Annotated in this window: 96 protein-coding genes; 54 read left to right on the forward strand and 42 right to left on the reverse strand. The window is 40.9% G+C overall.

What is annotated here, in order from left to right; all coding sequences use genetic code 11:
* Window positions 1-796: 796 nt before the first annotated feature.
* Genes HX021_RS03845 through spt form a run of 5 tightly spaced genes read right to left on the reverse strand, consistent with a single transcriptional unit; the run spans window position 797 to window position 5,220 of the window.
* On the reverse strand, window positions 797-1,192 hold the full coding sequence (locus tag HX021_RS03845; protein ID WP_286588523.1) for a GtrA family protein: 396 nt from the start codon (window positions 1,190-1,192) through the stop codon (window positions 797-799).
* Window positions 1,193-1,194: 2 nt separating this feature from the next.
* Window positions 1,195-1,887, reverse strand: a complete 693-nt coding sequence (locus HX021_RS03850) for a CDP-alcohol phosphatidyltransferase family protein (protein WP_286588525.1) — start codon at window positions 1,885-1,887, stop codon at window positions 1,195-1,197.
* A 9-nt stretch (window positions 1,888-1,896) separates the two neighbouring features.
* On the reverse strand, window positions 1,897-2,889 hold the full coding sequence (locus tag HX021_RS03855; protein WP_286588526.1) for an NAD-dependent epimerase/dehydratase family protein: 993 nt from the start codon (window positions 2,887-2,889) through the stop codon (window positions 1,897-1,899).
* The gene (locus HX021_RS03860) at window positions 2,886-4,007 is read right to left on the reverse strand and encodes a hypothetical protein (protein WP_286588527.1); all 1,122 of its coding nucleotides are present in this window, start codon (window positions 4,005-4,007) and stop codon (window positions 2,886-2,888) included. The genes HX021_RS03855 and HX021_RS03860 overlap by 4 nt, the downstream gene beginning before the upstream one ends.
* 13 nt (window positions 4,008-4,020) lie before the next feature.
* Entirely contained in the window at window positions 4,021-5,220 is a 1,200-nt protein-coding gene (gene spt, locus HX021_RS03865) for a serine palmitoyltransferase (RefSeq protein WP_286588529.1), read from the reverse strand.
* 410 nt (window positions 5,221-5,630) lie between these two features.
* Here spt and smpB point away from each other — a divergent pair, with 410 nt between their 5' ends.
* Window positions 5,631-6,086, forward strand: coding sequence for an SsrA-binding protein SmpB (gene smpB, locus HX021_RS03870; protein ID WP_286588531.1), 456 nt, complete (start codon window positions 5,631-5,633; stop codon window positions 6,084-6,086).
* Between the two features lie 129 nt (window positions 6,087-6,215).
* On the opposite strand, the gene HX021_RS03875 is transcribed toward smpB, so the two are convergent.
* From HX021_RS03875 to HX021_RS03895, 5 genes are all read right to left on the reverse strand, one after another.
* Entirely contained in the window at window positions 6,216-6,617 is a 402-nt protein-coding gene (locus tag HX021_RS03875; RefSeq protein ID WP_286588534.1) for an acyl-CoA thioesterase, read from the reverse strand.
* 66 nt (window positions 6,618-6,683) lie between these two features.
* A complete protein-coding gene (locus HX021_RS03880; protein ID WP_286588536.1) occupies window positions 6,684-8,507 on the reverse strand; it encodes a MutS-related protein in 1,824 nt (607 codons plus the stop codon).
* A gap of 204 nt (window positions 8,508-8,711) precedes the next feature.
* Entirely contained in the window at window positions 8,712-9,368 is a 657-nt protein-coding gene (locus tag HX021_RS03885) for a protein-L-isoaspartate(D-aspartate) O-methyltransferase (RefSeq protein ID WP_286588537.1), read from the reverse strand.
* A gap of 197 nt (window positions 9,369-9,565) precedes the next feature.
* On the reverse strand, window positions 9,566-12,049 hold the full coding sequence (gene priA / locus HX021_RS03890) for a replication restart helicase PriA (RefSeq protein WP_286588539.1): 2,484 nt from the start codon (window positions 12,047-12,049) through the stop codon (window positions 9,566-9,568).
* Between the two features lie 230 nt (window positions 12,050-12,279).
* Window positions 12,280-12,669 (reverse strand): DUF423 domain-containing protein, encoded by a 390-nt coding sequence (locus HX021_RS03895; protein ID WP_286588541.1) that lies wholly within the window; start codon window positions 12,667-12,669, stop codon window positions 12,280-12,282.
* A 245-nt stretch (window positions 12,670-12,914) separates the two neighbouring features.
* On the opposite strand from HX021_RS03895, the gene HX021_RS03900 reads away from it, so the two are divergent.
* The 3 genes from HX021_RS03900 to HX021_RS03910 all read left to right on the forward strand — a co-directional run bounded on the left by HX021_RS03900 (window position 12,915) and on the right by HX021_RS03910 (window position 17,695).
* Window positions 12,915-15,554 carry a hypothetical protein gene (locus HX021_RS03900; protein ID WP_286588543.1) on the forward strand — a complete coding sequence of 880 codons (2,640 nt, stop codon included), beginning with the start codon at window positions 12,915-12,917 and terminating at the stop codon, window positions 15,552-15,554.
* Window positions 15,555-15,671: 117 nt separating this feature from the next.
* A complete protein-coding gene (locus HX021_RS03905) occupies window positions 15,672-16,682 on the forward strand; it encodes a DHH family phosphoesterase (protein ID WP_286589314.1) in 1,011 nt (336 codons plus the stop codon).
* Window positions 16,683-16,705: 23 nt separating this feature from the next.
* Window positions 16,706-17,695 carry an FKBP-type peptidyl-prolyl cis-trans isomerase gene (locus tag HX021_RS03910; RefSeq protein WP_286588544.1) on the forward strand — a complete coding sequence of 330 codons (990 nt, stop codon included), beginning with the start codon at window positions 16,706-16,708 and terminating at the stop codon, window positions 17,693-17,695.
* Window positions 17,696-17,785: 90 nt separating this feature from the next.
* On the opposite strand, the gene HX021_RS03915 is transcribed toward HX021_RS03910, so the two are convergent.
* The 3 genes from HX021_RS03915 to HX021_RS03925 are packed head-to-tail and all read right to left on the reverse strand — an operon-like array spanning window position 17,786 to window position 21,398.
* Window positions 17,786-18,958 (reverse strand): ABC transporter permease, encoded by a 1,173-nt coding sequence (locus tag HX021_RS03915; protein ID WP_286588545.1) that lies wholly within the window; start codon window positions 18,956-18,958, stop codon window positions 17,786-17,788.
* 12 nt (window positions 18,959-18,970) lie between these two features.
* A complete protein-coding gene (locus HX021_RS03920; RefSeq protein ID WP_286588546.1) occupies window positions 18,971-19,927 on the reverse strand; it encodes an HlyD family secretion protein in 957 nt (318 codons plus the stop codon).
* A 52-nt stretch (window positions 19,928-19,979) separates the two neighbouring features.
* Window positions 19,980-21,398: a TolC family protein gene (locus HX021_RS03925; RefSeq protein ID WP_286588548.1), complete on the reverse strand. Its 1,419-nt coding sequence runs from the start codon at window positions 21,396-21,398 to the stop codon at window positions 19,980-19,982.
* 245 nt (window positions 21,399-21,643) lie between these two features.
* Here HX021_RS03925 and HX021_RS03930 point away from each other — a divergent pair, with 245 nt between their 5' ends.
* Together HX021_RS03930 and HX021_RS03935 are read left to right on the forward strand one after the other, a co-directional pair.
* Entirely contained in the window at window positions 21,644-22,411 is a 768-nt protein-coding gene (locus HX021_RS03930) for a TatD family hydrolase (RefSeq protein WP_286588549.1), read from the forward strand.
* A 16-nt stretch (window positions 22,412-22,427) separates the two neighbouring features.
* Window positions 22,428-23,447 carry an asparaginase gene (locus tag HX021_RS03935; protein WP_286588551.1) on the forward strand — a complete coding sequence of 340 codons (1,020 nt, stop codon included), beginning with the start codon at window positions 22,428-22,430 and terminating at the stop codon, window positions 23,445-23,447.
* A gap of 96 nt (window positions 23,448-23,543) precedes the next feature.
* Here HX021_RS03935 and HX021_RS03940 read toward each other — a convergent pair whose 3' ends face one another.
* The 11 genes from HX021_RS03940 to HX021_RS03990 form a co-directional block, all read right to left on the reverse strand.
* A complete protein-coding gene (locus HX021_RS03940) occupies window positions 23,544-24,842 on the reverse strand; it encodes a bifunctional folylpolyglutamate synthase/dihydrofolate synthase (protein ID WP_286588553.1) in 1,299 nt (432 codons plus the stop codon).
* Between the two features lie 12 nt (window positions 24,843-24,854).
* Window positions 24,855-25,682 (reverse strand): energy transducer TonB, encoded by an 828-nt coding sequence (locus HX021_RS03945; RefSeq protein ID WP_286588555.1) that lies wholly within the window; start codon window positions 25,680-25,682, stop codon window positions 24,855-24,857.
* Between the two features lie 134 nt (window positions 25,683-25,816).
* Window positions 25,817-26,227 (reverse strand): ExbD/TolR family protein, encoded by a 411-nt coding sequence (locus HX021_RS03950; protein WP_286588556.1) that lies wholly within the window; start codon window positions 26,225-26,227, stop codon window positions 25,817-25,819.
* Window positions 26,227-26,934, reverse strand: a complete 708-nt coding sequence (locus HX021_RS03955; RefSeq protein ID WP_286588558.1) for a MotA/TolQ/ExbB proton channel family protein — start codon at window positions 26,932-26,934, stop codon at window positions 26,227-26,229. The genes HX021_RS03950 and HX021_RS03955 overlap by 1 nt, the downstream gene beginning before the upstream one ends.
* Window positions 26,935-26,966: 32 nt before the next feature.
* Window positions 26,967-28,268, reverse strand: coding sequence for an SPOR domain-containing protein (locus tag HX021_RS03960; RefSeq protein ID WP_286588560.1), 1,302 nt, complete (start codon window positions 28,266-28,268; stop codon window positions 26,967-26,969).
* A 39-nt stretch (window positions 28,269-28,307) separates the two neighbouring features.
* Window positions 28,308-30,059 (reverse strand): TonB-dependent receptor, encoded by a 1,752-nt coding sequence (locus HX021_RS03965; protein WP_286588561.1) that lies wholly within the window; start codon window positions 30,057-30,059, stop codon window positions 28,308-28,310.
* Window positions 30,060-30,065: 6 nt separating this feature from the next.
* Window positions 30,066-33,104 (reverse strand): tetratricopeptide repeat protein, encoded by a 3,039-nt coding sequence (locus HX021_RS03970; protein WP_286588562.1) that lies wholly within the window; start codon window positions 33,102-33,104, stop codon window positions 30,066-30,068.
* A 272-nt stretch (window positions 33,105-33,376) separates the two neighbouring features.
* Window positions 33,377-34,315 (reverse strand): aspartate carbamoyltransferase catalytic subunit, encoded by a 939-nt coding sequence (locus HX021_RS03975; RefSeq protein ID WP_286588564.1) that lies wholly within the window; start codon window positions 34,313-34,315, stop codon window positions 33,377-33,379.
* Between the two features lie 93 nt (window positions 34,316-34,408).
* Complete coding sequence (gene pyrR, locus HX021_RS03980; protein ID WP_286588565.1) at window positions 34,409-34,972, reverse strand: bifunctional pyr operon transcriptional regulator/uracil phosphoribosyltransferase PyrR; 564 nt, start codon at window positions 34,970-34,972, stop codon at window positions 34,409-34,411.
* A gap of 96 nt (window positions 34,973-35,068) precedes the next feature.
* A complete protein-coding gene (locus tag HX021_RS03985; RefSeq protein ID WP_286588566.1) occupies window positions 35,069-36,460 on the reverse strand; it encodes an APC family permease in 1,392 nt (463 codons plus the stop codon).
* Between the two features lie 138 nt (window positions 36,461-36,598).
* The gene (locus tag HX021_RS03990; RefSeq protein WP_286588568.1) at window positions 36,599-39,613 is read right to left on the reverse strand and encodes a protein O-mannosyl-transferase family; all 3,015 of its coding nucleotides are present in this window, start codon (window positions 39,611-39,613) and stop codon (window positions 36,599-36,601) included.
* A gap of 748 nt (window positions 39,614-40,361) precedes the next feature.
* On the opposite strand from HX021_RS03990, the gene HX021_RS03995 reads away from it, so the two are divergent.
* From HX021_RS03995 to pth, 4 genes are all read left to right on the forward strand, one after another.
* On the forward strand, window positions 40,362-41,318 hold the full coding sequence (locus HX021_RS03995; protein WP_286588570.1) for a ribose-phosphate pyrophosphokinase: 957 nt from the start codon (window positions 40,362-40,364) through the stop codon (window positions 41,316-41,318).
* A gap of 240 nt (window positions 41,319-41,558) precedes the next feature.
* Window positions 41,559-42,140 carry an outer membrane beta-barrel protein gene (locus HX021_RS04000; protein ID WP_286588572.1) on the forward strand — a complete coding sequence of 194 codons (582 nt, stop codon included), beginning with the start codon at window positions 41,559-41,561 and terminating at the stop codon, window positions 42,138-42,140.
* 101 nt (window positions 42,141-42,241) lie between these two features.
* The gene (locus HX021_RS04005) at window positions 42,242-42,838 is read left to right on the forward strand and encodes a 50S ribosomal protein L25/general stress protein Ctc (RefSeq protein WP_286588574.1); all 597 of its coding nucleotides are present in this window, start codon (window positions 42,242-42,244) and stop codon (window positions 42,836-42,838) included.
* A gap of 130 nt (window positions 42,839-42,968) precedes the next feature.
* The gene (gene pth, locus HX021_RS04010) at window positions 42,969-43,532 is read left to right on the forward strand and encodes an aminoacyl-tRNA hydrolase (RefSeq protein ID WP_286588576.1); all 564 of its coding nucleotides are present in this window, start codon (window positions 42,969-42,971) and stop codon (window positions 43,530-43,532) included.
* A gap of 33 nt (window positions 43,533-43,565) precedes the next feature.
* Here the strand turns inward: pth and HX021_RS04015 are convergent, their stop codons facing one another.
* Together HX021_RS04015 and HX021_RS04020 are read right to left on the reverse strand one after the other, a co-directional pair.
* On the reverse strand, window positions 43,566-45,839 hold the full coding sequence (locus tag HX021_RS04015) for a M56 family metallopeptidase (protein WP_286588578.1): 2,274 nt from the start codon (window positions 45,837-45,839) through the stop codon (window positions 43,566-43,568).
* 4 nt (window positions 45,840-45,843) lie between these two features.
* A complete protein-coding gene (locus HX021_RS04020) occupies window positions 45,844-46,206 on the reverse strand; it encodes a BlaI/MecI/CopY family transcriptional regulator (RefSeq protein ID WP_286588580.1) in 363 nt (120 codons plus the stop codon).
* 341 nt (window positions 46,207-46,547) lie between these two features.
* Here HX021_RS04020 and HX021_RS04025 point away from each other — a divergent pair, with 341 nt between their 5' ends.
* The 14 genes from HX021_RS04025 to HX021_RS04090 all read left to right on the forward strand — a co-directional run bounded on the left by HX021_RS04025 (window position 46,548) and on the right by HX021_RS04090 (window position 61,677).
* Entirely contained in the window at window positions 46,548-47,918 is a 1,371-nt protein-coding gene (locus tag HX021_RS04025) for a hypothetical protein (protein WP_286588581.1), read from the forward strand.
* A gap of 5 nt (window positions 47,919-47,923) precedes the next feature.
* Entirely contained in the window at window positions 47,924-48,931 is a 1,008-nt protein-coding gene (locus HX021_RS04030; protein WP_286588583.1) for an SPFH domain-containing protein, read from the forward strand.
* Between the two features lie 95 nt (window positions 48,932-49,026).
* Window positions 49,027-49,272, forward strand: a complete 246-nt coding sequence (locus HX021_RS04035) for a hypothetical protein (protein ID WP_286588584.1) — start codon at window positions 49,027-49,029, stop codon at window positions 49,270-49,272.
* Between the two features lie 198 nt (window positions 49,273-49,470).
* On the forward strand, window positions 49,471-50,757 hold the full coding sequence (locus tag HX021_RS04040; protein WP_286588585.1) for a citrate synthase: 1,287 nt from the start codon (window positions 49,471-49,473) through the stop codon (window positions 50,755-50,757).
* Between the two features lie 327 nt (window positions 50,758-51,084).
* Window positions 51,085-52,158 (forward strand): NADH-quinone oxidoreductase subunit NuoH, encoded by a 1,074-nt coding sequence (gene nuoH, locus HX021_RS04045; protein WP_286588587.1) that lies wholly within the window; start codon window positions 51,085-51,087, stop codon window positions 52,156-52,158.
* A 1-nt stretch (window position 52,159) separates the two neighbouring features.
* Window positions 52,160-52,723, forward strand: coding sequence for a NuoI/complex I 23 kDa subunit family protein (locus HX021_RS04050; protein ID WP_286588589.1), 564 nt, complete (start codon window positions 52,160-52,162; stop codon window positions 52,721-52,723).
* 1 nt (window position 52,724) lies between these two features.
* Window positions 52,725-53,267, forward strand: a complete 543-nt coding sequence (locus tag HX021_RS04055; RefSeq protein WP_286588591.1) for an NADH-quinone oxidoreductase subunit J family protein — start codon at window positions 52,725-52,727, stop codon at window positions 53,265-53,267.
* The gene (gene nuoK / locus HX021_RS04060; protein WP_286588592.1) at window positions 53,264-53,572 is read left to right on the forward strand and encodes an NADH-quinone oxidoreductase subunit NuoK; all 309 of its coding nucleotides are present in this window, start codon (window positions 53,264-53,266) and stop codon (window positions 53,570-53,572) included. The genes HX021_RS04055 and nuoK overlap by 4 nt, the downstream gene beginning before the upstream one ends.
* A gap of 3 nt (window positions 53,573-53,575) precedes the next feature.
* Window positions 53,576-55,630, forward strand: a complete 2,055-nt coding sequence (locus HX021_RS04065) for an NADH-quinone oxidoreductase subunit 5 family protein (RefSeq protein ID WP_286588594.1) — start codon at window positions 53,576-53,578, stop codon at window positions 55,628-55,630.
* Window positions 55,631-55,632: 2 nt separating this feature from the next.
* The gene (locus HX021_RS04070; RefSeq protein WP_286588595.1) at window positions 55,633-57,234 is read left to right on the forward strand and encodes a complex I subunit 4 family protein; all 1,602 of its coding nucleotides are present in this window, start codon (window positions 55,633-55,635) and stop codon (window positions 57,232-57,234) included.
* Window positions 57,235-57,240: 6 nt separating this feature from the next.
* Entirely contained in the window at window positions 57,241-58,725 is a 1,485-nt protein-coding gene (locus tag HX021_RS04075) for an NADH-quinone oxidoreductase subunit N (RefSeq protein ID WP_286588597.1), read from the forward strand.
* Window positions 58,726-58,935: 210 nt separating this feature from the next.
* On the forward strand, window positions 58,936-59,541 hold the full coding sequence (locus HX021_RS04080; protein ID WP_286588598.1) for a DUF4254 domain-containing protein: 606 nt from the start codon (window positions 58,936-58,938) through the stop codon (window positions 59,539-59,541).
* Between the two features lie 4 nt (window positions 59,542-59,545).
* Window positions 59,546-60,571, forward strand: a complete 1,026-nt coding sequence (locus HX021_RS04085) for a glycosyltransferase family 9 protein (RefSeq protein WP_286588600.1) — start codon at window positions 59,546-59,548, stop codon at window positions 60,569-60,571.
* On the forward strand, window positions 60,568-61,677 hold the full coding sequence (locus HX021_RS04090) for a glycosyltransferase family 4 protein (protein WP_286588601.1): 1,110 nt from the start codon (window positions 60,568-60,570) through the stop codon (window positions 61,675-61,677). The genes HX021_RS04085 and HX021_RS04090 overlap by 4 nt, the downstream gene beginning before the upstream one ends.
* Here HX021_RS04090 and HX021_RS04095 read toward each other — a convergent pair.
* Window positions 61,674-62,339 (reverse strand): glycosyltransferase family 32 protein, encoded by a 666-nt coding sequence (locus tag HX021_RS04095; protein ID WP_286588602.1) that lies wholly within the window; start codon window positions 62,337-62,339, stop codon window positions 61,674-61,676. The genes HX021_RS04090 and HX021_RS04095 overlap by 4 nt on opposite strands.
* 345 nt (window positions 62,340-62,684) lie before the next feature.
* Between HX021_RS04095 and HX021_RS04100 the strand changes: the two genes are divergently transcribed.
* From HX021_RS04100 to HX021_RS04125, 6 genes are all read left to right on the forward strand, one after another.
* Entirely contained in the window at window positions 62,685-63,440 is a 756-nt protein-coding gene (locus HX021_RS04100; protein ID WP_286588603.1) for a glycosyltransferase family 2 protein, read from the forward strand.
* Window positions 63,437-64,426 (forward strand): WaaS/CpsH family glycosyltransferase, encoded by a 990-nt coding sequence (locus HX021_RS04105; protein WP_286588605.1) that lies wholly within the window; start codon window positions 63,437-63,439, stop codon window positions 64,424-64,426. The genes HX021_RS04100 and HX021_RS04105 overlap by 4 nt, the downstream gene beginning before the upstream one ends.
* Window positions 64,426-65,379 carry a WaaS/CpsH family glycosyltransferase gene (locus HX021_RS04110; protein WP_286588607.1) on the forward strand — a complete coding sequence of 318 codons (954 nt, stop codon included), beginning with the start codon at window positions 64,426-64,428 and terminating at the stop codon, window positions 65,377-65,379. Before HX021_RS04105 ends, HX021_RS04110 begins: the two co-directional genes overlap by 1 nt.
* A 68-nt stretch (window positions 65,380-65,447) precedes the next feature.
* Window positions 65,448-66,443: a glycosyltransferase gene (locus HX021_RS04115; protein ID WP_286588608.1), complete on the forward strand. Its 996-nt coding sequence runs from the start codon at window positions 65,448-65,450 to the stop codon at window positions 66,441-66,443.
* A gap of 18 nt (window positions 66,444-66,461) precedes the next feature.
* Window positions 66,462-67,517, forward strand: coding sequence for a WaaS/CpsH family glycosyltransferase (locus HX021_RS04120; protein ID WP_286588609.1), 1,056 nt, complete (start codon window positions 66,462-66,464; stop codon window positions 67,515-67,517).
* A gap of 201 nt (window positions 67,518-67,718) precedes the next feature.
* On the forward strand, window positions 67,719-68,732 hold the full coding sequence (locus tag HX021_RS04125; RefSeq protein WP_286588611.1) for a glycosyltransferase family protein: 1,014 nt from the start codon (window positions 67,719-67,721) through the stop codon (window positions 68,730-68,732).
* Window positions 68,733-68,800: 68 nt separating this feature from the next.
* Here the strand turns inward: HX021_RS04125 and HX021_RS04130 are convergent, their stop codons facing one another.
* A complete protein-coding gene (locus HX021_RS04130; protein ID WP_286588612.1) occupies window positions 68,801-69,793 on the reverse strand; it encodes a hypothetical protein in 993 nt (330 codons plus the stop codon).
* Window positions 69,794-70,114: 321 nt separating this feature from the next.
* Between HX021_RS04130 and HX021_RS04135 the strand changes: the two genes are divergently transcribed.
* The 7 genes from HX021_RS04135 (at window position 70,115) to HX021_RS21665 (ending at window position 77,507) form a co-directional block, all read left to right on the forward strand.
* Window positions 70,115-70,606: a SixA phosphatase family protein gene (locus HX021_RS04135; protein WP_286588614.1), complete on the forward strand. Its 492-nt coding sequence runs from the start codon at window positions 70,115-70,117 to the stop codon at window positions 70,604-70,606.
* Between the two features lie 31 nt (window positions 70,607-70,637).
* Window positions 70,638-72,638 carry a thioredoxin domain-containing protein gene (locus HX021_RS04140; RefSeq protein ID WP_286588616.1) on the forward strand — a complete coding sequence of 667 codons (2,001 nt, stop codon included), beginning with the start codon at window positions 70,638-70,640 and terminating at the stop codon, window positions 72,636-72,638.
* Between the two features lie 37 nt (window positions 72,639-72,675).
* A complete protein-coding gene (locus HX021_RS04145; RefSeq protein ID WP_286588618.1) occupies window positions 72,676-73,173 on the forward strand; it encodes an FKBP-type peptidyl-prolyl cis-trans isomerase in 498 nt (165 codons plus the stop codon).
* Between the two features lie 71 nt (window positions 73,174-73,244).
* Window positions 73,245-74,597, forward strand: coding sequence for a S41 family peptidase (locus HX021_RS04150; protein WP_286588619.1), 1,353 nt, complete (start codon window positions 73,245-73,247; stop codon window positions 74,595-74,597).
* Window positions 74,598-74,776: 179 nt separating this feature from the next.
* Complete coding sequence (locus HX021_RS04155) at window positions 74,777-76,267, forward strand: MACPF domain-containing protein (RefSeq protein WP_286588620.1); 1,491 nt, start codon at window positions 74,777-74,779, stop codon at window positions 76,265-76,267.
* A 170-nt stretch (window positions 76,268-76,437) separates the two neighbouring features.
* Complete coding sequence (locus tag HX021_RS04160; protein ID WP_286588621.1) at window positions 76,438-77,127, forward strand: SMUG2 DNA glycosylase family protein; 690 nt, start codon at window positions 76,438-76,440, stop codon at window positions 77,125-77,127.
* 164 nt (window positions 77,128-77,291) lie between these two features.
* Window positions 77,292-77,507, forward strand: a complete 216-nt coding sequence (locus HX021_RS21665; protein ID WP_353621018.1) for a DUF4172 domain-containing protein — start codon at window positions 77,292-77,294, stop codon at window positions 77,505-77,507.
* Here the strand turns inward: HX021_RS21665 and mnmC2 are convergent.
* Window positions 77,404-78,069, reverse strand: coding sequence for a tRNA (5-methylaminomethyl-2-thiouridine)(34)-methyltransferase MnmC2 (gene mnmC2 / locus HX021_RS04165; protein WP_286588622.1), 666 nt, complete (start codon window positions 78,067-78,069; stop codon window positions 77,404-77,406). The two genes, HX021_RS21665 and mnmC2, sit on opposite strands and share 104 nt — an antisense overlap.
* A 275-nt stretch (window positions 78,070-78,344) precedes the next feature.
* Here mnmC2 and HX021_RS04170 point away from each other — a divergent pair, with 275 nt between their 5' ends.
* Window positions 78,345-79,604 (forward strand): dicarboxylate/amino acid:cation symporter, encoded by a 1,260-nt coding sequence (locus HX021_RS04170; protein WP_286588623.1) that lies wholly within the window; start codon window positions 78,345-78,347, stop codon window positions 79,602-79,604.
* Window positions 79,605-79,619: 15 nt separating this feature from the next.
* On the opposite strand, the gene HX021_RS04175 is transcribed toward HX021_RS04170, so the two are convergent.
* The gene (locus HX021_RS04175; RefSeq protein ID WP_286588624.1) at window positions 79,620-80,537 is read right to left on the reverse strand and encodes a lipid A deacylase LpxR family protein; all 918 of its coding nucleotides are present in this window, start codon (window positions 80,535-80,537) and stop codon (window positions 79,620-79,622) included.
* Window positions 80,538-80,896: 359 nt separating this feature from the next.
* Between HX021_RS04175 and HX021_RS04180 the strand changes: the two genes are divergently transcribed.
* From HX021_RS04180 to HX021_RS04195, 4 genes are all read left to right on the forward strand, one after another.
* Window positions 80,897-81,304 (forward strand): cytochrome c maturation protein CcmE domain-containing protein, encoded by a 408-nt coding sequence (locus HX021_RS04180; protein WP_286588625.1) that lies wholly within the window; start codon window positions 80,897-80,899, stop codon window positions 81,302-81,304.
* Window positions 81,305-81,324: 20 nt separating this feature from the next.
* Window positions 81,325-83,787, forward strand: coding sequence for a heme lyase CcmF/NrfE family subunit (locus HX021_RS04185; RefSeq protein ID WP_286588626.1), 2,463 nt, complete (start codon window positions 81,325-81,327; stop codon window positions 83,785-83,787).
* A complete protein-coding gene (locus HX021_RS04190; protein WP_286588627.1) occupies window positions 83,784-84,545 on the forward strand; it encodes a Rossmann-like and DUF2520 domain-containing protein in 762 nt (253 codons plus the stop codon). The genes HX021_RS04185 and HX021_RS04190 overlap by 4 nt, the downstream gene beginning before the upstream one ends.
* Before the next feature lie 186 nt (window positions 84,546-84,731).
* Window positions 84,732-86,288, forward strand: a complete 1,557-nt coding sequence (locus HX021_RS04195; RefSeq protein ID WP_286588628.1) for an FMN-binding glutamate synthase family protein — start codon at window positions 84,732-84,734, stop codon at window positions 86,286-86,288.
* Between the two features lie 102 nt (window positions 86,289-86,390).
* Here the strand turns inward: HX021_RS04195 and HX021_RS04200 are convergent, their stop codons facing one another.
* The 3 genes from HX021_RS04200 to HX021_RS04210 form a co-directional block, all read right to left on the reverse strand.
* Entirely contained in the window at window positions 86,391-86,834 is a 444-nt protein-coding gene (locus HX021_RS04200) for a MarR family winged helix-turn-helix transcriptional regulator (RefSeq protein ID WP_286588629.1), read from the reverse strand.
* Window positions 86,835-87,101: 267 nt separating this feature from the next.
* Window positions 87,102-87,878, reverse strand: a complete 777-nt coding sequence (locus HX021_RS04205; protein ID WP_286588631.1) for an amidohydrolase — start codon at window positions 87,876-87,878, stop codon at window positions 87,102-87,104.
* A gap of 84 nt (window positions 87,879-87,962) precedes the next feature.
* Window positions 87,963-88,931, reverse strand: a complete 969-nt coding sequence (locus HX021_RS04210) for a polyprenyl synthetase family protein (RefSeq protein ID WP_286588632.1) — start codon at window positions 88,929-88,931, stop codon at window positions 87,963-87,965.
* Window positions 88,932-89,024: 93 nt separating this feature from the next.
* Here HX021_RS04210 and HX021_RS04215 point away from each other — a divergent pair, with 93 nt between their 5' ends.
* Both HX021_RS04215 and HX021_RS04220 read left to right on the forward strand, forming a co-directional pair.
* Entirely contained in the window at window positions 89,025-90,212 is a 1,188-nt protein-coding gene (locus HX021_RS04215; protein ID WP_286588633.1) for a glycosyltransferase family 4 protein, read from the forward strand.
* Complete coding sequence (locus HX021_RS04220; protein ID WP_286588635.1) at window positions 90,209-90,538, forward strand: metal-sulfur cluster assembly factor; 330 nt, start codon at window positions 90,209-90,211, stop codon at window positions 90,536-90,538. Before HX021_RS04215 ends, HX021_RS04220 begins: the two co-directional genes overlap by 4 nt.
* Window positions 90,539-90,551: 13 nt before the next feature.
* Here the strand turns inward: HX021_RS04220 and HX021_RS04225 are convergent, their stop codons facing one another.
* Window positions 90,552-91,796, reverse strand: a complete 1,245-nt coding sequence (locus HX021_RS04225; RefSeq protein ID WP_286588637.1) for a cation:proton antiporter — start codon at window positions 91,794-91,796, stop codon at window positions 90,552-90,554.
* A 3-nt stretch (window positions 91,797-91,799) separates the two neighbouring features.
* Window positions 91,800-92,279 carry a cation:proton antiporter regulatory subunit gene (locus tag HX021_RS04230; RefSeq protein ID WP_286588639.1) on the reverse strand — a complete coding sequence of 160 codons (480 nt, stop codon included), beginning with the start codon at window positions 92,277-92,279 and terminating at the stop codon, window positions 91,800-91,802.
* 408 nt (window positions 92,280-92,687) lie between these two features.
* Here HX021_RS04230 and HX021_RS04235 point away from each other — a divergent pair, with 408 nt between their 5' ends.
* Both HX021_RS04235 and HX021_RS04240 read left to right on the forward strand, forming a co-directional pair.
* Window positions 92,688-95,717 (forward strand): SusC/RagA family TonB-linked outer membrane protein, encoded by a 3,030-nt coding sequence (locus tag HX021_RS04235; protein WP_286588640.1) that lies wholly within the window; start codon window positions 92,688-92,690, stop codon window positions 95,715-95,717.
* A gap of 15 nt (window positions 95,718-95,732) precedes the next feature.
* Window positions 95,733-97,355, forward strand: a complete 1,623-nt coding sequence (locus HX021_RS04240) for a RagB/SusD family nutrient uptake outer membrane protein (protein WP_286588642.1) — start codon at window positions 95,733-95,735, stop codon at window positions 97,353-97,355.
* A 66-nt stretch (window positions 97,356-97,421) separates the two neighbouring features.
* On the opposite strand, the gene HX021_RS04245 is transcribed toward HX021_RS04240, so the two are convergent.
* Window positions 97,422-98,201: an MBL fold metallo-hydrolase gene (locus tag HX021_RS04245; RefSeq protein ID WP_286588644.1), complete on the reverse strand. Its 780-nt coding sequence runs from the start codon at window positions 98,199-98,201 to the stop codon at window positions 97,422-97,424.
* A 114-nt stretch (window positions 98,202-98,315) separates the two neighbouring features.
* Between HX021_RS04245 and recJ the strand changes: the two genes are divergently transcribed.
* From recJ to HX021_RS04265, 4 genes are all read left to right on the forward strand, one after another.
* Window positions 98,316-100,025 (forward strand): single-stranded-DNA-specific exonuclease RecJ, encoded by a 1,710-nt coding sequence (gene recJ / locus HX021_RS04250; protein WP_286588645.1) that lies wholly within the window; start codon window positions 98,316-98,318, stop codon window positions 100,023-100,025.
* Between the two features lie 167 nt (window positions 100,026-100,192).
* The gene (gene lptB / locus HX021_RS04255) at window positions 100,193-100,927 is read left to right on the forward strand and encodes an LPS export ABC transporter ATP-binding protein (RefSeq protein WP_286588647.1); all 735 of its coding nucleotides are present in this window, start codon (window positions 100,193-100,195) and stop codon (window positions 100,925-100,927) included.
* Window positions 100,928-100,949: 22 nt separating this feature from the next.
* On the forward strand, window positions 100,950-102,464 hold the full coding sequence (locus HX021_RS04260; RefSeq protein WP_286588649.1) for a GH3 auxin-responsive promoter family protein: 1,515 nt from the start codon (window positions 100,950-100,952) through the stop codon (window positions 102,462-102,464).
* 551 nt (window positions 102,465-103,015) lie between these two features.
* Window positions 103,016-104,086 (forward strand): branched-chain amino acid aminotransferase, encoded by a 1,071-nt coding sequence (locus HX021_RS04265; RefSeq protein ID WP_286588652.1) that lies wholly within the window; start codon window positions 103,016-103,018, stop codon window positions 104,084-104,086.
* 80 nt (window positions 104,087-104,166) lie between these two features.
* On the opposite strand, the gene miaA is transcribed toward HX021_RS04265, so the two are convergent.
* The 4 genes from miaA to pdxA all read right to left on the reverse strand — a co-directional run bounded on the left by miaA (window position 104,167) and on the right by pdxA (window position 108,348).
* On the reverse strand, window positions 104,167-105,090 hold the full coding sequence (gene miaA / locus HX021_RS04270) for a tRNA (adenosine(37)-N6)-dimethylallyltransferase MiaA (RefSeq protein ID WP_286588654.1): 924 nt from the start codon (window positions 105,088-105,090) through the stop codon (window positions 104,167-104,169).
* 47 nt (window positions 105,091-105,137) lie between these two features.
* On the reverse strand, window positions 105,138-105,731 hold the full coding sequence (locus HX021_RS04275) for an IS1096 element passenger TnpR family protein (RefSeq protein WP_286588657.1): 594 nt from the start codon (window positions 105,729-105,731) through the stop codon (window positions 105,138-105,140).
* 72 nt (window positions 105,732-105,803) lie between these two features.
* Window positions 105,804-107,237, reverse strand: a complete 1,434-nt coding sequence (locus tag HX021_RS04280; protein ID WP_286588659.1) for a CCA tRNA nucleotidyltransferase — start codon at window positions 107,235-107,237, stop codon at window positions 105,804-105,806.
* A 55-nt stretch (window positions 107,238-107,292) separates the two neighbouring features.
* Window positions 107,293-108,348 (reverse strand): 4-hydroxythreonine-4-phosphate dehydrogenase PdxA, encoded by a 1,056-nt coding sequence (gene pdxA / locus HX021_RS04285; RefSeq protein WP_286588661.1) that lies wholly within the window; start codon window positions 108,346-108,348, stop codon window positions 107,293-107,295.
* Window positions 108,349-108,522: 174 nt separating this feature from the next.
* Here pdxA and rsmA point away from each other — a divergent pair, with 174 nt between their 5' ends.
* The 3 genes from rsmA (at window position 108,523) to HX021_RS04300 (ending at window position 111,501) form a co-directional block, all read left to right on the forward strand.
* Window positions 108,523-109,302: a 16S rRNA (adenine(1518)-N(6)/adenine(1519)-N(6))-dimethyltransferase RsmA gene (rsmA, locus tag HX021_RS04290; RefSeq protein WP_286588664.1), complete on the forward strand. Its 780-nt coding sequence runs from the start codon at window positions 108,523-108,525 to the stop codon at window positions 109,300-109,302.
* A 1-nt stretch (window position 109,303) separates the two neighbouring features.
* Window positions 109,304-110,482, forward strand: coding sequence for an FAD-dependent monooxygenase (locus tag HX021_RS04295; protein ID WP_286588665.1), 1,179 nt, complete (start codon window positions 109,304-109,306; stop codon window positions 110,480-110,482).
* An 89-nt stretch (window positions 110,483-110,571) separates the two neighbouring features.
* Window positions 110,572-111,501 carry an NAD(P)-dependent oxidoreductase gene (locus HX021_RS04300; protein ID WP_286588667.1) on the forward strand — a complete coding sequence of 310 codons (930 nt, stop codon included), beginning with the start codon at window positions 110,572-110,574 and terminating at the stop codon, window positions 111,499-111,501.
* Between the two features lie 9 nt (window positions 111,502-111,510).
* On the opposite strand, the gene HX021_RS04305 is transcribed toward HX021_RS04300, so the two are convergent.
* Window positions 111,511-112,389 carry a UbiA prenyltransferase family protein gene (locus HX021_RS04305; protein WP_286588669.1) on the reverse strand — a complete coding sequence of 293 codons (879 nt, stop codon included), beginning with the start codon at window positions 112,387-112,389 and terminating at the stop codon, window positions 111,511-111,513.
* Between the two features lie 187 nt (window positions 112,390-112,576).
* On the opposite strand from HX021_RS04305, the gene acs reads away from it, so the two are divergent.
* Window positions 112,577-114,493, forward strand: a complete 1,917-nt coding sequence (acs, locus tag HX021_RS04310; RefSeq protein WP_286588671.1) for an acetate--CoA ligase — start codon at window positions 112,577-112,579, stop codon at window positions 114,491-114,493.
* 238 nt (window positions 114,494-114,731) lie between these two features.
* Here the strand turns inward: acs and HX021_RS04315 are convergent, their stop codons facing one another.
* Complete coding sequence (locus HX021_RS04315) at window positions 114,732-115,163, reverse strand: nuclear transport factor 2 family protein (protein WP_286588673.1); 432 nt, start codon at window positions 115,161-115,163, stop codon at window positions 114,732-114,734.
* Between the last annotated feature and the right edge of the window lie 180 nt (window positions 115,164-115,343).

Below are 115,343 nucleotides of genomic sequence, written 5' to 3' on the forward strand. Positions count from 1 at the left end.
TAGGGAGATTTCGTGCAGAATTCCAAGCCTTTTGTTTTATTTTCTTTCAATATCCCTGTAACTCGCTGTGAACTTGGTGGATTCTTTTTTGAGGAACTAGGCCTTGGGGGCTGAAAGCCCTCCTGCCAAGGACCCAGTCGCAAAGGTAGATATAGTAGGCCGCTGCAAGGACCACGAACTTATGGAAGGTCATTCCAGCACAAAGGCCTGGCTAGCCGAACCGAAAAAGGGACGTCGGCAGCACACACAGAAAAAGCTGACTACGCTGGAAAGTGGTCTACAACCGCCCCCCCCGGATCTGCTCCGGAAAATCCATACCCGCGATTCGGCTAGCCTGACCTAAGCCTTGAAGGATATAGTTCACACGAGGCAATGTTGTATCGTTTCTAACCAGGGCTTGGTGTAATATAAGTCCTGATCAATTAACAGTTTAGTATAGATTTAGTTTAGGTTTTACTTAGGTTTTACTTAGGTTTTACTTAGGTTTAGTTTAGGTTTAGTTTAGGTTGAAGCTAGACAAAAGCTAACTAAAAACTAACTTAATTATATACAATATCTAAGCAAATAGAAAACTTAATCTCCTTCAATAGAAAACCCGTCCACAGAAACACAACATTATTTACAAAGTATAGCGACCTATAAAGCAAAAAACACCGAATATGAGACATGGACAGGAACAACAGTTACATGTGACTAAAGTGAATCTAAACTATCTCATTATGGTCGTAAGAAGAGAAGAAAGGCTGATACAAGTTACAATGAAAAATAATCCAATTAGATAAGAAATTTAAAAAAATTATTCTTTATCGGGTCTGAAAACCCAAAAACGCTGAAGGGTATAATTAAAGCCCAAAGAAACAAGCAACTCAACAACCAGCTTGGAAAATAGGAAATTCAAGTGATATATATCTACCAGAAAGTGGATTCCAGTAGATTTCAACAAAATACTCCCACAAACTACAAGGACAAATTTCCATAACTGACTGCCTACAGAATGCTGTGTACTTCCAAATGACCAATATCGATTAATCAAAAAATTCACAACGGCACCAAGACTACCACTGATTGCATTAGAAAAAGGGGCACTGATTTGTAACAACTTGTAGCAGGCAGAATATACCCCAAAATCAAACAATCCGCCCAAAAAGGCGGATAGCTGTGCTTTTAAAAAAGTAATAACTCTTGAAGACATATTTAATGGGACTCTTCTTGCTGTTTCTTTAATTTATCTTCTTTATCTTTTGCATCGCCCAGTTTTAAGAGTAACCGAGTGTCATTCGTATTGATAATGAAAAGCAAAATACATATCACCAGCACACTCCAATTAATGGAACCCGGCATCACTACTTCAAATAACATAACCAAAGAGATAATGACCCGTATTTCCGTTGGACCGAGGATCCCGGCATCAATTGTATATTTATCCGTAATCCGATACCGGAGCTGTGAGATAATCATTGCCCAGCCATATAAAGCAACCAAAGTAAATCCTAAATACTTAAAATCGCCTGTCGTATATAGCACATAACCTAGACCGATAAAAACCGTGCTGATCCAATCCATCACGATATCTAATGCGAACCCATACCAGCGGCGTGACTTATTCCGATAGAAAGCAATACGTCCATCCAAGGAATCACCAAACCACTGCACAAAAAAACCTAGAATTCCTAAAAGGAGGTAACGGATATCGACATACTCTGCCAGAAGGAAACTCCCCAGTACCATGAGAGAACCAAAAAAACCAATTGCCGTGAGCCCATCTGAAGTAATCCAATTCGGAATCCGAGGAACCAGATAAGTAATTAATTTTTGCTCGGGTTGACTTAGAATATTTGTTCTTTTCCGGTCTTGAAAAAGTTTTTTATTAATTTTAAACTCACTCATCTGTTGCGATTATAACCATTTATTTTCTTTATACCAAACCAACGCCTCCATTAAACCGTCTTTCAAATTATATTGGGGGGCATATTGAATTTGTCGTTGGGCCAATGAAATATCGCAGCCCCAATTTTCGGCCGTAAGCTCGTTCAATCGCTCAGGGTACAGTACAGGTATCGTATTTGAATTTCTATATAAACGTTCAAAAATCTGCGCTACCAGTTTTACAATTCCCAGGGGAATATGCATACGGATCATTTTCTTTTGACTAAACTCCTTAAAATATTTTGCCATTTCATAACGATCATATACTTGTCCATCACTCAGGTTATACACCTGTCTTCCACCCTGATCAAAACGACAAGCATTCAAAATTGCCTGAACGAGGTCGGCCACATAGATAAAACTCAATTTTTGGGGAGATCTTCCAACATAGGCATCCATTCCCCCATTCATCGTTTTAAAAAGAATAAAAATATCTTTTTCTCTTGGGCCATAAACCGCGGTGGGCCTCAGAATAGTCACGGGGTATTCCTCAAAATCACGCAATGCAAGTTCGGCCTTTCTTTTACTGCGTCCATAAGCTGTGACCGGATGATAGGGGTTGCTTTCATCAATCAACGCGGCATCATAGTTGACCGGGCCTATTGCGGCTAGGCTACTGACAAATACAAACCTTTGGATTGGAACTGTTAATGAGAAGCACGCTGAAGCTAAATTTTTGGTATAGTCAACGTTGACTTTCTCTAAATCGCCTTCATTTTTGGCACGCGTCATTGCCGCAGCATGAACAACATAGGTATAATTCTCAGCCTCCAATAAAGCCTTCAGGGAGGCAATATCTGCGAAATCAGGATAAACAAACTTATCCACAAAAGAACGAATCTCCGACACATCACTCGACTTACGTACAGCTGCATGCACTTCCATCCCTGCCGCTTTTGCTGCCCTTGTTAAATGATAACCTACAAAACCACTCGCTCCAGTGATCAATATTTTCTCTATCATAATGATTTTTGATACAAACGGTAACGTTTGTACAATTCTCCATTAATTTGTTCAATAGCATGGTTCATCATATAATTATGCTCCAACATCCATGAACATTCGGCCCCTTTAATATTCGAGCCTTTTGAATTTTTAATAATACGGCCATATAGGCAAGCCTCAATCCCTAGCTTACGATAATCTTCCAAGACGCCCAACATCAATACACGCAACAAGTTGATCTTCTTCATCCCAAACAGCAATTTAAAAATCCCAGTGGGAAGCAAACGCCCCTTCTTGATCTTGATAAGAATCTGATTGATATCTGGAACGCCTAACCCAAACCCAATCAATTGGCCATCCTTTTCTGCTAAAATAGCAAAACGCGGATCAAGGATCATTTTGAGATCTTTAGCGGTATAGTTGAATTCATCTTCAGTCATCGGGACGAAACCCAAGTTTTTATCCCAGGCTTTATTGTAGATTTCCCTGACTTTCGCCGCTTCATTTTTGAAATCTTTAACATTAAATTGTCGCAATGTAATTCCCGATCTTTTCAGACGTTCTTCTAATTTTTCCAACAATTTCACTGAACGTTGACTGGCGGTATTCTCCATCACCAAATATGCACGGAGATCAACCTTTTGTCCATAGCCTGCCCTAGTAATCAATTCCATATAATACGGCGAATTATAAGGCATCATAGCGACAGGTGGGCGGTCAAACCCTTCCACCAATAAACCGACAGTATCATTGGTCGATAGATTGATCGGTCCGACAATGGTGTCGCCCCCCTTGGCTTTCACCCATTTTTCTGCCGTCTCAAACAAGGCATTGGCAACCTCTTGATCGTCAATACAGTCAAAAAAGCCCCACTGCCCTTCATTTACCTGATTAAAGGCATTGTGATTGTTGTTCCAAATCGCACAGATCCGGCCAACAATTTTTTCATCACGATAAGCTAAGAAAGGCTGTGCTTGAGAATGTTTATAGAACGGGTGCTTATTGGGGGAAAGCAGATCTTCTTGTTCAAGAAATAAGGCTGGTACATAATTAGGATTTCCCTCATAGAGACTATGAGGGAAATCTATAAACAACCGTCTTTGTTTCTTTGTTTCAACGGGTACAATCTGAATCATATACGATTAGATTTTATATTAATGTTTCAACTTCAGCTTGTTTGAATACTTTAACCATCTTCTCAATTGCTTCATCAATTTGGTCATAAGTATGTGTTGCCATCAATGAAAAACGGATCAAAGATTCTTCTGCAGGAACCGCTGGAGATACCACCGGATTAACAAAAACACCATCATCTTGAAGCATTTTTGTTACCCAGAATGTTTTTTCATTGCTGCGAATAAAGATCGGTAAAATAGGGCTCTCCGTAGCACCTAGATCAAATCCATGATCCAACAACTGTGCTTTGGCATATGCTGTATTTTTCCAAAGTCTTTCAATATGTTCAGGTTCAGTCTGGATAATCTCCAAGGCTTTCAATGTTGACGCTACCGAAGCAGGAGTCATTGAAGCGCTGAACATCACCGAACGCGCGTTATGCTTTAAGAAATCGATCACATCAGCATCGCCTGCAACAAATCCACCTAAAGACGCCAGCGATTTACTAAAGGTGCCCATGATTAAATCAACGTCGTTATTAAGACCGAAATGAGAAGCTGTACCAGCTCCTTTTTCTCCGATAACCCCTAGACTATGCGCATCATCGACCATAACTGCCGCATCAAACTCATTGGCGATTGCTGTCAGTTCCGGCAAGTTAACGATATCACCTTCCATACTAAAGATACCATCGGTACAGATTAACTTGGCACTATCCTCTGGTAGTCTGGATAATTTAGCACGTAAATCATCCATATTATTATGGGCATATTTTATCACTTTTGCAAAAGATAAACGGCTGCCATCTATAATGGAAGCATGATCCCGTTCATCCAATAAAATATAATCATTACGCCCCATCAAACAGGACAAAGGTCCAAGATTTGATTGAAACCCAGTGCTAAAAAGAATTGCAGCCTCTTTACCTACATAAGCAGATAATTTTTCTTCCAGTTCTACGTGAATATCCAACGTACCGTTTAAGAAACGAGATCCAGCACATCCAGTACCATACTTCTCCAAAGCATCCTGCGCTGCTTTTATAATCCGTGTATCAGTCGTTAACCCTAAATAAGAATTAGAGCCAAACATCAACACACGCCTACCATCGATTTTTACCTCGGTATCTTGTTTTGATTGAATAGGTCTAAAATAGGCATATAAGCCCTTAGCTTTCAACTCCTCTACAATCTTGAATTGCGATATTTTTTCGCCTAACTTTCCTTTACTCATGCGATAAAAAGGTATTTCTAAAACTATTTCTAACTTTTAGATGTTATTGTAACAAACAAAATTATCGAATTGGACTTTTATATAAAAAACTCTGCCTTCGACTAAAAATCTGCTTTACCCACAATGTAAGTTGAAATTCTACGTTGTATATGTTCACAATAATTCCAAAAAACGTTGCAAACATACGAAAACATAATCTGACTTTCACTTAAATTTAGTCATATTTTTAACACATCCCCTCAAAACAGTTAATTTTATTTTAATACTCCGCTAACATCTCACACACAATTCTACTATAAAATAAGACAATTTTAATAATTATATTTGCGAACTTTAAATTATCCTATAATTAGTTACATTTAGGTTCATTGCAGTAGCAATGGTATAGACTTACTAATATACAACAATATATGGCTTTATCTTCAGATATCAATATAAAAAATAAAAAAGCTTCTTTTGAATATCATTTATTAGACAAGTACATTGCAGGGATTAGGTTACTGGGTACTGAAATCAAATCCATACGTGAGGGAAAAGCGAATATCAATGACAGCTTCTGTAGTTTCTTCGATGACGGATTATATATCCGTAACATGCATATCGCCGAGTATTCCATGGGTTCATTTTATAATCACGAAGCAAAACGCGATCGACAACTCCTGCTGACAAAGAAAGAACTAAAGAAACTAAAAGAAAAAGGTGAGGAACGTGGTTTTACCATTATTCCTTTACGCATCTTTATCAGCGCTCGAGGCTTTGCAAAGGTTGAAATCGCTCTAGCTCAAGGTAAAAAAGATTTCGACAAAAGAGAAAACATCAAAGAAAGAGATGCTAAACGTGAACTTGATCGCGTGATGAAGTTTTAACCTATTGCGCCTGGCAAATGCTGCTGGTGTAAAGCGTTGATAATAAAAAGGGGACTAAAGAAATTAAGCCCCCTTTTTATCGACAGGATTATTCTTATATGGGATAACCTAAGCTAACACAGGATGAAACTAATCAATATCCAGCCCTTCCAATACGGGGATTGGCTGTTTATTTTCATTCAATGCAACGAAAGTAAAGACCCCTTCAATAGCCAGCTCTCGCCCTTCTTTGTACATATGTTCCAGATATATTTCCACTTTGACTTTTAAGCTCGTTCGCCCTACATGCTGAACCCGTGCAATAGCTTCAATAATGCTTCCCGAAGGAATCGCTTTATTAAAATCAATACGATCAGTTGACACGGTCACCAATGTTTTCCGACAGAACCGCGTTGCGGCCATAAAAGACACCTCATCCATAATGGACATCGCCTTACCGCCAAATAAAGTGTCGTGATGATTGGTCAGAAACGGAAAAACAGTACTGCACACATGCGTTTCCGACAAATCAATACGTTCTTGTAAAGTCATTTATTTTTATTTAGTAGATAATAAGAGGTCACAAATGTAACCAATCCTAAAATAAATACCTCATTTTTATTCCATATTTTCATCGATATCAACCCCTATTCCCTTCAATAATAAAGAGGCATTAAAGATTTTGCATTCGCCCATTTTCAGCTTATAGTCGAACACCATCTGCCCGGCATCCACACGAATATCAAAATGATAATTCTTGATCTCTCCCCGGAACTCCTCTTCCAAGCTGGACAACTGTAAATCATGCGTGGCCACCATCCCTTTTCCACTTAGGTGCACCAATTTTTTTATAATTGCCCGTGATCCCAGGTATTTATCCACAGAATTGGTTCCTCGTAACATTTCATCAATCAGAAAAAAACTATCAGCATGAGACGCTACAGTATCCAGTATAAATTTCATCCGGTTCAACTCAGCCTTAAACGTTGAGGTACTCTCATTTAAATTATCTCTGATACGCATATACGAAATGAGCCTGTAAATAGGCAGTTGAAACGAAATTGCTGCCACAGAGGCGCCTGCATAAGCTAAAATTGCGTTGATACCAACAGTACGCAAAAACGTGCTTTTCCCAGCCATGTTCGAACCTGTCACCAGGGCCACCCGATGGTCCAAACTATCATAATCATTTGCAACGACCTGTCCATGAGGAATCAATGGATGACACATACCCTTCGCCAGAATCCGGTCAGTAAGCGGGTCGTTGAGGATCGTTGGATACACATATGTTGGATGGTTTCGCTTCCAAACCGCTAGACTAACAATGGCTTCCATTTTTGCCAAAGTGTCAAATGCATTTACAATTTCATATTCGTATTTCTTTTTCCATTCGATAATTGCCAGTACCTGCCTAAAATCCCAAAGAAGAAAGAGGTTGAGGAATACACCTACCAGTACATTATTCCGCGCATCCAGATTATTGATAAGACCAGCAAGCTGCTGAAACGCTTTGGAAATAGGTACTTCGGCATGACCTCGCTTCAGCTCATTGGCCAGATCCTGCAACGATACCGTTTTCCATTCATGACTTTCAATGGAACGAATCGCATCCGCATAAGCTCCTAAGATGCCACCTATTTTATCGATCCTAGAAGAGAATATCCCCACACTTCCAGCTTTTGCCAAGGGCCAAAGAATATGAAACAACCCTATTAGCATGGCTATGGCGGAAAATTTTGAGTTTATGAAACTTCCTGCAAGGGCTAATAAAAATAGAATTGGTCCAATTTTGACATACCCGTGCATAAAGGCATTGCCAAACTGAAAATTCCGGTCCTGAAAATAAGTGGACAAAAATGCCTTGATATCCAATCGGTGGTTCATGCTCGCTAAAAGCTTAGCCTGAAAATCCCAGAGCCAATCTGATTCATTTTCCAGTTCTTGAGAAGCTTCTTGATTTCGCCGAATCTGCGTGCTGTCCAATGGGGCGTTGAGCCAGGAAGCCAAAAGATCTATTCCCTGTTTGGTGGCAGCTCGATTTAATTGTGCAAATAATGAATATTCACCAAATATATCCATGTCAGAGGTATACGGATGGTTTCCATCCGAAAAATCGTCTCCATGTGCATACATATTGGGTTTGCCCTCCGCAATGGCCTGCTCGTTGGTCAAGACCTGCAGATAGGACTCAACGTATTTTTTCTGAATTTCAAGTTGGCTTTGCCTGCGTACCAGGTAGGCAAATAAAAACAGTAATGCAAAGAAACACACAAAAACAAGCAGCAGATTTTCCAGTTGAAAGGTATAAAACAACAGTCCTCCCCCACCAAGAATAACCATTAGTCGAGACAGGCTCAACTTATTTACCTGTTTATTTAACTTTAAAACCCTTGAAGCAATCTCCTGATGCTTTTGGCCATATAACATATCGATTGGATTCATATATAAAGATTATTCATTCGTGTATGTTCAATTGATGCATGAATTCAAAGAATCAATTTGGATCATTCCTATTGGAAAAATAAAGAAAACCTTCCTATTTTCGTTTATTTCGATTGTTATATTGTAAAAATTAAACAAAAAAGCGAATAAGTAAGGCGTTCTCAGATTAAAGACAGCTAGGGCAGCTCTCGTCATAAATTTGGCTTACCATGCTTGGTCCCCCACCAAAGGGACAAAACGAAAAGTATCCAATTCTATACGGTCAAAATCATTTTCCCCCACACGAATTATCGTCATCATCTTTTGGGACTTCTCATCCCCTACGGGGATAACAAAAATACCGCCCATCTTCAATTGCTTTAACATCACCTCAGGTACAAATGGAGCACCAGCTGTTACGATAATCTTATCATATGGCGCATGTTCTTTGATCCCTTTCGAACCGTCGCCCAAAAAGAAATGTGGCTTATACCCCATGTATGGCAATACCTGAATTGTTCGATTGTATAGATTTTCTTGGCGCTCTATCGTATATACCTCGGCTCCCAACTCCAATAAAATGCACGTTTGATAGCCGGACCCGGTTCCTATCTCGAGTACTTTATCCCCCTTTTTCACATGGAGCAATTCGGATTGATATGCGACAGTATAGGGTTGAGAGATCGTTTGTCCATCACCAATCGGAAAAGCAATGTCCCGATAAGCCTGATTCCAAAACGTCTCATCAAAGAAGAAATGACGAGGCACCTTTCCGATGGCATCTAATACTTTTTGGTCTTCAATACCTCGACTCTTTAAGTGCTCCACCAATTTCTTACGCGCACCTTTCTCCCGATAATTATCAATAAACTTATATGCCATGGTGCTTCAAATTTACTTTTAAAAAGGCATATTCATGGGAACTATTCGCAAATCGTTTAACATCAATTCAATATAACGTTTTGAATGCACCTGGCACAACAGTAGTCGTCTGAAGCGCATCAGCAATAAAGTAACACATGCCTTTTCAGAATCTAACAGCAAGAGAGCAAGTAGACTCCAATACTACAGGGAGCCGATCAATAAGGATCCACATCGACCTGAACACGCACGCCGCTATTCCCCTTATCAAGCTCAAAGTCCAATAAAACAGCACGTATCAGCTCCTTTACTTTAGCCATGCTGATGTTCGTGCGCTCAATCTTCAAGGTAATTGTCTGAATAAAATTATTCCGTACCCGGGAAATCAATGGCGGCTCAGGCCCCAATACCCTTGCCCCTAACTGCTGACGTAGGGCAACAGCAAAACGATTGGCCGAATCGTAGCACTTCTGAAAATCGGCATGCTTGATATCAATACGGATAAGACGGTAAAAAGGAGGGTAAAAATAGTTCTTGCGTTCCGTGATCTCTGTCATGAACATGCCATCGTAATCATTGTTTACGACTTGCTCCAGCACACGATGATTCGTGGTATAACTTTGAATAATTACCCGTCCTCCAGCCTCCCTCCGACCAGCCCGGCCAGCGACCTGAGAGAACAATGAATAAGCACGTTCATACGAACGGAAATCAGGAAAATTAATAATGGTATCGGCATTCACTACACCAATCAAGCTGACCCGCCCAAAATCCAGTCCTTTGGCCACCATCTGTGTACCAATCAGCACATCAAATTCGTGTTCATCAAAAGCCGTGATAATCTTGTCAAAACCATACTTACCCTTGGTAGAATCCAAATCCAGCCGTCCTATACGGATTTCCGGCATCAGTAGTTCCAGCTCTTCCTCCACACGCTCTGTACCGAACCCTTTGCTTTCAATATGTGGCATCCCACATGCCGGGCATACACGAAGCGGTGGCTCAACATGACCGCAGTAATGACAATGCATCATATTGGAACTTTTATGGTAGGTTAAGCTAACATCACAGTTCACACATTTGGCAACAAAACCACAGGTATTACATTGGATCATGGTGGTATGTCCACGCCGGTTCTGAAACAGAATAACCTGTTCTTTATGCTTAACAGCCTCTTCAATTGCTTTCAACAAGGTTCCTGAAAAATAAGAGAACATATTTTCCTTTCGGCCTTCCTCAGGGATATTAACCAATTCAATCGTTGGCAACTGGGCACTCCCAAAACGCTCCAATAATTGGACAAACCCGTATTTTTTTGCTTTGGCATTGTAATAACTTTCCAAGGAGGGGGTTGCAGACCCCAACAACACCTTGGTCTGATGTAAATACCCCAGATAAATCGCTGTGTCCCGAGCATGATACCGGGGTGCCGGATCGAACTGCTTATATGAACTCTCATGCTCTTCATCCACAATAATGATTCCCAGGTCCTGAAAAGGAAGAAAAACTGATGACCGGGCGCCAATCACCACCTTAAATTCATTTTTCATCACTTTATGCCATACTTCAGCCCGCTCATTATCATTGAATTTTGAATGATAGACACCAAGCTTATCCCCAAAGTGCAATTTCAGCCGGGCAGTAATCTGAGCTGTCAAAGCAATCTCCGGTAAAAGATATAAGGCTGATTTGCCTTCCGCAATAGCCTGTTCAATCAGCCTGATATAAAGTTGAGTCTTTCCCGAGGCAGTCACGCCATGCAATAATGTGACATCCTTCTCCTCAAACGACTGTAGAATTTCATCAAAAGCGCGTTGTTGGTTCTCATTAAATTGAAAATTAGCATCCAGTTCCACGTCTTCACCCTGAAACCTGGACACCACTTTTTCCTTCACTTCAAACACACCTTTATCAATCAATGCAGTAATGGCTCCATGACCACAGCCCGAAGCTTCTACCAGCATTGGCCTGGTGATTTCTTCCGTCTTTTTAACAAGCTGCATAAATGCCAGAACCGCATCCTGTTGCTTAGGTGCACGGTTGAGGCTGTCCAGCAACTCACGCTTTGCATCTTCCTGTCTAAAATCAGGAGCAAAACGTAAAAAGGCCTTTGTTTTGGGCTTATATCTTTCTGTTATTTCCTCTGAAATCAGGACGATACCCTTGTCAAACAATTGCTTTAATATCGGAAATACAGTTTTTTGCCCCAGCAATTTAATGATATCATTGACCTTAAGCTCTCCGGCAACTTCCAAAGCTTCAATGATTAAATACTCTTTATCAGAAAGGGTCGAACGGTCAAATTCTTCCGATATCGAGGATATAACCCTTGTTTCGCTGGCCAGTTTCAACGCCGATGGTAAAGCAGCCTGCATCACCTCGCCCAAACTGCACATATAATATTCGGCCAGCCAGTCCCACAACTTAAACTGAGCCAGATCGACAATAGGATGCTCGTCAATAATATCCAAAATATACTTTGCTTCGTAATGCTTTGGTGCCTCATTACTGATCGACTTCACTACCGCCGAATAGATCTTATTCCGTCCAAATTGCACAATGACACGCACGCCCACCTTAATACGGTCATTCCAATCGATCGGAATACGGTAAGTATAGGTTCGTGCCAAAGCAAGCGGTAAGACAACATCAATAAACAAGGTATCTCTTTCACTAAAAATAGAAGATTGTGAATTGGACATAATTTCTAATTATGCGATAAAATTACAAAAAAACAGCGGTATTCGACCTTATTTTCCCATTCTGTCGATTCTACGCACCTGGCCCTTCACCGCTCAGCACCACGAAGGGAAAAAAGATAAGAGCATGAAGCCAGACTATGCTCCAAGGACTAAAAAAGAGCCTTCCAGAATCAAATCTCAGAAGGCTCTTTTTTGTTTGCAAACAGTTAAATATGCTACTCTTGTCTATATTATGATTTATTTTTCAGCGCAGCTACAAACAATGCAATCCAGCCAATAATAAACGACAATCCTCCCAAGGGAGTGATTGGCCCCAATATCGAAGGATTACCAAAGCCTGTTATCTCCCGTATACTCAATGTGTACAAAGATCCTGAAAAAAAGAAAATTCCGATTAAAAATGCAATAAAAGAAACTTTGATAGAATAGGTCTTCGCTCGGGAGAAAGTAGATAAAAACAATAACGCAAAAGTATGATAGAAATGATACTGATTTGCGGTTTTCCAAGTTTCAATATGATATGCACTTACCTTTCCTTCTAGACCATGGGCGCCAAAAGCACCTAATATGACAGCTAAAGCGCCCAACAAAGAGGCGACTAAAATGATTTTCTTATTCATTATATTAAAGTGAATGCTGAAAATGTGTTTCTCCCGATAAATGTATTAAAAACAGAACAAATTAAGGAATTTTTTGTTAAATTTATATTACAATGCCTTATTATCGGAACGATTCTCTATCGCTTCCCAGATATTTTTATTAGGTTTGTTTATGTATGAGTCCGTCATGAGCTAAGCCGCTCGCAAGCCCAAATGAATAGCTGCCCCATGATCGTTTCATCACCATTAAAAAACAATTTATACTGATGAAAAAAACAATTGTCATCACAATTTTATTATTCATAGCCGTCATTGCGGCAACGATATACCTTTTCGGCGATTTTAACAAAAATAATAAACAAGATTCCAAGGCTTTACAATATTTACCAGAAAACACATTAGCGATCGCTTCCTTTGCAAACGATCAAACCGTGGATACGATATTCCACGACTATGAATTGTTTAAAGCCTTAATTGGACAAGGCAATTTTGCCAACCTGCAAAGGTTAAAGGATGAATTGCTGAACAGTGAACAGCTTGCCCCACTTGTGGAGGGCCAGCAAATTCTACTTTCATTTCATCAGGAAAAAGATCAGATTACCCCACTTTATAGTGTGCAGGTAGGACAAAGTATTGACAACAATACCCTTGCTACCGTAATGGGACAAATTGGAAAAAACAATAAAATACAACCATTTGACACATTAGGACAGCAATTTTATGGATTCAATCAAGGGGTAAAAGACAGCACCCTCTATTGTACATATGCTCACGAGATTATATTTGCAAGTTATTCAAAACAAGTCCTTGCTCAGGTTTTTGACAAGAATATCAAGAAAATAGATGCAAAACAGATCGATTTTTTCGTCAATCATAATAACAAAAACACCCCTTTAAGCTTATATTTCTCTAATGAGCAAGTCCCGAGAATTGCCCGTATACTCATGAAATCCAAGTTTGGACATTATCTGTCACTGATCGATTCCTTAAAAGGACAGACTTCCTGGAATATGAACTTTAAACAGGATGCCTTGATCTTTAAGGGTGAAACTGATCTACTGGCCAGCAAAGGTAGCTATCTTCAATTATTTGCTAACCAGACAGCTCAGGTTCAGGCTTTGGGAAATTATTTACCTAAAAATGCGGCTTCTTATATTGATTTCAGCATTTCAGACCCCTATAGCTTTCGTGCAGGATTGAAAGAATTGTTCATTTACCAAAAAGAATACGACCGCATACAGAACAGCATCAAAAATATTGAAGATGACATTAATCTCTCATTTGACAGTGTCATTACCCCGATTTTTAACGATGAATTTGCCTTGGCAGAATTAGATAACCAAAATACACTGGGCCTGATCAGTATATCAGATTCTACCTTATTCACGGACAATTTCAAAAAAATCAGTTCTTCGGTCGGTGATTCCATTTATCAATTTAAATATTCCAACATCCTGTATGCATCGTTGGGTGCTCCTTTCAAGAGTTTTACACGGCCTTATTTTACGATTGTTGACAATATCATGGTTGTAGCAAACCGTACAGGGATCTTGAGAGACTATCGTGAATCTTTCCGTGAAAAGCAATTTTTATCAGGGACCTCTATTTTCAAAAATCATGCGGCCCTGCAGAGCAGTCGAAGCAATGTGACATTCTATTTGGAACCCAAAGCTGCCAAAAGCAATATCTTGACAAACTTAAAAACTGATTACGCCAAGAATTTTCAGGATGAGGATCAATTTGGTTTTCAGAATTTTTATTCCTGGTCCTATCAGCTCAGCGGCAACCAGGGAACATTTTCCTCTAGTTTATATGCACGCTATAAAAGTGATACACGGCTGGGAGGAAAACCCGAATGGACGGTACAGCTTGACAACCGCATCTTGAATAAGCCATGGATCCTCGATCAGGATGGCAAAACGAAATTTATTCTGATTCAGGAACAGGATCATACCGTACATGCTTTTTCCCCGGATGGAAAAGAGTTATGGCAAAATCTATTCCAGGGGGAGATTTTGGGAGAACCCATTCAGCTACAGGATTTGAGCATTATTGTCGTCACCAAAAGTCGCTTATATCGCTTTATGCCTGACGGAAAAAATCTCAGCGGATTTTCCATTGAATTGCCTTCTACAGCAACCTACGGTCCCACAATTTCTAATTTTAATAAGGAACAGCGCATCTATATTCCAGCTACCGACCGTATCCTTGCCTATACACTAGACGGTAAAAGAGTCGAAGGTTTTGAAAACAATCGTGTAGAAGGCCGAATTATTTTTGACCTGAAAACAACAACCTTGGGCCAAACCAGTTATATCATCGCTGGGACCAGCACCGCATCTGTTTATTTTTTCGATCAAAACGGCAAGATTCTTCATAAACAGACTTTGGATACCGACGGGGAGAGTGTCAATAATCCAATTGGTCTGGTTGCTGCCTCGGATGAAAAAAACTCATTTGTATATGTTGCCGATACCAGGGGTAGTGTTTTCAAGGTTCCTTTTGAAGGAGAAACAAAAAAAATAAAGCTTGGGGAATGGAGGAAAGATGTATTCTTCAATTTCGAAGATATCAGTGGTGGTGCAGACCGAGATTTTGTCATCCTTGCAAACAATAAATTGAATGCATATAGTTCAAGAGACTCTTCTTCCTATTTCGAATATAAGTTTATTGAAGACGTAAGTAACAGACCGCTCTTCTTTAAACGGATCGGAAAATCTGATGTCCTAGGCGTCGGTACCGCTAACCGCATGATTTATGTTTTTGGATCAGACGGGCTGGTACAAGAAGGATTCCCGATAGAAGGATTTTCGAAATTCTATTACGGACCGATTAATTACGGCGACAATGCCAATTATTTGATCTGTATGAAAAGGGATTTCAAGATCTACGTATACAAGTTTTAAAAACTTGAAAATCAAAATTTTAAAACCATAAAAAAACACAGTAAGATGCAAAAGATGTTTATAAAAAATTTGTCTAATCTAATTTTTTTATAGTAGGTTTGCAGACTTAATATGACTATGCTGAAATCGGAAGAATTAAAAGAAATATTAGCTGAACCAAAGCGTATTGTAATTACTACACATTACAAACCAGATGGTGATGCATTGGGCTCATCTTTGGGATTGTATTTTTGGCTGACTGCTAAAGGACATAAAGTCAATCTAATTGTGCCATCAGATTTTCCAGCCTTTTTGGACTGGTTACCTGGCTTAGCGCATGTACAGATATATACCCACGATATTCAATTACATAATCAACAGATTGAAGCTGCTGAAGTATTGTTCTGTTTGGATTTCAATGGTCTTTCCCGTATCCATGAGATGGCCGAACCTATTCGTCAAGCAAAAGGGATCAAATGCATGATCGATCACCACCTGGATCCGGAGGGATTTGAGGATTATGCATTCTGGGATTCAACTGCAGCAGCAACAGCACAACTGATCTATCGTTTCTTGACCAGCGAAATGCAAGATGCTGAACATATCAGTGCAGACATGGCAACTTGCCTCTATACCGGTATTATGACCGATACAGGCTCCTTTCGTTTTCGCTCTACCACAGCTGAGATTCACCGCATCATCGCAACGTTAATTGACTGTGGAGCACAAAATTGGGCTATCCACGAAGAAATATACAATAGCTCGTCTGAAAGTCGGTTAAAATTTCTGGGGTTCTGCCTGCTCAATCGACTTGAAGTCATCCAGGAATACAATACCGCCATCATTCATGTCACCAAAGAGGACCTTAATCAGTTTCAGGTCATTACCGGCGATACGGAAGGATTGGTCAATTATGCACTTTCCATTAAAGGAATTCGTTTAGCTGCCCTAATTATTGATAGAAATGAACAAATTAAACTATCTTTGCGGTCGATTGGGGAAGTTCCTTGCAATGAAATCTGTAAATTGTATTTCAATGGAGGGGGTCATCTGAATGCCTCGGGCGGCAATTCGAAAGAAAGCCTGGAGGCTGTGGTGGCTAAATTCAAATCAATTTTACCAAATTATAAAGAAATATTAACAAAATAAGATATCGTAACATACATTAGAAAATGAAGAAAGCAATTCTATTTTTTGCGGCAGCAGGCTTTTTGATGACCTCATGCCAAAAATTCAAAAAGGCTGAAGGTGGTCTTGAGTATAAGATCGTGGATGATAATGCAAAAGAAAAAGCAGTATCGGGTGATTTACTAGCCATTGACATCGTACAATCAACAGATAGAGATTCCGTGATGAGCAGCACCTATGAAATGGGTATCCCTCAGATCGTTCAATTATATCCAGATAGCATCATCGCTAAAAATCCAGGTGACCCTACAGGATTATTCAAATATGTCGGTGAAGGAGATAGTTTGGTCTTCAAAATCAACTTGGATTCTATGGCCGCAAAAACACATCAGCCAAAACCTGAATTTGCGGATAAGTTCTTAGTTTTCTCAATTAAAGTTAAAAAGCACTTCAAAAAAGGGAAATTAACAGATCAGCAATTAGGTGAGCAAGTTCAAAAGTACTTTGAAGGAGAATTGAACAAACACAAAGATACTGAGCCTGCAAAGCTTGAAAAATACATCAAGGATAAAAACTTGAAAACAACAAAAACAGCTTCAGGACTTCAATATGTAGTCACTAAGGCAGGTACAGGAGCAAATGCTAAGCCAGGAGACTCACTTCAAGTTAACTATGTAGGTTCACTGACTACAGGCGTTGTTTTTGACACCAACCTTCCTGATGTGGCGAAAAAAGAAAAGATTTTCAATCCGCAACGTCCTTATGAAGCATTAAAATTCCAATTAGGTGTTGACGGTGTTATCCCAGGATGGACTGAAGCATTCCAGTTGTTCAATAAAGGTACAAAAGCAACTTTAGTGATCCCTTCATCTTTGGCTTATGGTGACCGCCCTTCAGGTAAAATCCCACCATACGCTCCATTGGTATTCGAAGTTGAGGTATTAGACATTAAACCAGGAAAAATGCCTGCTCCGGCAACTGCAACACCAGATGCTGCTGCCCCAGCTGCGAAAACTCCTGCAGCTAAAAAATAATCGGACTGATCAAGGCGATCCTCCAATAAAAAGGTCGGCTTCATTTTTGAGCCGGCCTTTTTATTGGAGGATATTTTTTTGGTCCAATTGCTATGCTTTCACCTTGCTGGTTTCTTGTTTTACCTTTTTTATTTTCCACCATAGTACACCCACAGCCAGTACAAAACATACGATCATGATAACTGTCAGTGCAAGGAGCGCCTTGTCCGTATGATGATTTTCCGCATGTTGGATAAACATCAGCCTAAAAATCCGAAGGTAATGTGTAGATGGGATCACATTAGCAATGGCTTGTATCCATCCTGGCATCAGGCTCGACGGCCAGGTAAAACCGCTCAAAATAAAAGCTGGGGTAGCGACAACCATCAGTACTTCTGTTGATTTCAATTGCGAAGGTAATAGCAGACTTACCAGGACACCAATAAAGCAGACTGCCAATAAAAACACAACCGTACAGAGCACAAAACGGCCAAACTCGGCATGGAGAGGCATACGATAATATTGCCCAAAACCCCAATACAATGCCAATATCCCTACAGACATCAAGACATATGGCAATATCTTGACTAGAATAAGCCCTATAGGATTCGAAATTTTCTTGACGAGTTCAGGAAAGGTATTTCCCTCAAATTCGGATGAGAAGGATAAGGCTAGTCCCAATAATAAAACTTGCTGCAATACCGTAATCAATACTCCGGGCAACATAAAATACAGGTAATTACCGCTTCGGATATTTTGCTTGACAATAGTGGTTTTAAAAGGTTCATATTGTTGAGCGGCGATACGTGCCGGAACACCACGTTTCATCTGGCCCTGGATCTGAATACCAGCCTTCATGGTCATTGCACACACATTGACGGCCATTAGTGCGGTATTGGAAGTCAATGTGTTGGCCCCATCAACAAAGACTGTAACCTCAGGTAGACGACTTTGCTGCACCCCAGAAGCAAATCCTTTGGGGATATGTACAATGGTCGTCGCATCATATTGGATAGCAATATCCTTTGAATCAAATAAAGACGGCAGTACTTTGGTCACTTGAATGCTTTCATTATCAGACAGCATATCAATAAACGAACTGCTTAAAGGGCTATTGTCCTCATCCACCACGATGATGGGCATCTCCGTAACTTTACCCTGTTGATACACATGGCCTACCAGAACTCCGTACAATACCGGTGCACCTAAAAAGAGCATCAACAAAACTTTATTGTTAAAAAAGAGCAGAAACTCCCGTTGGATCAATTCTAAAAATTTTTTCACATCAAGTTCTTTTTAATTCGCATGGAGGACAACAAGTGTTTTTGCCAACAGATCTTTTGTTCCAGCAACATCTTCCGGCACGACTTTTAGTTCGAATACGGCCAGTTGTGGATCAAAGTCGGGATAAGCCGACGCAATATTGGCATACGAATTCAATGCTTTTATGCTGATCACTTTTGCTTTGACCTTTTTATGGTTCAGGTAAGGAATTTCAACCTCAACAGCCGCTCCCTTCTGTAGTGTTCCGACCTTGTTTTCTGGCAATGTAAACCGAAAATAAGTTGAACGGTCCAAAAAACCATTGATAATAGGATATCCCGCCATAGCCAGTTCTCCAACCTTGAGATTGATGGTTTCTATGCTCATATCCTGGGGCGCGATCACATATTTTTCTTGCGCGGCAGCATTGACTTCAGATATTGCTCCCAATGCACGCTCTTTTTGTCCCAAAGCCATCATCTGTTGCTCCCGTCTTGCTCCACCGCGAGCTTCGGCCAATTCGGCCTGCGCAGCAAGATATTGATTTTTTGCTCCCTGATACTTTGCGTAAGTTTCATCATACTTCTGCTGTGGGATCAGGCTATCCTGCAACAAAGCCTCCAATCGGCCGATCGATTTCTCGGCAAATTCATATTGCTCCCGGAGGCCATCGACTTTTGCCTGTAATTGGACCAACTGCCCCTTGGTAGCCCCTTTGACAGCCATGTTATATTGTGCATCGGCGGCCTGTAAAGCACCTTTCGCCTGTTCTTCTTTAGCATCAACTTCGGGAATACTCAAAATAGCCAAAGTATCGCCAGCATGCACAAAATCACCTTCTGCAACTAAAAACTGAGCAATTTTTCCTGGTACTTTTGTCACTACCGTCACCTGCTCACGCTCAACCTTACCTTCTATAGGTTTTTCCTTCACCTGACTGGTACAGGAAACAAAAATAGATAAGGATAATACCCCATATAAATTTTTCATATTAAATGATTTATTTTTTAATACTCCTCCAAAACACCCATTTATTCATCAATCATTGTACGTTGTCCGTATGGGCATCTTCATGTATAGTTTGTAATAATTTTCCCGATGTATGCAATAATTCAACCGCAGCCGTTCGCTGCTGCAGCACATTGGTAAAATAACTTAAACTGACTTTATACCAATCGTTTTCTGCTGCCAATAATGCTGTCACGTCAATCAATCCCGCCTGATATTGCTTGGCAGCCATCGACAGATTATTTTCTGCAACACGCATCTGCTGCTCCCCTACTTTCAATTTTTGATTGCCTGTGGTGTAGGTAACTTTGTTTTTGCTTAACAGCAGATTCAACTTTTCTTCCGTATCTTCCTTTTTCGTCGCATTGATAGTCTGGTCCAACTTGACCTGCTTGATCTTGTTGTGATGCTCTCCGCCTGTATAAAGATCCCATTTTACGCCAAGGCCAACCATCAGATTGGGATTTCCTTTGATCGAATTTAACGGCAGGTTTACAGTCCCCAATAAGGGACGGTCCTGGATACTCAGTTTCGAATTGAAAACATTCAGATAATTTGCAGAGCCAAATGCAAAAACGGCCGGAAGGGCACCTCCTTTTTCCTTTTTATATAAATACGCATAGGCTTTTGATGAAGCATCCAGCGCTTTAAGTTCTGAACGCTGGTCTACGTTGTCGGGAATCTCCGACAAGAATATCGGTTCAAGACCATAATGGATTCCACCGACTTCCTGAAAAGGCACACCTGTCTCCTGTCCTATCTTTTGACAGAGAAGATCACGATTTCCGGCCACTTCCACTTTTTTCTCTTCCAGTTCCAGCAGGGCCAATTTAAGCTTATCCCGGTCATAAGGAATTGCCAGCCCATGCTGGATTGCTTTGTTCACCTTTTCCTGCTCTTTCTTCAGCCGCTTCTCCGAATCCACAATAAGCTTATCCACTTCATCCAAAAGCATCAGTTGATCAAAAGAGGCTATAATATCTTTTGAAAGCGTCTCACGGCTTGCTGATTCCATATACTGCTGCGCAACAGCCTTCTCTTTCAATGCTTTTATGCCATTCGGAATTTGCAATCCCGAAAAGATGACCTGTTTTACAGAAACCCCTGCATAAGCTGCCTGTCCATGCATGCTAAATCCTGTAGCTCCTTCAAAAAGCCCCAGATTCAATAAAGGTAAGTTGACCGTAGGAACATCCACGCTACCATGGCTATGGACATAACCATATAATCCCAAGGCTGAGACATGTGGTAATCTGTTCGCTTTGACACCATCTACTTCTAAACGGGCTTTATCCACTTCATAAGCCTTTAATTTTAACTCTTTATTTGTTTCAAAGGCTTTCTGAATAATATCTTTTACGGCCGGGTCAATCAGAGACTGTGCATGCAGTTTATCTAAACATATTACTGACACAAAGGCGAACAAACCCAAGCATAGCTTCTTATTTATCATATGATTCATTTATTCTTGTAAAAAATAGGACAACAACCGTTCTTTTGTTAACAGCAAACTGTGCTGTATGTTTTTATACCACCCGTTATTTCCAAGATAACAAAAAAAGTATATCCGTATAATATGACTAAAAAATTCCTTTTCTGTTCTTCAGAACTCATTTTTCAATACAAAGGAATCCCTTATTAATTTTCATTTTGTTAATTAATAAGTTATCTTTGGAGAGCTCCTCCACGCAGAAAAATATGTTGCTTACAGATACACATACACACATTTATTACCACGCAGGCACTGACAAACTGCAAGAACAGATTCAGCGATGTCTGGATAACAATATACAACGCCTTTTTTTACCCAACGTCAATAGTGCTTCCATAAAACCCGTCTTTGATACTGTTGCAGCATACCCTGAGCATTGTTTTCCTATGTTGGGACTACATCCCTGTGATGTGAAGGAAAACTACGTTGAAGAGTTAATAACTATCCAAAAGAATCTCGAAAATCACAAAGTCCATGCCATAGGTGAGATTGGATTGGATCTTTATTGGGATAAAAGTACGCTCAATATCCAAAAAGATGCTTTCCGCACTCAGGTTCAATGGGCTAAGGAACTTAATTTGCCCATCGATATTCACTGCCGGGATGCATTTTCAGAATTATTTGAGCTGCTGGAAGAACTACACGACGACAGACTATATGGTGTCCTTCACTGTTTCACAGGTACACTGCAACAAGCCCAGCATGCCATTGATTTAGGATTTGCCCTGGGTATAGGTGGTGTCGTTACATTTAAAAAAGCAGGGCTGGACAATGTTGTCAAAGAAATCGACTTAAAACACATCGTATTGGAGACTGATGCCCCCTATCTTGCCCCTGTTCCTTTCCGTGGGAAAGAAAATGAAAGCAGCTACCTCGTTTACGTTGCCCAGAAAGTGGCAGATTTACATCATCTGCCTATTGAAAAGATAGCAGAAATAACAACAGCAAATTCACAACGTATTTTTGGTATATAATCTAAAAAGACCCCCAATGCACAATATCTTTATTATCTACACGGGTGGAACCATAGGAATGGTTAAAGATGAAACAGGAACCTTTGTTCCTTTCGACTTTGAATTGATCAAGCGTAATCTTCCCGATCTAAGCCGCTTAGACTATAAACTGACTGTACACTCTTTCGAGCCCATCATTGACTCTTCAAACATGAAGCCGGAAATATGGATAGAAATGGCACAAATCGTTAAAGATAACTATGCCAGTTATGATGGCTTTGTCATTCTCCATGGATCGGATACAATGGCATTCACGGCCTCCGTATTGAGCTTTATGCTCGAAGGGCTTCAGAAACCTGTCATTTTATCCGGATCACAGTTGCCAATAGGCGAGATTCGGACAGATGCAAGGGAAAATATGATGACAGCACTGGAAATTGCTTCTGCCAAACAAAACGGTGTATCTATCATTCAAGAAGTATGCATACTTTTCGATAATAAGCTCTTTCGTGGCAACCGGTCATTTAAGTACAATTCGGCTAAATTTGAGGCTTTCAGATCTCCAAATTATCCTGTCTTAGTTGAAGCAGGTATTCATCTCAAATATAATACAGATGCTTTATTGAACAATATTGACAAGGAATTTATCCTGCATACCAAATTAGACAATCGGGTTGCCGTATTAAAGCTCTTCCCCGGTATATCTGCCCAGACGATCAAAGCCGTCCTGGATTCAGATGTGCGGTCTATTGTAATGGAAACGTTTGGATCTGGAAATACGACAACGGATACCTGGTTTTTGGATTTATTAAAGGGAGCCATAGATCAGGGTAAAAATATCCTGAATATTTCTCAATGTAAGGTAGGGTCGGTAGAACTAGGACGATACGAAACCTCACAGGGACTGAAGGCAATCGGTGTGCTCAATGGCTATGATCTGACTTTTGAGGCTGCGGTCACCAAACTCATGTACTTGCAAGGAGAATTAGCAGACCAGAAAGAAGTTGCTTATTGGATCGAAAAAGATATCCGTGGAGAATTGACCGTCAATGACTAAAGTAAAAGGTTCTGTCAGTTATAGCGTTTATGATCGCAAAGCCCCCCTATTTCCGGCTCTTATATAAGGAGCAGGAAATAGGGGGCTGAAGATAAACTAGCCGACACGCTGCAATACCTCGGCAACCACAAAATTACTTCCGCCTACAAAAATCAGATCCCCAGGCTGATAAGCCACCTTGGCAGCCTCGAAAGCGTCTATGACAGTCCTAAAAGCCTTTCCTTCCAGACCAAATACCGAGGCTTCAGCTTGAAGCAAGTCCGCAGGCATTGCCCTAGGCATGTCAGGAGCTGAGAAATAATAAATAGCCTCCTTTGGAAGATATGGCAGCATATGTGATAAATCTTTGTCGCGCATCGCTCCGATGACAAAATGCAATTGGTGGTAAGTAGTCGTTTTTAAATTTTTTAGAACCTCGAGAATACCATCTTCATTATGTCCCGTATCACAGATGACAAAAGGGTCCTTAGACAATTGCTGCCATCGTCCCTGAATTCCGGTCGATGCCTGTACTTTTTTCAAAGCCTCATGAACCTGACCTGTACTGATCACAAACCCTTGCTTACGCAGTTCATCAACGGCTAGTAATACACCGGCCAGATTCTTCGCCTGATAGCCACCTTTAAGGTCCAGCTGATAATTGTCGGTATGCACATTGGGCCCCACAACTTCAATGGTCAAATAATCCTGATCCACAGCTTGCATTTTAGTCTGATAGACCTGAGAAGCAAACAGAATAGGAGCATTTTCCAAATGTGCTTTTTCTATAAATACGGGGGCAGTTTCAGCAGCATATTCCGAAATGATCACCGGTGTTTCTTTTTTAATTATACCGGCCTTTTCACCAGCAATTTCACCCAACGTATTTCCCAGCATATTCATATGATCAAAGCCGATGTTTGTAATCACTGATAAGAGGGGCCGTATAATATTTGTGCTATCCAAGCGTCCTCCAAGCCCCACTTCTATGACCGCAATATCGACCTTATTCCTTTCAAAATAATCAAAAGCCATGGCGACGGTGATTTCGAAGAATGAAGGTTTAACCGCTTCGATCAGCTCACGGTGCGTTTGGACAAAATCCGTCACAAATTCTTTTTCACACATGATCCCATTCACCCGGATACGCTCCCGGAAATCCAATAAATGAGGGGAGGTATACAGTCCGGTCTTATAACCAGCTTCGGCTAATATGGCCGCCAGCATGTGGGAAGTGGATCCTTTTCCGTTTGTACCGGCAATATGTAAGGTTTTGAATTTCTGCTGCGGGTTATCCAGCGCATCGCAAAGTCGAATGGTATTGTCAAGGTCTTTTTTGAAGGCTGAGGCACCATCCCTTGTAAACATAGGCAATCGAGTATAAAGATACTCGATTGCCTCTTCATAAGCATTCATCTGAATGATCTTTTATCTTAATTTAAAATTGAACACGATCCGTCCTGTTTGGGAATCAGGGGCATTTTGCAACTGATTCAGTCTTGCGCCACGCACGGCACGTTCACATTTTTCCAACAAACTGGGATCTGTAATCGTTGTCCCTTTTACACCCGCACGGGCATAGGTGATAATACCTTGCTTATTCACCCTGAATTCCACAGCAACCTTTCCAGCTTGCTGTCCATTGTCATCAATACTTGGTCGTGTTGTAAAGCTGCGGTTCTCAATCGACAACATCATGTTCCCATTTCCGGAGCCCCCTTCACCATAATTACTTGCTAAGGGATCCCCTAATTTGGAGCCTTGATTCCCCGGAGTGGTTCCAGTACCATCACCCGCACCTTTACCATTGTTTTTATTTCCTTTGAAAAGGGCTTTTGCATTCGCTTTTGGAGCCACTTCTTTCGTCTCCTTGGTGGTCTCAGCAGCTTTTGAAACCACTTTCTTTTCCGTCTTTGTAACAGCTGGAGCTTCCTCCATATCCTGTGTGACTACAGCCTTTTCTGCAACCTGCTGTGTCGGTGTTGGCGTCGGTGTTTCGACAGGATCAATACGATCCGGACGTTCATTATTTGCGTTTGGATCGATAGAGGGTTCCTCCACACTCATATAATCGTCCCCCATTCCCTCCGGAGAAGTACCATAGTTGACAATCATGCCCCCCATACCATATTCATCCGGCTCCTGTGCTTTAAAAACCACGAAGAATCCAATCAAGAGCAGTGATGCCATGACCAATGTAGATATCCCCAACGCTTTGGGGAAGTTATTTTCTTCATGTTGAAGATGGTATCTCATTGTATAAAACCTCCTATATTACTAGTTGAACAACAAATTTCCAGATAAAGTTATGCTCGTTATGCAGGCTCATCCTGTTGTAAAGGAATATAACTACCCTAAACCTATATAACTTTAAAATAATTCAATTGTTCTTAATTATCTTTTTTGGGTTCTGTAGCCAATACCACCTTAATCTTCAAACGGTTGGCTACATCCATCACTGAAATGACATTTTGAATAGGCACGGTACTGTCCACATAAAGCATAATGGTCAATTCTTCCCCACCAGCCATTTGTGATTGAATCGCAGCCTCCAATCCTTCCACTGGAACGGGGTTTTTATCGATAAAATACCCTAATTCCTTGGTGATTGACACGGTGATTGTTTTCTTTGCTACAGACTGCTCTCCAGCACTTGACTTTGGCAACAATAACTTGACCACTTGCGGATTCGCAACTGCCGAAGCCAACAGAAAGAACAACATCAGGAAAAACATGATGTCATTCAAAGCTGAGGTGTGCACTTCCGCAGATGGTTTATTTTTTCTACTTCGTAAGTTCATTATCTTCCAGGTTCATCCAATAAATCAATAAATTCTACTGCATCTGTTTCCATACGTAAAATCAATCGCTCAACCATCATATTTAAGATATGATAGCCCAAATAAGCCAAGATACCAACCGCTAGACCAGATGCCGACGATACCATCTTCACATATAGTCCTCCAGATACTGATGCAATATCGATACCACCAGCCAATTCTACATCATGGAAAATCTTGATTACCCCAAAGATAGTACCAACGAAACCAAGCATGGGTGCAATACCCGCAATGATACCTAGGATATTGATATTTTTCTCCAATTTGGCAACTTCCAATTTACCCACGTTTTCAATCGCACCTTCAATATCTTTGATCGGTCGTCCCACACGTAATAATCCTTTCTGCAGCATTCGTCCCAATGCCGAGTTGCTTGAACGACAGACAGCCAAGGCTGAATCCAGATTTCCAGAAAGCACATTCGCTTTCACCTGCGACATCAAGCTATTATCATATTTTGCTGCTTTGCGGATAGTCAGATAACGTTCAAAAAAGATGACCAATCCAATAAAGAACAACAATAATATGGGAACCATAATCCATCCCCCCTTGATCATCATATCGATCAAACTCATGTTTTCTGTATTTGCAGCAGCAGGTAACGGTTGTTGCGCAGCTTGATTAAAGGTATCCACAGCAGCTCTTGCTGTATCTTGCACTAATGACATAATTATTAATAGTTTTATATTGTTCTTAACTTTTACAATGCATCCACCCATGCATCTTTGATACTCTTTTCTATAGATTTCTGAGCAAGGGTAGCTTCCTCTTTTGTCATATAGGTATTCAATATCACTTTCTTTCTACTTCTTTTTGATTTCCCTTCCACAGCACGGGCAGTCTTGTAGCCCATCGACCGAAGCCGTTGTGCTTCCTGTTCAGCCTGTGCCATGGTCTTAGCCGATCCGATGACAACCTGATATTTTGGCTGTGCCACGGGTATGGATTCTTTGATCACGGGGTCTGCCTGCATAGTGGCAGGTTTTTCCGTTCCAGTCTTTACACCAGCTTGGGCAGGACCTGCAGCAGCTGCGGTTGGTGTCCCTTCGAGTTTTAGACTATCACCCGTAGATACATTGGATGAGCTATCAGCTCCAATCGGAGTTGTTTGCTGACTAACGCTATCTGCAGATGATTTTGCCACCGGCTGTGAACCGCCAAAAACTGAGTTCCTTAAACTTGGGTTTATATAGAACACAGCCGCCACTGCCATCACCACTACAATAGCCCCAGTAATCCAATACCACATCACATTTGAATGCTGGGGTTCATCCTCCTCTTCATAGCTATCCGGGGTATAGCTGGCGTTGGCCACAGCGATAGCACCTTGTTCGGATTTCGAAGAAATTGCTTCTTCGGTCACCGCATTTCCTTTTGATGCTGGTATGCTCTCGGGCTCTAAGACGGACTTTTCTTCGGCAAGATCCTCTTCCGGAACCTGAATTAATGGCTCCACTTCAGCAGCAGCCTCCGGTTCGTTTGTTAATGGTACCGCTTCAGCTTGCACCTCTTCCGGTTCTTCCGTAGTCCCAGCTTCATCAGTCAGCACACGGGCGCCAGTGTGTTCACGTTCCTCCTCCAGCGCCGGAATAACTGTTTCAATTTCGGGCCCCACCAGATTCGTCACTGGCTGAAAGTCGAATCCTGATAGATCAAGCGGTTTAAACACTAAACTTGATCCATAACTGATCAATAAGCCCAGATCGTCTAATTTCACTTGTCCAAACTGTCCGAGATCAGCCCGTAATCCATCAACAGCTTCTTCCAGAATATGCTGTGCCTGATCCAGTCCCAGATTTTCCTGCTGTTGAATATAATGAACGATATTGAAACCCTGCTGTGCAGAGTAATCTAGCTCCACATAAGAGATCGGCGGCAAAAACACATTATGCTGTTTATCAAATTGCGCCGGAGAGTGAATTCTTTTGAATACACCGATCCCGGGCACATATACTTCTGCATAGCGCCTCAATAAACTACTGATGTTTTTACCTAGATTCATACGCTTTGATTTAAAATGCAAATTTATAATCTTAATTCGTTAAAAAGAATAATTAAGACCACCAATTACATTGAAACCTAATCTTGGATAATACATATAACGTTCATATTCTTTTCCAAAGATATTATTTGCTTTGACAAAAATACCAAACTGCTTTTTGATTCGGTATTCAGCTCCGGCATTTAAATCTGCAAAGGATCCGATTGTAACTTTATGTCCACTGTCCGCTACACGGTTACCGTCTGCCGTATAGTCATAAACATAAGCGTAGGTATTTCCTTGTGTTGAAAGTTCAGCGTCGACAAAGAACTTATCCGAGATGTTGAAACGGGCATTGGCCTGCATACGGAATTTTGGTAATCCCCATGCTTCTTCCTCATCACTCAACTTATAGTCATCTATATAAACTTTTCCGCCCAAGTTAACCAACTGAGAAAGGCGTACATTGATCTCCCCTTCCAATCCCATATGCTTTGCTTTATTGATCTGGCCATCGTATACCACATCAAAAGCCCAAGGAATATATCCATCTTGACTACTTCCAAAAGCACTATTTTTAAATAGAGGTAAGCCCTCTATCTGCTTGTAGAAAACTTTCACCTTATAGCCAAATGTCGCACCTGCATTTCCTTTCAGACCTCCGTATACGTTCAGTTTCTCAATTGAATTGGCGATTTTGACATTAGGTGCCAAATATGGGTTTTCTTTTGCAAAGTTACGGAAAGAAGCCTGTCTCACATTACCATTGACACCTGCGAATAAAGAAACATATTCTGGTGCTAGTGAAAAGTCAGCTTCTACCGATGGAAAAACATTAAAACGCGACTCATCCCCAAATTCTGATGTCAAATTGGCCCCTAAGGTCACATTATAATTATCTCCCTTAAATCGGATGTACGGATTGATCAGGAACAAATTGTTCTTCACATTTGCCGTATCATTCTCATTTTTGACATCATTCATGCTCACACTTAAGTTGGCCCCCACGTTGAAAGCGCTCATCCGTTTGTTGAGGTATCCCGACAGGGCAATAGCGTTCTCCTTCGCTTTATAAGCATCCTTGAATAAATGACCGTCGACTTTTGCTGAGTAGCTTAGTGCCTGTTCATTCTTTGGATCAACATTACCCGAAAGCTCACCATTCAGATAAATATCTGTGAAAGTCTGTTTATCAGGGGTTGCATTCAATAATGTCGAACCCGTTTGGTCAAAAGTCTGTCCATAAAAATTTGTGCCATATCGATTGTAACCGATCGTACCTTTTAAAGTAACCGCATCCAATACTCGGCGTCCAAAAATGCCAATATCTTGTGTACTGAACTTTTGGCCTTCAATACTTCCTTTTTGGCTTAAATGTTTTGCAAATAGGCCAAAGCGTGTATTTTCAAATTGCTCAGAAGCCAAATAGGCTTCTCCCAGGATGGAGTTGTAATTCCCTATACCAAATTTGACATAATTGCTACTCTGTTCAAAAGGCTGTGCAAAAGGAATTTCTTCCACATTCAATTGTTTCAGACCGGTATTAATATCCAGCTTTTTGTCGATAATATTACCATATGATAATTTAGGTTGATATTCCCGTTTGTTGGTCATATCCGGACTACGTCGAATTTTTACCGCATCAGCCAGAATTGGCTTGTAATCACGAACAACATCAAAAGAATCAATGGTGACCGGTTTTTCAGGATCGTTCTTCTTTTCCGTTTCCTGTGCAAAAGAATTCAATCCCACGCCCATCAAAAGCGCTGCTAAAGTATATTTCTTCACATTTCTATTTTGCAACTTCTTCATTGTATCCTATTTCTTTTTGTTGTTCAAATTATTTAAACGTTCTTTTGCAGCAGGCAAAATATCATCTTCTGCTTCATAGTTATCGACAATTGACTCAAGGGTAGCCTTCGCCTGAAAAGTATCCCCCTTGCCTGCATAAGCATCCGCCATCGTGATAAAGCTCTTGGCAACCCAGTATTCATAGGAAGAGAAATTATCCGACAGATCCATTGCCGTTTTGATACAGGTATCGTATTGTTTATTTTCCAATTGGATGACAGCAACATTATATTTCGCTTCAGCTCCATAAACAGTGCGGCTTTTTAACGCAGCTAAACTGAACTCTTTCATTGCCTCTGTCTTTTTGTTCTGCTTCGCGTAACACTTACCAGCATATAAGAAAGCATTGGCGATCTCCTCTTCAGAAGATTTTTCATAGTTCTTAACGGCGTTAGTATAGTTTAATGCTTCTTTATAATCACCGATTTCATAGTAAGAAACCATCAGATTATTGATAGCAAAGCCATAGTTGGATTTATATTCAGAAGTCAATTCCAATTTCTTCAATAATTGTGTTGCTTCATTATATTTCTTTTGTTTCAAATACAGTGTTGAGACAGAAACCAAGGTCCGCTCGGTGTATGGCGAAGTCCAGTCATTCAGAATAATATTATAATCGTGCAGGGCATCTTCTGTATTTCCTAAAGCTGCATTACTTTCAGCACGTACAAAACGAGCATATTTCTCCTGATTTGGTTTAGGGAACTTATCAAAATAAGCATTTACGGCTTCCACGGCCCCTTGGTAGTTACCACGTGAGAACAATGTCGTTGCAGTGGAGAAAGTGCGTGAGTCTTGTTCAGATTTTGACAAATCGCCTAGATTTGTTCCCGTCGCATACTTGATATAGCCTGTTGCGTCACCTTTATCCAAGTAGATGTTTTCGATTGAACGCATAGCCTGTCTTGCTTCACCTGTAGCCGAGTATTGATCCACCACACGTTGGAATGTTGCCAAAGCAGCATCATTATTATCCTGATTATACTGAACCAATCCAATGGTGACCAAAGCACGTGGCACGTAGCTGCTTCGTGGGTATTTTTCCACCATGGTTTGAAGGCCTGAAATAGCCTGATCATTTTCCCCCATCAAGAAACGTGTATACGGGATTTCAAAAGCAATATCATCGGCATAATTAGAAGTTGGGAATTGGGCAATGACCGCATTCAATGTAGCAATCTTACCATTATTATCTCCTTGAAGCCCTTGAATAATCCCCCGTTGGAATAAAGCATAATCCTGGCTCGGTGCTTTAGACGATATTAGTTTGTTATATTCAGTCAAGGCTCTACCGTAGTTTTTAGAAGAAAAATAAGAATCGCCCAAACGTGCAATAGCATCATTGCGTGTATTGATTTCTAATCCTTTGGAGCCTCCGGTAGCTAAGAAACGCTCAAAATAGTTTGCCGAAGTGTTATAATTTCCATTTCGGAATGCAGCATAAGCCAGCGCATAGTTCGCGTAGCCATAAACATCTGTTTTGCTCGCACCCGGCAATCGTAGGAATTTATTGAAATTCGTTACCGCTTCTCCATACTTACGCACTTCATACATTGCCTCGGCTTTCCAATAAGTTGTCAGAGCATATATCTCCTCATCATAACGATGTTTTTCAGAACGCATGAACATGGAGATCGCATTTTCGAAAGCACGCTCATTGTAATATTCTAAGCCTCTGTAATAGGTCACTTTCTGATACGCCGCATTTGCTTCTTTTCCACGTTTAGAGATAGACTCCAAAATATCTACCGCTTCCCGATAGTTTTTGGTGCTCAGCAACACCTCTGCCAGCAACGTTTTAGCTTCTTCTAAGCGTTGTGATTTGGGATATGTTTTTAAATATTCTTGTGTAGAAGTCAATGCAACTTGATGAAACTCCAGCTCATACGAAAGCTTTGCATAGTTGAATAAGCCTTCCTCCTGCATCGCTGGATCAAAATCCAACTTGGATGCCCTGAAAAATGCATTACGGGCAGATTGCTTATTGCCTGTCTTCAAAAAGCTATCCCCTAAGGTTATCATGGCAGATTGATAATAAGCATCAGGCTCTGTCATTTTCTCCAGCTCGGCGATCGCCTTATCATAATCCTTCAATTTATAGGCAATATAACCAATCTGATAGCTGTCTTGATTATTCTGCGTCTTACCTTGGTCTTGCGCCTGGAATCTATCGTAATAATCCTTGGAAGTTTTCAGATCGCCCTTAATAAAGTAAGTCGCCGCAATAATACGCAGCATCTCAGTCTCATTTTCCTGTTTGGTACGGGATAAGATCGGCAAGGCATAATCCAATACATCATCATAACGTTTATCCAAGAAATACAAGGCAGTAATATAGTAAGGATAACTGTTTTCAAATTGTTTTGAACCGTTTAAGCGCTCGAATTCATTTAAAGCGGTTTTATATTCTGCATCTAAATAAGACAAATAGGCATAATAATAAATCGATGCTTCCTGAAATTCCGACTTCTGGTCTTTCAAACCCGCAAACAATGGTTTTGCCGTTTTATAATCCTTGGTCATGAAAGAAGCATAACCTAATTTAAAACGGTATTCCACATTTTCTTTACCAGCCAAATTTTTGCTGTCAATCTTGGTAAACCATTCAATTGCTTTGGTATAATCCTTTTTGGCGTAATAAGACTTACCGATCTGAAAATAAGCCGCTTTGGAATTTGCGCTGACAGGAAAATCTTTGATATATTTCAGAAAACGATTCTCCGCATCGGATTCGCCCAATTCTAAAGCACAGACAGCCTGATAATACCGTACATTTTCCTTCAATAGGGATAGCTCTTCTGTCTCATCCAATTGTAGATTGGACTTTGTCCGTAAGGACTCTACCCGATCAAATTGTGCCGATGCCGAACTGAATTTTCCACGCTCATACAACTCCATTCCAGTCTTGTATGCCTTGTTGATTTGTTGCCATTCTGTCTGCTGCGCTAATGCTGGCGTCGCCATAACAGTTAGTGCAACTCCCACCTGGTAAATCTTTTTATACATAATATGTGAAACCTTAATATGTTATTTGTCTGCAAAAATATAAATGGATATCGCTTTCAAACCAAGAAAATTTATTGAAATTCAATCCAACTCTCCCCATCTCAGGGAGATAGTTTTATTCATTTTACTAAATTATACTTTAATTGAGCTACTTTACACAAAAGTTATTAACATCTGTGAATAACCCAGTATTATAACGGAAATTTTGCACAAAAAATATGCCCGACAAAAAATAAAGTCAGGCATAATATTGTCGTTTTGAATAATTCCAATTAGCCACGTTGTCCAGCCAGAAGGTATAACACAGCCATGCGAACCGCAACGCCATTTTCAACCTGATCCAAAATGATGGAATGCTCACTATCGGCAACATCCGAGGTGATTTCAACCCCACGATTGATTGGCCCTGGGTGCATGATGGTAATGGGTTTTTCCAAAGAATCCAAAATCTCTTTATTCAGTCCGTAAAGCATTGAGTACTCACGCAGTGATGGGAAATAGGCAATGTCCTGACGTTCCAACTGGATCCGTAGCATGTTGGCCACATCACACCAATTCAATGCTTTTCTCAGATCGTGTTCTACTTTTACTCCCAAAGAGGTGATATGTTTTGGAATAAGCGTGGTGGGGCCACAGACCATCACTTCAGCCCCTTGTTTCTGCAGGCATAAAATATTGGAAAGGGCTACACGGGAGTGCGTGATATCTCCGATGATGGCAACTTTACGTCCCGCCACATCACCAAAACGTTCCCGAATAGAGAAGGAGTCCAATAAGGCTTGAGTAGGGTGTTCATGTGCTCCATCCCCAGCATTGACAATCTGTGCATCGACATGCTTGCTCAAAAACACCCCAGCGCCAGCGTATGGATGTCGCATGACGATCATATCGACTTTCATGGCCAGGATATTATTGACCGTATCGATCAACGTCTCCCCTTTACTGACGGAAGAAGAGGATGCCGCAAAGTTTACGATATCCGCAGAAAGCCTTTTTTCGGCAAGTTCAAAGGAAAGCCGAGTACGTGTTGAATTTTCAAAAAACACATTGGCAATGGTAATATCCCGCAAGGAAGGAACCTTTTTGATTGGCCTATTTAATACCTCTTTGAAATTACTCGCCGTATCCAGAATCAATTGAACATCTTGTTCATTCAGGTCTTTGATTCCCAGTAAATGGCGTGTACTTAATTGTTCTGCTACAGATGACATTTTATAGTATATTCAAGTATTTACTAATCATTTTCTATTTGAAGTGCCTGTTCTCAAAGGCCCGTTAGAACCTTCAGAATTTTTCACTTCATATCAATCATTACCCGAAGTTTTTTTCTCCGTGATCAAGGTAATGCTATCCTGATCCTCAGACTCTTTCCAGTTCACGATCACCTTCTGCGAATCGATGGAGTCAACCTGTATACCAATATAATCAGGCTGAATAGGAATCTGTCGCGAGAATCTGCGGTCGACCAGCACAAGCAATTCTATTCTTTTTGCCCGGCCAAATGCCTGCACAGCATCCATCGCGGCCCGAATGGTGCGGCCAGTCCATAAGACATCATCAATAAAAATAACCTCCTTGCCCTCTACAATAAAATTGATATTTGTACTATTAGCCAACAATGGCCCTGTATTACCTTTGGTACGGAAATCATCCCGGTAAAACGTAATATCCAAATCGCCGACCAAAATCTCCTTTCCGATCATTTGTTCCAGCTCCTTGACAATACGTTTAGCCAAAAAAGTTCCACGTGGTTGAATACCTATGACGACAGCATTTGAAAAATCACCATGATTCTCAATCAATTGACGACATAGTCTTTGAATGGTGATCTGAAATTTTGGTCCGTCTAATAAAATCGACTGTTTCATTATGGGAATGTTTGAGCAAAGCTACACTTTTTTTAACAAAAAATAAGGCTCGTCCCGCAATTAATTTCAATATATAAAGGTCATCTGCTCTTCAAGTCAATCCTCTTTTTTGTTTGCTCTGGCGATAAAATACACCGGTACACCCAGAAGCACCAATATAAAGCCTGGCCAGGTATACTGTGGCTTATAGATAATCAACAGTACACAAAAGACAGTCCCAATCAGCAGATAAATGAATGGCGTAACGGGGAATAAAAAAGTCTTATAAGAACGCTCCAGATTTGGTTTACGAATACGCTGAATAATTACCCCCAGCACAGTGATCATATAAAATATCACTATCACAAAAGATATCATATCCAGTAAATTACCATACTGTCCACTCAGACAAAGTAATGAAGCCCATATCCCTTGAAGCCATAACGATCGGGCGGGCACATCGTATTTGTTATTGGGAATGGCCTGTTTTAAGAAAAGACCGTCTTTAGCCATGGTCTGAAAAACCCGTGCTCCTGATAATGCAAGCCCGTTGACACAACCAAAAGTAGACACCATCACTAATACAGCCATGGCAATGGTACCTGTATGCCCCAGCATTTTTTCGGCGGCAGCAATAGCAACCCGGTCATTTGCGGCAAAAGCAATTTCATCCCGGCTCAGGGCCGACAAGTAGATATAGTTACAGCAAATATACAACAGCATCACCAGGCTGGTTCCGATAACCAATGCACGGACCACATTACGCTGCGGATTGACAATTTCACCGGATACAAACGTCACGTTCTCCCAGGCCACGCTGCTGAACACCGCCCCTACCATGGCTGCAGCCAAGCCCCCCATGAGCGGCCCACCTGAAATCGCTGTCCAGTCTTCTCCTTTTAAATGCTGAAATGCATCCCAACCGTAAGCCATGTTGGCTGAAAAATGATTTTCCCGAATCAAAAACAAACCTCCAACAATCAGTAAAACCAAGGCAATGATCTTTGTCGAGGTAAAAAAAGACTGTACAGACTTGCCACTTTTTATACCCCGTGTATTGATAAAAGTGAGGAGGATAATGATCCCGATTGCCAGGATCTGTATCCATGTAATCATAAACTCACCACGCTGGAACAGCGGAGCAGCATCATTCAGCTGCGGAATTAAATAGGCTGTAAACTTCCCAAAAGCAACAGCCACCGCAGCTATTGTTCCCGTCTGAATAACGGTAAACAGGCTCCATCCATAAAGAAAACCGATTGGCTTGCCAAATATTTCGGTAAGATAGGTGTATTGCCCACCTGCCTTTGGATACATCGACGACAGCTCTCCATAGCAGATTGCCGCAGCAACAGTGGCCACAGCAGTCAATATCCATACCATAACCACCCAATAACCTGAACCAAGCTGCCGCATCATATCACTGGACACGATAAAAATTCCACTTCCGATCATTGATCCCATGACCAGCATGACAGCATCCCATAATTTCAACTGACGTTTCATCATAATATAAGGTTGGTTTTATGTCGTTAAGCTAAGAAAAAATAATTAAAAAAAACTGTCTCCAGCTATCTGTTCAAAAGAAAATGTTTTTTGAACAGATAGCTGGAGACAGTTACTTGTACCAACAGGGCTGTCGAGCGATTACTCTACACCATACTGTTGTTTATATGACTTCTCTAGTTCCGTCACCTGCTGAAGCAATTGCTTTTCGGATGTGGAAGCTAAAATACTTTTATAAGCACCCAAAGCCCGTAACGCAGTTCCGATATTGGAATACTCTAATTCTGGCTTCGATTGGGCGATATCCTGATACCAGCGCATATTCTGCGTGATGAATTTCAGGTTACGGTTGACAATTTCATTGGCCCGTTTATTTTCGCCCGTTTCATACAGCACATTGATCACTGGAATATAGCCCAGCACATCCCGCATGAGATAAACACGTTTAGGCATTTTTTCATATGTTTCAACAGCCACCTTACGTGCCTCATCCTTACGTCCCTCCATTAATAATTGAGTAGCCGTACCGCCCATAACCGTATTAGTGATCATGGTGATCATCCGGTATGATTCAGGGTCCAGATATGAGGCATGGGCCATATTGCCCCATTGATATTTTGTCGTAATATCCTTATAGGCCGCCTGTGTGTCCACCAATGTTCCTTCTGCACCAGCAGGAGTCGCAATAGGCATTAAGCGTAAAGCAAAACCTTCTTGTACCAGATACTTATCCAGTCCAAGATAATTATCATTCGGAACAGTCGCCGCAAAATAGATTGGACGTTTCCAATTATTATTCAACAATACATTTAAGATCGATAGTTCCGTTCTTGAAACATAATTCCGATTGTAAGTCCAGGTCATGGTATCCACAATGGATTCTTGCCATGCTTTAGGGACAACATTATTTTTCAATACAGCTTCTTTATTGACCGGAAGGCTGAAATTTTTAGTCGGTAAAAAGTTTTCAAATTTACCTCCACGTAATTCCAATTTATTCTTTTGGTCATCAGACAATAGAATTTGCATAATCAAGTCCAGATCAATGTGTCCCGGTACTTTCATGTCTTGGTAATAAAGAACCTCACGCACCCCTTTTTTAAACTTCTCATCATCAATATTGATCGGTAATCCATCAGCCTGATTTACTTTTTGTTTCATCTGACGCATATACCAATCCGAGCTCAACAAACTCAAATTCACGACCCGAACATCTGGGCGATAATTCTCAACCTCCTGTACATACCACAACGGGTAGGTGTCATTATCACCATACGTAAATAGGATCGCATTTGGCGCACAAGAAGCCAAGTAATTTTTGGCCAGGTCACGGGCTGTAGTCTTCTCCGAGCGATCATGGTCATCCCAGTTTTGGAATCCCAATAATACCGGTGCCCCCAAAAGACAGGCAGCAGTAGCGACCCCGGCAGCCATCTTGCCATCCATTTTTCTACCTAAATAATCCGCAATGGCAAATGCCCCCAGACCGATCCATATCGCAAAGGCGTAGAATGAACCGGCATAAGCATAATCACGTTCACGTGGCTGGAGCGGACTTTGATTCAGGTATAAGACAATCGCTAATCCCGTAAAGAAAAATAACAGACCAACAATCCCTGCATCCCGTTGTCTTTTGCCAAAATGCCAGAAAGCACCGATCAAACCAATAATCAAAGGCAAGAAATAGTATTTATTGTTTGAAGGATCTGTTTTCAGTGAATCCGGAATTGCATTCTGCCCCCCCACATGCATCTGATCTACAGGTTTGGCCCCGGATATCCAGTTCCCCTCGGTAAAGGATCCTTGGCCTTGCTGATCATTCTGGCGGCCAGCAAAATTCCACAGAAAATAGCGCCCATACATATGCCCTATCTGATAACTGAAAAAGAATTTTACATTATCTCCAAAAGTTGGCGATTGCCCTTCTGGAATCTTCAGATAATCACGGTAATAGTCAATATGTCCCTGGTCACGCGAACTGTATACGCGTGGAAAGAACATCGTCTTATCGTATTTATAGTCCATGCCATTCTCCACTTTGGTATACTTATCCTTATCTTTTCGATAAGTATAGGTCGGTTCGGCATCGACAACCTGTGCATCAAAAGTTGGCCCATTTAATAGTGGTTCGCTCGCATATTGTTCACGTCCCAAGTAGCTCACAAAAGAAAATGCATTGTCCGGATCGCTATTATTCAACGTTGGACTTGCTTTGGCACGTACCATGATCATGGCAAAAGAACTATAGCCAAACACAATAAAAGCTGCACTGATCAAGACCAGGTTCAACATAGGTTTCACCTTTTTGATCGAATACCAAATACCATATACAAAAAGAGCGACGATCAAAATCAAGAAGACATTAAAGCCTACACCGAAGCCCATTCCTAAGCTGTTCACAAAGAACAGGTCAAAATATGCTGCGGCTTTGACCGTATATTGGATGATACCCCATAAAATCAGCGCCAGTACCACCACCCCAATCAAGAATGCTTTAAGTGCACCTGAAGATGTAACGGTTTTTGAGCGCTTAAAATAGATCACCAAAGCAATCGCTGGAATAACCAAAAGGTTCAGTAAATGCACCCCAATGGAAAGCCCCATGACATAGGCAATAAAGATCAGCCAGCGGTCTGAGCCGGTTTCATCCGCATGGTTCTCCCATTTCAGAATCCCCCAAAATACAATAGCCGTACATAAGGAAGACATGGCATACACTTCAGACTCCACCGCAGAGAACCAGAATGTATCTGTGAAAGCGTAGGCCAATGCACCGACCACACCAGAGCCAAATATCTTGATCAGGTCAGCTGATGTATAGGATTCATCAACACGCTTTACGATGATTTTCTTGGCCAGTGCAGTAATTGTCCAAAACAAAAACAAAATTGTCAGACCACTACACACAGCAGACCCCACATTCATCCAAAAAGCGATCCGCGTCACATCTCCACCGGCAAGATTAGAGAATATATTTTGAATCATTAAGAATAAAGGTGCTCCCGGCTGGTGCACAATTTGAAGTTTAAAGGCCGAGGCAATAAACTCGCCACAGTCCCACCAACTCGTCGATCGTTCGGCAGTCATGACATATGCTACTGTTGCTATGAGTGCACATATCCATCCTAAAAGATTATTGATTTTAGTATAGTTCATAAAATGATAACTGTAAAAAAGTATTATAATACGGCTCGAAAATAAGGATAACTTCATAAGAAATGAACTTAAATCTGATTTTTTAACACATCTTCATCGAAAAAAACAGCTGTATCCAATTCCATCAAGGATAAAGAATGCCTATGGATTGCATATCTTCTTCGAAGAAAATAAAAATTATTTCTTTGAAAATCAAGCTCAATGCACATTACAACACATTTTTATTTGCATAAATAAGAATTGTCCGTATATTTGCATCATCAAATGTGAACGACATCATTATGATAGCAGACACAGTTGAATTGTTTGTCCGATAGTATAAGGGTAGTACGACAGTTTTTGGTTCTGTTTGTCTTGGTTCGAATCCAGGTCGGACAACAAACAATAGAAAAGGCTTGCAGTTGCAGGCCTTTTTTGCGTTATATGCAAGGCTTATTTATTTATCGCAGATTTGGATTTTTTTAAATTTGAATTTTGATTTTTAAAACAAATCTCTATCTTTGCGTCGTCAAAAAGAAAAAGACGGAAACATCATTTTTTTAGAGACATTGTCCGATAGTATAAGGGTAGTACGACAGTTTTTGGTTCTGTTTGTCTTGGTTCGAATCCAGGTCGGACAACTTTTAAAGTTAAGAATATATGGATTGTGGAAACAATCCATTTTTTTTAATGTTTAACTTTAAAAAAATAGGGAATAAAAATATTGAATAAACGACAATACAATAACCCAACATAAATATACAAAACCATGCCTTTGCAATTCAACACGGTTAAACTATTTGCAGGTTCTGGCACTACAGAGCTGGCCGAAAAAATCGCACAATCTTACGGGAAACCACTAGGAGACAAAACATTATCGCGTTTTAGCGACGGTGAGATTCAACCATTCTACAATGAATCAGTTCGTGGAGCCGATGTATTTATCATCCAATCTACCAACCAACCTACCGACAATCTTTTTGAATTACTGTTGATGACCGATGCTGCAAAAAGAGCTTCAGCACACTACATCACAGCAGTTGTCCCTTACTTCGGTTTCGCCAGACAAGATCGGAAAGACAAACCAAGAGTTGCCATTGGCGCAAAAATGATTGCCAATCTTCTGACGGCAGCGGGAATTCACCGTATCATGACGATGGATTTACACGCCGCTCAGATCCAGGGGTTCTTCGATATTCCTGTTGATCACTTAGATGGTTCCATCATTTTTGTCCCTTATATCAAATCGTTAAAACTTCCCAACCTTACGATTGCTTCCCCAGATATGGGTGGATCTTATAGGGCCCGTACCTTTGCTAAATTCTTCAACGCTGAGGTCATCATCTGCGACAAACGCCGTAAACGTGCCAATGAGATCGAGTCCATGTCCATTATCGGCGATGTCACAGGCCAAGATGTTGTATTGATTGATGATATCTGCGACACGGCAGGCACACTGTCAAAGGCAGCCGCATTAATCATGGAGAATGGTGCAAAATCTGTCAGGGCAGTTTGTACACATGCTGTATTATCGGGTAAAGCATACGAAACCATTGAAAATTCGGTCTTATCAGAAATGATTGTTACAGATACGATCCAATTAGATCCAGAGAAAGCGAAACATTCCACCAAAATCAAAGTATTGTCCACGGCAGATTTGTTTGCAAAAGCAATCACCAGCGTCAATCAACATACATCTATCTCTGATTTATTTGACGTTGAATAATATTTAGTAGGAAGATATGAGTAGGAAGACTCTGGTATGGTAAGCCTGCAGCTGAAATATCAGAGTCTTTTTTATGCCTCATCCTATCCAGCAGATACGCAGGATCCTTTCTGTGCTCACTTATAGCTGTCATAAGCGGGGGTACTGTCGTCAAGAACCAAACCAGACAACTGCAAAAGAAGTTTTATTGGGAGTATTTCTAAAAACCTTTTATATTAGAGGCTTAAACATATTCATCATATGAAGTCTATATTCTCATTCGTCTTATTTTTATTTGCTATCGGTACGATTGTACATGCACAAGAAGGCACACCTCGCCCCAATGCTTTAGCTGTTCAATACGGATTAAGCACTGTTATTATCCCCAATGAATCTTTTGGCGTAGCTTCACTGGAGGGACATAGTCATTCCATCGGGCTGCTTTACTACCGGGACATCTCCTATGACCTTGGACTGGAAACAGGAATACGCTACAGTTTCGATGCCATGAATAAAAGTGGCATCAATGGTGGGGGCGAAAAATTCGATATAGACTACAAGGCTTCCTATATTCATGTTCCGATCTTGCTGCAGTATAATTTCCTAAAAGTCCTTTTTGCCCAACTGGGACCAACGGTCAGTGTCCAGGTACAGAATGAAAACGACATCAATAAATCCGGCGTCGGCCTTTGGGCATCATTCGGTGCCAAACTTGAGAAAGAAGGATATGTTCTTAAACTCAATCCTTACTACCATAGCCAGTCTATGATTGCATTTTCGTCCAATTCCTACCAATCCCAACAGAACTTAGGGGTCAATCTAAGTGTTGGACTTAAATTTTAAATGATTATCCGCTCAAAATCAGCAGGTATAAGCGATTAATAAATTTGATTAATCCAAAATTTAAATTATCTTTGCACCTCAAAATTATAAAAAATAAAAAAATGAAATCAATTGCTATTAGCGGTTCTGTAAGACAGAACGTAGGGAAAAGAGATGCAAAAGAGTTGCGCTACCAAGGTTTAGTACCTGCAGTGCTTTACGGTGGTAAAGAACAAACAGCACTTTCTGTATCCGCAGCTGATTTGAAACCAGTTCTTTACACTGCTGATGTTATCATCGTAGAATTAAACATTGACGGTCAAACAAAAAGAGCTATCATTCAAGATGCACAATTCCACCCATTAACTGACTTAGTTACTCACATTGACTTTTTAGAGTTATTCGATGACAAAGAAGTATCATTGAATATCCCTATCAAATTAACAGGAACTTCTCCAGGTGTTAAAATGGGGGGTAAATTAGTTCAAAAATTACGTAAACTACGCGTAAAAGCATTACCTGCTAACTTACCGCAAGAAATCGAAGTACCAATGGACTCTTTGGAAGTTGGTAAATCATACCGTGTAGGTCAAGTTCAATTGGAAAACGCAAAAGTATTGAACAATGCTGATGATACAATCGTATCAGTAATCATGTCCCGTGCGTTGCGTCAAGCAGAACAAGAGGCAGCGAAAGCAGCTAAAGGTGGTAAAAAATAATCTGAACAAGATTCTTAAGATACTACAGAAAGCACCGAAATTCGGTGCTTTTTTTATGTGGCAGATTTTCTTTTTATTTTTTTGTTTTTTCTAATTTTTAATTTCAACTTTTTACTTTTTATTTTGCAGCATGAATTATCTTATCGTTGGACTGGGCAACATTGGCAGTGAATATGCCGATACGCGACATAACATTGGTTTTATGGTGGCAGATGAACTCGTCAAGCAAGCGAATGCAAGCTTTTCGTTATTGAAACTGGCCTACTATAGCGAATTTAAGCAACGGGGACACAATGTCACTGTCATTAAACCGACGACTTACATGAACCTCAGCGGTAAAGCGGTCAATTATTATATGCAGCAGTGCAAAGTACCGATTCAGAACGTGCTGGTTATTGTGGATGATCTAGCCATTCCTTTTGGTTCTTTACGGATGAAACCGAAAGGAAGTAGTGCCGGCCACAATGGGCTCAAATCCATTGAACAGCTCTGTGGGGGACAGGTATACCCACGCTTACGATTTGGTATAGGTGATCATTATCCCAAGGGCAGACAGGTGGACTATGTCCTAGGCCCATTTGATAAAGAAGAGCAGGCTGAATTACCTGCTTTAATCGATCATGCGGTCAAAATGATCCAGAGCTTTGTCCATATCGGCATCGAACTGACCATGACCAATCTGAACACAAAATAAAAAGCGGGACTTAGTCCCGCTTTTTATTTTAAATTACTTCTTATCTGCCTTCAAAGCCTCAGACCGCTGCTTCTCGTTTTCGATCTCTCTTTTAATCGTATGCTTAATTTTACCGTCCAACGTTTCTGCAGGGTTTCCATCAACCTCAGCCCCTACTGCTTTCCTTGTCGTCACCAACATTACACCATTCTTCCCTGCTCCCCCATATAAGGCTGTAGCATTTTGGTTTTTCAGAATTTCCATCGACTCGATCGTTAAAGCATTCAAACCAGCAGTTTCTAAGGATCCATGATGAGCCTTACCATTGACAACCAATAAGGGCTGAGCATCAGCCTGTTTACCGGCAACACGTAACGAGCGGACTCCTTTATAAGGTGTACCTGTAGTTGCGATATTCTTTGAAAACAAATGCTCACCTACTGTATGAGCAGTGGTTAAATTGTCTTCATGACCAGTATTCATCAGTCTAATCCTCGGAACGCCTTTTTCCTGACGCTCTTTTTCCGTGAAAACAATTCCGGTCACATTTCCTTGAAGCGTTATTCCGTTCCTGTTATTCGAAACTCGAGATTGTTTTCCAATAGAAGAATTATCGGTCATACTATCCTGATGCTGTTTGAGTAACACCTTAATCACACCATTTTTTCCTTCTTCACCATATTTTTCCACTGCAGCAGCATCTTTCATGATCACAACTTCTTGAACATCTTCTGGCGTTAAATTTTTGATCGTGTTTCGATCTGCCTTTTTTTCATTAATAATAAATAAAGCATTGGATGGTATTCCCCTTATCTGCATCCCTATAGCTTTTCCTGTTGGGGAAGGCATTCTTGCATCATCTTTTTCAGCTGTATTTTTCGTTTTCACCTCTATGACACCACTTCGCCCGGCATCACCATACTTATTGATAGCACTAGAACCTTTTAATACAGAAATTGAGGCAATTGAATTTGGATCTAACTGTGTGTCATCAAATCCCTTTTCCTTCATCACACCATCGATAACGTAACGGGCTTTGCGCCGCTCTTCATCTAATCTTTTTTGTCCCTCGACCGTGCTTGTCAAAATCGCACCTTTAGAAACATCTATGGCAGCTTTCGTCTTATACTTGATCAGGTCATGGTCACTTGTGAACCAATATTTTGCAATATCTTTTTCAGGGAAAGCCAAAAACGCTGCTTTAGACACTTGTTCATTATCGATAAAATACTTCAGATCTTTTGAAAAATCAATTGCTGACCTTTTAACTTCCCTGAAATTACCCGATTTGGATTCCGTTATTTTAGAGGTATCCATCTTAATCGTACTCCCATCGAGTGTCTCTTTTAAAAGCTTATGCGCTTCGCCAATCACCTCCATAGGCAGCGAAGTATCAATCTGGGCATGCTTATCCAAATTGATAACAGTCGTTTCATTTGCTCTGTCGACCACCCCTTCAATACTTCCCTCTGCTTTACTTACCGTAAATGCGGCTCCCGACAATAATAATACGGGTAGCAAGAAGGCATACTTACCCAACGCTATCTTGGATGATCTTTTCTTGTTCATCATCATAATGCGACGTTTTAATAGTTTAAAATTAAATTGATTGCTCAGCCCAATTGATGTGCCCGTTTTGGACACATTCAATAGGCTGTATTGGTACGTCTGTTTGTCAATTCCTTTATTGAGTACCTGTTGATCAGTCAGAAACTCCAAATTTTGGCGAATGGCCCTGCGCATGAACCAGACGAAAGGGTTGTACCAACAACACACCAATATCATTTCAAACAATAAAATATCCATACTGTGAAGGCCTTTCACATGGATGTCCTCATGTTTAAAAATATCATTCAATTCAGCATCCAGATGCTGATTCTTGTTGACATAAATTTTATTCAAAAACGAAAACGGAACAATAGGAATGATCACATTCCGAAAAAAATAGGTCCTCCACTGGTCAGAAGTAGAATTCAGGTGAATCCTTAATAAACTCAACAATTGAAATATAAACCTAAGTAGCAATATAAGTGCACCCAAGATCAGTATCAGTTCCAGTAGCCCCCGCAAGGAGAGTTGATGCTGGGGAACCTGTTCATCCAAATAAAAAGAGAGCTGTTCGCCTACTATCCCCATAGCCGTTCCAGGCTGTCCAAATAATGACTTTAAGTCCAAAAATGGATAAATAAAAGCGAATAATCCTCCAGCCAGAAAATAGCCCCTATTTAATGCGTAGAAGGTCAAGCTTTTCAATAAGCCCACATAGCCCAGATAGATCATTCCTAACAAGAGATTGACCTGAAGCATATAAGTTAGTAGGTTTTCCATAGCATTAAGATTTATGGTGCTTGATCATATCCATGATTTCTTTCAGCTCAGCCTCGGTCAGCTTTTCCTCTTTCACAAAAAACGAGACCATCTCCTTATACGAATTCTTGAAATAATCCCCCACAAAAGAGTTCATGAATTTTGCCTTATAATCCGCTTCACTCACCATGGGCTCATAACGTTTTGCATTAGCATAACGAACCGCTTTGACAAAGGCTTTACGCTCCAGATTTTTCACCGTTGAGGCCAAGGTCGTATAGGGCATTTTCTCCCCCTTTATATGATCCAAAATCTCTTTGATAAACCCTCCATTGAGCGTCCATATAGACTGCATCGCCTGTTCCTCTTGTGCTGTTAACTTTTCCATGTCTTTATCTTACATTTACTAATCTTTCACTAATCTACGAATAATTCGTAAATATCAAAAAAAAATATTTTAGCCCATCATGACTTAACCTACTCTACATCATCTTTCTATTTAAAATCAACACATTATATTCGGTTATAGCTTGCTGAACACAGGATAACTTGCTTGGCTTTACCCTTCAAAAATTTGTTATCCCCTTTTTTTATTTTAACTTTCATCTGTTAATAGCATTTTTTTCATCCATCATTTGGATGAAAGGTTCTACTTAAAATTCGCTTACGCAATCAGCGTAGCAATGGAATTATACTAAGTAGCCTTCAATACAAATACAAAAAAATTAAATGGCCAAACGTATCAAAGCGATCAAATGTCCACATTGTGGCAGCATAAAAATCACTACTTTACGCCCTGACTATTACAAATGCGATAGTTGTGGCACGGAGTTTTTTCTTGACAGTGACGACATCAATATCAATCATAATTACAATTATCCCCGCAGCAATCAGGATCAAAAAAAAGCACTACGGACTGTTTTATTTTTCGGTCTGGGATTTTTAGCACTCTTTATCGGTATCAGGATAATCAGCTCCTTATTTTCGAAAAAGCCAGCACCTTCATATACTACCTATAATGCCTCCAACACCAAAGTCGAGCCTGAAGAAGTCGTCACATACGATTGGAACTCTGCCTCGAATGAGGTATTTCTTGATAAAGACAATACAGCCCATATTGTGTTGGTAGGCAAGGTCCGAAGTTCAACGTCCAAATATGGAGATGAAAAAGACAATAAAATCTATATTGGTCTTTTTAACCCCAAGACAGGCAAGAAGGAATGGGTAAAACCCCTCATGGAAACTGCTCCTGAAGTGTCGAGCAGCGATATTCAATTAAGGGTATTTGAAGATCAGAATCTTTATATCATTGTAAGGTCCAAATACGTCTATCAATTCGATAAAAATACACTTACTTTTAAAAGTGTATTGGAAGATTATGTAAAAAATACGCCGGCTCTCAGCTCTGGTATTGCCAAAATCGAATTTAAATATGAGAATTATGGCTCAGCTTACCAGATTGTCAATAATGAAGGACAGACTTTAGCCTACTATCCATTGATCAATGCGACCTTTGCAGACCGGCAGCTATACAAAGAGACAATAAAAACATTGCCGAATCCGACAACCAAAACAGCTTTTACCTTTTCAAATAGGTCCATGGATTTTCCGGATGAAAAAATTCAGTTGATCCAGTACAGCTATCACTACCAATACGGTTATCCAAAAGACGATCCCCGTTTCTCCTGGGATAGAGATTATGGTCGGTCGGGTATCTTCACTGAGCGTGACCCCTATAGAAAGGTCCTGATCAATCGTTCACAAATGGCCAGAGCAAGGATCATCACATTTAAGGACTTTACTCCTGGACGGCTGTATTTTCAGCCTGTAGTTTTGGCACAAAACGACAAAACATTGCTCATCGCTTACGAACCAACTCCGGCCGAAGATGACACGCAGCAACTGCAGCTCTTAGATCGTTCCACTGGTGCGATACAGAAAACAATCCCTACAGAGCTGAAGTCCATCAATAAAAAAGGTTATCTTTTAAAAGATGGCTTTCTCATCAAAAATTCAAGTGATTATTATTACTTTGATAATAATGGCAAACAAATCAACAAGTTCGAAGGGTACAACCCCAAATTCGACACATTAAATTAAACACTATGGGACTATTTAATATCTTTAACAACCAGCTATCCCAGGTCATTGAGTGGAAAAACCAAGACCCGCGTGTATTGTGGTATAAGTTTCCTTCCGAAAGAAACGAGATCAAAAATTCCAGCAAACTTATTCTGGCTCCGGGACAAGGCTGTATTTTGGTGTATGAGGGAAAAGGTGAAAATCTCCTTACTGAAGCAGGCACCTACAACCTAAAAACAGACAATCACCCTTTCTTTACAACCTTGGCCAGGTTAAGACAGAATTTCGAGTCCGAACATAAATTATATATTTATTTTTTCCGCACGGCAGCTGTTGTCAACCAATCCTGGGGAACAGGGAATCCAATCAAGTACGTTGATCCACAATACAATCTTCCTGTAGAAATTGGCCTGAATGGCACATTTTCTTACCTCATTAAAGAACCAGTACATTTCTATCGAAATATTGTCGCCAATCAGGAGACAGTCCATACAGTGGCCATTCAGGATATTCTCAACAACCGGATTCCGCAACAGATCATTGCCCAGATTGCCCAGAAAAAACTAGGTTATAATGAAATCGACAGCCAACTGCCCCTGTTGTCCGAAGATATTAAAGCTGCCATTGGGCAAGATTTTAATGATCTTGGACTGGACATCAGCGATTTTAAGATCCTGGGTACTCAATTTGACGCAAACACACAACGGCGGATTGGGGAGATCGCAGACCTGAGCACACAGACACAAGCCGCACAGCAGGCTGGTCTGAGTTATGTCGAACTGGAGAAATTACGGGCGCTCCGGGATGCCGCCAAAAATGAGGGCGGACTGGCAGGAGTTGGTGCCCAGTTGGGGGTCGGAATGGAATTGGGCAAGCAATTCGACCTCGAAAAAGAAGATCTCAAAAACAATATCCAACAAGAAGGAGATTTCGTCGAAAAACTTCAGAAACTACAATTACTACTACGGGAGCATATCATCACACAGGAGGAATTCGACACACTCAAAAAACAGATCCTCAACAAAATATAAAAGATCATGAAATATCCATGCTTAAAAAACACACATACCGTTAAGCATAAAAATTGGATATTCCATATGGCGTATAAAAGATAAATTAGCTACATATGAAATACATCGTTGGTATACTATTCACGTTGGTTGTCCTCTTTATCGCAACCTATTTTCTTTTGGGACTTTGGGGAATCAATTTGCTGGAAGCAGGGCATTTCAGTAAAATCCTATGGACAACAGCAATACTGATCCTTACCGCCATTATTTTGGTGTGCTTTATCATTTTACCTTTTTTTGGCTCCGGCAGACAGGGGAAATACGAGGATACGGGAAAGGTCGCCCAGCGGAAAATAGAATGATCTTTCACAAAAGGAGCATAATAAGTTAATGTTAAATTTGAATAAAATATTTGCTTATTTGAGTAAATATTTAGTCAATATTATCCAAAATGACGCAATGATGTCATTTAAATTCCAAAAGAACTTTCAAAATTAAACAGCAAATAGTTAAATTTGTGAGATTAGCATAACAAATCAGATATAAGATAATATATAAACATGTCAGATAAAGCATCTATAAATTTAGACGGCACTTCTTATGACCTTCCGGTCATTGTCGGTACTGAAAATGAAAAAGCAGTTGATATTTCCAAATTAAGAGATCTAAGCGGATTCATCACGCTAGACCCAGGCTACAAAAACACGGGTGCAACAAAAAGTGCAATTACCTTCCTTGACGGTGAGCGTGGTATTTTGAGATATAGAGGATATCCTATTGAACAATTGGCAGAAAAATCGACTTTTCTTGAAGTTGCTTATTTGTTGATCTATGGTGAGCTTCCGAAAAAAGAAGTATTGGAGAAATTCAGATCTGACATCAAAAAACAAATGATGATCCACGAAGACATGAAAAATTTCTTCGCAGGATTTCCTTCTAAATCCCATCCAATGGGACAGCTTTCTTGTTTAGTAGGTGCATTATCCGCATTTTATCCTGAATCTTTAAATCCAAACCTCACAGACGAAGAAGAAGACCAAACGATCATTAACCTGCTGGCAAAAATGCCTACGATTGTTTCCTGGATCCAAAAGAAATCTTTGGGCCATCCGGTTGTTTACCCTAAAAACAATTTAGGCTATATTGACAATTTCCTCAATATGCTGTTTGGGGAGGTTAATGATGAGAAAACATTCGATCCTGTCGTTATCGATGCGATGCATAAATTGCTCATTTTGCATGCTGACCACGAGCAAAACTGTTCGACATCCACTGTGCGTATTGTAGGATCTTCCAATGCCAATCTATATGCATCTGTTGCTTCAGGCATCAATGCACTATGGGGACCATTGCATGGCGGTGCCAACCAAGCTGTTATCGAAATGCTGGAAGCGATCAAAAACGATGGTGGCGACGCTGAAAAATACCTTGCCAAAGCAAAAGATAAGAATGATCCATTCCGCTTAATGGGATTTGGTCACCGGGTATATAAAAACTTCGATCCACGTGCCAAAATCATCAAGAAAGCCTGCGATGATATCTTAGAAAAATTAGGCGTTCAGGATCCTGTATTGGACATTGCCAAAAAGCTAGAAGCTGCTGCATTGAATGACCAATATTTCATCGACAGAAAGCTTTATCCAAACGTGGATTTCTATTCCGGTATCATTTACCGTGCCCTAGGTTTCAAAGCCGATATGTTTACCGTATTATTCGCTTTGGGCCGTCTTCCAGGATGGATCGCACAATGGAAAGAAATGCGTGAAAACAAAGAACCTATCGGTCGTCCAAGACAGGTATATGTAGGTCATACAGAACGTGATTACGTCGAATTTTCAAACCGTTAATTTCGACATTGAGCATCATAAAAAAAGCATCCCTTAGGATGCTTTTTTTATGGAGATCATATCCCATTTTCATTTAAAGCATGCTGCCTTTTAAAGGTATTAGAGCATAAAGAATCTGCACTCCCTGTGACAACACCGGAAGCCGAAGGCCTATATAACCAAAATCTCAATACCTATGACTAACCACTCATATCTGGCAAATATGGCTAATATGTCACGATAATCTACTTGTTTAGTATATTTTAATTTTTCCTTATCTAAATTCCTTGTTTTTCGTTAAGTTTGCGTATTCATTAGTCTCTTATTAAAAATCATTATAAATAAGACTTGCTCGACACAATACTACATATCTTGGTTCCCATTGCTATTTTCATCTTTATAGCAACATTCACCCTATTTGCAGTATATGCTGAACGGAAGATAGCGGGTTTTGTACAAGACCGGCTGGGCCCTATGGAAACGGGTAAATACGGTAGTCTTCAGACCATTGCCGATATCCTCAAATTACTTCAAAAGGAGTTGATCACGCCTGCCTTAGCCGACAAAATTCTGTTCAGAATTGCCCCAATAATTATTTTTGTGGCTGTTTTCACCGGTTTTGCGGTTATCCCATGGGCGAAAGATTTTATTCCCGCCAATACCCACACTGGTCTATTTTTTATCATGGCCATCATCTCCATTGATGCGCTGGGCATATTAATGGCTGGTTGGGGTTCCAATAACAAGTATTCTTTATTGGGTTCAATGCGCGCCATTGCCCAGATGGTATCCTATGAAATCCCTGTGGGACTGTCTTTAATTACAGTCGTTATGTTGACACAGACCCTGAACCTCAATGAAATTGCAATTGGCCAGGGCATCCTGACCAACGGAAGTATCAAATTTTTAGGTTTTTGGGAAGTGAATGAGATTGGAGGTATCTTCGCCTGGAATATTTTTCAGGCACCACATCTCATTGTCACCTACGTCATATTTTTTATTGCAACCCTGGCAGAATGTAACCGGGCTCCTTTCGATATTCCTGAAGCAGAATCCGAATTGGTCGGTGGTTTTCATACCGAATATGGCGGAATACAATTTGCTTTTATCTTTCTGGCCGAATATGCAATGATGTTTTTGGTGTCCATGCTAGGTGTAGTCCTCTTCTTGGGCGGCTGGAATACACCATTACCCAATATAGGTATCTTACGGATGGCCGACTGGACCACAGGACTGCTATGGGGAATATTTTGGACCTTGGCCAAATCATTATTTATTGTTGGAATCCAGATGTGGATCCGCTGGACACTGCCCCGATTACGTGCAGATCAACTGATGAACCTTTGCTGGAAGGTATTGACACCACTGGCTTTCCTTTGTATGGCCATTTCAGCAATTTGGAGAATTTTAATTATAGCATAATATGATATTTAAAACGGCTTCCCATGCATTTCGTACTGCTGTCAAAGGTTTATCCCTGACCGTAAAACACTTGTTTGGTGCCAGACGTTCGCGTACCGAATTAAATATCAAAAACGACAATTACTTTGACCATCAGGAAGGAATTGTTACGGTACAATACCCTAACGAGAAAATGCCCATACCTGAGGTTGCACGCTATCAATTACAGGTAGATATCGACGACTGCATTGTCTGTGATCTCTGCGCCAAAGCCTGTCCAGTAGACTGTATTGAAATTGAAGCAGTCAAATCTCCAGAAGCGATCGGAAAAACCTCTGATGGCAGCGTCAAAAGACTATATCCGGCCAAATTCAATATCGATATGGCCAAATGCATGTATTGTGGACTTTGTACTGTAGTATGCCCAACAGAATGCATTACCATGACCAACGAATACGACCGCAGCACACAAAAACTGACCGACCTGATCTATGGCTTTTCGGATATGACCGACGAACAAGTCGCGCAACGTAAAGCAGAATGGACCAAATTTCAAGCTGACAAGGAGGCGGCAAAGCAGAAATAAAATGGAAAGTATATTATTTTATGCATTTGCCCTGTTGGCCATCGGTTCAGCCCTTTTATTGGTTAATCTGAAAAATATAGCCCGTGCGCTGTTCCTATTTTTTATTGTGCTGTTTGCTATGGCGGGGCTTTACTTATTTGCTCTAGCTGATTTTGTAGCAATCACACAGATTATGGTCTACGTGGGCGGGGTACTGATCCTAATGCTTTTTGCCTTTATGCTTTCCAACAAAGAACTACTGAAAGATCTACAAGATAGCAGTGGTTCGTTTTTAAGCATGCCCAAATGGCAGGCGATCCCATTAGCATTAGGCTTTTTATTGCTTATGATCTATGGAATCATGGAATGGCAGCAGTCAATTCCGACCTGGATCCAGTTATCCTTCGAAAACAATACACAGATTGTGGCGACAGACAACAATATTCAGCAAATCGGATTACGGTTTATGACCTTTTATGTATTGCCTTTTGAAGTCATCTCCATCTTTTTGATGATGGCCCTCATCGGGGCCTCACATTTATCCAGAAAGGAGCGTAACAGATGATCACCTTAACCCATTTCCTGGTTGTCAGTGCCTGCATCTTCTGTATCGGCCTGTATACCGTATTATCCAAGAAAAACGCCATTATGATCTTGGTTGGCATTGAGCTGATGATTAACGCGGCAATCCTGAACTTCGTCGCTTTTGGTAAATACGATAAGATCAGCTATGGCGGCCAGATTTTTGGTCTATTTGCCATCGTTCTCGCAGCAGCGGCAGTTGCTGTCGGGCTAGCCATTGTATTAAATGTCTATAGACATTACCAAACCATTAACCCGGATGAAATAAACGAACTAAAAGACAAATAAGAATTGGATCAGATTGCCCACATATCGCCTATATTGACAGCGCTGCTCACCGTATCAGCACCCTTGCTTGCCTTTCTGTATCAGGTAGTACGAGGTAAGCGTGATCAGTCGGGTATCATATCACTTATAGCCATAACAATCAGCTTCGTATGTGGTGGGCTGACTTGGCTATCCATATGGAATAAGCCTACGATATCAATTCAGTTAGCATGGTTCACCATCGGAAAATCGACCTTTACTGTCGGTCTTCTCCTGAATAACTTAAGTACATTGATGCTGCTCCTTGTACCCACTGTAGCCTTACCCGTCCATATTTATTCAAGAGCATATATGTCTGGAGATAGGGGCGTTCACCGTTATTGGATGTACCTTAGCCTGTTCTGTTTTGCCATGTTGGGCCTGGTCATTATGGATAGCCTCTTGCTCATGTACATCTTTTGGGAGCTGGTCGGTTTTGCCTCCTACCTCCTGATTGGTTTCTGGTTTACAAGAGCTGCTGCAGCACAAGCCAACAAAAAAGCCTTTTTAGTAAACCGTATCGGAGATTTGGGTTTCCTCATTGGGCTCGCCATCATATTTGCACAGTTCAAAACCCTCAGCTTAGTGGATCTCTTTGGCGAGGGAGGATTGATCTATCAATGTGTGCTCATCAATGGACAGTGGGTCTCTCCGGTCAACAGTATGGATCAGATCTGGTTGACTTTAGCAGGATTAGCCTTCTTTCTGGCAGCAATGGCCAAGTCGGCACAGTTTCCCTTACATGTTTGGCTTCCTGATGCCATGGAAGGTCCAACATCCGTATCCTCGTTGATCCATGCGGCGACCATGGTGGCAGCAGGTGTATTCTTGCTTGCAACAGTCTTCCCCTTATTCAACGATAGTGCACTGTTGTTTATTGCGATCATAGGTACCATCACCGCGGCATCTGCAGCATACTTTGCGCTCGGTCAATATGATATTAAACGCATCCTTGCCTTTTCAACCATTTCTCAATTGGGTTTTATGATGGTGGGGATCGGCATAGGAACATGGGATGCGGCACTATTCCACTTAACAACACATGCCTTCTTTAAATGCCTGCTGTTCCTCTCTGCCGGAGCGGTTATCCATGAGATGGTACACCTCAAAGAACACAGTCGTCTGGACTTTGATCCACAAGACCTCCGCAATATGGGCGGACTGAAAAAATATATGCCCAAAACATTTATCCTGATGAGTCTCGCCTCGTTAGCCCTGGCAGGATTCCCTTTAACATCAGGATATCTTTCCAAAGACAGTATCGTTATCTCTTCATTTGAATGGGCTTTATCAAAAGGGGGGCTATATTTTATCATTCCGATTTGCCTCATCATGGTCAGTATACTCACGGCATTCTATATTGGCCGTTTGCTATTTAAGGCATTTTTTGGAGAATTCAGATTATTGGGCCAACTTCAGGAAGGATTACAAAACCATCCCCTGCATGAAGCTCCCAAGACGATGTTGATTCCGATGTTTTTCCTGGGATTATGTTGCTTATTCCCTGTCTTTTCGCCAAATCCACTTTCCTATCATGATTCTTGGCTGATGGATGGCCTACTGTTGGATGAATATACTTTTGCTCCAAGTCATCTTGCCCACCTGGTTATTCCATTGCTATTGTTATCAGGTAGTATTATCGGATGGATCATAGGCTGGAAATGGTATGTACATCATAAATATCCACTTGATCCGGATAGCGGAATACAGAAAACTGCATTCCATCAAGGATATATCAATGAATTTTACGAAAGACTATTTGTCAACGGCACCTTAAAATTGGCTCAGTTTTGTTATTGGTTCGATCGTCATGTCGTGGATGCTTTGGTCGCTTTGGTTCGGTTTATCGTCCTCACAGTTTCACAATGGAGTGTCTGGATCGACAAATATATTGTAGACGGTTTTGTCAATACTGTCGCATCCGCTGCCTATTGGGCTGGTAATCAAGTCCGATTAGTGCAGAATGGAAAATTGCAGACAGCCTTATACTCCGTTTTTTTATTAGTTTTACTTGGTTTAATTTATCTTATATTTTTCTAGGAATGCCTATTTTATCCTTACTGATATTTTTACCGCTTCTGGCAACAGCACTCATCCTCGCCTTACCCACACGATACAAGTCGAGTTACAAATATATTGCCCTTATATTTACCGCCATACAATTTGTGCTGGCCGGAATATGCTATGCCAATTTTGACTCCGCTCAAACAGGTATTCAGGATTTGGCCGGCTACCAGTTTGTCGAACAGCTTCCCTGGATTCGATTGGACTTGGGGGCAATAGGTAAATTAGAAATTGATTACCTCATCGGTATTGATGGCATTTCCATGCCCCTGCTGTTATTGAGTGCATTGGTCATGCTGATGGCCATAGGAGCCTCCTGGAAGATCCAAAAGAGTCCCAAAGGATATTTTGCCTTACTGATGGTGCTGAATATGGCTGTTATGGGTATCTTCTGCGCCTTGGATTTCTTTTTATTTTATCTCTTCTATGAAGTCATGCTGCTTCCGCTCTACTTCCTGATCGGTATCTGGGGTGGTGCACGACGGGAGTATGCAGCAATAAAATTCTTTCTCTATACATTGTTTGGATCCGTGTTCATGCTATTGATCATCGTGGGATTATATTTTTCGGTGATCAACCCATTGACAGGAGCGCATACTTTCAATATGATCTATATGATGAATCCCGAAAATTATCTGGGCGAATCCATTTTCGCCTGGGACGGTTATCAGGAAATATTGGGTATTTCAGCCAGACTTGTCGGTTTTATTGTACTCTTTTTTGCTTTTGCAATCAAGGTACCGATTGTACCGCTACATACCTGGTTGCCGGATGCACACGTGGAGGCCCCCACACCCGTATCGATCATTTTAGCGGGTATTCTTCTGAAAATAGGCGGATATGGAATTATTCGGATCTGCTACAGTATCTTTCCTGATATGGCAGCCCTGTCCAACTGGTGGCTCGGGTTGATTGGGGTGGTTTCCATTATTTATGGTGCGTTGAACGCCTTATCCCAAAAAGATCTCAAGCGTATGATTGCGTATTCTTCGGTATCGCACATGGGATTTGTACTCCTTGGTATTGCCTCGATGACTGCTGAAGGAATCTCAGGGGCCATGTTTCAGATGATCTCCCATGGATTTCTATCTGCAGCACTCTTTTTCCTTGTTGGTGTACTTTACGACCGCGTTCACGATCGTAATATCTACAGTTTCCGCGGTTTGGCCCAGATCATGCCTAAATATACCGGCTATGTCGCTGTAGCATTTTTTGCGTCATTAGGACTTCCAGGCTTCTCGGCTTTTATTGGTGAAGCCTTTGTGATCATCGGTTCATTCAATGCCACAAGTATTGGAACCGGCCTTCCTCGCTGGATGGCCATCGCCGGATCCATAGGTATTTTATTAAGTGCAGCTTACCTACTGTGGACGCTTCAACGCATGTTTTTTGGACAGATCAGATTAAAAGGAGGTGAGTCTTGGGGAACTGCATTGACAGACCTCAGTGTGCGGGAACAATTGATTTTATTTCCAACCCTCGCCCTGGCCTTATTACTGGGTATTATGCCGGATTTAGTATTCAGCAATCTAAATGCAAGTGTATTGAACCTGGTGAGCATTATCCAACAATTTATCTAATCCAGCATGTTTGCATTCAGTCCATATATCAGCTCATTCATCGACCAGATTATCAGCAGTGTCCCTTATTTCAAACCGGAACTGACACTGATTGTCACCTTTATAGGTACTATTCTAGCTAGTCTTTTCCTTGACAGGTACTGGAAAAAAACATCTTTCACGATGACCCTGATCGGTTTATTACTCAGTGGATGCTATCTGCTTGGACAAGGGCTCAGTCATATTGAGATAACCGGATTTTTTGATATGATCCATATCGATGACTTTGCCATATCAGCACGGCTTATTATCCTGGTTTCAACGGTTCTCATCCTGTTGTTTATCCATCAACGGCATCAGCACCAAGAACGGCCTTTGGGAGATCTGTATGCTGTACTGCTGACCGCAACCTTGGGCCTGAACCTATTGACCATGTCCAGCAATTGGCTGATGATCTTTATTGCTGTAGAAACGGTATCAATCAGCTCATACATCATGGTAGGCTATTTTTCGTCCAGCAAGGTGCAATCTGAGGCAGCCATGAAATATGTGCTCTTCGGCTCAGTTTGTGCCGCAGTGATGCTCTATGGATTATCTCTGCTCTACGGTTTCACGGGAAACTTGAATTTCGATACACAGAGCCATATCGCGGGGTTAATAGAAGCACCCCAGATTATGGTTAGCTTGGCCTTATTGTTTTTACTCACGGGCATAGGCTTTAAATTAAGTTTTTTTCCATTTCACGTCTGGAGCCCCGATGTCTATCAAGGAGCTCCCACAGTGATTACAACGTATTTGGCCACGGTACCCAAAATTGCCGTTGTCGTCCTCTTGTCCAAATTGCTAGCCTCCTGGCTGACCGTGTCTTTTTATTTCAGTGATTTCCTGGCCTATGTCATCATGGGGATAGCCATTGCCACTATGCTGATCGGTAACCTGGCTGCACTCCGTCAACAGGATGCCAAACGGATGATGGCCTACTCTTCCATCGGTCATACCGGTATTTTATTGATGGCCGTATTGGTCTATCAAAACAATGAATCAAACGTATTGTTGTTCTATTTGTCTATCTATGCACTGATGAATATTGCCGTCTTTATTTTTATCGATGCACTGGAAGTCCATATAGGCCACACCCAAATAGATTCTTATCGTGGACTGGGCAAACAATTTCCGTTACTATTCACCGCATTCTCCCTTGTCCTGATTGCTTTGGTGGGCCTCCCCCCTACTGCGGGCTTCGTGGGAAAACTGCTGGTCTTTTCCAAGGTCTTCGAACAATATCAGACCTTTCAATCCTTTGGTCTCCTGGCCCTATTGATTGTGGGTGCTTTAACTTCGGTTATTTCTTTATTCTATTACTTCAAAATTCCTTTGAACGCCTTTCTGAAAGACGGTTCCACGCAGCAATCATTTCGCTTTGACCCCTTACTTCTGGGGCTGGGACTTTTGTGTACCGCCGTCGTTATTCTGCTCGGGCTATTCCCTGACCTACTGTTGGCTGCATTTTAGACACGCTTTAACTCCCTTCTTATTGAAATCTTCACATAAAAAACTGATGGCATCATGGACTAAACCGGTACAGGCTTATCTTCAATATAAAACCAATAAATTTTTGTGCTATATAATTGCTGAAAATGGCAGCGATATTGCCTGAATCGGCTGACAGCTGCTGCGCTATTATAAATTGTATTTAAATGCAAATTTATCTAAGTTTGTAGCATGATTAGTGCAATAGCAAATCCCATTTTTCAACGTGCTATCCAGGATTACCACGTATACGACCAGATTGATCATCCGATCCAGAATCCGTATGACCAACAATCCCTGGAGCATCTACTCTACCTGAAGTGCTGGATTGATACCGTGCAATGGCACATGGAAGATGTGGTGCGTAATCCTTCCATTGACCCTAAAGACGGGCTATACTGGAAAAGACGGATCGACGAATCCAATCAGTACCGCACAGATACAGTGGAATATATTGACAGTTACTTTTTACAGAAATACCAAGATATCGAAGTAAATCCATCGGCAACGGTGAATACAGAAAGTCCAGCCTGGGCTATTGATAGACTCTCGATCCTGGCGCTCAAAATTTACCATATGGAACAAGAGACACTGCGCACAGATGCTTCTGAATCCCATATCCGTGCCTGTCAGGATAAGTTGGCCATCCTTTTAGAACAACGAAAAGATCTGTCGCAGAGTATTGACGAGCTGTTGACTGCTATTGAAGCCGGCGAGAAATATATGAAAGTCTATAAACAGATGAAAATGTACAACGATCCGGCACTAAACCCAGTACTCTACACATCCGGTAAATAGAACCATGCCCTTACCTAAACGGATCATAGTGACGCGTTTTTCAGCCATGGGCGATGTTGCCATGGTAGCTTCTGTGTTGCAGGAATTTTGCGCACAATATCCGGCTGTGGAAATTATCATGGTGAGCAGGGCCTTTTTTGCACCTTTTTTTGAAGGGATCAGGCAGGTCACCTTTCATGCCATTGAGCCCAAAAAGGCACACAAAGGCCTCATCGGTCTGGTAAGGCTAAAAAAAGAACTTTCGGCTTATCATGCTGATGCGGTTGCTGATTTGCATTTCAACTTACGTTCACGCATACTGGACCTCTTATTCTCACTAGCAACAATTCAGGTCAGACAACTGGATAAAGGACGAGCAGAGAAAAAGGCCCTCACCCGAAAGGAACATAAAGTCAAGGTACCACTGCGACCGACTGTGGAACGTTACGCCGATGTATTTCGTGCATTGGGATTTAAATTTGAGCTTAGCAACCAACTATCCAATAAGTTGCGGGAGATACCTCAGGCAGCCTCCGAGCTATTGAATAATTCCGATCGAAAGAAAATAGGCATTGCCCCATTTGCGCAGCACAGTTATAAAATACTGCCTCAGGGTAAGATGGAACTGCTTATAGAACGTCTGTCCCAACTGGAATACACTATCCTTCTATTTGGTGGAGGAGATCACGAATACCAAATAGCCCAGCAGTGGTCCGAGCGTTTTCCAAATACACACAATACGATAGGAAAATTTTCGTTGCGTGAAGAGCTGGATTTGATCTCCAACCTGGATCTCATGATCAGCATGGACTCCTCGGGCCTGCATATGGCATCATTGATGGGTACCAGGTGCCTGTCGCTCTGGGGGGCAACACATCCTTATGCAGGATTTATGGGCTATGGACAACAACCTGACGACTGTGTTCAAGTAGAACATCCCAACCGGCCCAGCTCAGTATATGGCAACCGGCCCTGTGATTGTGATGGTGTGGAAGCCATTGATTTAATTACACCTGAAATGGTGATCGAAAAGATAATAGCGACAACATGAAGATAGGATTTGATGCAAAGCGTTTCTTCAACAACACATCAGGTTTGGGGAACTACAGCCGTGATTTGGTACGCATCTTATCGAAGTTCGTACCTCAAAATGACTATCTGCTCTATACGCCAAAAACATCCATTGAACACTATACAAATCTGGTTGACAGCAAGCAAATTAAGGTTCCACATGGCTATATCAATCGACATTTCCCCAATTACTGGCGAACAAAAAGAATTGTATCAGACCTAAAAAAAGATCAAATAGCCATCTTCCATGGCCTTTCTGGAGAAATTCCAGTTGATTTGGGGGCAGCTCAGGTCAAATCCATTGTGAGCATGCACGATTTGATTTTTATGCGTTACCCCGCGCTGTACCGTCCGATTGACCGCTGGATCTATCAGAAGAAATTTGCGTATGCCTGCCGTCAGTCGGATAAAATCGTAGCCATCAGCAAACAGACCAAAAACGATATCATCGAGTTTTTCAATATTCCGGAAGAAAAAATTAACATTATCTACCAAGGTTGTCACGAAGCGTTTAAAACTGAAAAGACAGCCGCTGAGAAAGAAGCATTGAAAAAGCGTCTGGGCCTTCCCAATGAGTTTTTATTGAATGTGGGCACGATAGAAGAGCGAAAAAATGCACTTTCCATTGTTAAGGCAATAGAAAACATAGACATCCCCCTGGTTATTGTCGGGAAAAGCACCAAATATCAGTTGCAGCTAAAGGAATTTATAGATAAGCACCAGATGAACCATAGGGTCCACTTCCTTAGTGGGTTAAATATGCAGGAACTTTCGGTACTTTACTCTTCGGCCCTTGCTTTTATTTATCCGTCCATTTACGAAGGATTTGGTATCCCCATTATTGAAGCTTTGTATTCAGGTACCCCGGTGATTACCACCAATTCCGGCGTCTTTCCCGAGGCTGGAGGTCCATTTTCACAGTACGTCTCACCCCATGATATTGAAGATATCCGGCATTCCATCAACAGGGTTATTGAAGATACAGCACTCCGCCAGGAGATGCGCATAAAAGGTCTGGCTTATGCCCAACAGTTCAACGATGAGCATTTGGCGGCTCAGTGGAATGCGCAATACCTAGCACTTTAATCTTCGGCTCTTACCACTGGAATGACTTTCTGCAATTTTTTCCAGTGTTTGGAGCGATCCCCGTAGATCAGAATTTTCCCCAATTTATATTTAAACTTCATGATACCTTTATAATCATCTGTAAAGATACGATAAGGAACCTCCGGATTACGTGCAATAACCCTATTAATGGCGAGTGAATACACCGTCGGACCAGTCATGGAATGGACATCATGGGGAAACCGATTATTTTCGATATTTTCAACGATCAGTTCGATGGTCTCTTTCAAAAAAGGGTGTCCCTTATCAAAAATCAATGCCCACTGTGCAAAATACTGTTGCCACTTCTTCTCCCGCGCAACTACAGCGACATCATCTGCATGAAGCACTTTATCTAATATCCCGGTGATATCACTGTCCAGATCCAAATAAATACCACCTCGGATATATAGAATGGCATATCGAAAAAAATCAGCTTTTGCCGCCCCTATCTGTAGCCGGGAATAAGCACGGTAAGTACGGTCATCAAAAGATTCCTTCATAAAAGCATCGACCTGATCGTCATCGAAAAATTCCCTACGATAACCTTTATTTTTTCTTAAAAATCGCCAGATATAAAACTTGGTCAATAAGGGAATCTTATTCGTTTTGAAAGTCTGGTATATAACCTTTGGAATAGCCACTTAAATCAAATTAATAATACGTTATAAAATAGCCACAATAGTGCTACGAAGAATATGTTATTGCTATAGCCGCAAAAATAATCATATATTATTTATAAGAGCCATTTTTTTGTCATTACCTTGGAGAAAACCGTACTTGGACAGCGTTTTTTTTCAAAAAAGCGCACATATTTTTTGTTTTATTACAAAAAATATGTAATATATTTGTCACAAAACAACGGGACTTTTATATGGTCTCGACTATAGAAAACTTAAATTGTCATTTTTTCACATCAATTGTAACGAAATGATGATCTACCGCGTTATAATTACAGTATGGTCCAATTTCTTAATTAAATCGTATACGTGAGTCAAAAAATAAGCGCTTTAATTATTACATACAACGAGGAGGACAATATCGACGAAGTCCTTAAGAGTTTAGCATTTGCTAATGAGATCATTGTAGTGGATTCATTCAGTACCGATCGTACGTTGGAACTTGCTGGATTGCATCCTAAAGTGAAGATCTATCAGCATAAATTCGAGGATTTCACCAAGCAGCGCAATTTGGCTCTGGCGTACGCCAGTCATGACTGGGTACTATTTTTGGATGCCGATGAACGTTTGACCGAAGCCTGCCGAGCGGAAATAATGGATACCATTAATGATCCGCAGGCAAACGATGCATATTACATGTATCGTTTATTTTTCTTTTGTGGAGATAGAATAAACTTTTCAGGCACACAGAACGACAAAAATTTCCGTCTGTTCCGGAAAAGCAAAGCTATCTACGATACCCAGAAGAAAGTTCACGAAACATTAATTGTCCATGGAACAATTGGTGTATTAAAGAACAAAATATGGCATTATTCCTTTGCCGATTACGATAGCTATAAAGAAAAAATGATTCATTATGGAGATCTTAAAGGAAAGGAGCTGCACGCAAAAAACAAACGGTACTCCCTATTCAGTCACTGGGCAAAAGTAGCCTTTAAGTTTTTTAAGGCATACTTTTTGAAACTGGGGATATTAGATGGGCGGCGGGGATATCAACTTTGTTATTTGCAGAGCCTCAGTGTACATGAAACTTTTATGTCCTTGAAAAGAGAAGAAAAAAAATGAAGATTTGCATTATAAGCTTTGATTATTGGAATTACGACCACCATATTGTAAAGAAATTACAAGAGAAAGGGGTCGAAGCTTCCCATATTAATATGGGTGCATACCGATATAAAAACTTTGGTGAACGGTTTCGCAATGCTATGAGCAAAATCTTTTTGAACCGCAACATCAAGCATATCAAACGCCAACAATATGTGCTCGATTCGCTGGCCAAGCTCGGTCCACAGGACAAGATTCTCGTACTCAATCCACATAACTTGGATTATGAGACTATTAAACAGATCAAATCTTATACCCCCTATCTAATTTCCTATCTATACGATAATCTGGATCGGTTTCCAGTCAAGGATCGTTTAGAACTCTTTGACAAGATCTATTCATTTGAAGACAAAGACGTCAAAAAATATGGCTTTGAAAAGATTACCAACTACAATTATCTTTCCGAACAGCCAGTTCAGTCCGATGCTGTTGAACATGATCTCTTTTATATCACGTCTTATGATAAACATCGGATCAAATTACTACGGAAATTAGTTGCTCACCTTACCAAGCTTCATATAAAAAGCCGAATCATTGTTGTCGGCAAACAGGTATGGAAAGAAAAGCTCAGAAATTTCTTGCTTAGGCCTACAGGTTCAACACTGATAGAATTTCGAAAGAAGCCTATTAGTAATGAAGCAGTACTAAATGAATATAAAAAGTCCAAAGTCATTATTGATCTAATGCGGGAAGGGCAGGAAGGTTTAAGCTTCCGAATTTTCGAAGCCATGGCGCTAGAAAAAAAGATTATAACCGATAACCCCAGTATTATCGATTATGACCTATATGCGACACAGAATATCTTATATATCGATAAAAATTTAAGTAATTTAGACCTGTCTTTCTTCAACAGTCCCTACAAAAAGATATCTCACGACATTTATGAGCGTTATACACTTGACGCTTGGTTGAAGAAAATCTTTAATCTTAAAAGTCTTCTTTATTAATGAAGAAAAAAATCTTATTCATCGCCCCAGGTTATTACGGATTTAATGAAGTTGTAAGTGAGGGGCTCAAAAAATACAGTGACCACAAGGTCATTGATGTCAATTCAACACTTCCTTACCAATACAAAAATTTTGGGGAACGAATTTATAATTTCTTTCTCAAAACTTTTTTGGGTAAAAATCTGAAAGAAATAAAAAAAGGACAATATATCCGGCAGACTATTGCGCAGCAAGGACAGTTCGATTTACTAATTATTAATCGCCCAGATGTATTAACAGCAGAAGATTTACAACTTGCAAAACTGGCTTGTAAACGCTCAGTATGCTTATTCTGGGACAGTATTGATAAAATTCCTGCACAGAAACATTTTATCGATTCATTTGATACTATTTTTAGCTTCGATCCTCCTGATTGCCAAAGATTCGGTTTCAAACCGATTACAAACTTTTATTTCGTCGAGCAAAGTAAAAAAACTTCATTATACGATGTAGCCTTATTGATGACATACGACAAAAGGATAAACGATGCCATCAAACTGTTTGAATACTTTGAAAAACACGGAATAAAAGCTAAAGCCAGGATCTTCACTTACCCCTCACATCCAATAAAGGAAAAGCTTCCGGGCAATATCGAAGTAATTCATAAAATTATTCCATTTAATAAAGCATACGAATACTATCTTGATAGCAAAATAATACTAGATCTTGCACATCCCAACCAACAAGGGCTCTCATTTAGACCATTTGAAGCTATTGGTCTCGGAAAAAAGTTAATAACGACAGCCAATATCTTTCAAGCCGATTTCTATAATGAAGAAAATATTCATATTATTGAGGATATCAATACCATTGACATACCGCAATCTTTTTTTAAAAGTGCATACAAAGTAATTGACAGTAATATCAAGGAAAAATATTTTATAAAGAACTGGATTCAAACCATCATATCGTAATGCCGAATAAGCCAACTATATATTTTATCTGCCCAACCAATAGATCCGCGAGCGGTGGTGTTAAACAAATGTACCGCCAAGTAGAAGTCCTCAATGAGGCCGGGTATCATGCAGTAATCTTACATCGAAAAATAGGGAAAGTAGAACGTTGGTTCAATGCAAAAGTCCCCATAAAATATAATCCATGGCTATTCAAAAGGTTAAAATACGATTACAGGCAAAAGACAATAACATTCAGTAAGAGGATATTTTTAAAAGTACTTCGATTAATCAGTAACCGCATTGAAAAAGATGCCATTCTCGTATTTCCTGAGATCTATGGACCAAGGATCCATAAGATTATGCCGCAAAACCAGCGTGTTATTTTTAATCAGAACTGTTATTATACATTTGATCATTTTGCATTGGATGGGGATTACAAGGATACCCCATACAGCTCAGTCGACACGTTAGCCACTATTGTTGCTTCAGACGATGCTAAGGATTATTTTAATTATGCTTTCCCCCATATAACAACCTTGAAAATGAGATTAGGCATAGATCTACGTATTTTTTCATTAAGCACCAACAAAAAAAAACAGCTATGTTTTATGCCAAGAAAACTTGGTGGTGATGTTTCACAGGTTGTCAATATTCTGCGTTTAACTGGACTCCCAAAAGATTGGTCGTTAGTTTCAATCGATAATAAAACGGAATCGGAAGTAGCCACAATTATGAAAGAAAGCATGATCTTTCTGAGTTTCAACTTTAGGGAAGGCTTTGGTTTACCCCCTGTTGAGGCGATGGCATGTGGCTGTTATGTAATCGGTTATATTGGGCAAGGCGGAAAAGAATACTTTGATCCAGCATTTACAACTGCGGTTGCTGAGGGTGATATTATTGATTATGTCAAGACAGTAAAAACAATTATTGATAAGTTTGATCACAATCAAGATGAGATGCTGAGAAAGGGCGAACTTGCCTCTAAATTTGTTTCCTCTCGTTACACCCTACAGGTAGAAAAAGAAGATACATTGAACATCTGGCATGAGATCATGCACTCCCCCAAAATATTGGCCCGATAATCAGGATTTGAAACCCGCATGCAAACAAACGATAAAAAGATAATTATACTTGGCACACCCCAAAATTTTGGTCTAAATTCTGTTATTAGCGACCAATTAGAGGCTTTAGGATTTGAAGTTATAGACATCAATATCAAAGAAAAGGCTTTTTATTATAAAAGTCCAGTACTACGGCTCAAAAACCTTTATCGAAAACTTGTTTTAAAAGATTATCAATATAAAGATGTTTTGCGCAAAAAATTTCTAGATGAGCAATATGAGGAGAAATTTGCGCATATCCAGCATGCCGACTATGCTCTTTTTATCCGGCCAGATATGTTCCCGAAATCGATCATTGAAAAAGTAAAAAATATGACAGGACTCACTGTTGGCTATCAGTGGGATGGCCTGGATCGATATCCCGATATCTTTTCCAGGATAGAACTTTTTGACCGATTTTTTGTCTTTGACCCTGTTGATCTAGCAGTGTCCGGCACCTTACCTTTAACCAATTTTTATCTAGACCAGCAGATAACTAAAGATAAAACCGAAAATTCGCCTGGATCAAACAACGATATCCTGTTCATTGGCACCTATATCAAAGAGAGAATAGCTGATATTTATCAATTTTTCAATCTGTTCAAAGACAAAGAAGAGATAAAAATAAATGCAATAATCAATACCCATAGCCAAGAGTTTGTAAGAGAAATACAAGAGCAATGCCCCATCATTAGGACTAGTTATGATGGCATTAGTTATTTGGAGAATATCGATTTAGTTAAACAATCTAAAGTTTTAGCTGATTTTTCAAATTATTTACATGATGGATTATCATTTCGTGCGTTAGAAGCTATAGGGTATAACAAGAAGCTGATCACCACCCAAAAATCTATTCAAAAGTATGATTTCTACCGGCCTAATAATATATTGATTATTGATTCTAAAACCGATTACGATCAAGTTATTACATTTCTTAACATACCCATGCAAGAAATAGATCCAATCATAAAAAGAAAATATAGCTTTTCTAACTGGATCAAATATGTTCTTGATTTAGGAGAACATATTCCCATCAATTTGCCAGTTCAGGTATAAAGAATAAAGATTCAATTCAGCAAGCTGACATGTTTTAACATTTTTTATGACTACAAGTGTAATGAAAGCCGCTTTATACTCGTTAGTTAATATAATCGAATGAGATTAATTATTCAGATAAAACATTTTCTTTATCTGAATTTGAAAATGAAAACACGAGGGATACATATATCCCTTCGTTATGTCTGAAAACCGGAGGAGATGGGAAAAACAAAAAAGATTTTAGTTGCTACCAATCATTTGACTGGGGTTGGCGGTTCTGAACTTTATACTTATGATTTGATCAAAGCACTTAATGTGCGTCCTGATGTTGAAGTAGAATATTTCACTTTTGATAAAGGTCTTATTTCAGAAAAGATCGAAGAAGAATTACGCATACCATTTATGAACAAAAAGAGGTATGATCTAATTTTTGCCAATCACAACAGCTCTGTTAAGGAACTCTTTTCCAAGGCGCCCATCATCCAAATCTGTCACGGTACTGTACCCGAGTTAGAACACCCCTCTCCGCTTGCAGATTATCACGTCGCCATTTCAGATGAAATATCCGATCATCTCCTAAAGCTGGGATATGCAAACGATGTTATTTTAAATGGGATAGATGTACAGACAAAAAAACCCGTACGTCCATTAAACGAAACACTTCAAAGTGTACTATCCTTGTGTCAAAGTGATAAAGCGAATGCAAAATTAAAGGCAATCTGCGAAGCAAAGGGCTTACATTTCCAAGCTTATAACAAGCAGAAAAATCCGACAATCAGTATTGAGCAAAAGATTAATCTTTTCGATCTTGTAGTAGGAATCGGTCGCTCCATTTACGATGCAATGGCCTGTGGGCGTCCCAGTTTAATCTATGATCACCGTGGATACAACGGAAATAAAGCCGATGGCTATCTACGACCTGAAAATTTTTCGAAATATGTACAAATGAATTGTTCAGGCCGTTATCTGAATCGTCAATATCAAGAAAAAGAACTGATCAGGGAACTTGAAAAATATAATCCCGAGGATGGGGAAAAGCTAAGAAACATTGCTTTGGCACAATTGAATGCCTATAAGATGGTTAACCAGCTATTAAATATCGAAGAACAGTTAAACTGGCGTAATCGCTTCAATAAATGGAAACGCTTTACTGAACATACAAAATTAGTAAAACATGCATTTCTCTATAAAAAGCTATATGCATTTACCAAAAACGAGTATTTCAATAGATAATTAACCATCAAATAGTCAATAGGATAAATCAAGTAATAATTTGCTTAGATAGCATATTTACTCCATATTTATTTTACTGAATATTTTTTTTCAAAATAATCGAATTTCATTTTATATGTCATTAACCTAAAGTTTTCTAAGCTGGTTAGTCTATACCAAATAGGGAATTCATAGCTCTTATTTTTTTTGTCACTTTTTTCTCTGAACAACTCCCAAGCTGCTTCTATATCTTTCAGCCCTTCAGCTCTTTTAATATAACTTTCCTGATCGCCACCACGTAAATAAATAACCATGGCACTTGATGCTAGAAGATCTTTATCGGTGTTGTTCAGCTGTTCACCTGCTTTTAATTTCTCCAATATATTCTTGATCTCACCAACAGCATAATCACTTTCAACTAAAATCAAACTATGTTGTCCATAAGCGGCAGAACTTACATAGGCTGGTACATTTCCAGCTTGCGTCAAGGATTCTACATATTTTTTGTCAAAGAAAGCCGCAAACTCATCGTACTGAGCTCCAAGCACAAGGTCCACCAAAACCTGATTTTCATAATACCCATGCTTTTGCTGCACCATTCTTTCTCCATCTTTATCCTTCGCAATGAGTGCGAGAATTTCATCCGCATCTGAGCTATTTTGAAGAAAAGTCCTGATCATATTATAATCAGAGAAATTACCATAGCTAAAATTGACATTTGCAGAAAATATATCATTCTTAAACAACTTCGCATAAGCTAAGACATTTTTATAATTCGGGGTAAAATCGGCAAACTTAATCGTATTTAAATCAGAATTATGAACCACCTTCATCTTAAAATTGCTGATGTCTACACGTAATTTCTCTAATGCACCACCTTCCTTTGTACTGTCAACCAACCACAATCCTCCTAAGAAAAGATCTTTATCAATGGTGTTTGACATCATAAAGTAGTTTGAAGAAAATGCAGCACTATTTTTACGATACTCGACAGGATCAGTCTCATTATCAAACTGTTCATCTTTCGAACAAGACGATAAAAATAAAATTGGAATTAAAATAAAAGATAAAATCTGTTTCATTGTTAATAATATTATAATATACAATCGACAAAATTAAATTAATATTTATAATACACAATTAATTTTCATCTATTTTTCTTTAAAAAGAGATTATAACGTCTCTATCCCCTTCATCAAATAACCCAATGAATACCATATATTAATGTTCTCTACAAAAGGTTCGTTCTTCTTATTATAAAACAAACTTTTTCTTCACATGTTATTATAAATCAATAGACTCTAATGCATACAATGCTATTTTAAGAACTTATCTTCTTATTTTTATAATGAAAGGTCCCTTATAAACGTTTAATAACTAAGTTTAAAAATTTTTGAATTACTATGAACAATAACAAAAAACTCTACATCATACGCCATGCTAAAGCAGAAACAATCCCCGGTATAACGGATTTCGATCGTGCCCTAACTTCAGAAGGCATCGAAGAAATAAAAAAGCTTGCCCTCAAACTAGCGCAGCAAATAAGCCTCGACGACAATAGCGTGGTTATTTCCTCTGCTGCCAAACGTACGCTCCAGACCACTCAAATTGTTTTAGATGCTCTTAAAGAACCTTCTTTTGCTATACAAGAAGAGCCCTCAATTTATGAATGTACATATAAGCATCTCCTTTCTGTTATTAATAAAGTACCTGACAGCGTAGACAAAATCATATTAATTGGCCACAATCCCACGCTTTCCGATTTAATTGAGTACCTCACTCGTAAACCTGCTTATCTACGAACAGCAGAATTAGCAGAATTAGAATTGGACAATGGCTTTACATTTGAAATGCTAACTGGAAATACCGCTTCCTTAATAAGGACAATACGATAAAAGTTCTATCCATTTTCCCTACCTTCGTCTTATGGCGAATCAACTGCAGTTTGAAAATTCCCCTTACCTGAAGCAGCATGCACACAATCCGGTGGATTGGATGCCTTGGGGGGCAGCAGCCTTAAAAAAGGCGAAGGATGAAAATAAACTTATCATTGTGAGCATCGGTTATTCCGCTTGCCATTGGTGTCATGTAATGGAACGGGAAAGCTTCGAGAATACAGCCATTGCGCAGACCATGAATAAATTTTTCGTGTCCATCAAGATCGACCGTGAAGAACGTCCAGATATTGATCAGGTGTATATGTTGGCTGTGCAGTTGATGACCAATGCCGGTGGATGGCCATTAAACTGTATTTGCTTGCCCGATGGCCGGCCGATCTATGGTGGCACTTATTTCAAGCCTCATGATTGGCAGAATATCCTCTTGCAGATCGCACAGATGTGGGAAGAAAAACCGGAAGTTGCCCTGGACTATGCCAACAAGTTGAACAGCGGCATCCAACGGGCCGAACAGCTACCTATCAATCCCATACCCGAACAATATACGGTCAGTGACCTGGCAGCAATTGTTGCTCCCTGGACCAAAACATTCGACAAGAAAGAAGGTGGCTACAGCAGGGCTCCCAAGTTCCCACTTCCCAACAACTGGTCCTTTTTCTTGAAATACGCTGTCTTATCCAATAATCAGGAGATCCTGGACCATGTGCATTTCACCTTGAAAAAAATTGGATCCGGAGGTATATATGATCAGATTGGCGGTGGTTTTGCCCGTTATTCTGTCGATCACTATTGGCATATCCCACATTTTGAAAAAATGCTTTATGATAATGGCCAACTATTGTCCCTCTACGCTGAAGCATACCAACAAAATAAAGATCCTTTTTATAAGCGGATCATCGAAGAAACCATCGCTTGGGCTGAGCGGGAAATGCTGGCGCCTAACCACGGCTTCTACAGTGCGCTCGATGCCGATAGTGAAGGGGTGGAAGGAAAATACTATTCTTTATCAAAAGCTGAATTTGACAATGTACTGGGAGATGATGCAGTCCTGCTGGCACAATACTTCAATATAACGGAAGCTGGAAATTGGGAAGAAGAAAAAACCAACATTCCCATTTGCGCCATTACTGCAGACCAACTTGCCACAAAGGTCAATATGTCAGCTGACGAATGGGCAGATTTTTTGAAAACAGCCAAGAAAAAGCTCTTTGACTATCGGGAAAAACGTGTCCGCCCAGGGCTGGATCATAAACAGCTGACCACCTGGAATGCTTTATTATTAAAAGGACTTGTAGATGCTTATAGAAGCTTGGATAATCCCCACTTCTTAACACTCGCTCTCAATAATGCAGCTTTTATTTGCGAACAGCTCATGCCGGATGGCAAGCAGTTATTGCATCAGCCACAAGATCAAAACCGGGCAATACACGGCTTCCTGGACGACTATGCCTTTACCATAGAAGCCTTTATAGCGCTCTATGAAGCCACATTTGACCATAAATGGCTCCTTACTGCCCGAGACCTTGCAAACAAAGCCATTGAACTGTTTTATGATGGCGAGCAAAAAACATTTTATTACACATCGGCACAAGCCGAAGAACTGATTGCCCGAAAAAGTGAGATCATGGACAATGTGATCCCGGCTTCTTCCTCCACCATGGTGCGGCAGCTCAAACGGCTCGGGCTGCTGTTTGATGATGAAAATTACAGCGCCATAGCCGACCAGTTATTGGCCAATGTATTTCCACAAATCAAAACTTATGGTTCGGCCTATTCAAATTGGGCAATATTATTGCTAGAAGAAATATATGGAATCAATGAAATCGCATTGACAGGCGATAAAGCCGTCACCTTTCGCAAAGAACTGGATCAGCATTACATTCCAAACAAAATTGTTCTCGGTGGAACGGAAGAAAATCTACCCCTGCTGGAACATAGGATCGGAAAGGAAACAAAAGCATATCTTTGTAAGAACAAGACCTGTAGTCTTCCCCAGGAATCCATAACAGCGTTAATAAATTATATTTAATAAACGGTAGCCTAAGGCTCCCAAAAATCAAAATCAGATGGCTATAAAAGCAAACGACGTCGTCGCATTGACGTACAAACTTCACACAGTAGAAAACGGTGAAAAAGTTTTCGTTGAAGAAACAACTGCAGAGCAACCTTTAGATTTCTTATATGGTGTAGGTATGATGTTGCCTAAATTTGAAGAGAACATCGCAGACTTAAACATAGGTGATAAAATCTCTTTTGAGTTGGCACCAGATGATGCTTACGGTCAGAAAGATGACAGAGCATTCGCACAGTTACCTGTAGACATGTTCAAAGAAACAGGCTTGCCACCAGTGGGTGAAGTATTGCCTTTGCAAGACAATCAAGGTAACCAATTCCGTGCTGTAGTTGCCGAAGTAACTCCGGAAGTGGTGGTGGCCGATTTAAACCATCCAATGGCTGGCAAAACATTGAATTTCGATATCGAAATCTTAAATGTACGCCCTGCAACAGAAGAAGAATTGTCTCACGGACATTCTCATGGCGCTGATGGTACTCAAGGTCACTAATAAAGACCTAACTTTAAAACAACAAAGGCGGTCCATGGGCCGCCTTTGTTGTTTTGCGCGTAAACTACATCATGATCCCCGCACTTCGTAAATTATCAGACATTTTCTTACTTTTAAAAACTGAAAGCATATTAAGCTCTTATATTACTATAATGATATTTTCGAGTAACACACATTTAAAAAGAATAAATTTTTCATTTCTACTGATAACCTTCTTTACATCGCTTTCTATTTCATCCTGCCAAAAGCACTATGATCCAGATGAAGACAATATTCCTAGATTTGGCTCAAGAACTGAGCTTACAATAGATTCAATCTATTTATATGCAAAAGAAATATATCTTTGGAATGACGCATTACCGAGCTACAATTCATTTTCCCCTAGAAATAAATATGCTTATATCACACCTGAAATCAATGCGTTAGAGAAGGAGCTATATGATATTTCACAGCTTAAAATCAATGAAAAAACAAAGTTTCCTTTTGAATATACCGAGAGTAACGTCCCTAAATACAGCTATCTTGAAACCAATTTCAACTATAATTTTAAAACAAGAGCAGCAGCATCTTCCAAGGTAGAAAATGATAATATTACAACTGCCTATATTGATAATGTAGCCTATGTTGCTATACATTCTTTTCCCCAATTACAAACCATTAAATCTGATTTAGACGATATTTTTGTCGAGGTTGCCGAGCAACAACCATCAACTATAGTTATTGACTTACGCTATAATCGAGGTGGATATATCGAAACTGTTGAATACCTTGCCAATCTAATCATACCAAGCCGACTAAACGATAAGGTAATGTATTCAGAAAGTTTCAATACGACATTAAGCACTGGTCACGCTAAAATTCTTCGACACCAACCTTATGTAGATAATAACGGCAATTATGTACAGATAAATGGAAGACAGGCGACTTTGGCAGATGTTGATTATAGCGAAAAGGGGAATACCTATCTCTTTAATAAAAAAGGCAGACTTGAAACTATCGAAAACATCTATTTTATCACTTCTCGATCAACAGCTTCAGCAAGTGAGTTGTTAATAAGTCTATTCAAACCATATTTTAAGGTCAAGTTAGTTGGGCAAAAAACATATGGAAAACCAGTTGGTTTTTTTGCAGTCAATATCGACCAATACTCAATATATCTAAGTAGTTTTTTATTGAAAAATGCTGATGGATGGTTCGATTATTTTAATGGAATTGTGCCAAATATTACTGTAGCTCTCCCAATTAGCCCAAACCTTGGGGATCCGCAAGAGCTTGGCTTAAAATATGTTCTGGACGACCTTTTTGAAGATGACAATAAATCTTCAATGTCTAAGAGGGCGCTAAAACTAAAAAGTAAAAAGTACCAAATAAATATTGAAAAAGACTTAGAACTATCAATTGAAAATAGATTACGATTAAGATAAAAAACTACACAAATAAATAACACTCCACCCTCAAGGAAATAAAACAACCTACACCCCTTGAAAAACAACACTTTAACAAAAGTTAAACATTTATATTTTGTTTTTAAATTAATAATAATAAACAAAATATATGTAAATTAAATAATTATCACGTTATTTGTAGCAAAAATAACTTTACAATGAAAAGGATTAATTTAATTTACACGTTGATTGCATCAACACTACTACTTACTAACTGTAAGAAAAATGAAATTTCACAAGAAAAATTACTTAACAATAATTCAAAAAAAACAGCTGTAGCCGCTGATGGTAAATGGGATCTTCTAGGATATGGATATGATGTTACAGGCGAATATCTTCACTTAAAAAGCGCCTCAACATTACCTGTAATAGACATGACCAAGATCGAAAATGAAAAGCCCAATAAGATATACGCTCCAACCACTACTGAAGGAAGCGAAAATTATTTTTACGGTGCAAATGCATCTAAGTTTATCGAAGATATAAACATTAAGAAAACATTTAATGTTTCAGCAACCATCGGTACTAAAGAACCTGAAAAAGAGGGACAGCTTTATTTCACACCATCGCTTGGAACAGAAAAGGAAAATCAAAACATAAAAGAGGTATATAGTAGACAATCATATGGAAGGTATGAAAGTGTAGTTAGAGTAAAAAAAATTCAATTTACAGATGATATTACTGTAGACTTTTTAAAGAATTATCTAACTGCAAATTTCAAAAGTGATATTATTTCAAAAAGTCCAGAAGAATTAATTTTCCTATATAAAACACATGTTCTTTTGGATATTAGCTTAGGTGGTCGTCTTTTATTTAATTACACAGCTAACATTAGCAATGAAACAACCACAGAGAAAAAAAGGAGTAAAGTAGAAGGTGGACTAGGTTTTTTCGTCAAGAAGTTTGGTATTAATTTTAAAACCAGTAAAACTACTGACGAAATGAGACAAAACTTTAATGAAAGTCGAGAAAGACAAATGTACTTAAAATTTTATGGAGGGACAGGCTCCGGCCGCAGCATCTCTTACGATTCCGATGGATACTCGTCAGAAACTATTAATATCTCCACTTGGCAACAAAGTATCAATAAAGATAATTGTGCACTGGTTGACATCCAAAGAATGGTCCCTCTCTATGAATTTATAGACAATCCAACTAAAAAAGCACAAGTTAAAGCAGCAATTCTAAAACACATTAAAGATAACCAAATTACCGAACTTGGAGAAGTGCCTATTTACCAATATTATTCCTCTAAATATTCAAATCATTATTTTTCAAAAGATAATTATTCAGTTATACCAGGTGTGGATGGAAATTTCAAAAATGAAGGAGTTGCCTTTTACGCATTTTCTAAACAAAAAACTGGATTAACCCCTATCTACCAATATTATTCCTCTAAATATTCAAATCATTATTTTTCAAAAGATAATTATTCGGTAATACCAGGCGTAGATGGAAATTACAAAAATGAGGGGATCGCCTTCTATGCATATCCTACTTTAAATTCAATAGCTATACCTATATTTCAATATTATTCTTCAAAATATTCAGACCACTATTTCTCTTCTACAAACGTACCTGTAATAAATTCTGGAGATGGTAGTTTTAAGAATGAAAAAATTGCATTCTATGGTGTAAAAACAAACTGATAATATAATAAAAATGATTATATTAAATTCACAACATTCCAATTTTATAGAATGTTGTGAATTTAAGTTTAAGATGGTGTTGTAATCTAATTTTAACTATTTCATGCTCAATAAATTTTACATATCAGAATTTAAAGTGTAAATCCTTTTTTATTACTTAAGCTAAAATTATGTCCACATTTGCGGAAAAAGTAGTTTCCTTCAATAAGCAACTTCATTATCCCGGCGACCTGCCACAGGGTTTTAATGTGATCAATCCCTACTTGGATAATCCCGAAACCCTGATTGTCATGCAGCAGTTCTATGCCAAATACTACAACGACAATTTAAAACGTAAATTTATTATTGGCATCAACCCCAGCAGGCATGGAGCCGGTGTAACAGGGGTGCCCTTTACAGATACCAAACGACTGTATAGTGCCTGTGGTATAAAAATGCGTTCTGCCCATACCCATGAGGTTTCCTCGGTATTTATGTATGATATGATCGAAGCTTATGGCGGGCCGGATATTTTCTATAAACAATTCTATATCAACTCCCCTTTTCCCCTGGCTATTGTCAGGAATACCCATGCAGATAACTGGATCAACGCCAACTATTATGACGACAAGCAGCTTTTCAACAAGGTAATGCCTTTTATGCTCAGCTCACTTAAACAGCATATTCAACTGGGGATCGATACCGAAGAAGTCTTCGTTCTCGGTAAGAAAAATGCAACCTTCCTTGCCAAAATCAATAAAGAAGAAAAACTGTTTGGCAAAATGACCATCCTAGATCATCCCCGGTATATCCAGCAATATAAATCGAAGGATAAGCAACTTTATATCGACAAGTATATCCAGCGATTGAGCGGCTTATAAAATGTGGACAATCGTGTTAATTCACTAGCAATCAAAACAGTTAATGTTAACAACCTTCAACCATAATCTGTATAACCCAACGACCTAAAATTAACACGGATGATTTTGCTACTTATGTCAAAGCGGAGAATAATCGGGCAATTCTCCGAATATATTTTAAGGTCATGGCAGTTTATATACATAAACGACATAATTGGACTGATTTCCAATGGAACGGCGAGGAGATACTCAACCTATTGAGCGAGGTTCAACATATGCAAGGAAGACTTATTGGATCTACAACTTTGTCGCCCGTAGCATCTCGCGTTTTCCCGGTGCCCCAGGGGCTTTTTCAATGGAAAACCCCAAGGATTTCATACTACGCTTTAGATTTCCAGTGATGGCGTATGTCACAAAAACTCCTCCAGGTTTCACAAATTGTGCAATATGTCCCAACGCTGCATCACTCCACATTTCGGGTTGATGTATAGCCGCAAACGCATCAAAGTACACCACATCAAATAGTTTTTCGGACCTAAAATCCATCAAGAGTGTATGATTGATGTGAAGTTGTAAGCGCTCGTGAATCTGGACCTCCTGCTTGAGCCCTTCCTCGTAAGCGGCAAGATAAGCTGACCAGACCCCAGCATCTACAGTTTCACCATACCCCGTTTCAGCAATGACCGACAAAGGCAAGGGGAAACCTTCAATCCCAACATAATTCACAGCAACAGATCTTTCCCGGATAAAATCCGCCGTCTGCACAAAATTTAACCCTGTACCAAACCCCACTTCCAGAATAGCCACCGCTTTGGCCCCCGTTTGTTGTACATAATAGTCCAGTCCCGTCTGGATAAATACATGCCTACTTTCCTGCACTGCACCATGTTTAGAATGATAGCATTCCCCTATTTCGGCATTGTACAATGTCTTCGAACCATCTCCGGTTGTTACAAAATCCATAGTCATAATTACGTAATGAGCACATCGGCAACCTCAGCATAACATTGGTCCCTATCCGCCAGTAAGTGCAAAGATACGTAAGTCCATCCATCAAATCATAGTACATTCCACTTAGGGTCCGAAAGATCATCCGCTTATTCACCAATGAAATCAAAGGTCAATCACAAACCGGTCCGAATGTGTTCATCTATACGATAAAACAGACAGGAATGAATCATTATATGGATGAAAAAGATTATTTTAGTGCTCTAAAGACTTAATACCCGTAAAACCTAATGCAATATTCAACAAAAACTTTTGTACAGAACTATGGCAGCATTTTGTTGCTCCTTGTTGGCATCAGTATCGGAAGTTTGATAGGAATCTTTTTTCCACATTTTGTTGATAACCTCAAGCCAATTGGGGATATCTTCCTAAACTTGCTCTTTGTCAGTGTCATACCATTGGTATTTTTTGCAATCTCAGCATCGGTGGCCAATATCGAAGGTGACCGTGTTTTGGGACGGATTATTGGCATGATGTCATTGGTTTTTGTGGTAGGTATTGTTGTAGCAGCCCTATTGAGTATGCTGTTCCTATATCTTTTTCCGATCAATGCACCGCTACCCATTGAGCAGGCCAAAGATATGCTAGACACGGCAATACATGATTCGTGGGGCGAAAAAATCGTCCGGTTTCTGACCGTCAGTGAATTCTCCAGCCTCCTGTCTAGGCAAAACATGCTCGCTTTTGTCATTTTTTCCTTTCTCATCGGCATTGCAATACGCCGTTCCGGAAATGCTGCAACGATGTTCCGTCAATTTGTCAACTCCGGAAATGCCGTCATGGGCAACCTCCTGATCATGGTCATGAACCTGGCCCCTCTTGGCCTTGGTGCCTATTTTGCTTATCAGGTCGGAACCCTCGGGCCGCAGCTATTTGGTTTCTACGCCAAGCCGATTGGTTTATACTATCTTTTCAGCATCGTCTATTTTTTCATCGTGTTCAGCTCTTTTGCCTTTCTTGCATTTGGGATCAAAGGTGTAAGGCGGTATTGGCAGAATAATATCCTGCCTTCTTTGACCGCGCTGAGCAGTTGTAGCAGCCTCGCCACCATGCCGGCCAATCTGCTGGCAGCAAAAAGAATTGGGGTACCAGATACCATGGCCAGTGTGGTCATTCCCCTGGGCACGACATTACATAAACATGGATCGGCCATCTCCTCTATCTTTAAAATCTATATTGCTTTTCTGTTAAGTGGCAAGGATTTCTTTGACCCGGGCAGCCTCATCATGGCCGTGGGCATCACACTATTGGTCAGCATTGTTGCAGGCGGCATACCCAATGGAGGCTATATTGGTGAGATGTTGATCATATCCGTGTATCAAATGCCAACAGAAGTCATCCCCTCCATCATGATTATCGCAACATTGGTCGATCCGCTGGCGACCATGCTCAACGCGACCGGTGATACCGTCGCGGCGATGCTCACGACCAGACTCACCAGACAAGGGCTGGCCGATCCTGAAGATGGTATCAGCAATGCAGCCAGCTAAGGCCTGCCAGGAAGATCAAAAACGGTAGGCAAAAAAGATTTCACCATACTGATGCCGATGGAATACCCCCTGAAGCTCTTTGGAATTGAAGATATAATTGATACCATAATTGACTTGATGATTTGACCAGCTGAAACCTACGCGATGGCTTATCATCCAAGGTTCAATTTGATACAATACGCCAATAGGATCATTCTTACCCAGTCCCCCCACTATGGTTGAATTATAAAAAACACGGGCCAAAACAGGTTGATATATAAAATACCATTCTTTGTCTTCGCTCCTTCTAGCCTGCGTCAGGTGGCCATGGGTAAAAGTAGAACGATGATAAGGCTTAACTTTACCTGCGCGGATGGGAATACCAACTTCCATATTGGTATTGTTCGTGCCCAGCACAGCCTGCCCCAGCAGTCCCAGGTCAAAAGATTGACTTGGATTACGGTAAAGCCCCTTCCTATACTTTACATGCAGATCTATTCCCAGTGCATTTTTCAATTGCCCTTCCCAGCCGGTGGCCTCATACATGCCAAAAAGATGATGGATAAACTTCTGGGCATCCTCACCATAAGACCTACGGCCGATCTGTCCCAGTTCCACTTTCAGGCCAATGAGCTGTTCCTGCTTTAGAAAGCGGGTTCCGGCAGCACTCAAATACAGATATCCGGCAAAAGGCCGGTCAAACTTCTTATTTTCCCGGCGATGGTCTATCATACTGATCCCATTAAAGATCCGCTGACCGATTTCTATATCCAGCACCGTATTTGAAAAGTGCGGATCCCCTTGCGAAGGCAAAGCTATCCGGTAGTTGACATTGATACCATTCGTATAGTATCGATCCTGTCCGATCAATAAATAAACGTCGTTGTCATTTTGAATGGAAAGTTCCTGACTGCGCCATTTCACTTGCCCAAAAACAAAAAAAAGTGGGAACATTACGCCACATTGAAGCAGTAAAAACCGCAAAGCAACACTCATATTAACAGGCAATTGTAAAATTCACGCGATATTAGATTGAACCAAAATATGAAATTTCACTTGAAATTATTCAAAAGCATCCAAATATCCCGCTTTTTTTCAAGCAACAATAGCTATTTAGAATAGATATAAATAATACCGAAAAGTTGCATTATTCCTTTCTTAGCGAATCTATTTGTAATTTTGCATTCGGTTAAGTGTCAAGCGTGATCAATAAGCATTAAATCTGATCGCTTCATCACAACTGAAAAATCAAACCGAGTAAAAAGAGCTCATGTATACCGATGAGACGAAGTACTTATAAATAATTTAAACGGATGAAAAAAAGTTCAATCATTCTAATCGCTATTATTGCTGTGGCCATTGCCATGATACTTGTGATCTATACGGATTCAAGTACCTATTCGACATTTACCGAAGCAAAAGAGAAGAAAACAGAACTCTATGTGGTGGGACAACTCAATAAGGACAAAGCGCTTCATTATGACCCAAAAACAGACGCCAACAAATTCACATTTTTCATGTATGACAATGATGGAACAGAATGTGAAGTGGTTTTCAGGGGGGCCAAACCTCAAGATATTGAGCGTTCTGAACAGATTGTGTTGACAGGAAAGATGGATGGTAATGTATTTAGGGCAAGCAAAATATTGATGAAATGCCCATCAAAATACAATGATAAATCGGTTGTCACCGAAATCAATGCTACGGCTTTCAATAATTAATTCGTAAAATCAATTTTTCAATGGACGTTAATTACGTTGGTGAGCACCTGCTTCCTGGGCAGATCGGACAGTTTTTCATAGTTCTTTCTTTTGGTGCTGCACTTTTATCTTGTATCAGCTATTTTTTTGCAACAAAACACCCTGAAGAGAATTCATGGAAAAAGATTGCACGGATTAGTTTCTGGACCAATGCTGTTGCTGTATTGGCAATTGGTGCAACCTTATTTTATATCATCTACAATCACTTATTTGAATATAACTATGCCTGGGCGCACTCTTCCAAGACGCTGCCTACCTATTATATCATTTCCAGTTTCTGGGAAGGTCAGGAAGGGAGTTTCTGGCTATGGATGTTCTGGCAGACTGTATTAGGTGCTGTCTTACTTTTTAAAGCCAAAAGCTGGGAAAACTCGGTGATGACTTTTGTGATGCTCTGTCAGGCATTTTTAGCATCCATGATCATCGGCGTAGAAATTTTGGGTTTACGCATTGGTAGTTCACCTTTTATCCTCTTGCGTGAGGCCATGGACATCCCTATTTTTAAACAGGCAAATTACCTGTCATTGATTACTGACGGGAACGGCTTGAACCCACTTCTTCAGAACTACTGGATGGTCATTCACCCGCCGACCTTATTTTTGGGTTTTGCTTCCATGATTGTTCCCTTTGCTTATGCCACGGGTGCATTATGGACCAAACGCTATAAAGAATGGATCAATGCAGCCCTTCCATGGGCTCTATTTGCTGTCATGATCCTTGGAGCTGGCATTATCATGGGGTCATTTTGGGCTTATGAAGCGCTCAACTTTGGTGGATTTTGGGCTTGGGATCCTGTTGAAAATGCATCGATCATTCCCTGGTTTACCCTCATTGCCGCTGTGCACGTCATGATTGCCTATAAGAATTCTGGCCACTCTTATTTCACGGCAACTTTTCTGGCCATGATCAGCTTTGTTCTTGTCATCTACGCGTCCTACCTGACCCGTAGCGGTATCCTCGGCGAGACCTCCGTACACTCCTTCACCGATTTGGGAATGAGTGGCCAACTGATCTTTTTCAACGTTATCTTCCTCCTGATTATGGTGGTTTTCCTCGTGGTCAAAAAGAAAGAAATGCCTATAACCGAAAAGGACGAAGATATTTATTCCAGAGAGTTCTGGCTGTTTATCGGAGCATTGGTGCTTACTGTGGCCTGCGCCCAGATCATTGCATCAACTTCTATTCCTGTATTTAATAAGATATTTGGCACAAAGGTGGCTCCTCCTTTGGACCCTATACAGCATTATAACAAATGGCAATCCGGCTTCGCGGTGATCGTGATGATCATGACTGGATTCACCCAGTTTTTAAAATACAAACGCACCGATAGCCGTAAATTCTTAGCTTCCACAGTAGCCTCCTTGGTAGTAGCCATCCTGTTGACGGCAATCATTTCATACGTCACCAAAACATATACCAACCTGATCTACATCCTGATTACCTTTGCAAGTATCTTCTGTATCCTGGCCAATATCCGGGTGCTGGGTGATGCAGTCAAAGGGAAATGGAAGCTAGCAGGTTCCTCGGTAGCCCATATCGGGTTTGGCTTATTGTTGATCGGAGCCATGGTCGCTGCCGCAACAAACGAAGTGATCTCTGTCAACAATACAGGTTATATTGCCGTATCTGGATTTGATAAAGTAGAGAAACCAGGTGAAAATTTATTCTTGACCGAAGGTCAGCCCGTACAGATGGGTGAGTATAAAATCACCTATATCGGCGACAGTATCGTTGCTCCGAATACCTATTACAAGATCAAATATGAACGCGTTGACGAAGAAACAGGAAAAGTAAAGGAGGAGTTTGTCCTGCAACCTTTCGCACAGAACAATGCTAAAATGGGCGGTCTGATCGGTACTCCGGCCACCAAACACTACATCACACATGATGTTTATACCCTGATTACCGCAGCGGCAGCTGAAAGTCAAGCCCAACATGCCAAAATTGCGGATGAAGAAAAAACAGGTTTTGAAGATTATGAAGAACCCGCAACTTATCAGGTCAATATCGGCGATACCCTGCGTTACCGCAATGGCTACTATGTGATCGAAGGACTGAACAAAGAAGCCCAGCTGGAGAAAATACCGAAAGGTCCAAATGATGTCATGGTGGGTCTGAAAATAAAAGTATATGCCGCCGACAACAAACAATATGAGGTACAACCGATCTACCTGATCAAGGATGGTGGCGTATATGATTTCAATAAAGATGTGACTGAACAGGGACTTAAATTCCGGTTTACAGGCATCAAACCGGACAAAGATAAATTAGAGATCATGGTGTATCAAAAACCATTGCCTGAGAAAAAATGGGTGGTATTTAAAGCCATCAAATTCCCATATATCAACTTCTTCTGGTGCGGAACAATCGTCATGACCATTGGTTTCATCATGTCAATTGTCAGAAGAAACAAAGAGGAAAAACGAAAACAAGCGAAATCATGAACATTGTTATCTTAGGCAGCGGAAATGCCGCTACACATTTTGGACACGAGTTTCAAAAGATAGGACATCAGGTCGTTCAAATCTATAGTAAAACAAAGGCCAATGCGGATGCATTGGCCTTTGCGCTTCACTGTCCAGCCATCGACACACTGGCTGAACTAACCCCTGATGCTGACCTATATTTTATTGCTATTGCTGATCAAGGAATAGCAGCTGTTGTCGCAGCCATGCCTACCAAGATCAACGGTCTCGTCGTACACTGTTCAGGGGCGACAGATATCACGGTCCTGGATAGATTTAAACGCCAAGGGGTGCTTTACCCACCACAATCCTTATCCAAAAACAAAACGGTTGATTTTTCCGTTATCCCCTTTTGCGTCGAAGCCAACAATGCATCTGATCGTCATGCCTTGATGCAGCTTGCCCAGCAATTTTCACACAAGAGCCTCTTCTGCAGTTCAGATCAGCGGCTGGCGGTGCATCTGTCGTCCGTCATGGTCAATAATTTTACCAATATCCTTTATCAAATGGCTTATGAGCTGCTGGAGGAACATGATCTCTCCTTTGACCTCATCAGGCCCATTATTCAAGAAACGGCAGAAAAAGTTCAAAATCATATTCCCATAACCGTTCAGACAGGCCCAGCCATTCGTCAGGATGAGGTGACACAGCAAAAACATTTGAAATTTATTAGCAATAAACCAGATTTACAGCAAATCTATCAACTTTTATCGCATCAGATTACTAAAAGAAAATAGTTTGTTAGAAACGGTTATAAACTTAACAAAACTTACCCCAAGGCTTCAAATATGCACATTTACTTCAGGAACTTTAGTACATTTGCTCTGTCCAAAGGCGTATTTTGGAATGCTAATTGAGTTATAAAATAATCAGTTGGGCTAAACATTAAAATAGCGAATTAAAACTAAACAATCGTATTTTCTATGGAAGTTAGAAAACTCATTCTTTCAATAATGATCGTGATTAATTTAATCATCTTATCATTTGGCTTTATATTTACATCAAGCTGGTTCTGGTTACTGATCATTCCATTTCCATTGTTATTGATCGCATTATACCATAGTTTTCAGACCAAACATGCTATTTTGAGGAACTATCCCCTTGTAGGGTATTTTCGCTATATCTTCGAATCGATTCGCCCCGAATTGAGACAGTATTTCTGGGAATCTGATATGGATGGTCGTCCATTCAACAGAAGACAACGTTCCATTGTCTACCAACGTGCTAAAAACCAACGTGAGACGGTCGCTTTTGGTATGCAGACGGATCCTCAGGCTGTCGGAAATGAATGGGCTGCACATTCTGTGTTCCCATGTCATATTGAAAATCACGATTTACGGACCACTGTTGGTAATGAAGCCTGCAAGAAACCGTATAGCCTAAGTGTATTCAATATCTCGGCCATGAGTTATGGTGCCCTGAGCAAAACTGCGATCACCGCATTAAATAAAGGAGCGGCACTGCAAAATTTCGCGCACAATACAGGGGAAGGGGGAATCAGTGATTACCACAATAACGGGGGTGATCTCATCTGGCAGGTCGGTACCGGATACTTTGGCTGCCGCAACCAGGAAGGTAAATTCGACCCTGAACTATTCAGGGAGAAGTCAAACCGTGAAAATGTGAAGATGATTGAGCTGAAACTTTCCCAAGGAGCGAAACCAGGCCATGGTGGTATCTTACCTGCGGCAAAAAATACACCTGAGGTTGCCGCCATACGGCATGTGATCCCAGGTACGGATGTCATGTCCCCTCCGGCACACAGTGCATTTTCCACACCTACAGAAATGATGCATTTCTTACAACAAATGCGCGAGTTATCAGGCGGAAAACCCATCGGGTTTAAAATATGTATCGGTGACAAACAAGAGTTTATCGACATTTGTCACGCCATGCAAAATACTCAGATCTTCCCCGACTTTATTTCTGTCGATGGTTCGGAAGGTGGTACCGGTGCTGCGCCATTGGAGTTTACGGACAACCTGGGAATGCCGTTGTACGATGCCCTGACCTTTGTGACCAAGACCCTGATTGCTTATGGCTTGAAAAAACATATCAAGATTATCGTTTCAAGCCGTATTGTCACTGGTTTTGATATCCTGAAAGTCATTGCATTAGGAGCCGATGCTTGTTACAGTGCCCGTGGGATGATGTTTGCCTTAGGCTGTATACAAGCCTTAAAATGCAACGAGGATGTTTGCCCTGTAGGTGTTGCCACACAGCAACCCCACCTGTACAAAGGCTTGGATGTGAATGACAAATATGTACGTGTTGCTCAATTCCACCGCAATACCTTGCGTGCTACCGTTGAAATCATGGAAGCCTGTGGGTTCAAAACACTTTCCGACGTCTCTGCCGACAAATTCTACCGTAAAGTTGATGCCATCAGAACATTAACTTTTCAGGAAATTTATTTCGGAACGGAAGGAAAGCTGGTCAATAGTCACACTGATTTTGAGAACAAACTTTTCGAGGATTAATCATTCTCCAATCGAAAAAACACAATAAACATAAAGCCCTCAGCGTCCACTACGACTGAGGGCTTTATCATATGCGTACTCGCACAGAACAAGGTATGAAAGTTATTTTAAATTGAACAATACATGATGCAATGCCGTATGCGATAAGGCAATCTGGTCCTCGGTCAGTCCCCCCAGTGCCTGCTCAATCGTATTTTTGGCCTGCCTCATACCCTCTTCTTTCATTTTCCGGCCCGTTTTGGTCAAATAGATCAGGTTGGACCGCCGATCATTTTTATCATTGACACGGATAACCAGGTTTAACCGTTCCAGGTTATTGATCAAACGTGTGACACTTGGTTTGTCCCTGAATGTACGAATAGCCAACTCCTGCTGGGTCAGCCCCTCCTCTACCCAGAGATTATACATAATACTCCATTGCTCGGAGGTGATGCATAGTCCAGCCTCCTTCAGATTACGCTGTAATCTCCGCATGACGGCTATGGAATATTTTCCGGTTAGAAAATTATAAAAATACTCCTGCGATACTACATCTTGGTCTAACATATAAATTATGGTTATGGTTGTGGTTGTTTACGCAACTTAAATTGCTGAAAATATTATGCCCTAAGCCCCGCTGCAAAAAACTTAACTTATTTTGGCTAGTGATTAGCCTAAAATACATGTTTCCGCTGCTGCCTCAAACATAATTTTATCAACATATAATAAATAGATGTTAACAAATCATTAAAACTGATTTATAGTAGACTGAATTTAGTAATAAAAAGGATACAAACAAAATAAATTGCTTGTCTTTATACCTATTTCTAACAATTAGCCGATCGTGAAAGAATCAGAATCCTTTAAAAATGGAAATTTCTCACGGGCTTCAATCAGATCATTGGGGTTTAAAGTAAAGGTATACAGGTCTTCATCTTCTGGTTTATAGTATACCACATCTCCCAGTGGTGAGATGCACATGGATCCTCCAGAATAATAGATATCATTGCCATCATGGCCCACACGGTTGACGCCGATGACATAGGACTGATTTTCGATCGCCCGAGCAGGGATAAGTGCCCGCCAATGTGCCGAGCGTTTATCAGGCCAGCTCGCTGTATAGACTAAAATATCATAGGCACCATTCTGATTTTTGGACCATACCGGGAAGCGAAGGTCATAACAGATCATTGGGCAGATTTTCCATCCTTTGATCTCTACCAGGATGCGTTCATTGCCGGCTTCAAAATATTCACTCTCTTTGGACATACCAAAAAGGTGACGTTTGTCATACTTAACATATTTCCCATCCGGAAACATCCAGATAAAACGATTATAATACTTGCCCTCTTCCTCGATAATCAATGAACCAGCAACAACACAATTGAGCGAGCTCGCCATTTCAAACAACCACTTGGTCGTCCGTCCGTTTGCGGGTTCAGCACATTTCTCCACATTGTTCGTAAAGCCTGTATTAAACATCTCCGGCAAAATGATCAGATCTGTCTTCTCGCGCAATGAGGAAAGTCTCAACGCCAGATTATTCAGATTCTTCTCTATATTTTCCCAGAATAAATATGCTTGAAATACCGTGATTTTTAAAGGCTCCATGAACGTAATCTAAAATTTGTTTTTATTATTTTCCTACAAAATAACCAATTCCTGGCAAAATACGAATTTTAATAGAATTTCTATTTACTGCTGTCTTACCAATAGGTTATTTGCCAACACTAATAACGCTTCCTTACGTTCGTTTGGTACATCCAAGGCCTCCATTTTTTCAAAGGCTCTCTGCGTATAAATATCCTTCAGTTCATCAGCCGCTTTTTTCACCTCATATTTGTCATACAGAGCCAGCATATCTTCCACTTTGGTGGGAATAGTGATCATATCTGCAGCTAACAGCTGTTGCAACCAGGTCGTATCTTCGGTCGAAATAACTTCCATCAGCTTCACCAACAAAAATGTCTTTTTATTGATCATAATATCTCCACCAACGATCTTCCCAAACGTATCGGGATCGCCATAAGCATCCAGTATGTCATCCTGCAATTGGAATGCCAGCCCTACGTTTTCCCCAAAGTCATAAATCAGCTGTTGCTGCTGTTCATCTGCCCCTGAAAGGATCGCGCCCAGCTGTAATGCTCCGCCCAATAATACGGATGTTTTTAGACGGATCATCTCCAAGTATTCTTCCATCTGCAAGGATATACGGCTTTCATAATCCATATCCAATTGCTGCCCTTCACAAACTTCCATCGCTACCTTACTTAAGATCTTTAAGGTCGCGGGTAGGTAAATGGGATTGCATTTGGAAATTTCCTCATACGCTTTGACCAATAGACCATCGCCAGACAGGATCGCAATATTGGCATCCCATTTTTCATGGACAGTCGTTTTTCCCCTCCGTAAAGGTGCTTTATCCATCAAGTCGTCGTGTATCAAGGAAAAGTTGTGGAAAAACTCTACAGCCTTTGCTGCCGGAATAATTTCCTCCATCCTTTGCATGCCAAATAATTCTGCTGCCATCAATGTCAGCACAGGCCGAACTCTCTTTCCACCCAAAGTTAATATATACCGTATTGGATCATATAGGTTTGATGGTGTGGCAGGAAATTGACTTGTCTCTATCGCCGCTATCACGAGTTGTTGTAAATGTTGCATATATCTTTACGATCGAATCATGCGAATATAGCAATAATCATATAGAAATGGCAATTTTGTCCCTTTAAAGGAAATCATATCAAAATTGTACATTTGTGGAAGTCTTTTGTTATGCGCATACTGATTATCCATACATACTATCAATCTCCTGGAGGCGAGGATACTGTCTTTCAGCAGGAAACCTCACTGCTCGCACAAGATCATCAGGTTCAAACACTGACCTTTCAGAACAGAAAAGGTTGGCGCGGTGCTCTACAAACCATCGGCTCCATCTGGAATATTGCCGCAGCAAATCGGCTAAAAAAAACAATCCGTGAATTCAGGCCCGATGTGGTCCATATCCACAATACACATTATGCCTGTGGCCCGATCATGATCCGTACCCTTGCAAAGCTGGGGATCCCCCAAGTGATGACATTACATAATTTTAGACTATTGTGCCCTTCAGCTACGCTGTACCATCATAATCACTTATTTCTGGACTCACTGAACGAAGCGTTCCCCTGGACAGCCATCAAAGAAAGAGCATTCAATGATTCGGCCATCAAAACATTCATACTTGCTTTTAATTATTGGTTTCACCGTAAAGTAGGCACCTGGAAAAAAGTCAACCGTTATATCAACCTGAGTACATTTGCGCAAAAGATATTTGTAGACTCCATCCTCAGGCTACCTCCCGAAAAATTTGAAGTAAAACCTAATTTTGTATTCCCCTCCACTTTAGCCGAGGCATTTGTGCAGCCTTATTTCATCTATGTGGGCAGGCTATCAGACGAAAAGGGAATATTGAACCTCATCGACGCAGTCAAAGAAACATCCTTTAAATTATATATTGTCGGTGGGGGACCACTCGCAGAAGAGGTCGAAAGAAGAATAGCAGGTCATTCCACGATTTCATACCTAGGCTTTAAAGACAGGGACAAAACCTTGACCCTGATCGCTGAAGCGCAAGCACTGATCGTTCCCTCGATCTGTTTTGAGGGGATGCCAATGACCATCCTCGAAGCCTATTCTGTGGGAACTGCAGTGCTCAGCTCAAACTTAGGCGTACTACCTGAAATGATTGTTCCCAATGAAACCGGGGATACATTTGACCCGCACAATAAAGCGGAAATTATCGCCTGTCTACGTCAATGGAACAGCAAGACAGCCCATGAAAAAGATGAGATAAGAAAGACCTGTATGGCTTATTATTTTAGTAATTTTACACCTGAAATAAACAAAGGCAGATTGGAAGCGATCTATAAAAACGCTATTAACGATATAAAATTGAACAAATGAGTATTATAATAATGGATAAGCTGGGGTTGGCACCGCAAATCCAAGCAGCTTTGGAAACAATCTATGACCCCGAATTAAAACCCGCAAACATCGTGGATCTGGGTCTTGTTTACGAAATTATCACGAAGGAAGAAGGAATCGCAAAAATTGTCATGACACTGACGGCTCCCGGCTGTCCTGTCGCTGGTGAAATAATGAATGAGGTACAGGAAAAAGTAGCTGGCATTGAAGGAGTCAAAGAAGCATTGGTCGAGTTAACTTTTGATCCACCATGGACCAAGGATATGATGTCCGAAGAGGCCAAGCTTGAACTCGGCTTTTTGTAGCCAGCCTCCTTCCCTATTGTCCCGCGCTATTATTTTCGAGATCACTCAGCTTTTTCAAGGGTTTGGTGGTCTTACTATCACTTCCAAAAAGTAGTCGCCATAGGTTACGTGATTCTTTGGTCAATAATGGTGACACTATGGAGAGGATCAGGACATAGACAACCACAAAAGACTGAATCACGGGCAACAGTGCTCCAGCTTTACCGATGTTGGCCATGATAATGGAGAACTCTCCACGTGCCGACAAGGTAAAACCGATATCGAATGAGGTTTTAGGCTTCATGCCCGAGAACTTGGCGGCAAAATACCCTGAAGCCAAATTACCCATCACGGTGACCACGGCTGCAATGGAGGCCCATAACACAGCACCACCCAGGGACATAATATCAATCGATAGCCCAAAACTGAAAAAAAACATGGCTCCAAAAAAGTCCTTATAAGGCAGCACCATGGATTCGATCCGCTTGATATACTGCGAATCTGCCAGAACCAATCCTGCCATCAATGCACCGATCGCCTCTGCAACATGGATCGTTTCGGAGAAGCCCGCGACAATAAAAAGCAAGGCAAAGATGATCAATATAAACAGTTCAGAGGTTTTCTCTTTTAATAAACGGTCAATTGCAGGGACCAGCTTTCTTCCCAGAATCAAGAAAGTCAGAATAAAGCCCAAGGCAAGTAACGAGGTTCCTGCTACTGTCCAAAAAGAGCTACTTCCGGTCAGTATCAGTCCCGAAAGGAAAGAAATGTGCATAGCAATGAAAAGATCATCAAACATGATCATCCCCATAATCACCTCTGTTTCGGGATTTGCCGTACGCTTGAGATCCGTCAGTACCTTGGCCACAATCGCTGTTGAAGAGCTTGTCATGATACCACAGAGCACCATCATTTCCTTGAAAGGCATGTCCATGAGCCATCCGATCAATAGTCCCGAAGTAAAATTCAGCAGCACATAAATTGTGCCCCCGGTGACAATGGCCTTCCCCGATTTAATTAATCTGTTGACCGAAAATTCCAGTCCCAAATAAAACAGGAGAAACAATACTCCCAACCTGCCCATAAAGTCAATAAAGGGCTTACTTTGGGTGAATGTCAGGTCCACCATCCCGATCTGAGGTGCATGTTGCCCCAATACCATACCGATGATAATGAAAAAGGGAATAACCGAAAACTTTAGCTTATTGGCAATCAGTCCAACAAAAGCAACGAGTCCAACAGCGATTCCAATTTCCAGAATTAAGGTATGTGATAGCATAGATTACAGTAAAATTTCTTTTAAAAGTTTGATATTATTCTTCTTTCCGGCGATAACAAGGGTCGTGTCCGGACTGATCAAATAAGATGGCCCAGGATTGATCACGGTTTCCTCATCTCTAATTGCAGCGATAATGGAAGCTCCCGTACGTTGCCTTACCTCCAGCTCACCAATGGTTTTACCTGCCCCCTCACATTGACCTTCTACCTTATACCATTCGATACGCAAGTCGTCCAGCGCCACTTCAATGGTTTCCAACGCTTTCGGTTTATAGGACAATCCTCCGATAATACCCGCAATCTGACGAGATTCATCATCGTTGAGTGTCATCACACAGCGCGACTCATGTTCTTCATCATCATAGCGATACAGCTCCCGCCGACCATCATCATGGATAACAACGACCATATTGTCTCCGGCATCGGTTTCAATTTGAAATTTCTTTCCAATTCCAATCAGATCGGACTCTCTTACAATAGACATAATCTTCTATTTAAATAAATACTATAATAAAACAGCAAATAGCCATTAAATACTAAACCACAAATTTAACCAAAAATTCAATCTTAAACGAACTTATATCTCCAGATCCCAGCTGATTATCAGGAGGCGGATCACCCCAAAATACAAAAAAAAGACAGAAAAACGAGCTTTTAGCCGGTTTAATTTGCCTGCTTTCCTGCAGTCATACGAATGCCATTATTTTAAGGGCATCCTGATCAGTTCAACCTCCAAAACCCTGAGCTCTTCTTATTTTCTTTATTACAAATGACAATCGCTATAACGTTTTCGTAGTTCATGCAATCGTTTGCTTCTATCCGGCAAAGAAACGGCATAGCTTTATTTCTTTATTATTGCCTTTGAAAAACTGATAAATCTAAATTACACACTATGGTCAAAAAGAGTCATCTCATCCTTCTGACACCCTTATCACTTCTGTCATTAGCAGCACCTTTATACGGGACAGCATATCCCCGTAACCTGACAACCGTTACCCTACTACAAGGTCAACAACAGTCCATTTCGGGTAAGGTTGTTGACGAGAACGGGAAACCCCTCAGTGGCGTTACAGTAACGGAGAAAGGTACAACCACAGCTACCACCACCAACCAAGATGGTGTATTTAAATTAAATGTGGCATCCCAAAATTCCGTTCTATTATTTAATTCCATAGGCTTTGCCCCACAGGAGCTTCCAGCATCACGGGCTACACAAGTTATCTTAAGCAAGTCTGAGGATATCTTGGACGAGGTTGTAGTGGTTGGATATGGTAAACAGAAAAAAAGCGACCTCACAGGAAGTGTCGCCACTGTAGAGGCGAAATCCCTTGAAAGCATCAATTCACCCAACATTGTTGACAAATTACAGGGAAAAGTCTCAGGTCTGGCAATCAATTCAGGCTCTGCCAAACCAGGCGAAACAGCCTCGATCAATATTCGTGGTGAAAATTCTATATCTGCATCCAATTCGCCATTGATTATCCTTGACGGGATCCCTTTTAGCGGTTCGTTAGGTGATATCTCTTCCAATACAATCGCAAGCATCTCGGTATTAAAAGATGCTTCATCTACCGCAATTTATGGTTCGCGGGCAGCAAATGGGGTAATCTTGATTACCTCAAAAAAAGGTGCCATAGGAAAACCCCGCATTAATTATAACGGCTATTTTGGTGTACAAAGTGTTGAACGACGTCTGAATTTAATGGACGGGCCTCAATACATCCAATTTATGCGCGATTATCAGGCCTCCAAAGGAAAAACAGGTGATCAACTCAATCCTGAAAATTACCTTTTTGCCAATGTACTGGAGCAATATAAAAAAGGCGAAGAGGTCAACTGGCAGGACGAAGCATTCAATAATGCTGCGCCGATGCACGAACATCAACTTAGCTTCTCGGGAGGTACAGAAAAATCGGACTATTATGCGTCGGTCAGCTATCTCAACCAAGATGGAGTTGTTAAAAATAGCCCATATGAACGCTATAACGTCAACTTAAATCTGAATCAAAGCTTAAGCTCTTGGCTTAAATTAGGCATGACCATGCAAGCCTCACAAGGCAACCGGAATGGCATACAGCCCAATCTTGAAAGTGTGGTCAAGCTTGCTCCTTACAGTAAAAACCGGGAGGCAGACGGCAGCGCTGTGACTTATCCTATGTATGCCCAGACCTTATGGGCACATCCATTTGCCGATGAAAATGGTCAATGGGACAACACCCGGAGAACCGTCTATGCGAACAGCTGGCTTGATGTCAAACTCCCCATTGAAGGATTAAGCTTCAAAACCACATTTGGTACCAATTACAGAAATATCAACGAAAACTCTTACTATGGGTCAAATACGGTAACTGGCCGTGGTGTAAATGGCACAGGATCTATTTATAATGAGCATTTCTGGGATTGGACCTGGGAAAACCTCCTGACTTATGACCGCACTTTTGGTGATCATAAAATCAATGTCGTTGGATTATATTCGTCCCAAAAAACCAATTTGAAGACTTCCAAAATGACAGGTGATGATTTTGTGGCAGATGCCGGTTACAATAATATGGCCTCGGCTTCCAAAAATCTAAAAATAGAATCTAAACTTCAGAATACAGCGATGATCTCCTATATGGGCCGGATCAACTATTCCTTCAAGGACCGTTATTTACTGACCTTGACTGGCCGTTCGGATGGTTATAGTGCCTTTTCAGTCAATAATCGCTATGCCTTTTTTCCATCGGTCGCCGGGGCTTGGGTCATTTCCAAAGAAGAAGGAGTACAGGATTATTTTGATCTGTTAAAACTACGTGTTTCCTATGGTAAAAATGGGAATCAGGCCGTGTCTCCTTATCAAACCTACGATCGCTTGACCAATGTGGACTATATCTTCGGATTGGATCCAGTCAAAGGGCTAGTGATGAATTTCAATGGTCGTGGGAGCAATCTGACCTGGGAAACCACATCATCCCTAAATGCGGGTTTGGATTTCGGCATTCTGAACAACAGACTTTCCGGAACAATCGATTACTACACTTCTAAAACTACCGACTTGTTGCTGAGCGAACAGGTACCTGTGATGAATGGTTACAATTCGATTATGACCAACATTGGGGAGACCTCCAATAAAGGTATAGAGGTCACCTTAAATGCTGTGACTTGGAAGAATGATAATTTCCAATGGAATACCACCGCCAATTTTGCCTACAACAATAATAAGATCACAAAATTGCGCGCTGATGGAAAAAATGACCTGACAAACGCATGGCTTATTGGCCAGCCCATCCGTATTTTCTATGACTATAAGGTGATCGGTGTATGGCAAGAAAGTGATGATATTGCCAATTCATATCAACCTAAAGCAAAACCTGGGGATGCCAAGCTCGCTGATATCAATAATGATGGGTTAATCGATGCGAATGACCGTACCGTCATGGGGAACAAAATTTCACCTTATACCTTAGGTATTGGCAATGATTTCACCTATAAAAATTTCTCATTCTCCATATTTATGAATGGTGCCTTTGGTGGAACGAAAGTAGATGACTTCAAAAATATTGAACGCTTCCTGCCAAACAATGGTGCAAATTATCTTGCTGACATGGCCTATTGGACACCAGAAAATCCAAATACAGATATCCCTTCACCGGGTTACACTCCTGTCAACAATCATACCTATTACATCAATTCGTCCTATTGGCGCATTCGGGATCTAAGTTTGGGATATACGTTTGACGGGGGCTTCCTGCAAAGGCTGAACCTCTCTTCAGTCAGAGCATTTATCAATGCACGCAATCTCTATACGTTCTCAAAAATCAAAGGTTACAATGTGGAAGCCTTGAGTGTCAGTTCGACCACAGGAAATCCGACCTCAACAAATATTGCGAGTCCATATCCAGTAGCCAGAACATTCTCATTGGGCATAAATGTTCAATTCTAATCACATTTAAACATCATGAAGAAAAGAAACACAACTTTATATGCAATTTTAGCGGGTCTGAGTCTTTTATTTACAGGCTGTAGCAAAGATTTTTTGAATGAAGACACCAGCAGTTTTCAATCGCCTGACAATACCTACACGAACACCAAAGGCTTTGAGACTGGTCTTAACGGTCTTTACGCTTATGCGCGGATGGAATTTTGGACCTGGAATGGCAGTATTTTTTCACAGGGAGCCACACCACAGGAAGCTTTGCAAGTTGGAACAGACATTGTAGCCATTAAAACAACGGGAACCGATGCAACTCTGGCTCCATTCAGCAATTACACATTGAATCCGGCGTCCTCTTATGTACGCAACTATTGGAAATATGCCTATGGATTCATTGGTAATACCAACACCATCCTTGAAGCCCTGCAAAAAGAAGGGATCAATTGGACCGATCCGGACAATGATCCTAAACGTGTGGAAGCCACTGCCCGATTCTTTCGTGCCTACAGTTACCGCTACCTGGTCAATCTCTATGGTGATGTGCCCTGGGTAGATAAGGTATCCGAAACACCGCGCCGGGATTTTACCCGCACGCCTAAAGCGGAAGTGCTGGCACATATGATCGAAGACTTAAAGTATGCCGGAGAAAATCTACCGGACAATCCTGGAACTGTTCAGGAAGGTAAACTGACAAAATGGACCGCATTACACTACTTAGCTGAAGCTTATCTTCAAACCGGTCAGCCAGACCTAGCCGCAGAGGCAGCTAACAAAGTCATTCAAAGTGGTTATTTTAAGTTGACTGACCAACGTTTTGGTGCCGAAAAGGATAAACCCGGAGATTATTTCCATGACATGTTTATCGAAAACAATCAAAACCGTTCTTCAGGCAATCAGGAGACCATATGGGCCATCCAGCTGGAATATAATACCCAAGGTGGTGGCGACCGCTATACCGACTGGAGCAAACGTGCTTGGGTTCCTTTCTACTCGCAGCAAAAGGGCTTTGCCTTGGCGGACTCACTCGGAGGTAGAGGTTTGGGGCACGTACGCCCTTACCAATGGTGGTTGGACAGCTATGAAAAACAGGATGTGAGAAATTCGATGTACAATATCAAACGCGATTGGTATTACAACGATCCTTCCGTTCCTGAGCTATACGGTAAGAAAATTGAACTAACCGATGCGATCATAGAATCAGGAAATGTGTTTCCAACCACAACAAAGTTTTTTTATGGAAAGACAGCTGTGGACCCTGCATTTGAAGGAAATATGAAGGACCGCGTCAAAGTCCGTCTGGCAGAGACCTATCTACTCTTGGCCGAAGCGTATATGCGTGCCAATAAACCTGATCTAGCGAAGGACGCCGTAAATGCAGTTCGTGGTCGTGCTAAGGCTTCTTTGATCGAAGCTTCAGCAATCAATGTTGATTTTATCCTGGACGAACGTGCCCGGGAACTTATGGGTGAGGAAATGCGCCGCATGACATTAGCCCGTTTTGGGGAAGATGTTTTCTTGCGTCGTGTTCAGGCTCTGAATGCACAATCCAAAGCCGTGGTAAAAAAAGAATTTATTCTATGGCCTATCCCACAGGAAGTCATCGACAGCAATACAGATGCTGATTTCCCGCAGAACCCCGGATACTAAATCTATAAACCTCCATGGCCTCAAAGGTCCATGGAGGTTTTCTAACATACAGATAGGGATTTCTGCCTACTGTGCTTCAACCAGCTTATAACTTCCATCTGCACGTAGCTGACTGCGACCTACCGTAATATTCTTTGAATGGTAAAAGAGAAAGATCCACCCTGCCGGAGCACCTTCTGCCCAATATGCCTGTCGTAATTCTTTGGACCTACGGCCATCATAATCATATTTGGCCACATAATTATGAAAAATCTCCTCAGGTTCGGGCAACACATCACCACCAAAGAAATAATGCTCTTCCCCAGTACGGATATGAAAAGCTTGATGATGTGGCGTATGACCGCCATTCAGTGCATAGCTGATTTCAGCATTTATCACACCCTCACCTTCTACCAAAACCAGGTTTCCACTCCGTTGTACCACATCAAAAATCTCCGTCCGATAGGAAGCCGAAAGCCCCGAATAGGCATCCTCCCATTCTCCCCGCTGTACAATGTATTCTGCTTCTGGAAAAGCAATACGCGGTGTACCACTTTCCAGCGTCACCATTCCACCAGCATGGTCTTTATGTAAATGTGACATCAGGACATAACGGACATCATTGGGTTCGTAACCTAATTTTCGAATATTACGATGCAATTGCAGCACGGCATTTTCATCGGCATGCCCCAGTCCTGTGTCACAGATCACAATACCGGCAGCCGTCTCAACCAAAAAAGGATGGACATGGATAAACATGGATCCTGGGCGGTCTTTGGGATCGTCTACAGTCGGATCAAAGGGGACGAATTTTCTACTTTTATCAACGGAAAAAGAACCTTCATATAAAGAATAAGCCTGCACCATATTTAAAACATTGGGAATATGCACGTTAAGAAACAGCTGTTCAATACCCCATTGAGGAATTAGGTAAGTCCAGCCTTAAAACGTATATTTACACTTAAAATACGGTGCAAAGATATGCAAAAAAGGTGGGTACTAAAATCTAAAACTGATGTCAAAATAACCAACAAACTACGCGACGAATTAAATATCAACGCTGTTTTAGCAGAGTTGCTCGTAAGCCGGGGAGTTGAGACTTTTGATGAGGCAAAACAGTTCTTTAGACCGCAGCTAGCAGACTTGCATGATCCATTTTTGATGAAGGATATGGAGAAGGCAATATCCCGAATCATCCAGGCCATCGGCAACAAAGAAAAAATCCTGATCTATGGGGATTATGATGTGGATGGCACAACGGCTGTGGCCGTCGTCTATAGTTTTTTCAGGGACTTTCATAGCCAACTCGAATTTTATATTCCCGATCGCTACGCCGAAGGTTATGGCATATCCACCCAAGGTATTGACTATGCTGCAGCAAATGGCTTCACCTTAATCATTGCATTGGACTGTGGGATCAAAGCCATCGACAAAGTAGATTATGCCAACAGTAAGGGTATTGACTTCATCATTGGGGATCACCATTTACCTGGCGATGAACTGCCTAAAGCACATGCGGTACTGGATCCAAAACGTGCAGATTGTCATTATCCATATAAAGAGCTTTCGGGTTGTGGTATTGGTTTTAAGATTATCCAGGCTTTTATTCTGACCAATGGGATGGATATCAATGCCTGCTATCAGTTTTTAGATCTTGTCGCTGTCAGCATTGCTTCGGATATTGTGCCTATTACCGGTGAAAACAGAATCCTCAGCCATTTCGGACTGATCAAACTCAACACCAATCCTTGCGTTGGGTTAAAAGCTTTAATCGACTTATCAAATAATCGGACAAAGATCTTTACGGTCAATGACATTGTGTTTCAGATCGGTCCACGTATCAATGCCGCAGGACGCATAGACCATGCCAAAGACGCCGTTAAGCTTCTCATTTCAAAATCCCTTCAGGAAGCTAAAGATTTCAGCTCAAGTATTGACGACCAGAATAATGTACGGAAAGATTTTGACCTGAAAATAACGGAAGAAGCCTTGGCCCTTATTGAAGATAGTGTCGTACTTAAAAGCCGAAAATCGACCGTGCTCTACAAGTCCGACTGGCATAAAGGGGTCATCGGTATTGTAGCTTCACGCCTGACAGAAAAATACTACCGGCCTACTATCATTCTGACGGAGACCAATGGCCATATCGCAGGTTCATGCCGTTCGGTCATCGGCTTTGATTTATATGAGGCGCTCAGTGAATGTGCCGACCTATTGGAACAGTTCGGTGGCCACAAATATGCCGCAGGACTGACCATGTCCCTGGAAAATGTCACGTTATTCCAGGACAGATTTGAAGAAGTCGTCGCACGCCGCATCAGTCCCGAAATGCTGACTCAGGAAATCTTAATTGATGCCAAGCTTCACCTGAAAGAGGTTGATGCCCGGTTTTTCCGTATCCTGCAGCAGTTCGAACCCTTTGGCCCACAGAATGAAGCACCGATTTTTCTGAGCAAAAAAGTAAGTGCGGTGGGACAGGCTTTTTTGGTTGGCACAAACCACCTTAAAATGACGGTTGTACAAGAAGATTCCGCATCATTTGACTGTATTGGTTTCGGCCTGGCAGAACATATTGCACACATCAATTCGGGACAGAATTTTGATATCTGCTATAGTATCGAAGAAAATGTATGGCGCAATAAAAGAAATTTACAGCTCAACATCAAAGGGATTAGATATGAGTTCCTTTGAACGCCAACGCAGCAACAAGACCGCTTGATAATAACAAGATATTAAATATATTTACAAAAGATTAGATAAAAACTCCCTTACGCAGATTATTGCGGATTGTAGACAAAATCTGAGGTTCCATTGGATAAATAAGAGTAGATAATTTCTAAAAAAGATAGGTCAAGAAGATGATTTTAAAGGCAGAACATCTCATAAAAAAATATAAGCAACGTACTGTTGTCAACAATGTTTCTTTCCATGTAGAACAGGGGGAGATTGTGGGTTTACTGGGACCAAATGGTGCCGGAAAGACCACTTCCTTTTATATGATCGTGGGTTTGATCAAGCCCAATGAGGGAAAGGTCTTCTTGGATGATCTGGAGATCACACAGGACGCCATGTACCAACGTGCGCAACGGGGTATAGGTTATCTCGCGCAAGAAGCCTCCGTCTTTCGTAAACTTTCGGTGGAAAATAATATTCTTGCCGTATTGGAAATCCATTACCCCAATAAAGAAGAACGTTTGGCCAAGCTCGAAGAGCTGTTGACTGAATTCAGCCTACATCGTGTCCGAAAGAACAGGGGCGATTTACTCTCCGGAGGTGAACGCCGTCGTACGGAAATCGCCAGGGCTTTGGCAGCAAACCCATCTTTTATCCTTTTGGACGAACCCTTTGCCGGGGTGGACCCCATTGCGGTCGAGGAAATTCAGACCATTGTTGCAAAACTGAAAACACGCAATATCGGCATCTTGATTACGGACCACAATGTACAGGAAACCTTGTCGATTACAGACCGGGCTTACCTGTTGACGGAAGGAAAAATTATGCTGACAGGTACCCCTGAAGAAATTGCAGAGAATGAGCTTGCCCGTAAGTTTTATCTTGGTCGCCATTTTGAGTTAAGAAGGAAAAAATTTTAAAATATAACGAATAGCATCTCTTATGGCCTTATTAAACTCCATTTTTACTTGGTTCATGAAAAAAAGAATTCACCAGATTGAACTTTTCATGAAATATCCGCATGATGTGCAAGAAGAATGGTTTCAAAGTTTAATCTCTACTGCCGAGGCGACAGAGTGGGGAAAAAAATACGACTACACGAGTATCCTCACACCGGAAATATTCAAAGAACGAGTTCCTATACAAGACTATGATGATATCAAGGGTTATGTGGACCGCATGATCAAAGGGGAACAGAATATTCTATGGCCCTCAGATATTAAGTGGTTTGCCAAGTCATCAGGGACAACATCCGACCGGAGCAAATTCATCCCCGTCAGTGAGGAGGCACTTGAAGAATGTCACTTTCAGGGCGGAAAGGATATGTTGACGATCTATTGCCATAACAGACCTGAAAACCGAGTCTTCACCGGAAAATCAGTCGTCATTGGGGGATCTTCACAAATCAACAATTTCAGTCCAGACTCTTATTATGGTGATTTATCATCCATCCTGATCCGCAATCTCCCTTTTTGGGCTGAATTTAAACGGACCCCCAATATGGAAGTTACTTTAAATCCCAATTTCGAAGAAAAAATTGAACAGATTGCCCAAATAACCATCAAAGAGGACGTCACCAGCCTGGCTGGCGTTCCGACATGGAATATCGTGATGGCCAAACGCATCCTCGAAATTACGGGAAAGGATAACCTTTTGGAAGTATGGCCGCACCTGGAATTTTATGGTCATGGTGGCGTGAGCTTTAAGCCTTACCGTGAACAGTTCAAAAAACTGATCCCTACGGATAAGATGTATTACCTGGAAAACTACAATGCTTCCGAAGGGTACTTTGGATTACAGGATCAATCAGATTCGGAAGACCTCCTGCTGATGTTGGACTATGGTATTTACTACGAATTCTTACCCACCGAAAGAATGCATGAGGAAAATCCCGTCACTTTACGGCTGGACCAAGTAGAAATCGGGAAAAACTATGCCTTGATCATCTCCACCAATGCCGGCTTATGGCGTTATAAAATAGGTGATACGATAAAATTTACTTCTTTATCCCCCTACCGCTTTCAAATCTCGGGGCGCACCAAGCAATATATCAATACCTTTGGGGAGGAAGTTATTGTGGATAATGCCGAACAAGCATTGGCAGAAGCCAGCAAATTAACAAACGCACGTATCAAGGATTATACCGCTGGCCCAGTATATTTTAAAGATACTGAAGCTGGAGCCCATGAATGGATCATTGAATTTGAACAACAGCCCAATGACTTTAAACGTTTTGGCGAAATATTGGATGCCAAACTGCGGGAAATCAATTCTGATTATGATGCGAAGCGATTTAAGGATATGGCACTGCGATATCCAATTCTTCATAATGCACCAGAGAATACATTCTATAATTGGATGAAATCCAGAGGAAAATTAGGTGGACAGAACAAGGTTCCTAGATTGAGCAATAGCCGTGAATACCTTGACCCCTTATTGAAAATGTTGCACAATTAAATGGACTTATGCATTTTGGAGATTAGCCAAAAAATTGTTTCCATGCTGTTTTTTGGCTAATCTCTTTCTGTTTAAGGTTTAATTGCGGTCTTGTATAAAAACACAAAAAAACCAAGGATAAAATTCACAGAAATGCCTTTCTTCTGAATTTCAACGTCACGCTGTAACAATTCGCGAGTTTCATCCGATGTTACTTCATTGCTTTTGTTAAGACTGTGAGTCAATTCCATACTAAGTTTATTTTATGATAAGTGATTTTATAGCGTAAGTGCAGACCCCAAGTCCATTATGGTCGCATTCTTTACAGCCAAACTTTATGCCATAAATACGCAAGCCCGTGTTAATTAATACAAAATTAACACAATTAATTAATAATACAGAATCACAGGGTTATTGAAGAAGAAATTATTTAATATCTTACAAAAAGTGTAGTAAATCGGGGAATCACTGTCCGAAATAAAAGGCATTTTATCCTCGGGAAATTATCATCCTAAAGTGTTATTTATATTTCAATTTTTCCTAACTTAGCTTACATAATATAAAAAAATAAGATGAACGCGACAGAAAACTATTCAATTCGCGTAGAGCCAACGCAAAATTCAAGACTCTCGCAAGTAGATTTCGACAATCTAAAATTCGGAAAGATTTTATCCGACCACATGTTGGTGGCAGACTATGATGATGGTGAATGGAAAGATGTCAGCATCGTCCCCTATGGAGATATCAGCATCAGCCCTTCTATGTCAGCATTGCATTATGGTCAAGCTATATTCGAAGGGGTCAAAGCGTATAAATTTGCAGATGGCACAGTGAGTATTTTCCGTCCAGATAAAAACTGGGAACGGTTCAACAAATCTGCGGCGCGTTTACAAATGCCCGAAGTTCCTGAAGAAATTTTCATGGACGGCTTAAAAAAACTGTTGGACATAGACCGTGACTGGATTCCTGCAAAAGAAGGTTCATCATTGTATATCCGTCCATTTATGTTCGCTACGGAAGCTGCACTGGGTGTACATCCATCGAAATCATATAAGTTCATTATTATCACAGGTCCAGTTGGTGCTTATTACAGCAAACCGATCAGCCTCAAAGTTGAAACATACTATACACGTGCTGCGGAAGGTGGTGTGGGATTTTCAAAAAATGCAGGGAATTATGCCTTATCACTTTACCCTACCCAACTGGCTAATGATGAAGGCTATGATCAGATCATGTGGACTGATGCATCAGAACATAAATATATTGAAGAAGCAGGTACAGCAAATCTTATTTTCCGCATCGGTGACAGTATCATTACACCGCATGGAGATACCATCTTACATGGTGTGACCCGCCGTACGATCATGGAATTGGCAGAAAAATGGGGATACAAGGCTGAACAAAGAAGGGTATCTGTACAAGAACTTATCGATGGTATTAAGGCCGGAACGGTAACGGAAGCTTTCGCTGCCGGGACCGCAGCGACCATTACGGATATTAACCGTATCGGTTTTGAAGGTCAGGACTATCACCTACCTCCGGTCGAAGGCCGTGAGTTCTCCAATCGCGTATTGCAATATTTGAATGAATTACGCTATGGCAAGGTGGAAGATGCTTTCGGATGGAATTTCTTGGTTAAATAAACCAACAATATCAATAAAAAAGCTGTTGTTGACACAACAGCTTTTTTATTTTCGGAATGTCCTTATCGCTTCATCCATACTCAATCGGATGAGTTTTCAGCCAATTTCAATTTTATGAAATCAATAATTTCCTGCGTTTCTGTAGGCTGGAACCAATGTGTATTTCCATATTTTTTAAACCAAGTAATCTGCCGTTTCGCATAGCGTCTAGAATTCTGCTTAATCTTATCCACGGCCTGGTCCAAGGAGCTATTTCCATCCAGATAATCAAACAATTCGGCATAGCCTACGGTCAGCAATGCTGGTTTTGCTCTGAAAGGAATTAGCGCGCGCACTTCCTCCAACAGTCCTGCTTCCATCATCTGATCGACACGTCGGTTGATCCGCTTGTACAATTTGTCGCGGTCCATATTCAGTCCGATGGTTAAAATATCAAAGCTTCTCGCTTCCATATTTTTTTTATGATAGGACGACATGGGTTGACCTGTTGCTTCAAATACCTCCAGTGCACGTATCACCCGTTGAGGATTATCCACGTCAGCAGTCTCGAAATAAATCGGGTCAATGGCTTTTAATTTTTCTTTCATTGCGCCGAGCCCCAAAAGTGCAAGCTCTTTATTGAGCCGCTCACGTACCTCTGCTCCTGCTTTTGGCAGGTCATCCAATCCTTCGCAAAGTGCCCGGACAAACAGCCCCGAACCGCCTACCATGACTACCACATCATGTTGTTGAAAAAGCTCAGCCAATTTCAACAACGCCTCCCGTTCAAAGTCCCCGGCTGAATAATCCTGAGTAATACCATGTGAATTCACAAAATGATGCGGCACAGCCGCCAGCTCCGTTGCATCAGGTTTGGCCGTACCAATCGACATTTCTTTATAAAACTGCCGCGAATCGGCAGAAATTATTTCCGTATTAAAATAGCTAGCCAACGAAATAGCCATTGCGGTTTTTCCCACAGCAGTGGGGCCCACAATGGCTATCAATGTTTTTTTATTTGCCATATTTAATTGCTTCAAATGCGCAGGTCAGGCATTTTAGGCATATTTAATTAATATTCGTCCTCGTAACCATTGGATGATTCGCCTTCCTCACCATTTTCTTCATCCTCATCATCGCCATCACTGCCAAAGCCGTCCAATTCGTCATCATCGTCCACACCATATTGTGTATCGTCTTCTTCCACATAATCCTCATCGTCATCTTCAGCACCTGAGACAGGAAAATTGGCCGCTGTCATTGTTTTAGGCACCTGGCCTATGGTCTTGAATAATGCAGGATATTCCTTTCCGGCTTCTTCTTTTAGAATCTTGATCAATTCTACCTGAAAATCATAGGGCCGGTCAAAATTATAGATGTAATAAAACTTTTGATGAGGATCATCGATAAACTTGCTCAGACGAATATTCTCCATCAATAATACCTCAGCCTCTTTTTTACGCTGTGTAGGTTTAAATGCAATTTCAGTTCCTTTTTTCCATTGGTCATTGCTCACATAAAAAGAGGAAGAAGCCTCTGCTGCATAGCCTGTCGATTTATGGATTTCCTCATGCAGGTCTAAAAATGTACTTTTGGAAGGCATATCAATCTCGCGATACACATCCTCATAATCTTCAAAAGTAACTCTAAATCTATAAATTGCCATTATTAGAAGTAAAAATCAAAAAGTAAAAATTAAAATAACTTGTAAGACCTGATTCAAAATTAATACTATATTTTAAGAATTGGAAATTTCCAATGGGATTTCTTGTTTGACGGACAGGCCCATATCCTGCGCCTGTCTGACCAGGTATTGATAAGCTTCGACTCTAGAATTAGGGATTTCTCCTTCCAGGATTGCTTCGCGGATCAAATTTTTCAATTTTCCAACAGTACGTCCTGGAGTCAGCCCAAATAACAGCATAATATCTTCACCACTAATGGGGGGCTGCCAATTCCGGATCTTATCCCGCTCCTCCACATCTTTCAGTTTTTGCTTAACAAGTTCAAAATTCTGTCGATACTTTTTCTTCTTAAACTCATTTTTGGTAGTCACATCGGCATGGCACAGCATCATTAAAGCCTCGATATCATCTCCAGCTTCAAAGAGTAGGCGTCTGACGGCAGAATCCGTGACAATATCCTGCGCCAGGACAATTGGACGGAGATGCAACTGTACAAGTTTCTGTACAAATTTCATCTTCTCATTCAATGGCAGCTTCAACTCGGCAAAGAGCTTAGGGACCATACGTGCTCCCCGGTCCTCATGCCCATGGAAGGTCCAACCTAATTTTTTATCAAACCGTTTGGTAGCAGGCTTGGCAATATCATGCATAATGGCTGCCCAGCGCAGCCAAAGGTCATCCGACAATTCACATACATTATCCAGAACTTCCAGGGTATGATAGAAATTATCCTTATGCCCTTTTCCGTCAATGATATCAACGCCATGCAAATGGTACATTGCCGGAAAGATCAATTCCAACAGTCCGGTATCAAAAAGATATTTAAATCCTACTGAAGGCTTAGGAGAAAGAATAATTTTATTGATTTCATCAATAATGCGTTCCTTTGAAATGATCTTGATCCGATCTTTCGTTGCTGTGATTGCCGTAATGGCATCAATAGCGATCTTAAAATTCAGTTGTGTCGCAAAACGGATCGCACGCATCATTCGTAGCGGATCGTCAGAAAATGTTTCAATGGGATCAAGCGGGGTACGAATCAAGCGATGTTCGAGATCATGGATACCATTAAATGGGTCAACCAATGTACCATAATCCGATTTATTTAACGAGAAAGCCATCGCATTGATGGTAAAATCGCGGCGATTTTGATCATCCGCCAGTGTACCGTCTTCTACAATTGGTTTACGCGAATTGGCACGATAGGACTCTCGTCGAGCACCCACAAATTCTACATTCAATCCTTCATAAACCAACATTGCTGTTCCAAAATTCTTGTAAACGGCAACTTTAGTATGAAGTTTTTCACCCAATAAAGTGGCAAATTCAATGCCACTGCCCACCACCACAATATCCACATCATTCTTAAACGGACGCTTCATAATATAATCACGCACATACCCCCCAATGACATAACACGCAGTATTTGTCTTTTCAGCGAGCTCTTTAATGATAGAAAATATTGGATGTTGTAAATTATCGCACATAGTTAGAACAGCAGGTAAAAACCAAAACAGTTTGCAAAAGTAATAATTTTTTCCCCTAATCCCTATCTTTGGATAGTTTACGGAATGCCAATGGATTTTTAAGCAGCTCTGCTTGCTCTCGGCGGCGTTTTACGATGTGAAGTGCAGCGAAAATAGCTTCCACAAAAGAGCTGGACGATGCCAGGTTTTTCCCGGCAATATCATAACCCGTGCCGTGATCTGGCGATGTACGGACAATAGGCAGCCCAGCAGTAAAATTCACACCGGCGCCATTGGCGATATGCTTGAAGGGTATTAATCCCTGATCGTGGTACATGGCCAAGACGGCATCAAATTTTTCATAGGCCCCTTTTGCAAAGAAACCATCAGCAGGATAAGGTCCAAAGCAGAATATACCCTGTTCATTTGCTTTTTCCAGCGTTGGCCGGATAATCTGGTCATCTTCAGTCCCTATAATTCCATGATCCCCGGCATGTGGATTAAGCCCAAGAACGGCTATTTTGGGTTTCTCAATCCAAAAATCCTTCTTCAAAGATTCATTCATCAGGATCAATTTTTTCAGGATCGCATCTTCCGTAATATTTGCCGCTACATCATGCAATGGAATATGTCCAGTCACAACCCCGATGCGCAATTCATCACAGACCATAAACATCAGCACATCATCCGCCTCCACTTTAGCTTGCAAATATTCTGTATGTCCCGGAAATTGAAATCCTTCTTGCTGAATATTGTGCTTATTGATCGGTGCCGTTACCAAAGCATCTATTTTGCCCGCTTTCAGATCGTCAATCGCCCTTTCCAAAGATAAAAAGGCGTATTTCCCACCAATTTCATTCTCCTCGCCCAGTGTTATTTTGACATCTTCCTGCCAACAATTGATCATATTGGCCCTTTTGCTGTGGGCTTGCTCAGGATCATTGATCACATTAAAACTAAAATCATTTACCCCAATGGCCTTACGATGAAATGAAGCAACTTTTGTATTTCCATAAACCACAGGTGTAAAGAAATCACACATACGCTGATCTACCAAAGATTTAATAATTACTTCAAGTCCAATGCCGTTTATATCGCCAACGGTAATACCGATTTTTAGTTTATCACTCATCCTATTTAAAAGCTTTGAATCAAAAATAGGGATTTTTTTTTAGTATTGAGTAGTTAGATATGAGTATTGAGATTTTGGATGTACGAGCCCCTGGCCTTAAAGCTTTCTCTCCCTTTTGAATTTTTACTTTTGACTTTTTACTTTATAAAGCTTTTAAATTTCTAATTTTGTGTCATGAGTACAGTTAGAGCAAAAAAACATTTAGGACAGCATTTCTTGAATGATAAGAATGCCGCACAGCGTATCGTTGAAGCCTTAGATCCTAAATTGGGTTTTGGCCAGGTACTCGAAGTCGGTCCGGGAATGGGTGTGCTTTCTGATTTTCTATTACAGAAAGAAGAGTATGAGACCTATTTGATCGACGTTGACGATGAATCCATTGCCTATCTGGACGATAAGTACCCACAGCTGGGTGAGCGGTTAATTCACGGGGATTTCCTGCATCTTGATTTTTCGCAGCATTTCGGTGAGAAGATGGCCGTGATCGGAAACTTTCCCTATAATATTTCCTCCCAGATCCTTTTTAAAATTTTGGATGAACGACAACGTGTCGTTCAAATGGCAGGTATGTTTCAGAAAGAGGTCGCTGAGCGCTGTACGGCAAAGGCGGGCAGTAAAGAATATGGTATCTTGAGTGTTTTTCTTCAGGCTTACTATAAAGTAGAATATTTATTTACCGTCAAGGCAGGGGCATTTAATCCACCTCCAAAAGTATTGTCGGGGGTAATCCGCATGACCCGGAATGACCGTGAAAAACTGGATTGTGATGAAAAGTTATTTTGGCGGGTCGTTAAAGCGGGCTTCAACCAGCGTCGAAAAACCCTGCGCAACTCCCTTTCAGGTGTCATTCCTAAGGACAGAATGTCGGATAACCCGCTTTATGAGCTACGTGCAGAGCGGTTGACTGTGGAAGATTTTGTCAGCTTAACCAACGAGATCGCAAATTGCCTTTAATATGATGCTGGTAGATGGCACATGTATCATTGTCGGTGGCGGAATAGCTGGATTATGTGCAGCAATCGGCCTCGGAAACATGGGTATTGAAGCCCATGTCTATGAAAGTGCATCCGAACTGAAAGGCATAGGTGCGGGCTTTGGCCTTGCCGCCAATGCCATGCAGGCTTTGGAACATCTTGGGATCAAAGAGGAGATCAGTCTACTGGGGCACTATCTTGATTCTTATCATGTCTTGGATCAAGGGGGGGCTATTTTGGTTGCACCAAGCACCCAATCGATCAGTCAAAAGTATCAACAAGATAATTTTGCAATCCATCGTGCTGATCTACATCGGTTCCTTTTATCCAAAATCCCCGACAGCCAAATTCATCTCGGTAAACGGGCCGTTTCTTTTGAGCGTGAAGGCGACGGGGTACACGTTCATTTTGCCGATGGAAGCCAGGTATCAGGGCAGACGCTTTTGGTAGCCGATGGAGTACATTCACTTTTACGTCAACAATTGGTTCCGGGCTCTATTCCACGTTATGCGGGGTACACCTGTTGGCGGGCAACCATTGATAATAGCAGCATACAGCTTAAAGAAGGCAGTGAAACCTGGGGGAATAAAGGTCGTTTTGGAATGACCCCTTTGGTAGGCAACCGTATCTACTGGTATGCCTGTATTAATAGCTCACCACAAAACCCTGTTTTGAAACGTTGGACAACGACAGAGCTGCTAGATAATTTTAAGCATTACCATAGCCCTATTCCAACGATCTTGGCAGAAACAAGGGACAGCGACCTGATTTCGAATGATATTATCGATATTGCCCCTCTCCGCCAGCTGGCATTTGACAATATCCTATTGCTCGGAGATGCTGGCCATGCAACCACACCCAATTTAGGACAGGGAGCCTGTCAGGCCATCGAAGATGTTGCCGTGCTCATGGATGAGCTGAACATGGCAACATCCATTCCACAGGCTTTCAAACGGTTTGAAAAAAGACGGCTCGAACGGGTAAATTATATCTGCAACACGTCCTGGAAAATAGGAAAAATTGCCCAATGGGAACATCCCCTATTGATTGGGATGCGCAATTTTTGTATGAAAGTCATGCCCAACAGTCTGAAGCAGCAACAGTTAAACAAATTATTGTCCGTAGACTTTATGCAAATCCATCGTAGCGCTGACCGATGATCGAGTACTTTTCGAGCACGGTTTAACGCATGGGAGGTGAATATGATAAGAGTAAGAAACGCAGGAATATACATAACTAATTTAAATCGATGAAAACCAACATTCTGATTGTCGACGACATCCATGAGATCATGCTCAGGAAATTTGAACAGGCAGGAATTTCCTATAACTATCAACCTGACATCCAGCGGGAAGATGCCGAAAAAATCATCGCTGATTATTCGGGATTGGTCATCCGATCCAAATTTCAGGTAGATCGCGCTTTTTTTGAGTTAGCCCCCAACCTACGTTTTATTGCACGTGCAGGGGCCGGTATGGATAACATAGACGATGAATGTGCATTACAAAAGCAAGTAGCCTTAATTTCTGCCAATGAAGGTAACTGTGATGCGGTAGGCGAGCATATGATCGGTATGCTACTGAGCCTGATGAACAACCTAAACCGTGCTGATCAGCAAGTGCGGTCAGGCCAATGGCTGCGTGAAGCCAACCGTGGATATGAACTTAAAGGACGCACTGTTGGTTTGATCGGATATGGGCATAATGGTATGGCAATGGCGAAAAAACTATCCGGTTTTGATGTCCATGTGTTAGCCTATGATAAATACCGGGTCGATTATACCGACCAGTATGCACAGGCTGCAGACATGGAAACCATCTATCAACAGGCCGACATTCTAAGTTTTCACATCCCCTTAACGGCTGAAACCGAAGGTATGATCGACCGACAGTATCTCTCCAGATTTGAGAAACCCATCTTCTTCTTACTTGGTGCGCGGGGAGGCATTGTCCATGTGCCCGCTGTATTGCATGGACTCGATCAAGGCTCCATTCTGGGAGCTGCCTTTGATGTGCTGCCCGTGGAAAAATTCCCCAAATTAGCGGAACAGCATTGGTATCAGGATCTCATCGGGCGGGAAAACGTTATGTTATCACCCCATGTTGCTGGCTGGACCTTTGAAAGCTACTATAAGCTGTCAGCCGTAGCTGCCGACAAAATTATTAGGTTTTTAAAGTAATGATGATCATCAAAATCTTCCGTATTCAATACTGCACAAAACAACGATCAGAAATTGAATGACCAGGCTTCCATCCAATAAATAGGCGTAATGATAATGATCTTTGGTCTTAAATACCGCTAGTTTCAATAAGGCCAGTATCAGCACATTAGTCAGGATAAGTCCGGTTTTAATATACAATGCATAAGGGGCGACAATAATCAGAAGACAATGCAGCACCACTAATGTATAGGTCAAATTTTTTGCTTTCTGCTCGCCTAGCATATTGGGGAGCGTACGTAGATGGTAATACGAATCTTGTTGGATATCACGGATATCGAAAGGAAGCGTACAGATGATCAGGAAGATAAACTTCAATCCACAGAGTGCGACAAACACCCAACGATCGATAGGATCCGCCATGTTCAACAGCTCGACATAAGGAAGTACCACACTACTGCAGACCCAGACCAAAGCAATATGAAAGATCTTGGCTCCTGGGATCTGTCGAAGTCCTACTTTCCGGTCATGGAAAGTAAACAGCGGCATGCCATATAATAAACTTAATACGCCAATAAAGCCCAAAAATAGAAATGAATAGATATGGATATGCCACAAACTATAGCAGAGAATGGCCAAAGCAATACCGTTGTTCATCCACATCACCCATTCATGGTTAAATATCCAGCGCGTACGGGGAAATTTTGATTCTTTCGGGTTCTTGGGTTTGGACCACCACAGGCTAAAATTATAAAGTAACAGGGTTGCTGTCCCTTCCACCAAAACAATATACCAATTGATCTGCCGTTCAAAAATAATATAAGTGAGTGCACATTGTGCCATAGCGGCCAATGCGATTAAAAGATTCGTGTAGATACTGATATAAAATAGCTTTCTTAGAAACAACATCGCTCTGGTAAATCTAACTGCAATATAACAATCTTGATAGATAAAAGTCGTTTAACATTATATTAAACATCAAATTGTTGATAAAATGAGCAAAAACCGCTAAATTGTACACCGAAATTGATTTATAAAAAACAATTTCGCAACGATAACAATATAAATTAAAATAAATCATAATAATCCTATAACGATGAGCCTACAAATAAAATCATTTGAAGAATATCAAAGTGAGTATAAGCGAAGTGTAGAACAACCTGAAGAATTCTGGGCGAGCATAGCAGATCATTTTTTTTGGAAAAGAAAATGGAATAAAGTGCTGGACTGGAACTTTAAGGAGCCAAATGTCAAATGGTTTGAGGGGGCCAAATTAAATATTACCGAGAACTGTCTCGACCGGCATATTTATGCCAATGGTGACAAACCTGCGATCATCTGGGAGCCCAATGATCCAAATGAGGCACATCGCATCCTTTCGTACAAACAGTTGCTTCAAAAAGTAGAGCAATTTGCCAACGTACTGAAGAATAACAACATCAAAAAGGGTGACCGGGTATGTATTTACTTACCGATGGTTCCAGAATTGGTGATTGCGGTACTGGCCTGTGCACGTATCGGTGCTATCCACTCTGTTGTATTTGGCGGATTCTCGGCACGTTCCATTGCGGACCGCATCGTCGATGCCGAATGCAAATTGATCGTTACTTCTGATGGCAGCTACCGTGGCAACAAAACAATTGGTCTAAAAAATATTGTAGACGATGCCTTGATGCAATGCGATACGGTTGAAAAAGTAATTGTTTTGACTCGTACACGCACTCCGGTATCCATGATCAAAGGACGTGATGTGTGGTGGGAAGATGAGATTAAGAAAGTCGAGACGCAAGGTAATCCTGCATGTCCTGCTGAAGAGATGGATGCGGAGGATACGTTATTTATTCTTTATACATCCGGATCAACCGGTAAACCCAAAGGTGTGGTCCATACCTGTGGTGGTTACATGGTATACACGGGGTACACCTTTATGAATACGTTCCAATACCAACCGAATGATGTATTTTTCTGTACAGCCGATATTGGCTGGATTACAGGACATAGTTATATCGTATATGGACCATTGTCGCAGGGGGCAACTTCACTGATGTTCGAAGGTGTGCCAACATTCCCAGACGCCAGCCGTTATTGGGATATTGTGGATAAGTTCAAGGTCAATATCATTTATACCTCACCAACGGCCTTACGCTCATTAATGGCTTTTGGTGATGACTTTGTCGACAAAAACGACCTTTCTTCCCTACGCGTATTGGGTTCGGTAGGTGAGCCGATCAATGAAGAAGCCTGGAATTGGTTTAACGAGAAAGTAGGCAAGAAAAACTGTCCGATTGTGGATACGTATTGGCAAACTGAAAACGGAGGTCACTTAATCACCTCTTTGGCCGGCGTCACTCCTGAAAAAGCGAGCTATGCCATGTTCCCCATGCCCGGTATACAACCCGCATTGATGGATGAGAGTGGTAAAGAGATCGACGGCAATGATGTCACTGGAAACCTGTGCATCAAATTCCCTTGGCCAGGTATGCTTCGTACCACCTGGGGAGACCATGAACGTTGTCGGCAGACCTATTTCTCGACCTACAATGATATGTACTTCACGGGAGATGGTTGTTACCGCAGTCCAGAGGGCTATTATAAGATAACAGGGCGTGTGGATGACGTATTGAATGTATCGGGTCACCGTATCGGTACTGCCGAGGTAGAAAATGCCATCAATATGCACGCCGATGTTGTTGAATCGGCTATTGTAGGCTATCCGCATCCGGTGAAAGGCCAAGGCATTTACGCTTATGTGATCGCCAATCACCATACAGATGCTGATGCCACCAAGAAAGATATTATGGAAACGGTGTCTCGCATTATCGGTCCAATTGCCAAACCAGATATTATCCAGTTTGTCGATGACCTTCCGAAGACACGTTCAGGAAAGATCATGCGCCGCATTCTCCGCAAGATTGCAGAGGGAGATGTAACCAATTTGGGCGATATATCCACCCTTCAAGATCCTGCAGTCGTAGAAGGAATCATAAAAGGTGCCGAAGGTCTGAAGAAATAATAAGCAATATCCTTGTGCCGTCCTAAAATAGATGGACAGAATTTAAGAATAAATATAGGCCTTGCCGATTACACCGGCAAGGCTTTTCTATTTGTGTATTTTATTAAGTATTTGCACTTTTTATTCCCTAAGCTTTCTAATTTTTTCTAGTATCTGAAGAACTTAAATATGGTAAAAAAAATGGCCACATCATCACGACGTGGCCAAAAATAAACATATGAATTTAATTAAACAGTTTCTATTTGTAAGCGTTTACAGAACTTGTGACCTTCCATGTTCCAGCCTCATTGATAAGTGTCACCAGATCTGTTTTTGTGAAATCCTCGAATTTCATGGTGATACGTGCGACCATATAGTTTTCAGATTCTTCCAGGATTTCGGTCGTTGTGCTACAGTTCAATTTTTCGCCTTTTTGTTTTTTCAAGAAGGAAATCACTTCCGAACGTTTATGGGTACGTGCCTGTTGGCCCTGGATTTTTTGGCTGAAGTCGGCAGCAAACAATTGCTCCAGCCCTGCAGATGCACCTGCTGTCATGACCGTCACATAACTATCAATTGCTAAGTCGGCAGTAGATAGGTTCAATGATTTTCCGGGATCAGCTGCTGCCATGGTAAAAGTTGATATGCTGATCAATGCTACTGCGGCGAATGTCTTTACTAAAGTTTTCATCGTTTATAATTTTTTACTTTATCGTGTTAGTTTTTTGTCTCTTTTCTTATTGTCGCAAGGATATGGATATTGTTGCATCATTTCCTTTAAGATTCTGATTCAAAAGTAGGACAACACAGCATCTGTTTTTATTACATTTAGACCAGCAGTAGAAAAAAGTCGGTAAGTGGTCGTAATGGA

It is taken from the genome of Sphingobacterium sp. N143, from assembly GCF_030325625.1.
Taxonomy (GTDB): domain Bacteria; phylum Bacteroidota; class Bacteroidia; order Sphingobacteriales; family Sphingobacteriaceae; genus Sphingobacterium.

Coding starts and splice junctions, on each gene's coding strand:
- HX021_RS03845 (WP_286588523.1), bottom strand. CDS start 1,192: ATGTCTTCAAGAGTTATTACTTTTTTAAAAGCACAGCTATCCGCCTTT.
- HX021_RS03850 (WP_286588525.1), bottom strand. CDS start 1,887: ATGAGTGAGTTTAAAATTAATAAAAAACTTTTTCAAGACCGGAAAAGA.
- HX021_RS03855 (WP_286588526.1), bottom strand. CDS start 2,889: ATGATAGAGAAAATATTGATCACTGGAGCGAGTGGTTTTGTAGGTTAT.
- HX021_RS03860 (WP_286588527.1), bottom strand. CDS start 4,007: ATGATTCAGATTGTACCCGTTGAAACAAAGAAACAAAGACGGTTGTTT.
- spt (WP_286588529.1), bottom strand. CDS start 5,220: ATGAGTAAAGGAAAGTTAGGCGAAAAAATATCGCAATTCAAGATTGTA.
- smpB (WP_286588531.1), top strand. CDS start 5,631: ATGGCTTTATCTTCAGATATCAATATAAAAAATAAAAAAGCTTCTTTT.
- HX021_RS03875 (WP_286588534.1), bottom strand. CDS start 6,617: ATGACTTTACAAGAACGTATTGATTTGTCGGAAACGCATGTGTGCAGT.
- HX021_RS03880 (WP_286588536.1), bottom strand. CDS start 8,507: ATGAATCCAATCGATATGTTATATGGCCAAAAGCATCAGGAGATTGCT.
- HX021_RS03885 (WP_286588537.1), bottom strand. CDS start 9,368: ATGGCATATAAGTTTATTGATAATTATCGGGAGAAAGGTGCGCGTAAG.
- priA (WP_286588539.1), bottom strand. CDS start 12,049: ATGTCCAATTCACAATCTTCTATTTTTAGTGAAAGAGATACCTTGTTT.
- HX021_RS03895 (WP_286588541.1), bottom strand. CDS start 12,669: ATGAATAAGAAAATCATTTTAGTCGCCTCTTTGTTGGGCGCTTTAGCT.
- HX021_RS03900 (WP_286588543.1), top strand. CDS start 12,915: ATGAAAAAAACAATTGTCATCACAATTTTATTATTCATAGCCGTCATT.
- HX021_RS03905 (WP_286589314.1), top strand. CDS start 15,672: ATGCTGAAATCGGAAGAATTAAAAGAAATATTAGCTGAACCAAAGCGT.
- HX021_RS03910 (WP_286588544.1), top strand. CDS start 16,706: ATGAAGAAAGCAATTCTATTTTTTGCGGCAGCAGGCTTTTTGATGACC.
- HX021_RS03920 (WP_286588546.1), bottom strand. CDS start 19,927: ATGAAAAATTTATATGGGGTATTATCCTTATCTATTTTTGTTTCCTGT.
- HX021_RS03925 (WP_286588548.1), bottom strand. CDS start 21,398: ATGATAAATAAGAAGCTATGCTTGGGTTTGTTCGCCTTTGTGTCAGTA.
- HX021_RS03930 (WP_286588549.1), top strand. CDS start 21,644: ATGTTGCTTACAGATACACATACACACATTTATTACCACGCAGGCACT.
- HX021_RS03935 (WP_286588551.1), top strand. CDS start 22,428: ATGCACAATATCTTTATTATCTACACGGGTGGAACCATAGGAATGGTT.
- HX021_RS03940 (WP_286588553.1), bottom strand. CDS start 24,842: ATGAATGCTTATGAAGAGGCAATCGAGTATCTTTATACTCGATTGCCT.
- HX021_RS03945 (WP_286588555.1), bottom strand. CDS start 25,682: ATGAGATACCATCTTCAACATGAAGAAAATAACTTCCCCAAAGCGTTG.
- HX021_RS03950 (WP_286588556.1), bottom strand. CDS start 26,227: ATGAACTTACGAAGTAGAAAAAATAAACCATCTGCGGAAGTGCACACC.
- HX021_RS03955 (WP_286588558.1), bottom strand. CDS start 26,934: ATGTCATTAGTGCAAGATACAGCAAGAGCTGCTGTGGATACCTTTAAT.
- HX021_RS03960 (WP_286588560.1), bottom strand. CDS start 28,268: ATGAATCTAGGTAAAAACATCAGTAGTTTATTGAGGCGCTATGCAGAA.
- HX021_RS03965 (WP_286588561.1), bottom strand. CDS start 30,059: ATGAAGAAGTTGCAAAATAGAAATGTGAAGAAATATACTTTAGCAGCG.
- HX021_RS03970 (WP_286588562.1), bottom strand. CDS start 33,104: ATGTATAAAAAGATTTACCAGGTGGGAGTTGCACTAACTGTTATGGCG.
- HX021_RS03975 (WP_286588564.1), bottom strand. CDS start 34,315: ATGTCATCTGTAGCAGAACAATTAAGTACACGCCATTTACTGGGAATC.
- pyrR (WP_286588565.1), bottom strand. CDS start 34,972: ATGAAACAGTCGATTTTATTAGACGGACCAAAATTTCAGATCACCATT.
- HX021_RS03985 (WP_286588566.1), bottom strand. CDS start 36,460: ATGATGAAACGTCAGTTGAAATTATGGGATGCTGTCATGCTGGTCATG.
- HX021_RS03990 (WP_286588568.1), bottom strand. CDS start 39,613: ATGAACTATACTAAAATCAATAATCTTTTAGGATGGATATGTGCACTC.
- HX021_RS03995 (WP_286588570.1), top strand. CDS start 40,362: ATGCCTTTGCAATTCAACACGGTTAAACTATTTGCAGGTTCTGGCACT.
- HX021_RS04000 (WP_286588572.1), top strand. CDS start 41,559: ATGAAGTCTATATTCTCATTCGTCTTATTTTTATTTGCTATCGGTACG.
- HX021_RS04005 (WP_286588574.1), top strand. CDS start 42,242: ATGAAATCAATTGCTATTAGCGGTTCTGTAAGACAGAACGTAGGGAAA.
- pth (WP_286588576.1), top strand. CDS start 42,969: ATGAATTATCTTATCGTTGGACTGGGCAACATTGGCAGTGAATATGCC.
- HX021_RS04015 (WP_286588578.1), bottom strand. CDS start 45,839: ATGGAAAACCTACTAACTTATATGCTTCAGGTCAATCTCTTGTTAGGA.
- HX021_RS04020 (WP_286588580.1), bottom strand. CDS start 46,206: ATGGAAAAGTTAACAGCACAAGAGGAACAGGCGATGCAGTCTATATGG.
- HX021_RS04025 (WP_286588581.1), top strand. CDS start 46,548: ATGGCCAAACGTATCAAAGCGATCAAATGTCCACATTGTGGCAGCATA.
- HX021_RS04030 (WP_286588583.1), top strand. CDS start 47,924: ATGGGACTATTTAATATCTTTAACAACCAGCTATCCCAGGTCATTGAG.
- HX021_RS04035 (WP_286588584.1), top strand. CDS start 49,027: ATGAAATACATCGTTGGTATACTATTCACGTTGGTTGTCCTCTTTATC.
- HX021_RS04040 (WP_286588585.1), top strand. CDS start 49,471: ATGTCAGATAAAGCATCTATAAATTTAGACGGCACTTCTTATGACCTT.
- HX021_RS04050 (WP_286588589.1), top strand. CDS start 52,160: ATGATATTTAAAACGGCTTCCCATGCATTTCGTACTGCTGTCAAAGGT.
- HX021_RS04055 (WP_286588591.1), top strand. CDS start 52,725: ATGGAAAGTATATTATTTTATGCATTTGCCCTGTTGGCCATCGGTTCA.
- nuoK (WP_286588592.1), top strand. CDS start 53,264: ATGATCACCTTAACCCATTTCCTGGTTGTCAGTGCCTGCATCTTCTGT.
- HX021_RS04070 (WP_286588595.1), top strand. CDS start 55,633: ATGCCTATTTTATCCTTACTGATATTTTTACCGCTTCTGGCAACAGCA.
- HX021_RS04075 (WP_286588597.1), top strand. CDS start 57,241: ATGTTTGCATTCAGTCCATATATCAGCTCATTCATCGACCAGATTATC.
- HX021_RS04080 (WP_286588598.1), top strand. CDS start 58,936: ATGATTAGTGCAATAGCAAATCCCATTTTTCAACGTGCTATCCAGGAT.
- HX021_RS04085 (WP_286588600.1), top strand. CDS start 59,546: ATGCCCTTACCTAAACGGATCATAGTGACGCGTTTTTCAGCCATGGGC.
- HX021_RS04090 (WP_286588601.1), top strand. CDS start 60,568: ATGAAGATAGGATTTGATGCAAAGCGTTTCTTCAACAACACATCAGGT.
- HX021_RS04105 (WP_286588605.1), top strand. CDS start 63,437: ATGAAGATTTGCATTATAAGCTTTGATTATTGGAATTACGACCACCAT.
- HX021_RS04110 (WP_286588607.1), top strand. CDS start 64,426: ATGAAGAAAAAAATCTTATTCATCGCCCCAGGTTATTACGGATTTAAT.
- HX021_RS04115 (WP_286588608.1), top strand. CDS start 65,448: ATGTACCGCCAAGTAGAAGTCCTCAATGAGGCCGGGTATCATGCAGTA.
- HX021_RS04120 (WP_286588609.1), top strand. CDS start 66,462: ATGCAAACAAACGATAAAAAGATAATTATACTTGGCACACCCCAAAAT.
- HX021_RS04125 (WP_286588611.1), top strand. CDS start 67,719: ATGGGAAAAACAAAAAAGATTTTAGTTGCTACCAATCATTTGACTGGG.
- HX021_RS04130 (WP_286588612.1), bottom strand. CDS start 69,793: ATGAAACAGATTTTATCTTTTATTTTAATTCCAATTTTATTTTTATCG.
- HX021_RS04135 (WP_286588614.1), top strand. CDS start 70,115: ATGAACAATAACAAAAAACTCTACATCATACGCCATGCTAAAGCAGAA.
- HX021_RS04140 (WP_286588616.1), top strand. CDS start 70,638: ATGGCGAATCAACTGCAGTTTGAAAATTCCCCTTACCTGAAGCAGCAT.
- HX021_RS04145 (WP_286588618.1), top strand. CDS start 72,676: ATGGCTATAAAAGCAAACGACGTCGTCGCATTGACGTACAAACTTCAC.
- HX021_RS04150 (WP_286588619.1), top strand. CDS start 73,245: ATGATCCCCGCACTTCGTAAATTATCAGACATTTTCTTACTTTTAAAA.
- HX021_RS04155 (WP_286588620.1), top strand. CDS start 74,777: ATGAAAAGGATTAATTTAATTTACACGTTGATTGCATCAACACTACTA.
- HX021_RS04160 (WP_286588621.1), top strand. CDS start 76,438: ATGTCCACATTTGCGGAAAAAGTAGTTTCCTTCAATAAGCAACTTCAT.
- HX021_RS21665 (WP_353621018.1), top strand. CDS start 77,292: ATGGCAGTTTATATACATAAACGACATAATTGGACTGATTTCCAATGG.
- mnmC2 (WP_286588622.1), bottom strand. CDS start 78,069: ATGGATTTTGTAACAACCGGAGATGGTTCGAAGACATTGTACAATGCC.
- HX021_RS04170 (WP_286588623.1), top strand. CDS start 78,345: ATGCAATATTCAACAAAAACTTTTGTACAGAACTATGGCAGCATTTTG.
- HX021_RS04175 (WP_286588624.1), bottom strand. CDS start 80,537: ATGTTCCCACTTTTTTTTGTTTTTGGGCAAGTGAAATGGCGCAGTCAG.
- HX021_RS04180 (WP_286588625.1), top strand. CDS start 80,897: ATGAAAAAAAGTTCAATCATTCTAATCGCTATTATTGCTGTGGCCATT.
- HX021_RS04185 (WP_286588626.1), top strand. CDS start 81,325: ATGGACGTTAATTACGTTGGTGAGCACCTGCTTCCTGGGCAGATCGGA.
- HX021_RS04190 (WP_286588627.1), top strand. CDS start 83,784: ATGAACATTGTTATCTTAGGCAGCGGAAATGCCGCTACACATTTTGGA.
- HX021_RS04195 (WP_286588628.1), top strand. CDS start 84,732: ATGGAAGTTAGAAAACTCATTCTTTCAATAATGATCGTGATTAATTTA.
- HX021_RS04200 (WP_286588629.1), bottom strand. CDS start 86,834: ATGTTAGACCAAGATGTAGTATCGCAGGAGTATTTTTATAATTTTCTA.
- HX021_RS04205 (WP_286588631.1), bottom strand. CDS start 87,878: ATGGAGCCTTTAAAAATCACGGTATTTCAAGCATATTTATTCTGGGAA.
- HX021_RS04210 (WP_286588632.1), bottom strand. CDS start 88,931: ATGCAACATTTACAACAACTCGTGATAGCGGCGATAGAGACAAGTCAA.
- HX021_RS04220 (WP_286588635.1), top strand. CDS start 90,209: ATGAGTATTATAATAATGGATAAGCTGGGGTTGGCACCGCAAATCCAA.
- HX021_RS04225 (WP_286588637.1), bottom strand. CDS start 91,796: ATGCTATCACATACCTTAATTCTGGAAATTGGAATCGCTGTTGGACTC.
- HX021_RS04230 (WP_286588639.1), bottom strand. CDS start 92,279: ATGTCTATTGTAAGAGAGTCCGATCTGATTGGAATTGGAAAGAAATTT.
- HX021_RS04235 (WP_286588640.1), top strand. CDS start 92,688: ATGGTCAAAAAGAGTCATCTCATCCTTCTGACACCCTTATCACTTCTG.
- HX021_RS04240 (WP_286588642.1), top strand. CDS start 95,733: ATGAAGAAAAGAAACACAACTTTATATGCAATTTTAGCGGGTCTGAGT.
- HX021_RS04245 (WP_286588644.1), bottom strand. CDS start 98,201: ATGGTGCAGGCTTATTCTTTATATGAAGGTTCTTTTTCCGTTGATAAA.
- recJ (WP_286588645.1), top strand. CDS start 98,316: ATGCAAAAAAGGTGGGTACTAAAATCTAAAACTGATGTCAAAATAACC.
- lptB (WP_286588647.1), top strand. CDS start 100,193: ATGATTTTAAAGGCAGAACATCTCATAAAAAAATATAAGCAACGTACT.
- HX021_RS04260 (WP_286588649.1), top strand. CDS start 100,950: ATGGCCTTATTAAACTCCATTTTTACTTGGTTCATGAAAAAAAGAATT.
- HX021_RS04265 (WP_286588652.1), top strand. CDS start 103,016: ATGAACGCGACAGAAAACTATTCAATTCGCGTAGAGCCAACGCAAAAT.
- miaA (WP_286588654.1), bottom strand. CDS start 105,090: ATGGCAAATAAAAAAACATTGATAGCCATTGTGGGCCCCACTGCTGTG.
- HX021_RS04275 (WP_286588657.1), bottom strand. CDS start 105,731: ATGGCAATTTATAGATTTAGAGTTACTTTTGAAGATTATGAGGATGTG.
- HX021_RS04280 (WP_286588659.1), bottom strand. CDS start 107,237: ATGTGCGATAATTTACAACATCCAATATTTTCTATCATTAAAGAGCTC.
- pdxA (WP_286588661.1), bottom strand. CDS start 108,348: ATGAGTGATAAACTAAAAATCGGTATTACCGTTGGCGATATAAACGGC.
- rsmA (WP_286588664.1), top strand. CDS start 108,523: ATGAGTACAGTTAGAGCAAAAAAACATTTAGGACAGCATTTCTTGAAT.
- HX021_RS04295 (WP_286588665.1), top strand. CDS start 109,304: ATGATGCTGGTAGATGGCACATGTATCATTGTCGGTGGCGGAATAGCT.
- HX021_RS04300 (WP_286588667.1), top strand. CDS start 110,572: ATGAAAACCAACATTCTGATTGTCGACGACATCCATGAGATCATGCTC.
- HX021_RS04305 (WP_286588669.1), bottom strand. CDS start 112,389: ATGTTGTTTCTAAGAAAGCTATTTTATATCAGTATCTACACGAATCTT.
- acs (WP_286588671.1), top strand. CDS start 112,577: ATGAGCCTACAAATAAAATCATTTGAAGAATATCAAAGTGAGTATAAG.
- HX021_RS04315 (WP_286588673.1), bottom strand. CDS start 115,163: ATGAAAACTTTAGTAAAGACATTCGCCGCAGTAGCATTGATCAGCATA.